Source organism: Anaeromyxobacter sp. Red801 (genome assembly GCF_049201065.2).
GTDB lineage: Bacteria > Myxococcota > Myxococcia > Myxococcales > Anaeromyxobacteraceae > Anaeromyxobacter.
The window spans coordinates 170,893-286,235 of record NZ_CM181236.1; the positions used below are offsets into that span (position 1 = coordinate 170,893).

The window sequence follows — 115,343 nt, forward strand, 5'->3', positions numbered from 1 at the left end:
GCGCGCGATGCGCTCGGCGTGGACCACCGTGGCGCGCAGCGGGACGGTGATGCTGCGGGTGAGCGTCACGCTCGCGAGGATCACGAGCGTGCCCGCGAGCGTGAGCCCCGCGTAGATCCAGAGCCGCACCACGGCCGCGTCGGCCTGGGCGGCCGCGGCGGCCTCGCGCACGCGCTCGGTCTCGAGCCCGGCCAGGCGCTGCCAGGCGCCCTGGAGGTCCGCGCGCGCCGCGATCACCTGCTGCAGGTCGGTCGCGCGCACCGGGTCGTCGGGCTGGCCCAGCGTGCGCCGGGCGCGCGCGGCCGCGTCGCGGAGCCGGGCGCCGGCGGCCTCCGCCTGGCCCACCAGCGCGCGCTCCTCCGCGTCGAGCGGCATGGCCGCGAGCGCGCGCGCCGCGGCGGCGTCCTCGTCGAGGAGCCGGTCGAGCTGCGAGAGCGGCGGCGCGCGGTGCGCGTCGTCGGGGGCCGCGATCGCCTGCGCGAGCAGCCCGCCGGCGTCGCCGGTGGCGAGCGCGGCGCGCTGGGCCAGGACGTCGCGGTCGAGCGCAGCGGCCGAGACCTCGGCGACGCGGTCGGTCACCCGGGCGAGCGCGTAGAGCAGCGCGACCGCCACGAAGACCGCGATGATCATGTACAGGCTGAAGCTCGCCGTGAGCCGCGTGGCGATCTTCGCGTTGCGAAGTGTCGACATCTGACGTTCTCCCACCCTCTGCGCCGCGCCCTCGCGGCGTCGCCGGACGAACTCGGACCGACGGTCCAGGTGACGCACGGTGCAATCGGCGCGCCCCCGGACCGAGGGACGCGGCGTGCCCGCGCGGAAGGCAGCCCGCCCGCGCGCCGCTTGACCCCGGTCACCGGTCCAGTGGCCCGGCCGGCGCCGCTGCGCGCAGGGGAGGTCGGGCGGGCCATGGCCCCGTGACGAGCGGTGCGTGCTGCGCCGCGCGGAGACGACCTCTCGGCACATCGGATCATCCCGATTTCGGGGGTCTCGCTCGTTGACCCTGGGTCCGCGGCGCCGTCACCCGGAAGCCGGAGAGTCCCGGCCGACCCGAAACACCCCCGGTGACGGTCGTTTACGCTCGGTGACGCGTACCCTCCGCGAAGGCCGGACCGGCTCGGGGCAAGGTCACGGTGACCCGGAGTGCAGACCCTGCGGTCCCTCCAGGAGGGTCGGCACGTTCCCCGCAGGGGCGGCCCCGGGGTTCGACCAACCAGGGAGAGTCAACGATGACCGGCAACAGGTGGATCGTCGCCGCGGCGCTCGCGCTGTGGGCGTCGCAGGCAGGGGCGGTGAACGGGATGCGCATGATCGGCTTCGGGCCGGTGCAGAGCGCGATGGGCGGCGCGTCGGTGGGCCTCCCGCTCGACGCGGCCACCGTGATCACCAACCCGGCGGGCCTGTCGCTGCTGGACGGCCGGGTGGACTTCGGGATCACCGTCCTCGACGCCGACGTGCGCTACCGCGCGGTCGGGGCCGCCTCGGGGCAGGAGCAGACCTCGTCGCGCCGCCCGACGCTCATCCCGGGCTTCGGCCTGGTGGTCCCGCTCGGCGATCGGATCACGTTCGGCCTGGGCGGCTACGGCATCGCCGGGCTCGGCGTGGACTACCCGCAGGACCTGCTGGGCGGCAGGCTGTACACGTCCTACTCGCAGCTCCGGCTCGCGCCCGGCGTGTCCTACGAGGTGACGCCCCAGCTCTCGCTCGGCGTCACCGCGAACATCATGTACGCGACGCTCGAGTACTCCGCCGGCGGCGGGCTCGGGCTGCAGCCGCGCGACGGCGCCATCTCCTACGGCGGCGGCTTCACGGTCGGCGCCGCGTGGCGGCCCGTCGAGTGGCTCACCGCCGGCCTCGCCTACGAGAGCCGCGGCTGGTTCCAGGACTTCCAGTACGAGGTCCCGGCGCACACCATCGTGGTGGACCCGGCCACGGGGACGACCGCGAACGTCGGGCCGGGCGTCGAGAAGCTCGAGCTGGATCAGCCCGACCTGCTGACCTTCGGCGTGGGCGTGCGGCCGGTGGCGGGGCTCGCCGTCGCCGCCGACGTGCAGTGGATCCGCTGGTCGCAGACGAACGGCCGCAACCAGCCGCGCCTCCAGACCGACCCGGCGCTCACCGGCGGCATGCAGCTCGACCTCGACTGGTCGGACCAGTGGGTGCTGAAGGTCGGCGCCGAGTACGCCGCGGCGAGCTGGCTGAAGCTCCGCGCCGGCTACGACTACGGCAAGAGCCCGCTGAACGCCGACCGCGCGCTCGAGAACCTGGCCTTCCCGGCGGTCCTCGAGCACCACGTCACCGCGGGCGTGGGCCTCGAGCTCGGCCGCACCTCGGTGCACGTGGGTGGGACCTACGCGCCCGAGGGCAAGCAGACCGGCTCGAACCTCGCGCAGGGGATCGCCGCGTACGAGACCACGTTCACCGCGTGGACGCTCGACGTCGGGGTGTCCCACCGCTTCTAGCGGGTCTGTGCTCGGGCCGGGGGCGCGGCGGCACGGGCCGCCCCCCGGTCCGTCACGCGTGCGCGCGCGCCCGCGGCGTGGCCCGCTCGCGGGCGGCGGCGGGCGCCTCCAGCGGCAGCGTCGTCTCCACGTGCAGCCGCTCCACCGAGACGCCGGCCAGCGCCAGCGCGGCCTGCTCGGCGTCCTTGTCCGACTTGAGCACGCGGCCGCGCGTCTTCTCCCTCAGCGCCGCGAACAGCGTGCGGGCCGGCATGGGCCACTCGCGCCGGCGCGCCACGCCCTCGTCGAGCGGGATGAAGGCGGTGAGGTTGCGGCCGGACATCAGCTCCAGCCCGGGGCGCGAGGTCGCGTTGTGGCTGGCGTGGTGGCCGACCTTGTAGAACGTGACGCGCCGGAGCAGGTCCTCGCCGGTCACCGTGCGGCGGCGCCCGTGCTCGTCCACCGCGAACGTCACCTCCGGCCAGCTCAGCCAGCTCCCGAGCTGCGCGTCGCCGGGGAACAGCAGCACCTCGTCCCCGGCCTCGATCGCGAGCACGAGGCTGGTGTTGTTGGTCGCGTTGTCGAGCTGGAGCGCCAGCTCCGCCGCGGCCCCCAGCGTCGCCTCGTCGATGCGGCGCCACGGCTCGGCCTCGTACGCGGCCGCGACGCCGCCCAGGGCGCCCGCCCGCTCGAGCGGCACCCCGAGCGCCGCGTCGAAGGGCTGCACCGGCCCGCCCGCCGCCGGCCCCCCGGGCGCGCCCGGCAGCTCGACGCCCAGCACGGCGGCGAGCTCGTACAGGTCCGGCGAGCCGTGGCTGCCCAGCTGCCGGATGGCGGCCTCGTCGCGCGGCGGGCCGAGGACGTAGACGCGCACGCCCGGGGCCCAGGCCGGCTCCAGCACGTCGCCCGGCGACAGGTACCGCGGGCCGCGCCGCGAGAGCCCGAGCGCCGAGCGCATCATCGCGTCGATGGTCTTCTTCAGGCCGTCGCCCTTCGCGGCGGCCCCGAGCGACGCGCCGCGCTCGTCCGGCAGGAAGCCGTTGAACGCCATGAGATCGCGCACGCCGGCCTGGAGCACGCCCAGCAGCCCGTCGCGGGGCGCGGCGTCGAGCGCCGACGCGGCCTGCGCCGCGGCGGTGAAGAGGTCGCCCCGGTAGCGCTGGAGCGCGCGCGCCAGCGGATCGGTCGGATCCTCGGTCCAGGCCACCCAGGCCTCGCCGGCGGTGACGCCGGCGTCGGCCAGCGCCGGGAAGCCGGAGAGGTGGTCGGCGTGCTCGTGCGTCGCCACCACCGCGGCGAGCCGGCCGCCGGTCACCTCGGCGAGGTCCCGCACCACCTCCTTCATCGGGACGCCGTCCCCCCGCCCCACCGTGCCGATGTCCACGAGCACATGGGCCTCGTCGGCCGTGTCCGGCTGGAACGTGAGCAGGAAGCAGTCGCCCAGGCCGGTCCGGTACATGCGCACCCGCACCCGCGGCGCGCCGTCCTCGCGCCCGCCGCGGTGTGCGGCGCGCTCCACCGCCTCGTTGCGCACGGCGCGCCCGCCGTCCGCGCGGCGCCCGCCGCCCTTCGCCGCCGTCGCCTTCCGGTTCGCTCGCATGGCCTCTCCTCGCCCGGCCCGGGCTAGCTGCGGTGGATGGCGGCGAACGGCTCCACCCCGGTCTTCAGGGCCCGCGCGCCGAAGTAGGTGTCCCAGGCCGAGCCGGTGGCGCGGCTCTGGCCGAACGCGACCTGGCGCTCCAGGCGCGAGGCGCTGCGGAGCGACTTGCGGATGACCCAGCGGAGCGCCGCGCCCTCGCCGTCGCCCTCGCGGAGCGCCACGACCACCGTGGCGCCGCCCTCGAAGCGCACCGGCCCGAGGTCCGGCCGCGCCGCGCTGCGCGCGTCGTCGCGGTGCTGCAGCAGCTCCACGATGCACTGCGGGACGTGCTGGCCGTCCGGTCCGATGCGCTCGGCGAACCGGGCCGAGTGCACCTGGAACGTGGGCGCCGCCTCGAGGTCGAGCCCGAGCAGGAGCGCGTCGTCGGAGTCGGGCGGCTGCGCGGCCAGCACCGCCTTCAGCCGGTCGTGCAGCACCGCGCGGAGCGCGCGGGCGCGGTGGAACAGCACCTCCCGCGAGCTCGCGTCGAGGTGGCTGCGCGCGTGCGGGCGCAGCGCCGCGAACGCCTCGACCAGCGCGGGCGAGGGGCCCACCCCGCGCTCGGAGACCGGACCGCGCCAGAGCAGCGCGTCCTCCGAGAGCGTGCGCACGTCGCGCGGGTAGATGGCGCGCCGCCGGAACGCCTCGACGAACGCCAGCCGGTAGCCCAGGTCGTCGTCCGGGACGAGGTCGCGGTCGGCGGTGACGAGCGCGCGCAGGTACTCGCCGAACGTGAGGTCCACCGGCGGGCAGTAGTCGAGCGCGCGGATGCACATCCGCAGCACCTGGTCGGCGGTGCGGGCGGCCTCCTCGGCCAGGCGGTTCACCAGGTCCGGGTGGAGGTCGCCCTCCGGCAGCACCCCCGAGCCGCCGGTGGCGATGCGGACCAGGTCGCGGGTGCGCCGCTCGTAGATGGACAGGAACGCGTCGAACACCGCCGACACGAGGATCGCGCCGCGCGCGTGCGGCTCGCGCGCCTGCTCGTACTCGGCCGGATCCGGGACGTGCGGGGCCCACCGCCGGTGACCGGGTCGCGCCGCCCGATGTAGTCGCGCAGCGCCGCGCGCGTTCCCATGGCGCGCCCGAACTCGGTGGCCAGGGCGCCGAGCAGGTTGGCCTGCGTGCGCAGCGCGCCGCGCGTGCGGGCCACCTGGTCGCGCACGATCTCCGGGAACGTGAAGTGCTGGAGCAGCGCCACCACGTCGGCGAACGCCTCGTGGAACGCCTGCATGTCGAGGTTGGTGGGCCTGTTGAACCGACGGTGCATGCCGTCGAGCAGCGCGTGGGCGGTCTCGTGCGCGGCGATGTCCTGCGACAGCGCCGTGAACACGAAGCTGCCGGGCAGGTGATCGCCGGGGTCCTCGTCGGAGGCGCGGAAGTAGCCGAACAGGAGCGCCTTGCGCGCCGGGCTGTAGTAGGCGTTCGCCTCGCGGAGCGCGTGCGGGTAGATGCGCAGGCGCGGCACGTAGGTGGAGTCGTCCTGCGGGCGCTCCGGCAGCTCGCGCGGCGACCAGAGCGCCTTGCGGCCCAGCGCCTTCTCGAACCGGTCGATGGTCAGGCTCGCCACCGCGTAGGCCATCTGCTGGTGGAACTGCGGCGTGCCCTCCGACGGCGCCAGCCCCTGCTGCGCGAGGAGGTGCGGGTGGTCGAGGTCCACCGGCGCGTAGAAGCGCTGGCTGGTGGGATCGACGTCCACGACCTCGAGGTACTCGCCCACCGGCCCGGGCGCGAGCGGCTCCCAGGGGACCCGGAGCGTCACCGTGCCGATGTCGCGCGTGTCGAGCCGCTGGGCCACGCTCGGATCGAAGGCGAACGCGGCGAGCTGCCGGTGGAGCGGGCGGGGCGGCTCGGGCGCGAGCGGCGCCGGTCCGGCGGGCGCCGGCGGGATCGCGGCGGCCGGCGGCCGGGGCGCGGGCGGCGGCGCGGGCCGCGCGCCGCCCAGGTCCTGGCGCACGCGCGCGAGGTGCGCGCGCAGCGGGGCCGAGGCGCGGGGGTGATCGAGGAGCGCCTCCGCCACCTGGCGGAGCCGCTCGGTGGAGAGGCCCGCCGCGGCGGCATCCGGATCCGGCACCAGCGCCTCGAACCGGTTCGGCTCGCCGTCCGCCACCGGGAGCTGTGTCAGCTGGGTGGCCTCGAGCGCCAGCATCTCCAGGCGAGGATCGGGCGCCGCGCCCAGGCCGGTGAGCACCCGGAGCAACGACAGCGAGGCGGTGTCGCGCGGGGTCATGGGCAGCGTCGCGACCGGCGCCACCGCCAGCGCGGCCCGCGCCTGCAGCACGCCGCGCCCGATCTTCTCCGCCACCTCGGGATCCGACGGGTGCTCCGCGCTGGTGAAGAGCGCGTGGCGGACCGCCTCCACGCGGCGCCACGGCTCGGCCAGCGCCTGGAGCGCCGGCCGGTGCGCCGCGATCCAGAGCGCCGCGGCCGCCGCGACCTGCGGCGTGGCCGACGACGTCCCCGCGCCGTTCATGTCCACCACCTGCGGCGCGCCCATCTCCGCCCACGGCATGTTGGGCGTGAAGGCGGCGAGCGCGGTCGCCATCTTGCTCGGAGGTCCCCAGCAGCCCTGCATCTTCCCGGTGGGGAGGCCGAAGTACGGCCGCCAGTTCGCCATGATCCCGCAGGCCGCGATGACGCGGCCGAAGCGGGCCGGGTGGACGATGAAGCGGGTGGGCACGCCGAACGGCCCGAGCGCGAAGTTGTTCCCCGCGGCGGCCACGACGCACACGCCGGCCTCGTAGGCGGCGTTCACCGCCTCGGCCCAGGCGCGGGAGGCGACGCCGCCCATCGACAGCGTCACCACGTCCACCGGCGGGCGCACGTCGCCCGGGTGCGCCGCGTCGGGGCCGTCGTACGGGCGCAGCGCGTAGTCGAGCGCGCGCGCCAGCGCGCTGGTCCGGAACAGCACCACCGAGCTCGCGATCCGCACCGGGATCACCTCTGCGCGCGGCGCCCCGCCCAGCCAGTCGTTCGCGAGCTGCGGGATCCGCCTCCCGGCGAGGATCGAGATCGTGCCGGTGCCGTGGCCGGGCTGGCGCAGCAGGCCGTCGATGCCCGGGTCGACGGCGCCCTTCCGCTCGCCGCCGCCCTCGAAGTCGCGGGCATACGCTTCCAGCAAGGCAGAGGGCTTCGTGTCGTGCGCCGAGTAGCCGGTGTCCACGTGGAGGATGGTGGCCCCGGCGCCCTCGCCGGCCGCCTCGCGGGCCGCGCGCAGGTCCGCGTAGCCCGGGCCGAGGAACCACGCGAACGAGCCGCCGCGCGGCAGCGAGGGATCCTCGTCGTCGAACGTCCCGTCGCCGCGCGCGCCGGCCGCGAGCGCGCCCGCCTCGCCGGGCGGGAACGCCGGGAACGCCTGCACGAGATCCGGCTCGGCGTACTCCACCGCGCCGCCCGCGGCGCCCAGGCCGAGCCGCTCGACGGTCCGGTAGGCCTCCTCCCAGCCGTTCACCTCGCGCGGCTCGCCCTCGAACGCGGCGAGCGCCCACTCCGCCTGGCCGGGCGCGGCGGCCAGGCCGCGGGACGCGGCGGCGTTGGGGAACAGCGGGCGCAGCTCGAGCCCGTCGCCGAGCGCGCGCCGCGCCGCGGCGGCGAAGGCCGGTGCGGCGCCGGGTCGGAGCCTCAGGATCACGCCGGCGCAGCGGAGGGGAGACGTCATGGCATCCTCCCGTCGCCGTCCTCGGCGCGCGGGCGGAGGCGTGCCGCGAGGGCACGCGCGAGGGCCGCGGCGAGGGCGCTCGATGAGTGGAAGGACGGTGCCCGCTCGCGTGACGCCCGGTGCGGGTGATTGCGGGGTCGCCCCCAGGGCCTCGCCCGCAGGCGGGAACGGCCAAGGGGCGTGCCGGAGCGTCCGACGCGACGGATGTCCGCGAATGCCCCGGCTTTGTGAGGGCCTCCCCTGCGGCGACGTTGATCGTTCACTGCCCGGGCGCGACACCGGGGGGACCCGCAGGCCCACATTGGAGCCCCGTATGCGCGCCGCCCTCGCCGCCGCCGCCCTCGCCGTCCTCGCAGGGCTCACCTCCTGCTCCTCGCCGTCCTCTCCTGCCGGGGCCGCGGCCTCCGCCGCCCGGGGCGGCACCGCGCCCGAGCGGCTGCCCGGCCTGCACGGCGCCGCCACGATCACGCGCGACGGCGCGGGCATCGCGCACCTCCGCGCCGCCGACGAGCACGACCTCTTCCTGCTGCAGGGCTGGGTGCACGCGCAGGATCGCCTGTTCCAGATGGACGTCACCCGCCGCCGCGCCGCCGGCCGCCTCGCCGAGCTCCTCGGGCCGGGCGCGCTCCCCGGCGACGTGCAGCTGCGCACCTTCGGCCTGGCGCGGGCCGCGGCGCGCAGCCTGCCGCTCCTCTCGACCCGCGCGGTGGCCGCGCTGGAGGCGTATGCGGAGGGCGTGAACGCGTGGGCGGAGACGCACCCGCTGCCGCCCGAGTACGCCGCGCTCGAGCTGACCACGTTCGAGCCGTGGACGGTGATGGACTCGCTCCTCGCCGCGAAGCTCATCGCGTTCGGCCTCTCGTTCGACGTGGACGACATCGAGCGGACGGTGGCGCTCGCGACCTACCAGCAGGCGGGCGCGGCCATGGGCTTCGACGGCGCGGCGCTGTTCTTCGAGGACCTGTGGCGCGCGGCGCCGTTCGACCCCGCCTCCACCGTGCCGGACGCGCTCGCGCCCTCGCCCGCCATCGCCCCGGCGACCCGGGCCGCCGCGGCGAGCGCCGGGAAGCTGCATCCGCGCGCCGTCGCGCTCGCCGCCGAGTTCCTGGGCCGCGTGAAGGGCGACGCGTTCCTGCGGCGGCTCACCGATCGCGAGGAGCGCGACGGCTCCAACCAGTGGGTCATCGCCGGCGCGCACACCGCCGGCGGCAGCCCCATGCTCGCGAGCGACCCGCACCTCGCGCTGGGCGCGCCCTCCACCTTCTACCCGGTGCACCTCCAGGCCGGCCCGTTCGACGTGATCGGCAACAGCTTCGCCGGCGTGCCGTCGGTGGTGGTCGGGCACAACCGCCACCTGGCCTGGGGCGCGACCGTGGACCCGTTCGACGTCACCGACGTCTTCCAGGAGCAGGTGGTGCCCGACCCGAGCTCGCCGAGCGGGCTCGCCACCGTGTACCAGGGCGCGCTCGAGCCGGTGATCCCGTACCCGGAGGCCTACCGCGCGAACGTGATCGGCGACGCGGTGATGAACGACCTCGTGCCGGTGCCGGCCGGCAACGGCATCCCCGCCGCCACGCTGGTGGTGCCGCGGCGGAACCAGGGCCCCATCATCCAGCTCGACCCGGCGACCGGCGTGGCGCTCTCGGTGCAGTACACCGGCTTCTCCGGCACGCGCGAGCTGGACGCGTTCCTCGGCTACGACGTCGCGCGCGGGATCGACGACTTCGTCGCGGCCATGCGCCACTTCGACGTCGGGTCGCAGAACTTCTGCTACGCCGACGACGCCGGCAACATCGCCTACTTCACCCACTCCGCCGTGCCGGTGCGCGAGGACCTTCAGCAGGGGTTCGTGGACGGGCTGCCGCCGTTCTTCATCCGCGACGGCACCGGCGGCAACGAGTGGCTCCCGGTGCAGCACCCGCAGCCGCTGCAGGTGGTGCCGTACGAGGTGGTGCCGCTCGAGGAGCTGCCGCACGCCGTGAACCCGCCGGCGGGCTTCGCCATCAACGCGAACAACGATCCCGCCGGCCTGACGCTCGAGAACGCGCCGCTCACGAAGGTGCGCCCGGGCGGCGGCATCTACTACCTGGCGCCCGGCTTCGACGCCGGCTTCCGCGCCGGCCGCATCACCCGGCGCGTGAAGGAGGTGCTCGCCGCCGGGAAGATGACGTTCGAGCAGATGCAGTCGATCCAGGCCGACGTGACGCTGCTCGACGCGCAGGTGCTGGTGCCGTACCTCGCCGCCGCGCTGGAGCACGCGCGCCGCGAGGGCGCGCCGGCCCCGCTCGCCGCGCTCGGCGCGGACGCGGGGGTGGCGGGCGCGGTGGCCCGGCTCGCCGCCTGGGACGGCTCGACGCCCACCGGCATCCCGGAGGGCTGGGACGACGCCGATCCGCCCGGCGAGCTCTCCGCGCCGTCCGCGGCCGAGGTCCAGGCGAGCGTCGCCGCGACCATCTACTCGACCTGGCGCGGCCAGGCGATCAAGAACGTCATCGACTCGAAGCTCGGCGCGATGCCGCTCCCGCCCAGCCAGCAGGCCATGACCGCGCTCCGCAACCTGCTCGACCGCTTCGACGCGCAGCAGGGCGTGGGCGCCTCCGGCATCGACTTCTTCGCGGTCCCCGGCCTCGACGCGAGCCCGGCCGACCGGCGCGACCTCGTGCTGCTGAAGAGCCTCGCCGATGCGCTGGCGCTCCTCTCCGGCCCCGACCTCGCGCCCGCCTTCGGCGGCTCGACCGACCCGGACGACTGGCGCTGGGGCAAGCTCCACCGGATCGTGTTCGCGCACCCCATGGGCGGTCCGTTCAGCGTGCCGCCCGGGCTCGGCGCGTTCCCCGCGCCGCTCCCGCCGCTGCCCGGCATCCCCACCGACGGCGGCTTCGGCGCGGTGGACGCGTCGTCGCACGGCGCGCGCGCCGCGTCCGCGAACGCGTTCATGTTCTCGAGCGGCCCGTCCAACCGGCTGGTGGTCGAGCTCTCGCGCGGCGCGGTGAAGCGCGCCGAGTCGGTGTGGCCCGGCGGCGCGAGCGGCGTCCCGGGGCAGTGGAACTACCTGAACCTGCTCCCGCGCTGGCTCTCCAACGACACCGTCCCGCTCTTCACGCGCGCGGCCGAGCTCGGGAAGGACACGCACGACGTGGTGCAGTTCGTGCCGTAGTCACTGCGCGGCCGCCGGCGCATGGGAGGCCGGCGGCCGCCGCTCCACCGCGCTCCGCACCGCGCTCACGAGCTGGCGCCGGCCGAACGGCTTGAACAGCACCGGCGCCGGCGCGAGCAGCGCCTTCACCGCCGGGGCGGCGAGCCCGGTGGTGAACAGCACCGGCACCCGCTCCAGCTCCGGGTAGCGGTGCAGCGCCTCCGCCACCCCCAGCCCGCCCGAGTCCGGCAGCATCACGTCGATGACCATGACCTGCGGGTGATCGCGGAGCGCCGCGCGCACCGCGTCCGCGCCGGTCGCGACCAGCGTCACGTCGAAGCCCGCGCCCGCGAGGCAGCCCGCCATGGCGACGCGCAGGTCGTCGTCGTCCTCGACCAGCAGCACCTTCGGCTGCGCGGTTTCACGGTGTTCTTCCATGGTGGCTCCCGTGGGGTGAGGGTGGGCGCGCCCGCCCGCGGGGGCGGTCTCCGCTCGCACTGCCGGAACGCATGTCGTTGAACCACGAGACAGGCGGCGCATTCCGGAGAAGATCGCCGCCGATCGGGGCGCGAACATTCCATCGCGGTGACGATGCGGCGACGCGACGCGGTGACCCGCGAATCGGCCGGACGGAGCGTCGGCCGCGGGGCGTCCCAGGTGCGGCCCCACCTCGCGCGGCGGTGGCGGGCGTCGTAGAAGGCGCCGGTGCTCGCTCCCCGCGCGGTGACGTTCCGGGCCGAGGTCGAGGCGCTCGACCTCGGCGTCGAGGGCTTCGAGCGGTGCGTGGACGTGCTCCGGCGCAGGCCCGGGCTCGTGCTCCTCGACAGCCGCGCGGTGGACGGGCGCCTGGGCCGGTTCTCGTTCGCCTGCTTCGAGCCGTTCGCGACGCTGGTCGCGCGCGACGGCCGGGTCGAGCTGCGGCGCTGGACCGGCGAGCGGGCCACGGTGCGTGGCAAGGTGCTGGACGTGCTGGAGCGGCTGCTCGCGGCGCACCGGCTCGAGCTCGGCGCGGGCGGGCTGCCCGCGCCGTTCGTGGGCGGGGCGGCCGGCTACCTCGGCTACGGGCTCGCCCGCGAGCTGGAGCGCCTGCCGCGCGCCCCGCGCGATGCGTCCGGCGCCCCGGACGCCGTGCTCGGCCTGTACGACCGCGTGCTCGTGCTCGATCGCGCCGCCGGCCGCGCCTACCTGGCCTGCCTCGCGTCCCCCGACCTCCCGGGCCGCGCGCCTCGGCGAGGTGCGGCGCGCGGTGCTCGAGGCCGCGCGGCGGGGCACCGCGCCCGACGGCGCGGCGCCGGGCGACGCGGCGCCGGACGCGGCGTCGGACGGCGCGGCGCTCGACGCGCCGCTCTCGCGCGACCTGACGCGCGACGCGTACCTCGCGGCGGTGCGGCGCATCCAGGACTACGTCGCGGCCGGCGACGCCTACCAGGTGAACTTCACCGGGCGCTGGTTCGCGCCGGTGCGCGGGCGCGACCCGTGGGCGCTCCACCGCCGCCTGATGCGGCTCAACCCGGCGCCGTTCGCGGCCTGGCTCGGGTTCGACGAAGTGCAGGTCTCCTGCTCCTCGCCGGAGCGGTTCCTCCGGGTGGACGGCGACGAGGTGGAGACCCGGCCGATCAAGGGGACGGCGCCGCGCGGGGCGACGCCGGACGAGGACGCGCGGCTGCGGGCGGCGCTGCTCGCGAGCGCGAAGGACCGCGCCGAGCTGGCGATGATCGTGGACGTCTCGCGCAACGACCTCGGGCGCGTGTGCGCGCCCGGCTCGGTGCGGGTGGACGCGTTCCCCGAGGTCGAGCGCCACCCGTCGGTGCACCACCTCGTCGCGACCGTGCGCGGCCGGCTCGCGCCCGGACGCGGCGTCTGCGACCTCCTGCGCGCCGCGTTCCCCGCCGCCTCGATCACCGGCGCGCCCAAGATCCGGGCCATGGAGATCGTGGACGAGCTGGAGCCGGTCGCGCGCGGCGTGTACACCGGGAGCATCGGCTACCTCGGCTTCCAGGGCACCGCGGACCTGAACGTCGCCATCCGGACCCTCGTGGTCGCGGGCGGCGCCGTCCACCTGCACGCCGGCGGCGGCATCGTGGCCGACTCGGCGCCCGAGGCCGAGCACGCCGAGGCGGAGCTGAAGGCGCGCAACCTGATCCGCGCCCTGGCCGGCTGGCAGGAGGGGTCGCGGTGAGCGGGCTCGTGCTGCTGGAGGCGCTGCGGTGGGAGCCCGGCGCCGGGTACTTCCTGCTGGAGCGGCACCTCGCGCGGCTCGCCGGCGCCGCGGCGCGCTTCGGCCACCCCTGCGATCCCGGCGCGGTGCGGGCGGCGCTGGAGGACGCGGTGGCCGGGCTCGACGGGCCGCGCAAGGTCCGCCTCGCGCTCGCCGCCGACGGCCGCCTCGCGGTGGAGGCGCTGCCCCTGCCGTCCTCGCGGCCGCTCCGCGCCGCGCTGGCGCCCGACCCGGTGGACTCCGCGGACCCGTTCCTCCGGTTCAAGACCTCGCGCCGCGAGCCGTTCGAGCGCGCGCGCGCCGGACGGCCCGGGGCCGACGAGGTGATCCTCTGGAACGAGCGCGGCGAGCTCACCGAGACCAGCACCGGCAACCTCGTGCTGGAGCGCGCCGGCCGCCGGCTCACCCCGCCGGTCGCGGCCGGCCTGCTGCCCGGCACCTTCCGCGCGCACCTCCTCGAGGCGGGCGAGCTCGAGGAGGCGGCGCTCACGCTCGAGGACCTGCGCGGCGCGGCGCGCGTCTGGCAGGTGAGCTCGGTGCGAGGATGGGTCGAGCTGCGGCTCGACGCGAGCGTGGGCGAGCGCGCGCGGTGAGGACCTAGCCCGGCGGTCCGGCTGGACGCGGTCCCGACCGGCGGAGGCCCTCCTCGGCCAGCGCGGCCGCGAGCGCCGCGTCCTCGCCGTACAGGTCCCCGAAGAACCGCACCTCGCCGTCGTCGGCCACGACCGCGGTGCCGTAGAGCGCGAACACCGGCGTGGGGCGGCCGACGCGCACCCGCACCGTCACGTCACCCTCCATCGCGGCGCGGACCCGCTCCGGCGTCCAGCCCGGCTCGTCGCGCAGCACCCAGGCCGCGAGCGCCTCCGCGTCCTCCACCCGGATGCAGCCGTGGCTGAAGTCGCGCCGCGAGCGCGCGAACAGCTCCTGCGACGGCGTGTCATGCAGGTAGACCTGGTACGGGTTCGGGAAGACGAGCTTCACCCTCCCGAGCGCGTTGTGCGGCCCGGGCCGCTGCCGCAGGCGCCACGTGCCGGTGCGCAGGCGCTCGAGCGCGTCCGCCCCCGCGGCCGCCTCGAGCGGCAGGACGCGCCCGCCCTCGTCCACGATCTCGTAGCCTTCCTCCGCGAGGCGCGCGGCGCCCTGCTCGAGCCTCGGCACGAGCTCCTCGCGCTGGATCTTCCTCGAGACCTCCCAGTACGGCCGGAAGATCACCTCGGTGAGCGCCGCCGCGAACACCGGGGTGCGGTGGCGGTAGGCGCGGCCGACCACCACGCGCATCGCCATGCGGTGCGCCCGGTCGGCGACGTGGAGCCGGAACTCCGGGATGTTCACGACCAGCGGCGGCGCGACGAAGCGGCGCGGCAGCCAGCGCCACCGCTCGACCGCGAGGGCGAGCTGCCCGGCCCGGCGCTCGAGCGGGACGTTCAGCTCGCGCACGGTGCGCGCGTCCAGCCGGCCGTCCGGGTCGAGCCCGTGCCGGCGCTGGAAGCGCGCGGTGGCCCGGGCGAGCGCGTCGTCGTAGAGGTCGCCGTGCGGCGCGCCGCCGTCGGTCAGGTCCTCGACGAGGCGGAGCCGCCGGGCCAGCGCCTCGGCGCCCGCGTAGCGCTCGCCGGCGGCCACCGGTCGGCGCGGCAGCGGGAGCGGGTCGTCGCGGTCCAGCACCGCCAGCTCGCGGTAGCGGAGCAGCGCCTGGACCGTGCGGCGGTAGCCGGCGAACGGCGGCTCCGCCGACGCGAGCGCGCCCGCGGCGTCTTCGGCGGTCGCGATCGTGCGCACGATCGCGGTGAGGTCGGGCTGGCCGTCCGCGTCCCACCGGACCGGCTCGACGAGCCCCACGTCCGCGGCGCGCGCCCGCGCCCGCAGCCGGCCCATGGCGAGGTCCGAGGCGAGTCGCATCGCGGAGACGGTGAGCGCCACGTCGAAGCGGACCCGCTCCCACTCGTCCGCCGCCGAACCGGTGCGGAGCGCCTCCAGCCAGCCGGCCCAGCCCGGTCCGCCGTAGTCGCGCGGATCGAGCCCCTTCTCGTCCGCGCGCCGGAGCGCCTGGACCACCGCGGCCGCCTGCGCGGTCGGGCGGCCGCCGCGGAACCACGCCAGGGCGTCGCCGCGCTCCGCGTAGAACCGACCCACCGCCTCGCGGTGCTCGGCGAAGGAGGCCCACCGCAGCTCGGGGAGGAACGCCTGCTCGACGAGGCCGCGGAGGAGCGCGGGGCCGGGATCCGACGGCGTGGACTCGACGGTGGGGGTGGCGGCGGGCGGCGCATCCGCGAGCGAGGCGGCGAGCGCCACCACGGCGATGATCCCGCGTCCGGCCACGGCGGCTCCCCCGGGGCCATCGTACCCGGCCGCGTGGCGAGGGGTCGGTGCGCCCCGTTGCCACGGAGGCGGCGCACGCCCGCACACCTTGGCGCGGCCCCGAGTTCGTGCTGTGCTGCCGCGCCGTGAACGCCTCGCGAAAGCTCACGGTCCTCCTGCTGGTGCTCCTCCTCGGCGCGGTCGGCGCCGGCCTGTTCCTCACGCGTGACCGCGGGTCGCAGGAGCCGGCCCCAGGCGCTGCGCCCGCCGCACCTTCGCCCTCTGCCGCCGCGCCCACCAGCGCGCCCGGTGGCTCCCGCGCCGGAGGGCCGGCCGGGACGCTGGGCCAGGGTGCGGCCGGCCAGCGCCCCCGGCGCACGCGGCTGGTGGACATGCGGCCGCTCCTCACCGCGAAGCAGCTGTCCGCCTACGCGACCACGCCGGAGGAGCAGGAGCTGTCGCGCCAGGCCGAGCGGCTCGCCGACCACGCCATCGACCTCGCCTTCGCGGTGGCGATGCGCGACGCGGCCGAGAACGTGCCCGAGCAGACGCCGGAGCTGAAGGCGCTCGCCGATGCGCGGGCCCGGGCGCAGGCCGCGGTGGACGCGGCCGAGGGGCGGGTGGCGGCGCTCGAGGCGAGGGTGAAGGCCGCGCCGGAGCAGGCGCGGGTGGAGCTCGAGGACCAGCTCGAGGTCGCGCGCGCCGAGCTGGAGCTCGAGAACAACGAGCTCGCCTCGGCGACCGAGCAGCTCCAGCGCGCCGGCGGCGATCCGCAGGTGCGGATCCGCCGGCTGCGCGAGGTGTACGACGCCGCGCAGAAGGAGCCGCGGCCGCCGGCGGCGGTCGCGCCCGCGACGGCGCCGAGCCTGCTCGCGCGCTGGCGGGTGTGGAGCTGGCACCGGGCGAAGGCGGCGCAGCTCGCGGCCGCGCAGGTCGACATCCAGGATCGCGCGCAGCGGCTCGCGAAGCGGCGCGACGACCTCGTCGCGCGCAAGAAGCGCGAGGCCGAGGAGCGCGAGGCCGCGAAGGCGTCCGCCGCGCGGGTGGCCGCCGGCGAGGCGGCCGCGGCGGACCGCGCCGCGAAGGCGGAGGCGGTGAAGGCGCTCCAGCGCTTCAGCGACGACCAGCGGCGGCTCGCCACCATCGGCCGGCGCCTGCAGGACCTGAACGAGCTCGCCGACACCTACGGCCAGTGGCGCGAGGTGGTGCAGGGCCACGTCCGCGCCGCGCTGCACCGGCTGCTGTGGGGCGTGCTGGCGCTGCTCGCCGTGGTCGCGGTCGGGTTCGGCCTGGGCGAGGCGGTGGACCGGTTCTTCCGCAAGCGCGCGAAGGAGCGGCTGCGGGTCGAGACCGTGCGCACGGTCGCGCGCCTCGGCGTGAACGTGGTCACGGTGCTGGTGGCGCTGTTCGTCGTGTTCGGCGCGCCCGGGCAGGCCACCACCGTCCTCGGCCTCGCCGGCGCCGGCCTCACCGTCGCCCTCAAGGACTTCATCGTCGCCTTCTTCGGCTGGTTCATCCTCATGGGCCGAAACGGCATCCGCGTGGGCGACTGGGTGGAGATCAAGGGCGTGGGCGGCGAGGTGGTGGAGATCGGCCTGTTCCACACCGTGCTGCTCGAGACCGGGAGCTGGAACGACGCCGGCCACCCCACCGGCCGCCGCGTCTCGTTCGTGAACTCCTTCGCCATCGAGGGCCACTACTTCAACTTCTCCACCTCCGGCCAGTGGATGTGGGACGAGCTGCGCCTGCTCGTCCCGCTCGGCCGCGACCCGTACCCCGTCATCGACGGCGTGCAGCACCTGGTGGAGAAGGAGACCGAGGCGAACGCCAAGGCGGCGGAGAGCGAGTGGCGGAAGACCACCTCGCGCTACGCCGTGCAGAGCTTCTCGGCCGTGCCCGGCATCCAGGTGGTGCCGGCCGCGAACGGCATGGAGGTGGTGGTCCGGTACATCACCCGCGCCAGCCAGCGCCACGACGCGCGCCAGCGCCTGTACCGCGCCGTGCTCGAGCTGATGCACGGGAAGCGCGGGGAGGCGGGGCAGGGGAGCCCGGGCGCGCCGGGCGAGGCGACCGGCGGCGGGTCGCGCTGAGCAGCCGGCGCGGCCGCGGCGCCTCGTGGCCGTTCGCGGCCATGACCTCGCGCAGCCGGCGGGCGAGCTCGAGGTCCGCGTCGCGGGCGACGCGGGCGAGCTCCAGCAGGCCCGGCCAGGCGGCGAGGCACCCGTCCACCGAGCGGGCCTCGAGCGCGTCGAGCGCGCGCCGGACCGCCGCGATGGCGAGCGCGTTCCCCTGGGCGGTGAGGCGCCGCAGCGCGGCGCGGTAGGCCGGCGTGCCGGCGCTCGCGCCGCCGAAGCGCGTCACGAGCTCGAGGTCGAACGCGGCCATGCGGCTCGCGCTGACCAGGCCGGCCGGCCCGAAGTTTCGCTCGTGGAACGCCTCCGACAGGAACCCCTGGAACAGCTCCAGCCGCGGGTCGCGGAACGCGTAGTCCGGCGCCGCGTCGGTGCCGGCGAGCCGGCCCTCGGCCGCGAGCCGCGCCGCGATCGCGGTCCCGACGTAGGGGAACATCTTCGTGAAGTGGATCGAGGCGTCGCCGCGGCGGCCCAGGTCCTCGAGGAAGCCCACGCTCTCCCGCACCGAGGCGAAGGTGGAGTCCGGGTCGAGCAGCATGAACCCGTAGTCGAACGCCAGCCGGAGGCGGCGGAGGAGCGCGACGCCGCGGTGCACGTCGTCCACCGTGAAGCGCTTGTTGCACGTGCGCAGCCCCTGCTCCGAGCCGGACTCGATGCCGAGGTACACCCAGGTCAGCCCCACCTCCCGGAGCCGCCGGAGCAGGTCCGCGTCGAGATCGTCCACGCGGCAGGAGATGCGCCAGGCGATGCGCCGGCCCAGCCCGCGCTCCTCCAGCTCCCGCGCGAACGCCTCGATCCATCCGCGCGCGCGCAGCCCGCGGGTGGCGAGGTCGTCGTCCTTGAAGATGAACACCCGCACGCCCTTCGCGTCGTGCAGCGCCTGCATCTCGTCCGCCACGTTCCCCGGCGAGCGGGTGCGCCGCCGCGGCCCCGGCGGCTCGCCGTAGAAGGTCTGGACCGAGCAGAACGAGCAGTCGTAGTGGCAGCCGCGGCTCGCCAGGAGCGACGCGATGCCCACGCCGCGCGCGGCGAGCGTCTCGCGCCGGCGCAGCGGGAAGGGCAGCGCGTCGAGGTCCGGGACGAGCGGCCGCGGAGGCGTCGCCACCGGGCCGCCGCCGGCGCGGAACGCGAGCCCGGGGATCTCGCGCCAGCGCGCCGGCCGGTCCAGCGCCCGGACCAGCTCGAGCAGCGTGAGCTCGCCCTCGTGCCGGACCACCGTGTCGAGGCCCGGGACGAGCGCGAGGGTGCGCTCCCACGCGAGGCTGGGGAAGTGGCCGCCCATGGTGAAGTGGGCGGTGATCCCGTTCGCGCGCAGGTAGGCGACGAGGTCGGCGAAGTCCGGGAGCATGCCCTGGAAGATGAGCGAGAACCCCACCAGCCGGGGGCGGCGCGCGCGCAGGTAGCCGAGCAGCTCGCGGCGGACGCCCGCGCGGTAGGGCGCGAGGTCCACCGTCACGCCGGCCTGCGCGAGGTAGGCGGCGAGGTACCTCAGGCCGAGGTTCTCCTCGTCCTCGTAGCCGACCAGGACGACGTCGCAGCCTGCCATCGCCGCCTCCGCGCGCGCGCACAGGAGTCCCCGCGCGCTCCTGCCCCGGGTCGTCGAGCGTTACCGCTTCGCCTCGATGGCGACCGCCGACGCGTTCAGGTACTCGATGGCCTGCTTCAGCGACGCCACCTGACGATCCCGGACGAACCGGAGAAAGTCGATGGGGCGCAGCTCCGGCGGAGGATCGCCGCCGGGATCGAACGGGGGGACCCTCGGCTGCAGCTTCTCGGGGAAGCGCGCGAGCAGCTTGAACTCCTCCTCGGTGAGCTCGAGCTGCTCCTCCAGCGCCCGCACCGCACCACGGATCCGGCGCACCCGCAGGTCGGCCATCTGCCTCAGCGCGGCGGCGTCCAGCGTGCCGCGGTCGATGCGGCCGAACAGCGAGTCGCGCCAGCTCCCGAACCCCGGTCCGGGATCCGCCACCGGTCCGAAGTGCCAGGCTCCGGCCCAGGGGCCGCCCAGGGCCGCGATGCTGCCGGCCAGCGCCTCCGGGCCCGGGTCCGCGATGGGCCCGAACACCGGGTGCAGCCCGGGTCGGGACCTTCGCGCTGCGTGAAACCTTCCGCGTCGCCCGAGCCTTCTTCCTCGTCGCCATGGTCTCCCCCTTTGCCTCGCGTGAAACCGCGCCGAACGTTAGCAAGATCACCCCGCGTCGAGCTGACGGCCGGTCGGGGTACTCCGAGCGTACCAGCACGGAATGTCGCAGCCGCCGGGGTGAGGACCCCGGACGAGGGACCCTCACGCGCAGCGAAGTCCACGCGCCGGGGCCCGCTCACGCCGACGCCGGCCCCGGGATCGCGAAGGGCAGCTCGCCGTCGCCCAGCGTGGCCGCCTCGAGGCGCGCCCGGTCCGCGGTCTCGACGTCGCCCGCCTCGCGCGCCACGCGGCCCAGCAGCTCCCACGCCTCGCGCGAGGCCGGGTGGAGCAGCGTCACCGCCTCGAGCAGCGCCCGCGCCTCCGCGGCGCGGCCCTTCGCCAGGTGGAAGCGGACCATGGCGAGGTGCGCGCCCACGTCGGCCTCGTCCGAGCGCTGCAGCAGCGCGTAGAGGCGCGGCGTGGACGGGTCGCCGGCGTCGCGCTCGGGGTCGGCGAGCGCGGCGCGGAGGTGGCGGGTGATGAGGTCGAAGGAGTGGCGGAACGGCGGCGCCAGCGGGTCCTTCGCGATCGCGGTGGTGATCTGCTCGAACGCCATCTCCAGCTCCCCCGAGTAGTCGGCGGCCACGGCGCAGGCCCAGTGCAGGTGCGCCGAGTCGATCCCCGCCTGGCGCGCCTCGCCGAGGAGGGTGCGGTAGATGTCGAGCGCCTCGGGCGCGCGCTGCTCCTCCGCGAGCTGGTAGGCGCGGCGCAGCTCGGCCAGCATCCGATCCGTCGTCTGCCTCGCGGTCATCGAGTCCCTCCACCCTCGGCGCCGGAGCGCACCGGGCGCTCCGGACGGTGGAGCGCCCGGGCGCGCGCGAGCGCGGCCTGGGCGCCGTCGAGGTCGCCGCGGCGGATGCACTCGCAGGCCATCGCGAGCAGGCCGGCGACCCCCAGCGAATAGGGCTGCATGGTTCGACTCCTTTCCCGGGGACGCAATGGTCCCGCGCCGCCCGCGGTGCGGGCGGATAGGCTTCAATTGATCGATCGAGCCGCCGGACAGGGAGATGCTAACCGGCGGGCGGACACGTCCGGCCGCGCGCCCGGGGACGGGCGGCGGCGGACGCGGCGGGCCACGGGACGGCCGGGGCCGCCCCGCGAACGCGCCGGAGCCCTGCGATTACGTGGTCTTCTCGGGGGTCGTCATGGTTCCTCCATCGCAGGCGGCATTGCCACAACCCCGGTCGGGACCGACCGGGAGCTGGCCGAGGGTCTCAGGGCCGCCGCCCTCGCCTCGTCTTGATGGAATGGGGCCAAACGTCATCGACTGGCAACCGTATTGCCACAGATTGCGCGAAAAGTCAATCTCGGCTGCTCGCGGTGCGGCGCGGACGCCCACCCTGCGTCACGCGGCCTCCGGCAGCAGCACCAGCTCCGAGGTGATGGCGATGGCCGGGGTGAGGCTCCGGTAGACCGGGCAGGCGTCGTGGTAGAAGCCGTGGACCCGCTGCGCGGTCGCGGCGTGCTCCGGGGACGCGCGCAGCTCGAGCCGGGCGTGGATGCGCCGGATCACCAGCACCTTGCCCTCCAGCTCGACCTCGCCGGTCACGGTCACGCCCAGCCGGTCGCCCGTCGCGGGAATCTGGCGCGCCTCCAGCGCGCCTCCGAAGGTGCCGAGCAGTCAACCGCCGGCGGCGGCGATGACGTAGTCGATCGTGGTCGCGTGCGGCTCGTACGTGCCGGGCGCGCGCCCGTAGTGCTCCGCGACCGCGCCGTGCGTCCCGAAGACGACCGGCGCCTGCTCGGCGGGCAGGTGCGCCTTTCGCACCGAGCCCGGGAGGCGCTCGATGTGGATCTCCGGGCGATAGACGACGTCCGACATGACCGACCTCCGCGATGCGCCCGCCGAGCCGGCGGGCGGACCGCTAGATGCCGGCGCGCGGCCGTCCTCGCCGCGGCGATACGGGGGTATCCGGCGGTCGGGCCGGCGGCGCGCTCAGGCCTGGATCGACGACAGCGCCAGGCAGCCGAACTGCTCCGCGAGCGCGACGCGGTCGTCCACCTCGCAGTCCACCGCGGCGTTCGCCATCTCGTCGAGCGTGGCCTCGAGCGCGACCGCGATGCTGCCGACCCCGGCGCGCGCCAGGCTGGCCGCGAGCGCCGCGTAGTACCAGAGCGACCCGTTGCGGCCGCCCGGCAGGCGCGTCCAGGCCTCGGAGCCGCGCGTGCGCAGGTCGGTGACGATGGCGCGCGCGTCGTCGAGCTTGTCGGCCGCCACCACCAGCAGCACGTCGCGCGGCGTGGTGGCGAGGCGCGCCAGGAACGCCACCTTGCGCGCGCGCCAGCCCGGCTCGGCGCTGTCGAACGCGTCGCGGCAGCCCGCCACCAGGTCCGCCACGCGGCCGCCGAACGCCTCCCGGAGGGTGTCGAGCGTGGCCCGCGCGTCGCCGCTCGCCGCCACGCCGTGCAGCAGCGCCGCGATGGCCTGGTCCTCGTCGCCCCCGAAGTGCAGCACGTTCGCCGCCGCACCCAGCAGGTGCGTGAGGTACGGGGCGCCCGAGCCCGGTCGCTCCTGGGTCGCGTGGAGCTCGTGCGCCTTCGCCACGGCGGAGATGAAGCGCTGCGTGAGGGGGACGTTCACCGATGCCTCCGGTCCAGTGGCCCAGCGCCAACACGAGTAAGGCATGCCGCGGCCCGTGTCAGTCACATGATCCCCACGGGTGCGCCGAGAACCACTGGGAAACGATGGGATGTGGTGGGTGGCGCGCGGTCGCCGTGGGGGCGAGGGTGTCACCGCGCGCGAACGCTGCGCGCCGGACCCACACGGCCGCCGGCCGCAGACCGCGGGTAGAGGTGACGAAGGGTGAACGGGTCAGCGTCCCGTCCGCTCGTCCCCGGCGAGGTGGCAGCGCTTGTACTTCCGGCCGCTGCCGCACGGGCACGGGTCGTTGCGGCCCGGCCGGAGCGCGCGAGCCGCGGTCGGAACGGCCGCTCCGTGCACGGTTCCGTCCCGGCGGGCCCGGAACCAGGCGTCGCTCGCGAGGAACCCGTCGATCCGGGCCTGCTGGTCGGCGGTGACGCTCCCGCCCAGGTCGCGGATCGCGTTCGCGACGGCGACGAGGTCCACCCACGCGCAGAGCGGGCAGTCCGCGACCGGGCGGGCCATGAGTCGGTCGAGCGCGCGCGACAGGTCGTGGACGACGTGAGCATCCCCGTACGTCGCGAGGCACGCGGCACCTGCCTTCGGGTTCTCGTCCATGACGTGGAGGAGCGACACGACGATGCGCTCGTCCCGCGAGCGGGTCCGCAGCATCCGCAGCGCGAGGAGGAGGTGGTCGTCGGGCTCGTCGCAGCGTCTGAACTCGTCGAGGAGCTGATCCAGCGTCGGTTCGGTCACGAGGGCCTCCCAGGCAGGGGTTCGGTCCGCGGCGCGGACCGTGGTCCGTGTGGCGGGCCCGCCGCCGCGGCCAGGTCCGCGAACGGACTCGGACCGCGGCGGTCCGGGGGGACCGGTAGCAACCGGCGTGCGCGCGAGGCCGGTGTCGGATCCGTGGTGTATCGGTGGAACCATGCCCCGCCGCCCTCGCGCCCTCCGCGACGCCATGGCCGAACGCCCGCAGACGCCGTACCTGCCGGACGGGCGCCTCGATCCGAAGGAGTGGGAGATCGCCTGCACCGCCTGCAACGCGCTCCGGCTCGCGGTGCTGCCCGACGAGCCGTGGTTCGTGAAGGCGCGCCCGGTCGAGGTGCGCGGGCAGGGCGTCGAGCTCGAGGTGGTGGTGCGCTGGCTGTCGCCCGAGGTCGTCGAGAAGGTGCCGGACCGGGTGGACGGCTACCTCGTCGAGATGGTGCTCGAGTCCGAGCTCGTCGAGGACGTGCACACGCTGCACTGACGCCCAGCGGCTTCCCGGCCGCTCACCCTGAGCGGTTTCCCGGCCGCTCACCCTGAGCGTAGGCGAGCCGAAGGCTCGCCGAAGTCGAAGGGCGAGCGGCAGCCGCCGCCTACACCCAGCGGATGCCGCCGTCCGCGGTGAACAGGAGCCCGCACCGGACGGTCCGTCCGGCTGCGAGCCCGAGCTCGGCCAGGAGCTGCCCGTAGGTGCGCACCTGCGCCACGTAGTCCGGGTGCGTCGCGGTCACGTCGCCCTCCGGCGGCCGGTCGGTCTTGAAGTCGATGACGTCCAGCCGTCCGTCCGCCGCCGCGAGCAGGTCCACGTAGCCGACGAGGAGCTTGCCCTCCCGCGCGATGGCGACCGGGTACTCAAGCTGGAGCTCCGGTCCCGGCGCGCGCCGCAGGCCGGCGGCCTCGAGCGCCGAGAGCGCCCGCTCCACGTCGTCCGCGGCCGCCCGCAGGTCCACCGCCACGGCGAGCTCGCGCGCCGCGCGCGCCACCGCCTCCGCGACCGGCGCGCCGGGCGCGGCCAGGGCGATCCCGATCGCGTGGTGGACCACGTCGCCGAACTCGCGCCCGAACCGGCCCGGGCGGAACTTCCGCCGCGAGCCCGCCTCGTCGTCGGAGCCGCCCTCGCCGTCGGCGGGGGCGGGCGACGGCGCGCCGAGCACGTGCGCCTCGCTGCTCACCGCCGCGGGGGCGAAGCGCGGCCTGCCCGCCTCGCCCGCCGCCTCCGCCCACCGCCGCTCGACCGCGGCGGCGAGCGCCGTCGCCACCTCCGGCGCCCCGGGCGCCGGCGGCTCGATGCCCTCGGCGTACTCCGGCACCTCGTCCGGGCCGAACGCGGCGAGCGACTCGACCGCGCCCTCGGGCCCGCCCGCGGCGAGCAGCCCGTTGATCCGCTTCGGGCTCGCCGGCCTCGCCACCGGGACCACGAGGACGTCGCGCGCGCGGGTGGCGGCCACGTACACGAGGCGCTTGCGCTCCGCCTCGCGGTAGCGCTTCTCCAACGCCGCGATCCCGGCCCCGGCCGGCTCCTCCCACTCGAGCCCGTCGAGCTTCACCGCCCAGCGCGACGCGTCGGCGGCGATGCACCAGGCCGGCGCGCCGTTGTTCCGGTCGATCCACTCGGCGCAGCCGTCCCAGAGCACGACCACCGGGAACTCGAGCCCCTTCGCCTGGTGGATCGACAGCACCTGGACGGCCTCGGCGCCCACCGGCCGCGGCGGGTCGAAGGCGACCGGGTCGACGGCCCACGGCCGCAGCGCGCCGGTGGCGGCGTCGTAGTCGAGCCCCTCGGCCGCGGCGAGCCGCTCCAGCTCCAGGCACAGCTCGCGGAGGCGTGCCAGCCGCTGGGTGCCGTTCGGCCCGAGCGCCACGTGCCGGGCGAAGCCGGTGCCGTCGAGGAGGTCGCGCGCGGTCTGGCCGGGCGGGCGCGACAGCCGCCGCCGGCGCAGCTCGCGCACCCACGCCTCCGCCGCCCGGGCGCGTCGCACGCCGTCGTCGTCCGCGCCGGGGACCCGGGCGCGCGCGAGGTCGCCCACGTCCACCGCGAAGAAGGCGGCCGGAGCAGCGCGGCGAGCGCCACGCCGTCGTCGCGGTCGGCGACCGCCCGGAGCGCGAGCAGGAGCTGCCGGTGGAGCGGATCGCTCAGGAAGAGCACGCCGCCGCGCGCCGCGCTGGGCACGCCGAGCCGGTCGCACGCGTCGAGCAGGAGCCGCAGGTTGAAGGTGGAGGCGGCGAGCACCGCGACGTCGCCGTACCTGGCCGGCCGGGGCCTGCCGTCGAGCGGGTCGGTGATGGTGAGCGCCCCGCCGTCCACGACCGAGCGGAGCCAGGTGGCGATCGCGGAGGCCTCCACCGCGCGGAGCGCGGCCGCGGTGGTGTCGTCGGCGCCGTACGCGAGGAGCTTCACCGGCGCGGTGACGCGCGTGTCCCGGAACCGCTCCAGGTGCTGGTTCGCGACCGTGCCGGTCGCGGCGTCGAACGCCGGCGCGCCGCCCGCCGCGGCGCCGAGCACCTCGTCGAACCGGTCGTTGAACCACTCGATGAGCGCGGGCTCGCTCCGGAAGCTCGCGGTGAGCGCGACCGCCAGGTGCGGGCCGCGCTGCACCAGCTCGCGGACGCGCTCGTACATGGCGATGTCGGCGCGGCGGAAGCGGTAGATCGACTGCTTGGGATCGCCGACCACCGTCAGCTTGCCGGGGCGCAGCACCACGTCCGTCCAGCGCGCGGCCTTCGGCCTCGCCTCGCACAGGTAGAGGACGATCTCGGCCTGGAGCGGGTCCGTGTCCTGGAACTCGTCCACGAAGACGTGGTCGAAGAGCGCCTGGAACTGCGCGCGCACCTCGAGGTCGTCGCGGAGGATGTCGCGGAGCTTCAGGAGGAGGTCCACCTGATCGACCGTGTCGTGCCGCGCCTTCACCTTCTCGTAGGCCGCGATCACGACCGGGAACGCGCGGACCAGCCGCAGCGTCATCCAGCGGTGGAGCGGCGCGCAGAGGTCGTCGCGGAGCGGCGTGGCGCGGACGCGCTCGCCCTTCCACGCGAGCCAGGCCTCCCAGGCGTCCGGGTCCCCGCCGAACTCCTGCCCCTTGCGCGTCTTCTTCGGGATGGTCCGCAGGATCCCGTTCAGCTCCTTCAGCAGGGCGACCGGGTCCTCCTCGTCCTCGAGGTCCGCGAGGCGCGCGGCGGACCGGAGCAGCCAGCGCGTTCCGGCCGCGGGCCCGCCCAGGCCGGCGGCACGCTCGCGGAACTCCGCGGCGTGCGTCCGGAACGCCGCGAGCTCGAACGGCGCCACGGCCGGTTCGTCCGGCGGCACGTCGCGCCCGTTCACGAAGCCGGCAAAGAGGGCGTCGAGCCCGCGGAGCACGTTCCACTCCTGCTCCCTCGACTCGGCCCGGACGCCCGCGCGCAGCGCGTCGAGGATCGCCCCCTGCGCCTCCTCGCACCGGTCCTCCGGGACGCGGCCGGCCAGCTCCTGCGCGAGCGTCCCGGCCTGGGCGGCGCCGAGGAGGAGCTCGAACGTCTCGTGGAGGAGCAGGTCCGGCTCGTCCACCACCGCGTAGGTCGGGCTGAGCCGGGCCTCCACCGGGCGCAGCCGGAGCAGCCGATCGGCGAAGGCGTGGATCGTCCCCACGTACGCCGTGTCGATGGTGGCGAGCGCGTCGGCGAGCCGCTCGCGGCGCAGCGCGGAGAGCCCCGGCCGCGCCAGCTCGCCCAGGATCCGCTCGCGGATCCGGAGCCGCAGCTCGCCCGCCGCCTTCCGGGTGAACGTGACCGCCGCGATGCGCGAGAGCGGGCGGTGGGGCCCGCCGTCCTCCGGCGCGATCATCTGCACCAGGCGGCGCACGAGGAGCGTGGTCTTGCCGGTCCCGGCGCCCGCGTCCACGAGCACGTTGCGCTCGCGCTCGGCGACGGCCGCGTCGCGCTGCGCCTGGTCGGGTGGGGGCGGCCGAGTCATTCCTCGTCCTCCGGCGCGATCTTGAAGTCGCGGAACAGGCCGAGCGTCCCGGTCGCGTCCTCCAGCTGCTCGGCCGCGCGCGCCGGCGTCTCGGCGCCGCAGAGCGGCCGCATCGGGCAGAAGGTGCAATCCCCTGCCACCGGCGTGGGCGGGAAGACGCGCTCGTGCAGCATCCGCGCGGCGAGCGCGAGCCACCCGGCCCCGGCGCGCTCCAACTCGGCGTGATCCTCGCGGAAGGCGCGCTCCGGCTCGCCGCGGTGGTTCGGGTAGACGTAGGCCGCCTGGATCCTCGGCGGCAGCCCCCACTCCGCCGCCAGCTGCTTCACGACCAGCCCGTACACCGCGAGCTGGAGGTCGCGGCCCGCCGTCGGGCCCGCCTCGTCCCCGGTGCGCGGGTGCGCGCCGCCCGTCTTGAGATCGCGGACGAGCGTGTGGTCGCCCTCGACGTCGAGCCGGTCGATGTAGCCGCGCAGGTACAGCGTCCGGCCGCCGGCCTCGAGCGCCACCGGCGCGTCCACGCCGAAGGCGCGCTCCACGTCCACGAAGGTCCGCTCGCCCGGGAGGTCCCAGTCGTAGCGGAGGAGCGCGCGGACGTCGTCGAGCAGCCGCCCCAGCTCCTTGCGGCGGAGCCCGTCGCCGGCGAGCGGATAGGTGTGGAGGAACACGTCGAAGCGCTCGCCCGCGAGCTGCGCGGCGAGGTGCTCCCAGTGCCGGAGCGTCCGCTGGTGCGCCACGAACGCCCGGCCGTGCGCGCGGTAGAAGTCTTCCATCGCGCCGTGGAACAGGCCGCCGTAGGAGAGCGGGTCGAGCTCGCGCAGCGACGGCTCCCCGTCCGGCTCGGACCAGCGGAGCACGCGCTGGTAGAGGAACGCGCGCGGGCAGCGGAGCAGGTCCTGGAGCGCCGAGGCCGAGATGGGCCTCGCGGCGGTGACGCCCGGCAGAGGCGGGACCGCCGTGTCTGCCCCCAGGATCCCATCGGCGACGCCGAGCGGGTGCGGGCCGCGGAGGTGCTCGATGCGCGCCAGGTCGAAGCGATCGTCGCCGGTCCAGCCGGGCGGGATCTCGCGGGCGGTCGCCGCGCGGCCCAGCCAGGCGGCCTCGCCGACCGGCGCGCCGGCGCGGAACCCCGCCGCCGCCGCGCGCGCCGGGACGAACGCGTCGCGCCGGAGCGCCTGCAGGTCGGGGATCGGGCTGCGCTCGCCGCTCGCGGGAGGGCGCGCCAGCGCCGCGCCCACCTCGACGAACACCGAGGAGGGCTCGCGCTCGGTGCGCTCCAGGTTGACGCGCGGCGCGGAGAGCACGAAACGCCCCCGCGCCCCGGACACCACGCGGGCGAACGCCTGGAGGTGCTGCAGGACGCGGTCGCGGGAGGTCGGGACGGCGCGGGCGTCCGCCTCGGCGCGCATCGCGTCGGGCAGCACCGGGTCCTCGCGGACGGCGGGCGGGACGCTGCCCTCGCACAGCCCGAGGACCCGCACCGCGTCGAACTCGAGCCCCGCGGCGTCCGCGACCGAGCCCACGAACACGGCGGGCTCACCGAAGCGCCCGGCGGCGACGCGCCCGGAGCGGACGATGCCCTCCAGCACCGTGAGCGCGTCCTCCCCGCGCAGGAGCGCGCCCAGCTCGCCCCCGCCCGCCTCCTCGAACGCGTCGGCCAGGCGCGGCGTCAGCGGCGCGCCGTCCGCGGGGTCGAGGACCCACGCGCGCACGAACCCGGCCAGCGCCGGGCCCAGCTCGGAGAGCGGCGCGCCTCCCACGAGCCGCCGGGCGACCTCCACCAGCGCCGCGAGCGCGGGCCGCGCCGCGCGGAGCCGGGCGAGCTGGCCCTCCAGGTGCCAGGTCGCGCGGTCGTCGGTCGCCTCGTCCCGCTCCGCCTCCGCGAGCGCCGCGGCCAGCTCCTCCTCGCGCGCGGCCGCGCGCCCGGTCCACTCCAGCGCGCCGGCCGGGTGCGCCGCGGCCCCGCCGATCGTCCCGAGCGACCAGGCCAGCTCCGAGGCCTCGCCGTGCGTGAGGTGCTGGCGATCGCCCACCGGCGCGCGCAACGACGGGAGTACCGCCGCGATCGCGCCAGCGGAGAGCCAGGACGAGAGGGCGCGCACCACCGAGAGGACGCGCGCACCGCCAGCCGCCACCGTGACCGGCAGCCCGCCGGCCACGTGGACCGGGAGCGCGCCGCCGGCCCAGGGCAGCCGCGCGAGGCGCTCCGCCGCGAGCCCCGCCAGCGGATCGCGCACCGGGACCAGCACCGCGATGCGCTCGAGCGGCGTCTGCCGCTCCAGCACCTCGCGCGCGACCCAGTCGGCCGCAGCCTCCAGCTCCTCCTCCACGCCGGCGTGCTCCTCCAGCTCGACCGTGCCGTCGCGCCCCGCGCTCCGCGGCCGGTCCGGATCCGCGAGCACCTCCGGCGCCGCGAAGAGGTACGCCTGGAGCAGCTCCAGCTCGGTCGTCGCTTCCGCTCGCGGGGTGCGCGCTCCGTCCACTCGTGGCGAGCCCGCTGCCGTCGTTCGTGGCGAGCCCCCGGCCGTCGCTCGTGGTGAGCCCGTCGAACCACGAGCGGAGAGCGCCCGCCGCGCCTCCGCGCCGTACAGCGCCTCCACCTGCTCCAGGTGCCGCGCGCCGACCGGCTGCGCCCCCACCACCGCGAGCCGCACCCCCGGGATCGCCCGCACGAACGCGGCGTGCACCGCGCGCTCGTGCCCGGTGACGACGGCCAGCGCCGGGCCTTCACCGATCTTCGCGCCCGCCGCGAGGCGCGCCGCCGCCTCGCGCAGGATGCGCGCGGTGGTCAAGCTCCCGCCCGCCGCCGCGTCGAGGCGTCGCCAGAGCGCGGCGAGGTCGCGCCACTGCGGCGAGGTCGCGGGGAGCTGGGCAGGGGTCAGCCCCGCGCCCTCGAGCGTGGCGATCGCCTGCGCGAAGGCGCCGCTCCAGCCGCCGCCGCGCCGGATGAGCGCCAGGTCGAAGTACTCGAGCGCCGGCGCCTCCTCGAAGACCGCCAGGAGCCGCGCCGGGCGGAGCGCGTCCTCGCCCGGCGTGAACGGGATCCCGGCCGAGCGCAGCACGTCGATGGCGAGCGTGACCGCTCCCGCGAAGCGCGTGCCGGCGAGCACCCCCTGCCGGCCCGATGCCGCCAGCTCCCGCCGGAGCGCGTGCGCGTGGCGCTCCGAGGGGACGAGGACCGTGCGCGACGGCAGCGGGCCCGCCGCCGGGAGCGCGGCGACCGCGTCCGCCCACTCGCCCAGCGTGTCGATGACGGTGACGTTCACGCGTGCCTCTGAGACCGATCGTACGTCCGGGGACCGACACGCCGGCGCCGCCCGGGCCTGCGTGAACGGACACCCTAGCAGCCGGGCGGACAGAAGCCTTTGATCCCGGACGTCGCGTGAACACGGCACGCGCGCTTCGTCGCCCGCGCAGCCGTGTGCGACACGCCGCCGGCCGCCGGGCGCCCGCTCGCTCGGGGGCCCGTCCACCGCCCGGCGGCGGCTCCGGCCCCGCCCGCTTAGATCCGGGCGTGCTCGACACGTTCCACCCCGTCGTCCGCGCCTGGTTCGCCGCCCACTTCGGCGACCCCACCGACCCGCAGGCGCTCGCCTGGCCCGAGATCGCCGCCGGCCGCGACGTGATCGTCTCCGCGCCCACCGGCTCCGGCAAGACGCTCGCCGCGTTCCTCTCCGCCATCGACGGGCTCCTCCAGGACGGGCTCGCGGGCCGCCTCGAGGACGCGACCCGCGTCGTCTACGTCTCGCCGCTCCGCGCGCTCGGGAACGACATCGCCCGGAACCTCCAGGCGCCCCTCGCCGAGATCCGCGCCGCCGCGCTCGCGGCCGGCCTCGCGCCGCCCGAGCTGCGCGTCGCCGTCCGCACCGGCGACACCACCGCGTCCGCGCGCCGCAGCCTGCTCTTGCGCCCGCCGCACCTCCTCGTCACCACCCCCGAGTCGCTGTACCTCCTCCTCACCGGCGAGCGCGGCCGCGAGACGCTCGCCGGCGTCGAGACCGTGATCGTGGACGAGATCCACGCGCTCGCCGGCGACAAGCGCGGCGCGCACCTCGCGCTCTCGCTCGAGCGGCTCGAGGCGCTGGCCCGGCGGCGGCCGCAGCGCCTCGGCCTCTCCGCCACCGTGGAGCCCGTCGCCGAGGTGGCGCGGTTCCTGGTCGGTGCAGCGCGCGTCTCCCGCACCGGCCAGCCGCGCTGCGCCGTCGTCGAGGTGGGCCGGCGGCGCGCCTTCGACCTCGCCATCGAGGTGCCGCGCGACGAGCTGTCGTCGGTCGCGTCGAAGGAGCTGTGGGCCGAGACCTACGACCGCGTGGCCGAGATCGTCCGCGCGCACCGCTCCACGCTCGTGTTCGTCGGGACCCGCCGGCTCGCCGAGCGGGCCGCGCACGCGCTCGCCGAGCGGCTCGGGGAGGGCGAGGTGGCCGCGCACCATGGCAGCCTCTCGCGCACGCGCCGCCTCGCCACCGAGGAGCGGCTGAAGACCGGCGCGCTCCGGGCAGTGGTCGCGACCGCGTCGCTCGAGCTCGGCATCGACGTGGGGGACGTGGACGTGGTGGTGCAGCTCGGCTCGCCCGGCGCGCTCGCCACCGGCCTCCAGCGCATCGGCCGCGCCGCGCACGTGAAGGGCGGGACGCCCAAGGGGCGGCTGTTCCCCATGAGCCGCGACGAGCTGGTCGAGTGCGCCGCGCTCGTGCGCGGCCTGCGCCGCGCACGCCTCGAGCCCGTCGCCGTCCGCGACGCGCCGCTCGACGTGCTCGCGCAGCAGGTCGTCGCCGAGGCCGCCTGTGGCGCCATCCACGAGGACCGGCTGTTCGAGCTGTGCCGCCGCGCCTGGCCCTACCGCGCGCTCGCGCGCGAGGACTTCGACGACGTGGTGCGGATGCTCTCCGAGGGCATCGCGACCTCCCGCGGCCGCGCCTCCGCGCTCCTCCACCGCGACGGCGTGAACCATCGGGTGAGCGGGCGGCGCGGCGCGCGGATCGCCGCGCTCACCGGCGGCGGGACCATCCCCGATACCGCGCAGTACGCGGTGGTCGCCGAGCCCGAGGGCGCCGTGGTCGGGCAGCTCGACGAGGATTTCGCCGTCGAGAGCATCGCCGGCGACATCTTCCTGCTCGGGACCACCTCCTGGCGCATCCGCCGCGTCGAGGCCGGGGTCGTGCGCGTCGAGGACGCCCACGGCGCGCCGCCCGGCGTGCCGTTCTGGAACGGCGAGGCGCCCGGGCGCAGCGGGGCGCTGTCGGCCGAGGTCTCCACGCTGCGCGAGGAGCTCGAGCCCCGGCTCGCCGATCCCGCGGCCGCGGCCGCCTGGCTCGAGGCCGAGGCCGCGCTCCCCGCCGCCGGCGCACGGCAGGTGGTGGAGTACCTCGCCGCCGGCCGCGCCGCGCTCGGCGCGCTCCCTACGCAGCACACGCTCGTCGCCGAGCGCTTCTTCGACGAGGCCGGCGGGATGCAGCTCGTCATGCACGCGCCCTTCGGCGCCCGCACCAACCGCGCGCTCGGGCTCGCGCTCCGCAAGCGCTTCTGCCGGACGTTCGACTTCGAGCTGCAGGCCGCCGCCACCGACGAGGGCGTGCTCCTCTCGCTCGGCCCCCAGCACGCGTTCCCGCTCGAGTCGATCTTCGCGTACGTGACGCCCGGGACCGTGGACGAGGTGCTCACCCAGGCCGTGCTCCAGGCGCCCATGTTCGGCGTGCGCTGGCGCTGGAACGCCACCCGCGCGCTCGCCATCCCGCGCCTGTTCAAGGGCAAGCGCATGCCCCCGCCCATCGCGAGGATGCGCGCCGACGACCTGCTGTCCGCGGTGTTCCCCGCGCAGACCGCCTGCCAGGACAACGCGCCCGGCGGGCCCATCGAGGTGCCCGATCACCCGCTCGTCCGCGAGACGCTCCGCGACTGCCTCGGCGAGGCCATGGACGCAGCCGCGCTGCGCGCGGTGCTGGAGCGGATCGCCGGCGGGGAGATCCGGCTCGTCGCCGTGGACACCCCCGAGCCGTCACCGCTCGCGCACGAGCTGTTGAACGCGCGGCCGTGGGCCTACCTCGACGACGCGCCGCTCGAGGAGCGCCGGGCCCGGGCCGTGGCCGTGCGCCGCGCGCTCCCGCCCGCCGAGGCCAGCGCCATCGGCGCGCTCGACGCCGCGGCCATCGAGGAGGTCGCCTCGCAGGTCTGGCCCGCACCCCGCGATGCCGACGAGGTGCACGACGCGCTGCTCGATCTCGTGATGCTGCCGGTGGCCGAGGCCGAGCAGGCAGGGTGGGGGGCGTGGCTGGATGAGCTCGCTGGCGCACGACGCGCCGGGGTATTGACCAGCGGTGAGCGGAGGTGGTGGGTCGCCGCCGAGCGGGTGGGAACCGCGACCGCAGCCGCCGCCCGCATCCAGGCAGGCCTTGCTCTCTCCGAGCCTCCGCAGATCGAAGCCCTGCCCGATCCGCTCACCCTGCGCTCGTCTGACTCGCTCACCCTGAGCGGCACCACTCCATCCGGCCGGAGTGATCTCGATCCGCTCACCCTGACCTCTCCTGACCCGCTCACCCTGAGCGTAGGCCGCGAAGCGGCCGGAGTCGAAGGGGGAGCGGCCGCCTTCGAACCCCCGCTCGTCCTGAGCCCCGTCGAAGGACGAGCGGCGCCGCTGCCCCCGCTCCCCACCGAGCGCATCCCCGACGATCCCATCCTCGCCCTCGTCCGCGGCTGGATCACCCACCTCGGCCCCGTCACCGTGGAGAGCCTAGCCCACCGCATCGGCCTCCCGCCCGCCGAGGCCGCCGCCGCGCTCGCCGGCCTCGAGGCGGAGGGCCAGGTGCTCCGCGGCACGTTCCTGCCCGAGGTCCCCGCGACCCCCGACGCGCCCCACTGGTGCGAGCGCGGCGTCCTCGCACGGATCCACCGGCTCACGCTCGGCCGGCTGCGCCGCGAGATCGAGCCCGTCGGCGCGGCCGTGTTCCTTCGGTTCCTCGCGCGCTGGCAGCACGCCGCGCCAGGCACCCGGCTCCACGGCACCCGCGGCCTGCTGGAGGTGATCGGCCAGCTCCAGGGCTTCCACGCCGCCGCCGGCGCGTGGGAGCGCGACCTGCTGCCCGCGCGCGTGGAAGGCTACGAGCCCCGCCTGCTCGACGCGCTGTGCATGTCCGGCGAGGTCGCCTGGGGCCGGCTCCACGTCGCGCCGCCGCAGGACGGGCTGCCCCCGCGCCGCCGCGGCGCGCCCACCCGCTCCGCGCCCGTGACGCTCGCCGTGCGCGAGGACCTGCCCTGGCTGCTCGACGGCATCGCCTCCGGCACGGAGCCGCCGCCCCTCGGGACGATCGCGACCGAAGTGGTCGAGGCGCTCGCCCGTCGCGGCGCGTCGTTCGTCGGCGAACTCGCCCAGGCCGTCCGCACCGACGCCGCCGAGACCGAGGAGGCGCTCTGGGAGCTCGTGTCCGGCGGGCGCGTCACCTGCGACGGCTTCGCCGGCCTCCGGACCCTCATCGCGCCGCCGCCCGGCCAGCGGCCCCGCCCCGCCGCCGCCGGCGGCCGCTGGGCGCTCCTGCGCGCCGGCCCGCCCACGCCCGGCCCCGACCCCGAGTCGCTTCCCGAGCCCACGCTCGAGCAGCTCGCCCGCCAGTACCTCCGCCGCTACGGCGTCGTGTTCCGCGAGCTCCTCGCCCGCGAGGCGCGCCCCCCGCCCTGGCGCGACCTCGTCCGCGTGTACCGCACGCTCGAGGCCCGCGGGGAGATCCGCGGCGGGCGGTTCGTGGCGGGCTTCACCGGCGAGCAGTTCGCGGCGGCGGACGCGGTCGAGGCGCTTCGCGCCACGCGCCGGGAGGCGGCCGAGGACGGCCCGCTGGAGGTCTCCGCCGCCGACCCGCTCAACCTCGCCGGCATCCTCACGCCCGGCCCGCGCGTCCCCGCCGCGCCCGGGGGGCGGGTGGTGGTAGCAGCCCCGGATCCGGCGGGACAGGTTGCGCCGGTGCCTCCCGAGCGCCCGGTGCAGCGCACGAGCGCCGTGCGTTAGGACGATCAGTCCGGACGCGCGAGCACGCGCTCCAGCTGCTTCCTCAGCCGATACTTTCCGCACACGCCGACGACCTCGTCGATCGTCGTCGGATTCGCCCGCAGCAGCTCCAGGACGTCGAGCTCGTCCTTCCTGGAGCCGGCGACGAGCTTCAGGGCGACGAGGTGGGGGAGGTCGACGACGGGCAGTCCCAGCTCGGGGAGCTGCTGCGCAGACGCGATGGCCTCGCGCGCGAGCCGTTCGTGGCGCCCGCCAGGACCTCGCAGGTTCACGATCTCGATGGGATCGAAGTCGGTACCCGCGACCGTGACGATCCCGCCCAGGGGATCGTCGAGCGACGGCGCGCTGGTGTGGACCTCGTATCCCAGCTTCCGGATCGCCGCGGCCGCCCGCTGAAGAGACGTGAACGCGAGCACCGCGGCGCCGAGGTCCAGGTCGCGCGTCGCGCGTGGATACCCGTGGATGGCGACGGCGACCGATCCGACGATGGCGGTCTGGATGCCGTCTGCCGCGAGCAGCCGGAAGACCTCGCGTGCCACGTCGAGGGACTTGCCCGCGCGGGCGCTGAATCCACTCACGAGCGCGCTCCGCGCAGGGCGCTCAGGCGCTCGCCGAGATCCAGCGCCAGGAGCGCGCGCTCGGCGGAGCCCATCGCCTGCAGCCGTCGACGCTCCGCGGCGGTGGCTCTCATCGCGGCGACGCTCAGGCCACAGCGGGGCAACGCGGCCTCGAGCGCGGTCCTGACGGAGGGGTCGATCCGGAGCGCGGTCGTCCTGCTTCGACGGTCCTTCAGGTCCGTCACCTGCGCCTTCAGCTCCGCTCGCCCAGAGACCTCGGCCGCCAGCTCCACCAGCGTCACGAGCTCCTGCTTCACCTTGAGCCGGCGCGCCTCTTCCCTGAGGACGGCCCAGTCGATGGCGCCTCGGTTCCTGAGCAGGACGACCGCGAGGGTCGTCAGGATGGTCGGCTCCAGCCTCGTGGCGCCGAGGCCCCTGGCGAGCGTGAGCTCGAGCGTGAGATGACGCCGCCGCTTCCCGCCTCGCAGCGGGGCCGCGAAGTGAGCGAGGGAGTCCTTCAGCTCCCGGTCCTCGTGTCGACGTGGCGACCGGATCGCTGCGATGGAGAGCAGCTGCACGAGGGGCGCGACCGCCGGATGATCGCGGGCGGCACGGACCACGTCCGCACCCCCGATCGTCTCGACGCTCACCAGCCCGGCTCCCGCGAGGTTCCTCACCTCGACCGCGACCGCGTGCTGCGACAGGCCGGTCCGCCGTGCGAGGCCGCTCAGCGAATCGGAGACGTCGTCACGGAGCAGTGCCTTCAGCAGCGCGGAACGAGTCCGGGACTGAAAGAGCGCCTTCGTGAGGTCCGCGGCCACGGTCGACTCCGATCAGGGAAGAGCCCCAAGCCGAAGGTAGTCAGGATATGGCGAGATATCAACATGACCGGGCCAGCTCCATGGAGATGGGCCCGGAGCCCGTGGATCTCGCGCGCGACCGCGCGCGCGGCGACGTGGGCGAGCGGGACGCGGTCCAGCGCCATCCGGATCTGGGCCGAGAGCTTCAGGGTGTCCTGGATGCGCGAGGCCGTCCGGCGGAGCTCCTCGACCTGCTCCGGCGGGATGCCGCCCGTGAGGGCTGCGATGGCATCCCAGCCGGCGGGTTCCGGCTCCGGCACGGGCGCCGGCTCGCCGCTCCTGAAACAAGGCGGAGCTCGAGGGACCCATGTTAAGGGTAAGCCGAGAATCCTGAAATAAGGCGCCTCGACCCGGTCCGACGTTCAAGGAACGCTCAACATGGCCTCAGCCCGAGCAGGAAGATTCATCCGGCAGCCCGGCGGGTTCAGCGCCTTCATCCCCGCGCCGCTGCCCCCCGATCCCCCCGTCCAGATGAGGAGCCCGCTCCCCGAGCTTCTCGCGGGAGCGTCTCTGGCGCTCGGGCGGCTCGACGGCGTGACGAGCATCCTGCCGAGCCCTGATCTCTTCGTCGGGATGTACGTCAAGAAGGAGGCCGTCCTCAGCTCCCAGATCGAGGGGACGCAGGCCTCGCTGACCGATGTCCTCCAGTTCGACATCGGGGAGGGCGGGGAGGAGCGTCGGCTCGACGTCGAGGAGGTCGTGAACTACGTCGCCGCGATGAACTTCGGGCTGGCGCGCGTTCGCGAGCTGCCGCTGTCGCTGCGCCTCATTCGCGAGATCCACGCGAAGCTCATGAAGGGGGTTCGTGGACAGCATCGCGATCCCGGCGAGTTTCGGCGCACCCAGAACTGGATCGGCTCCGGCGCTTCCACGATCCGGGACGCGGCATTCGTTCCTCCCCCGCCGGGGGAGCTCATGCACGTCCTCGGCGACCTCGAGAAGTTCCTGCACGACCAGGCGCTCCCGCCGCTCGTGCACGCCGGGCTCGCCCACGCGCAGTTCGAGACGATCCACCCGTTCCTCGACGGAAACGGCCGCGTCGGACGTCTGCTCGTGACGTTCCTGCTCTGTGATCGGAAGGTGCTCTCGCTGCCGCTGCTCTACCTGAGCTGGTACTTCAAGCAGCACCGCGCCGAGTACTACGACCGCCTGCAGGCCGTGCGGCTCGACGGAGACTGGGAGGCGTGGCTCGGGTTCTTCCTCCGCGGCGTCCAGGAGGTCGCGACCGAGGCGGTGCTGCGCGCGCGGAAGATCATCGAGCTCCGGGAGCGCGCGAGAGGCCTCGCGTCCCACCGCGGCGGCCGGAAGAGCGGGAACCTCCTCCGCGCGATCGACTCCTTGTTCAAGCAGCCGCTCGTCACGGCAAGCTCGCTCGCGAAGGAGATCGGGGTCTCGTTCGTGACCGCGAACGGGATCGCCCTTGCGCTGGCCGACCTCGGGCTCCTCACGGAGGAGACGGGCTACAAGAGGAACCGGCGCTTCCGGTTCGCGCCGTTCCTCGCGCTCTTCGAGGAGGCCCAGGAGCCGGACGAGGACGCGCCACCGCGCTCGTCACGCACGCGCCCCCAGTCGCGGTGATCGTCCGGGACGGCGAGCGCTCCGGCTCGCGTATCAGGGCCTGAGGCACCTCCGAGCGGCCCGCCCGCCGAGCGCCGGTCCGACGCCAGGACCGAAGGCGGGAAGCCGCGCGGAGGTCAATCTCCGCTTGAACCCCACGCTGGCGACCCGCGCCGGCATTGCGCCGCCTCACGCCCCTGATCACGGGGAGGTCGGCGCCAGGGTCGGCGCCGTCACGGAGGCGATCCATGGAATCGACGCATGCGGTCGGGACGCCGGAGTCGAGGGTGGAGCCGTCGCTCGAGGCCTCACTCCGCAAGTTCAACGATGCGTTCAACCGGTTCGACGCGAAGGAGGTCGCGTCGTGCTGGGTCGAGGGCGGGACGCTGATCTCGCCGATGGGCGAGATGGGGCGGGGGCGGTCCGGGGTCGAGACGACGTACCGCCACGACTGCGAGTCCCTGCTCCAGGGCACGACCTCGAGGTTCTCGATCCAGTCGGTGCGGCACCTGGGAGGTGACCTCGCGTTCCTGGACCTCGATCACGAGATCCAGAACGCCAGGCTCCCGAGCGGAGGGAAGGGAACGTTGAAGGTGCACGTCGCGATCCTCGCGCAGCGGAGCGGGAGCGGCTGGCAGTGGGTGGACGCGCGCCCGTACCTGTTCGCTTCGCCGCCGCCCTCGGTGCACTGAGCCGGGCTCCGGTCGCTCGAGGCGCCGCCGATGCAGGAACGGCGGCGCCCCGGGCGACGGCGCCATCGCTCATCGTGTGCGTGGCGCCGGCGCAGCCGCCAGGTGCCGCAGCTTGTCCGGATTCCGGACGACGTACAGCGCCCGGATGACGCCGTCCTCGATCTCGAACGCCGTCGTCTGCACCGGTCCCTCGGATCCGTCCACCACGACTCCGGGCAGGCCGTTGACGGACGCGAAGCGCACCGTGAAGTGATCGCGCCACCACTGCCCCGGGCGCTTGCGCGTGACCTCGACCAGGAAGCGCGCCGCGCGATCGGCGCCCTCGACCACGTCGACCGCCGCGGGCACCTTGCCGCCGCCGTCCGTCACCACGCGCACGTCCGCCGCGAGCAGGTGCATCAGCGCCTCCACGTCGCCCGCCTGTGTCGCGGCCGCGAACGCGGCCATGAGTTGCGCGTGCTTCGCGTCCACCGTGCCCGGAGGCGCCGCCGGTCCGGTCGAGCCGCGCGGCCGCGCCTCGCGCACACGCGCCCGGGCACGGGATGCGAGCTGCCGGCACGCCGCTTCGCTTCGCTCCAGCGTCCTGGCGATCTCGGCGAAGGAGAGGTCGAACACGTCGTGCAGCAGGAAGGCGCTGCGCTCGAGCGGCGACAGGCGGTCGAGCGTCAGCAGCAGCGCGACCGACAGATCCTCGGCGAGCTCCGTGTGCGCGTCCGGCGTGAGCGCCGCCGTGTCGAGGACCGGCTCCGGCAGCCAGGGACCCACGTACGCCTCGCGCCGTGCGCGCGCGGAGGTCAGCAGGTCGAGGCAGATGCGCGTCGTCGTGGTGATGAGGAACGCGCGCGCGTCCGCCACCTCCTCGCGGTCGGCCGCGTGCCAGCGCAGGTAGGTCTCCTGCACCGCGTCGGTGGCGTCGGCCATCGAGCCGAGCATGCGATAGGCGAGGCCGAGCAGGCGGCCGCGGTGCGGCTCGAAGCGCTCCGCCGGATTCGCGGTCGTGCTCATCGAGCTCATGTCATCTCGCGCCCGGGCAGGCGGCGCCGCGTACGGGCCAGCGCCAACCCACCGAGGGCCATGCCGATGAGTCCCAACACGACCGCCACGACCCCTCCAGCCAGTCCCTGGCCCGTGCCGAGGCCACCCTTCGCGCCGGTCACCACCTGCCCGCCGATCACGAGCCCGATGATTCCCATCACCAGGGCCAGGATGGCCCCGCGCCGTCCGCCACCCGCGCCCGCACGAGCGGCTGCGCGGGCCAGGGCCCGCCAGCCCGCGATCGCGCCGATCAGCGCCAGCAGGATGCCGATCTGCGCCGTGAGCCGCTGCGGCGTGACCGTGTACGCCGCGACCCTGGGCTGCGGGTCCGAGGCCCACGCGGTAGGCGGTGCCGCGAGCACGGCGGCCCCGACCACCGCCGCGGCGGTCGTGCAAGCGAGCCGCGACCACAGCCGTGAAGCCCTGCTGTTGCGTTCCGATCCGAACATTGTCTCCTCCTGTCCGCGCCCGGACGGCACAGGGCTTCGGGATGTGACATGGCGCCGAAACCTGGAAGGGGCGGGCAGCGGCGCGGCGGCCAGGCGCCAGGGCGCGCGGTTCGTGGTGAGATCCAAGGCGGCGACCGCCGTCATCCCGCCGGGAGGCTCGCACCATGACCCCCGCCCCACTCTCGAAGCCGATCGACCCGCAGCGCGCCGAGCAGCTCATGCGACGCGCCATCGAGCTCGGCCGTCAGGGGATGCAGGCCGGCGACGGCGGGCCCTTCGGCGCCGTGATCGTCCGGGACGGTGAGATCGTCGGCGAGGGCTGGAACCGCGTCGTCGCCACGAACGATCCCACCGCCCACGGCGAGGTCGTCGCCATCCGGGATGCCTGCCGGCGGGCGGGGACCTTCGACCTGAGCGGCTGCGAGCTCTACACGAGCGGCGAGCCGTGTCCCATGTGCCTCGCGGCCATCTACTGGGCGCGCATCGACCGTGTGTTCTACGGGTTCGGCATCGAGGACGCCGCGCGGATCGGCTTCGACGACCGGGTCATCTACCAGGAGCTCGTGAAGCCACCCGGCGCGCGCGCCATCGCCGAGGCGCAGCTCCTCGAGGGCGAGGCGCGGGCGGTGCTGGAGGCGTATGCGGCCGACCCGGCGCGCGTGAGGTACTGACGCCCCCCACCACGACCCCCAGTGAGAAGTTCTCGGCGCATCTCCATCCCGTCGCCACGGGACACGAAGCGGCACGGCCGCGCGCGATGGCACGCTTCCCCCGCGCTCCCTATGTCGTGCGCGCGCCGAACGAAGGTGGGAGTTCGGCCGGGGAGGAAGCGGATGCGGAGCGTGCTCGTCGTCGCAGCTCTCGGAGCGGGTCTGGTCGCGTGTGGCGGTGGGTCGAGCGGGGGCGGATCGCCCGCCGACGCGTGCCCCGCGGGCGTGCACACGACGGTCAGCGGCGTCGTCCACGCGCCGAACGGGACGCTCCCGGTCTCCGGTGCCTGGGTGTACGTGCCCGCCGGCGCGCCGCCCGCGATTCCGGACGGCACCCAGTGCCGGCGCTGCGGCAGCTCCCCGTCGGGAGCGGTCGTCTGGACGCGCACCGATGCCGAGGGTCGGTTCCAGCTCTCGGACGTGGCTCCCGGGTCGAACGTCGCCGTGGTGGCCGAGATCGGCGGGTGGCGCCGGCAGGCGACGGTCTCGGTGACGGCGTGCGCCGATACGGCGGTCCCCGCAGACGCCATCCGGCTCCCGCGCACCAGCGCCGAAGGACGGCTTCCCCGCATCGCCGTCTCGACGGGCGCCAGCGACGCGCTCGAATGCGTCCTGCGCAAGCTCGGTGTGGCCGACTCCGAGTTCGGGACCGCTGGAGGGGCCGCGCGCGTCCACCTCTACGCGGGCAGCGGAGGGGCGAGCGCCTTCGACGCCGCGCACGGCGGCGGCGCGTTCGCGCCCTCCACGGACCTCTGGGCGAGCCGCGGCGCCCTGGATCCGTACGAGCTCGTGATGCTCTCGTGCGAGGGCGCGCAGAACCCGGACACGAAGCCTGCGGCCGCGCTCCAGGCGATGTTCGATCACGTGAACGCGGGGGGGAAGCTGCTCGCGTCGCACTGGCACAACTACTGGCTCGCCGCCGGGCCCGCGCCGTGGCCGGCGAGCGCGACGTTCGCCTCCGCGCTCCCCGACCTCGGCACGATCGACGCGACGGTGGACACGACGACCGCGCGGGGCGGTGCCATCGCAGACTGGCTCGTGGCTGTGGGCGCGTCGAGCACGCGCGGCACCGTGACGCTCAGCTCCGCGAAGCACACCGCGACCGCCGTCGCGGCCGGCGTCGTGCCCTGGCTCGCGTATGCCGGCTCGAACCCGGCGTCGGTGCAGTGGTTCTCGTTCGACGCGCCGCTCGGCGCGGCGGCCGCCCAGCGCTGCGGGCGCGTGACGTTCACCGACCTCCACGCGAACGGAGGCGACCAGTCGGCGCCGGCCCTGGCGTTCCCGTCCGGCGGCTGCACGAGCACGCCGCTCTCCCCCAACGAGAAGGTCCTCCTGCTGGAGATCCTCGAGGCTGGGCGGTGCGTCGAGTGAAGGCAATTCGGTCCCGCCGGCGAACCGCCCGGCGGTGGCCTCGGTAAGATGCCGCATGGTCACCCTCGGAATCGATCTCGCCGCAGAGCCCAAGTCGACGGCCGGCTGCACGATCGAGTGGTCGGCGAACCGACCGCACGTCCGCTGGGTGTCGGCCGGGACCTCGAACGGGGACATCCTTCGGCGCGCGAGCGGCGCGAGGATCGTCGGGATCGACGCGCCGTTCAGATGGCCCCACGTACTTCGTGGAGGCAATCGCTGCGCACCACGCGGGAAGGCCGTGGCCCGTTGACGAGTGGAACACAATCAACCGGCGCAAACTTCGCCTGCGAGCTACCGACGAACGGGTCTACAAGGTGACCTGCATCACGCCCCTGAGCGTCTCGTGTGACGCGCTCGCGATTCCCGCGACGCGCTGCGCTCTGCTCCTCGACCGTCTCGGCGTCCTGGATCGCTCGGGCGACGGGCGCGTCCAGGAGGTCTACCCGTCGCGGAGTCGCTGTCCGCTTTGACAGCTTGATCGAGTAGCCGATCAGATCTCGACCGGCGGCCGCTCGTCCGACTTCGCCTCGCGTACCCAGGCGATCGGCTTGTCGAGCACGAGCGGCACGTTCTCATACCGGTTCCCGTCGTTGTCGCAGACAAAGAGAGCGAGGTCCGCGCGGCCCGGCTCCGGTCCTGCGCCGACCTCCTCGAGCTGGAGCACCGTCGTCCAGGACGGCGCGGCGAAGCGCAGCGGCTCGATCGTCCGTGGCGCGACCAGCTCGCCGTCGTCGCGCACGGCCGCGAGGATCGGGAGGCGGTGCGCCTCCGCCAGCTCGTGCATCGTGGAGGCGATCGAAGCGCGCGACCACGGGATGCCGTCGAACGCGACGAACGATGCCTGCGCATGCGTCGCAGCTCCGTGGAACGCAGACCGCACCACATCGGGCTCGTAGGAGCGAAGCTCATCGACCCAGAGCGGCAGCCGCGCGAGCTCGTCCGCGACCCGCATCGTGCGATCCCATTGCTCGCGCGTGATCGCTGCCGGTACCCCTCGCGGCAGCCGCGCTCCGGTGGAAGCTGCTGCTCCTCGAGCAGACGTATGCCGTCGAGGAGACAATCGCCGAGCGGTCGCATCGCGCCTCCAAACTGCGAGCCCGGCGCGCCGCCCCCTGCGACGCGCCGGGCCCTCCCCTCTACGAACGCGGGTAACCGTCTTCCTGCAGGAAGTCTCGCCGGCCGACGGACATGGCCGAGGCGCGCCTTCGCCCTTGGTGCGCGCCCGGTACGGCTGGCACGCGCGCGGCTGCACGTCCCAGTCGCGGCAGAATGCGAGGTATGCCGGGTGGAACGTCACCGTCTGCGCCTCGCGGCTGCGCGCGCCGACGAGGCAGCGCGAGTTGTCGCCGAGCACTTCTGCGGGCACGCCGCCGAAGTGCCGGAACGCGGACGCGATCCCGTCGAGCCACTCCCCCTGGCGCTCGTGGAGGAACGCCTTCACGAACCCCCGGCGCGAGTAGCTGAGCACCGCGGCGAGGAAGTGCACCGTGACTCGCTCGCCGGCGATCCAGACCTTCCGCTCGCCGAAGTCGATCTGCATCTGCCGACCCGGCGCCGTCTCGAACCGCACCGTCGCGAGGTCAGCCGCGCGCTGCTCGCGTCGCCGCCCCGCCACGGCACGCCGCACGGTCCGGACGCTTGCCTCGACGCCTCGCGCCGCGAGCAGGTCCGCGACCACGACCGCGTTGCCCTCGGCGGTGCCGTCGAACAGCGCCACCGCCTCGGCCCGCGCCGTCTCGTCGAGGCGGCGCGCCGCGGGCCGCTCCTGGACCTCGGCTCCCGGCCCGCCGCGCAGGTAGCGGCGCACCGTGTTGCGCGCCAGACCCAGCTCGCGGGCGATGCGCTTGGCTCCCCAGCCTCGTCCCGCGAGCTCGCGCATCTCCCGGACCGCCTCCGCCTCGACCATCGGCACCTCCGCGCTCGGGGGTGCCATAGCCAGGACTTCTCTGCTCATCTCCGCCTCCGTCGTTCGAGGAGGGAGGGGGGTCAGAATTAGTGTCGCGAGGGGGTCAGTTATCCTGTCGCTCTACAGATGAAGAAGTGACGAGTCGTGCGAGCCTAGGTCCCCGCGCACCGGGACTACGTCAGTCGGCGTCGTACTCGACACACCCGCAGCGACCACCTTCCGTTTCCGCATGCTGCAATGCCGCCCAGCTTCATCGCTCCGACCTCAAAGGCGCCACGCCGGTCGCGCGGCCGACGAGACCGCGAGAGGTTGACCGCGAGCCATGGTCGGGTTCCGGTCGTCGTGGTGTTCGCCGAGAGCGTCAGGGAGCCAGCCGGGCGACTCGAGCGTGTAGACGAGTCGATCCGAGACGCACGTCAGGGCATCCAGGAACTGGGTCGCGCCAAGAACAGTGGTACAGATCCAAGATGCCAAAGAAGAAGGCAAAGGCGGCCCTGACGTTCCCTGGGCCGCTTCAGCGCCAGATACGGCTCGACGTCGATCCGGCGAGTTGGAAAGGCAAGCCAGCGCCGCCCCGACTCGCAGCGCTTCACGGCCGGCAATGCTCCGTCAGCATGACCCGCGTGCTTGCGGCGATTCCAATCTGCACCGCGCCTCTTACCGGTTATGGGTTTGAGCTAAGCCAGTTCTGGGCGCACTTGAGGTACGGACCCGCGCTGGGGGCTGGGCCCGGTCTACGGTTACGGCCTGAGTGGAGCGACATCGACTCTCATCAGAAAACGATCCTCAGCGATGACTTCGGCATGGGAGTGCCTTGGGTCATCCTTACGAGGGCGCTGCGGCTAAAGCGACTTGTGCCGACTCAGTTCATCTTGGACGGTCTCGTGTCCATCGGAAGCGCGAAGGTGTCTGCTGCCGCTCGTGACAAGCGGGGGCAGTTCAAGAGCCCCGACTTCATTGGTATTGGTCAGGATGGCAAGTTACACGTTCTCGAATGCAAGGGGACGCAGAGTGCCGATGGCATCCGGAAGGCTCTTCCACGGGGTCGAGAACAGAAGGCCAACCTCCTCATCGAGCCGAAGGCTCGACGGGGGGAGGCGCTGGTGTCAGCACTCTACGTGCCTCAGCACGAAGGTGGCTCTCCGCGCTGCTTGATCGTGGACCCCGAGGCTCCCGAGAACGAGGAGGTGTCCGTCATTTCGCCACGTCCGGGCGAGATCGAGCGGATCGCAGCGCAGTGGGAGATCGCAGCGGGTCTTCATGTTCTAGGCGCCACGTTTGAGGCCGCGTCAGTGGCGCGCGGCGAGTGGACGGGCGATGCGCGCGCAAGCATGGCGGAGCAGGAACACACGTGGGGCACGCGGCAGGAGTTAGGCGCACCGCTAAGAACGCGTTCCTTCGTTGTTCGTTTCCCCAGTCCTCTCGAGGAGCAAGGCGAAAGACTCGTTGGGATACGAGCGGAGGTGGGGTTAGACGCCCGCATAGTGGAAAAGCTCATGACCGAGTCCGTGGCGTCGGCGGTCGAGTCTGCGAGAGTGTCGGGTGAACATCGCTCGATACTCATGATGCGAACACCAGACCGCGCCGCGATTCTGACCGCCGCTGGAGTCTATTCGAGCATAGAAATTCTCCGCCGGGTTCCCACAGAGTGAGCGTCGTGTCCCCTATGTTCGCGACCCGGGCCGGCAAGCGTGCCGCCCGGGCGGGCGCCACTCCTCGATGACGTCGTGAGACTGGAGACGCTCGCGAGGAACGGCGGCGTGATCGCGTTCACCGCGATGGATTGGGGCGACACGACGCGTCGGTTTCGCACATCAGACGCGGAGCCCGACACGCCGCGACGCTCGGCGAGGTGAGCTCGCGTCAAGCCTCCTCCGCCGCGGCAGAGAACGGATGCGGAAGCGCGGCATCCAGAGGGCGGAGCGCAGCGCACCGGAACCCGAAGCGACCGGTCATACGGGCCATTCAAGGCTCCGGACGGTGTCGCCCCAGGAATGCCTTGATCGACCGCGAGGCCTAGCGCTGTCTGCGGCGCAGGCTCCAGCTGGGCTACGCTCCTGTCCGATACCGTGGACGGCTACCTCGCCATCACTGACCAGGACTGGTTCACCTTCCTCCGCGCGAAGGCGCCCGCGCCGGACGAGGTGAACTTCTGGCAGCCGTCCGCGCACGGCTTCAACCGGCCGCCCGGGACGCCGTTTCTCTTCAAGCTCAAGGCGCCGCACAACGCGGTCGGCGGCTTCGGCGTCTTCGCGCGCTACGAGCCGGCGACGCCGCGGCTCGCCTGGGATGCGTTCGGGACCAAGAATGGCGCCCCGACGTTCGAGGCCATGTTCCGGCGGATCGCGCGTTACGCCGAGGCGCACGGACCGGCGCACCGAATCGGCTGCATCATGGTTGCGACGCCCGTGTTTTTTGCGGACGGGGACTGGATCCCGCAGCCGGCCGACTGGCGGCCGAACATCGTCTCCGGCGCGACGTACGACCTCGCCGCCGGTGAGGGCCGCCGCGTCTGGGAGGCCTGCCTCGAACGAGCCCGGCGCGCCGCTGCAGGGTCCCCTGCTTCGTTCGCGCGCGACGGCGAGGCGCCCCGGTACGGCGAGCCGCAGCTCGTCCGGCCGCGGCTCGGTCAGGGTACGTTCCGCGTCGCGGTGACCGGGGCGTGCGGCGGCGCATGCGCAGTCAGCGGCGAGCACTCCCTGCCGGTGCTCGAAGCCGCCCACATTCGGCCGTACGCGGACGAGGGCGCGCACGATGTGGCGAATGGGCTCCTTCTGCGCGCTGACATACACCGGCTCTTCGACACGGGCTACGTCACCGTGACGCCCGATCAACGGTTCGTGGTGAGCAGACGGCTCGCGCAGGAGTGGGAGAACGGGCGGGCCTACTACGAGATGGAAGACCGCCGCATTGCCGTCCCGCGGCGCGTTGCCGACCGGCCGGATCCCGAGCTGCTGCGGTGGCACAACGAGAACGTCTTCGAGCGGCCGGCAGCATAGCGATGGAAGTCGCGACCGTCACCACCTCCGACCGCTCCCTCCTGCACGCCGTGCGCGGCGCGCTGACGGAGGCGGACGAGGCCTTCCTGTGCGTCGCGTTCGTCCAGGAGAAGGGGATTCACCTCCTCGAGAAGGAGCTCGACGCGCTCCAGCGACGGCGCGCCCGCGCGCGGCTGCTCGTGACGACAACGTTCGCGACCACGTCGGAGCCGGCGCTCGGGATGGCGCGGCGCCTTGGCCTGGAGGTCCGCGTGCTCAACCCGGGTTCGGGCTCGACGTTCCACCCGAAGCTGTACCTCGGGCGCGCCGGAGCCCGGGCGCGTGCCGTCATCGGATCGGCCAACCTCACGGGCGGGCTCGCGACGAACCTGGAGGCGGCCGTGGCGCTGGACGGACGGCCCGAGGACGTCCCCATCGCGCGCGCATGGGGCTGGGTCGAGTCGCTCTGGCAGGACTGTCGCGTCGCGGCGTGGCAGCCGGACCGGGCTTCCGACGCCGCCGCGGAGTCGATCGCGCCCGAGCTCCTCGCCGCCCTCACGCGGGAGTGGCGGCGCGAACCGGTGTTCATGACGCTCGGTCCGCGGCCCGCGCGGAACGTCGTCGTCGACGTGACGCCGTCGGCCGTCTACGTCGAGACCGACCGCTCGCGCGAGCGCAGGGGAGGCGCCGAGGAGATCCCCGCGCTCATGTTCAACCTCGCCTGGGACCACCTCCGGACGCACGGGGAGCTCTCGAACCGGACGCTTCTCGACGATCTCCGCGTGCACCGCTCGAGCGCGGTCTGCGCACTCCTCGCGCGCGTTGCCGGCGTGCGCGCCCGCCCCGGGAAGACGATCACGCTCGAATGGCGGGGGCACGAATGACCTTCGACCAGTTCGTCGAGACCATCCGCCACCTACGGCGAGACCGATCCGGCGGCAGGCCCAAACCATACAAGCCGCTCATGCTCGCGAGCGTGGTGGTGCTCATCCACAAGGGCGAGATCCGCACGCGCGAGGTCTTCCTGGACGGCGGGCTGGAGAGCGTCTTCCACCAGCTGCTCCGGAAGCTCTTCCCGGGCGAGTTCGAGAGCGCGCGGGCGCTCTACCCTTTCCTGCACCTCGAGACGGACCGCGTGTGGAGACTCGTCCCGAAGGATGGTGCCGCCGAGGGGCTCCGCGCCGCGAAGGAGAGCGGCGCCTCCGAGTGGCGGGTCCTCAAGTCCGTCCGCTGTGCGGCGCTCGACCCGGAGGTCTTCGAGGCGCTCGCATCCAGCTTCCAGAGCCGATTCCGCGTCCTGCAGACGCTCATCCAGGAGTACGACCTCCCACGCGACCGCACGGGTCACCTGTGGGATCTGCTGTCGACGGAGGAGGAGCACGTCGAGGCGCCGGTCGCGCGCGAGCCCGGGATCCTGACGGAGAAGGCGCTCGAGCAGCACCTCCAGGATCACTGGCCGTCCACCGAGTTCGCGCGGCTCGGCATCGAGCTCGCGGACGAGGAGCGCCATGGCCTGCCGGGGCGGCAGGTGCTCACGCCCAGGAACACCATCGACCTCCTCGGCTACCGAGAGGACGCGCGCGAGTGGTGGGTGTTCGAGCTGAAGAAGGGCCGCTCGAGCGATGCCGTGGTCGGACAGGTGCAGCGCTACATGGGCTGGATTGCCCAGCAGGCGAAACCGCGCGAGCAGGTCCGCGGCGCGATCATCGTCGGCAGGACGGACGAAAACCTGAAGGCGTCGGTCGCGTCCAACGACCGGCTGAGCCTCTGGCGGTACGATGCGGAGCTGCGGGTGTCGCGGGTGGCCGTCGGGTGACGGTCGGGGGAGACCGTGTCGCGGACGAGCATCGATGAAGCTGAGTTCCGAGCCGCGGCGATCGCCCACGTCCGCAAGCTGGAGGCGAGGTTCGGCGCGCTCCGGTGGGAGCTCATCGACGAGGGGTTCGAGTACCGCGGCCGGCGTTACCACCTCGCGAACCGACCCCGCGGCATCTTCGCGCCGTCAGGGTTCGCGACCGGCGCGCTCTCGATCAAGACGAGCGTCCCGCGGGCCGGCCGGGCGCGGCGGTACGACGACGAGATCGCGAGCGAGGAGCCGTTCTTCTCGTATGCGTACCAGGGCACGGATCCGCTCGCGCACGACAACGTGGCCCTCCGCAACTGCCTGCTCGGCGCCCTGCCCGTCATCTATTTCTACGGCGTCGCGGAAGGCGTCTACCGTCCCATCGTCTGCCGGGTCATCGGCGAGGACCAGGGCGCGCGCGTCTTCCATGTCGCGCCAGCGTCGATCGCGGCCGCCGGGGGCGTGGCCGAGCCCGGCGAGGCGGCGCGGTCGCCCATCGAGCGCCGGTACGCGATCGCCGAGGTACGGCGCCGCCTGCACCAGGACAAGTTCAGGGGGGCGGTGCTGGGCGCCTACCGCGCGAGGTGCGCGATCTGCCGTCTCGGGCACGAGGAGCTGATCGACGCCGCGCACATCGTCCCCGACGCGGAACGGCTCGGCGAGGCCAGAGTCCCGAACGGCCTCGCGATGTGCAAGCTCCACCACGCTGCATTCGACGGCCGCCTGCTGGGCATCACGCCGGACCGCGTTGTACGGCTGCGGCGGGACCTTCTGGAGGAGGTCGATGGCCCCATGCTCGAGCACGGGCTGCGGGGGTTCGACGGTGCAAGGCTCAACGTGCCCACGTCGAAGGCAGACTGGCCCGACCCGGCGCTGCTGGAGGAGCGCTGGCGGCTGTTCGCGGCGTGAGGCCGGTAGCTGAGGTGGCGACTCTCATCGCCCCGGTGTCTTCCGCCGATCTACGCTGCCGGTCGCTGTGGGTTCGCGTCCGCCGGCGCGGGTCACCGGGTCTGACCGGCCGATCGCCGGGCGCCGCGACTGCGTGACCGAACGCATCCGGCGCGATACCCCGCTGCCCAAGTCGGGACCAAGGGGTCGCAGGTTCAAATCCTGTCTCCCCGACTCAGAAGGCCGCGATTCCACTCGGGAAACCGACGGAACGCGGCCTTCTTCTTTTCCGGATGGTGCGCTGCGCACCACCGGCGCACCAAAATCGGCGACGCTCGGTGCGGGCGGTGCGGCCAGTGCGGCGTCGGGCGGTACTCGGCGGCTGCTCCCAGCGCACGACGTGCCGATGCCGAGCGCGCCGAACGGCACCACAGGCCCAAGCAGGAACGTGGGGGAGACGGATGTGGTGAACACGACGGCTGCACGCCTTCGCGCCACCCTCGACCGCATCGTCGAGGAGACTCTGGCACTGACCCGCGGGATCGCGGTTCACCGCTTCGAGCGGGACGCCGGCGAGGTCGTGTTCCTGATGGGCGCGGACTTCTACTTCGACACACTCGACCCGCCGCAGCAGGCGGCGCAGATGAAGGTGAAGAGGAAGTACGAGACCTTCTCGGAGATCGTCCGTGTGCTCCTCCGGGCCGCTCCTGATAATGACACGTCCGTTCGTGTTGGCGGAAGCTCATCGGCCTTCCTGTCGCCCGTCACGGGCGAGCGTACGGAGCAGATCTAGTGTCGTTACTCGGTCGTAGATGAACACGCTTGCCCCAGAGGCTGTCGCGGATTCGGAATGCGTCCCGGACGCTAGGCTCCACACGTGCACATCGCTCGGCTCGACGAGGCGAATCGAAGTATCAGGTTTTCCGAGGGCGTCCACGAACGGCCGCGCAACGAGCTCCTCCTCGCGAGTTGATGTCGCGAGGTGGAGGTGTTCGATGAGCGCAGACCGAAGCTGCGACCGAACCGATGCCGCGAGGGGGTGTTCCACGGCGAGCCGGTTGAGCCGCTCGAGCGTCGTTCGCGTCTGTTCGAGTGCTCGGGTAACGACCGACGACTTGGGGTCGGCTTCGTTGATCGTCAGCTTGCTCTCCGCAACGCGGATTTCGATCGCTGCGTCGGGTCCGAATGACATCGTCAAGATATCGCTTCGGCTCTGGTCCTTCGTTCTCGCAAGCAGCGACTGATGCTGATCGAGCGCCAGGACGAGCGTCGCTGGTGGTCGCGTGGAACGGACGCGGTGGGCAGTCAAGAGTAGCCCGAGAAGCCCCTCGACGGCCGCCGGTGACGGAGCTCCGGCGCAGTTGATCGCGAAACCTGGGGCAAAGTGTCGAGCGAGCGAGATTACTGACGAGCCGAGGCCAGGAATGTCCTCACCGATGAGCGACCTGAGCAACCCGGCGAGGCGGTGGAGGTCTCGCGTCAGCTCCCCAGTCGAAACGCTGACGCAGACGTGCAGCGGCCGACCGGCATCCCAGGTCGTGCGGAAGTCGAGGAGGGTGGCGACGTCCTCGCCCGCCGCCTGGACGGCTCGGTACAGCGGTCGTCGGGAGCTCAGCGCCAGCCAATGTGCGCCCGCGTGGAGGCGCTGAATCGGCTCACGAACCTTCGTATCGTCGAAGCTGTACCGCTCGACGTGGACTTGCAGTTGCTCCGAGCGAGCGTAGGAAACCGCGAGTGCGACGTTGCGGCACAGGGAATCGAGCGGATCTCCCACGTGGAAGGACGCGGTCAGCAACTCGGGATACGGATCCTGGAAGAGTGCGGAACGTTCCCAGATCCCGCCGCGCGCGGGCGGTGGCGCAACGGTGTGAATCGTGGGCTGCAGGGCTGCCACCGTCTCGCCGACGACGAATCCGATGTGCGCGGGCGCGGGAAGCGTCGGGTTGGCCCGGAGTCTAACGCGCGGCTCCGTCCCGTCATCGTGCAGCTCGAGGAGCGGTCGTCGCCCCGCGTCGCGCCAGCTCTCCCGTGTGAACTGCACGACCTCGCGGACGCCCAGCACGTCGATATCGGCGTTGAGCTGCTCGAGATCCGCGTGGCGGCCCATCAAGCTCACCAGACGGTTGGCCCATTCACCGTCGGCATCGGCTTCGACGCGGAGCGCAAGCCGGTCGCCCGCGGCCGGGAAGAGCCTAGCGTACCGGTCCAGCACGCGGGCGGCCTCACGGACGCCCTGGCGGCCCGGGTCGGCGCCCTCCGGATCCCCGAACGGCCCGAAGCGCGCAATTCCGAAGTCCGCCAACCACTCGTCGAATACGAGCGGCTCGCCATCCCACCAGCCGTAGAGGTGCTGAGGCTCGGGTGCCCCCCAACTCGTCAGGGCGGACTCGAGATCTCCGAGCGCGCGTTCGGGCCACCCCTTGGCCATGGTCCGGAGCGATTCGCACAGCAACTCCTCGGAGAGCGCTCTCAGTCTCAGGACAAGCGGGTGATGCGGAAGCAGCACGACGTGCCGACGGAGTTCGTCGTCCTTCCCGACGCGCAACTCGGCCGTGCCCGCCTGGAGCAGGAAGCGGACGTCCTTCGGCGGGGGGCGAGCGGGCTTCGGTTGCTGCGAGAGGCTCTTGATGCGCCTGTTCAAGTCTTGCGCGACCGCGAACTCTCCGGCGTCGAGCGCGGCCTGCAGCTGACGAGCGAGCTCCTGCGTCGCGTCAGCCTCCAACGCCCCGGGAGCGTCCATCCACGAGAACGCCTTCGCCCAGCCGTCGACCCATGCTCGCGCCTCAGCGGGAAGCGGCGCGATGACGTGAGTGAGCGCCGAGTGCGGTCCTGCGGTGACCTCGCGGAGATACGACTTGAACGCGGGTTCGACGTCGCTGTACTGACCTCCGAGCGTCGTCTGGTGGTGGTCCTTCAGGATCTGCAGGAGGACTTGGGAGCGAAAAGGCCTACGGTCCGGCTCCGTCATCGACCAGGCGCCGATCCTCGCGCTCGCCTGAGTCACCGAGACGTGAAGTGGTGACCACACCACTGCGACTTCGCCAAGGCGTTCGTTCGTCCCGTCCGGCTTGCGGAGCGCTACTGCGACAACGATCTGATGTTCGTCAGCGTCATCGTCGGTCTCAAGGCCGTCCGGCTGCGGCTCGAACTCGTCGGGAAGCACACGATCGCGGAGCCACGCCGTGATCCGCGAGCGCTCGTCTTCTCGCCAGCCGTCGATCGGAAGCTCCAGCGTGCTGGACTCACCCACCCTGAGGAGCAATGTGCCGGTCCCCAGCGAAAGCGGCTGCTGCTCGCGCTGCCGGTCGGCGATCACGCGGAACAGCAACCGTGCCAACCCGAGGAGAAGCGTCGGCGCTTCGACGGACCTGTCCTCGTCAGCGGCGAGTCGCTCCCATGCCGAAGCATTTCGAAGCAACGCCTCTCCGTCGAAGGCCGGGCTTGCAATGACTTGGCCGAGCGAGTCCCTTATCGCGGGATCCAGACCCGCGAGCATTGGGATCTCTCGAGCGGCGAGTGCCCGCACGGCAGAAGCAGCCGCCGTTCCGAATCGCGCATCTGCCTTCGCACGCTGCCGCATGTGCTCGGGAAACAGCGCGATTCGTTCCTGAGTGGCCGAATCGTCTCCCGACCAAAGCGCGAGTAGGTCACGGAGGTCGTTCGTGGCCCGATCGAGGGGCGAGCTTCGCGTCGTCCCCGCGCTGCGCGCGATCAGAAGACCTTTCAGCCCATGCGAAGCACTCCGTCGATCGTCCGGCTTTTCGTGAAAGAGCCACTCGACGCGCTCTAGCGCATCGGACGCTTCGCCGCGGCAATACTTCACCAGGGATGCCCGCGCAGCAGGCTCCTCCCGCAGCGCAAGGCGAACCCGCTTCTCCTGAGCGAGACGAGTCTCGACCGAGAGCTTCCCTGCGATCTGATCTTCGAGTGCGCTGAAGTCTACGGCGGCCGCCTGATTCTCTGCGAGCAGTTCGTGGACTCTCGCCGGCCATGCCGCGGTGGTTGCCTTCTGGGTCGGTTTGGCATCGGGTGCGACCGGAACGCCGAGGACCGAGGCGAGCGACTCGGTTCGAAAGAGACCAAGTTCGGGAAGTGCCTCGCCCCAGCGTCGAACGAGCAACGCCGGACGCTCCGCGGCGATCGTTCCGCCCCATTCGGCGTCGGGGACGAACGCGCGGCGCAGCCATCGTGCGAAGGTGTTCAGATCCTCTACGAACGGCAGCGTTCCGTCTCTACCACCACGCCCGGTGCGGACGGCAGAGCGGAGGATGTTCCATACGGCTTCGAGCTGAGCTGCGCAGGCTCGCCCAGCTTTGTTGTCTCCCCAGACCTTTGCCGCGTCCTGGCATCGATCGCGCATCCTCTTCTCGATCGGATGCTCGACGGAGAGCACCCCGAGGATGTCCGACACATCGACTTCCGTGAGGTCACGTAGGGACTGCGCGTTCTGAGCGTGACCCTTTTCGGATTCACACCAGAACACCAAGTACACGAGCGGTGCTCGCTCGGGCACGCCCGCGGGTCTCTGAGGGGCCTGGTTTCGCAGTCGGACCGCGTCTTCGTCCGCGGAGGTGGCTACGGCGAACCATCCCGAGGCACTGGACACGCGATCCAGCTCGGCTCGCACACGCTGTGCGAGCGCAACGTCTCCGAGCACCACGCGAAAATTGCGACGCGGCACCGGACGCTCGGCGAGCAGAGTTCGGGCCCAAGCGACGACGAGTTCAGTGACGACGCTGTCAACCTCGGCGCTCGCGATGGCGGGATTCACAGGGTCACCTGGATGACGGACGAGGCGTCCGAGTATCGGCGGACCAACCGCAGGGCGTCGAGTCGACGGTCGAGTAGATCCGCGTTCCTGCGCATGGCCTTCTCAGAAGGGAAGTGAACGCGCAGGAGTCGCAAGGCTGGCGTGTGCACGATGTCCTTTACGAAGGATCGCTCCGTCGTGATCACGATCCCGTACCGATGGGCCAGATCGTCGACGAAAGCGCCGACGACCTTTTGGTCCTCCTCGCTTGTCTGTATGTCAGCGTCGCGACGAACCGCGTGGAGGCGAGCAAGGAGATCAATTCCACGTTCGTCGAGGAGGTAACGCTTGCGCGTACGCCCGGCGGGACCGACGAGTCCTGCGGCCATGCCCGTCTTCCTGTAGAAATCCTTCAGGCGTACCATTGCCGAGCTCGGCCCAGAGAACGCCTCCGCCAAAGATTCGATCACGATGCGCTCCACGTCCCCGGGCTCGGGCACGGCGCGCAACGTCGCGCCTTCTGTCAGGCGTCGCTCGACCTCTTTGTGAAAATTGTCGGTGGCCTTGATCCGCTTGCCTCGAGACTCGATCGGTACTCCACACCACATGCGAGGGGCATCCCAGTTCGACGCAACTAGTGATGCCCTGTAATTCTCGTTCGTGGCGCAGAAGTCCCTTACCGCGAGCGCTGCGACGATCCTCAGGGCTGCAGACGCCCGTTCACGCCAGAAGCCGTACGAGCCATTCGCTGCTCGGGTGCAGGACGGGTCTTGGCCGTGCCCCTCCACCTCCACAAAGAAGCACGGCCGCATGCGAGCGGCATCGTCCATCTCGGCTCCGAGCCGCCACATCGCCGCCACGTGGAGGTGAAGCCCGATCAGGCTGGCCATGCTTTCGAACTGTTCGTCGGCCGACATTCGGTCTGCGAGGATGAGCCATGCCTCCCAGTCCTGCTTGACGAATGTGTCGACCCACTGCGCGAGCAGAGGGTCGGTAGCGATGGCGGCCCGCAGGTTCGCGTCGCCCGTAGGAGCATCGGTAGCGAGCTTCGAGCAGAGCGGCGCGAGCAGGATTGCGAGCGGGTGCCTTCCGCGCCAGGAGGCAGCCTTCGCCGCGATCTTGCTGCGTATGTCCTCGAATCCGGGCCTCCCCCAGAGACCCTCTACTACGCCGCGCCCGAGGTCGCGGAAGACGGTGCTGACACGCTCCGAGGTGATGAGTTCCGTGGCGAACGGAAGGAACGTCTTGGGCGTACCATCATTGCGCCATTGAATGACGAGGCTCGCCTCGAGCACCGAACGCAACGCCGACAGCGCCGCGGGGTGATGCTGAGGTGCGTAGCCCTCCACCAGTTCCCGCCACGATGATTCGCGGTCGTCCCATAGACGCACGAGCCGCGTCACGTCGCCGCGGGCGTTGGACAAGCGCGCGATCGAATCGGCAGCCACGTCGGACGGCTCGAAAGTCTGAAGTTGCTGCACTCCGCTGTAGCGCTGCAGTGACTCGGTCAGGTTCTCGATGTGCGCGGAGGGCATGTTCAGGCGTCCACTTCGAAGGAGAGCCGGGCCGCGCCGGCGGAACCGACTGTCGTGACCTTCGTACGCCTTCCTTCGACCTGAAGGCTGACGAGCGGTGGGCCGACAGCAGACTGCGCGAGCTGGCCGAGCTTGCCGAAGAACCGCGACAGGTCGCGTCTGAATGGCCCGAGGCCGCCGAGGGCCGTGTACCCTCGACAGACAGCAACGAGCGCGTCGACCAGGCGGGCATCGAGCTGCAGCGTGGCGCGTTCGCCCGGGTGACCCGTAGGCCAGACTTGCAGTTCCAGCTCAGACGGCTCCGTCTCGATCCACGCTGTCACGCACGACGGGAGGATGGGGCCGCGAACGATCTCCGCATCGAACTCCGTTTGCAGGTTCAGCTCCAGGGCTAGGCGTTCGGGGTCGCGAAAGCCCGCCGGATCAGCCTGGTTGCGGAGGAGCCGATTGGGCTTGTGACCAGGCCCGTGCAGCGCGTTTAGGGCGGTCATCACCGTGGGCAGCAGGAGAGTGCAGTCTCCTCGGGCGCATCGTTCCAGAGACCGCTGAGCTTCCAGCCACCGAGGCGGGGTTGTTGATCGGTCGAGTCGGGCGACTTCGTGCCACCGGCGAAGGCTTCGAGTCAGGGCCGCGAGTGAGCGGGCAAACTCGTCGGGTGCGGCGTTCGCCGCGTACCGGGAGCGAGCAGCCTCGACCGCACGCCGCTCTACGTCCGGTAGCTCTCGGTTGGCCAGCGACGGCGCGCTGGCAGACGGTTGCGCGGGCGTCACGAGCTCAAGGACAGCTGAGTCGAGTTCCCGGGAAACGCGGCGTCCGGGATCAACTGGCGCAAGCGCGGCGCACAGCATCTCGCGTCGAACATCCACCGGCTCGGCGGGATCGGGTGGGAAGAGAACCTCATAGTACCGATGCCGCAGCGCGCGAAGCGCTCCCGGTCCGCAAAAGATCCGTCGCGCACGCGGTCGCAGTGCAGTCCGCCGGTGCAGGACAGCGCGAGCAGCGCCTGGAGGCGGCGGAAGGGGAGTCGCTGACCGGCGAAGTGAGCGTTGACGAGGAGATCGGCGAGCCATCCCTGCGGCCCAGGAGTTCGGAGCTCCTTCACGTTCGCCAAGATCGGGCACAGCTGGCGGTGCTCGCACGAGCCGCACGCCGGCGAGCCCTCCCACAACGGTTCTCGCGTCCACTTCTCCAGCAGAGAGGGCAACACGGAGCGGACGTGGAACCGCTGCCGGAAGTTCAGGACCAGGATGCGGTGGCGCCGCATGGCTTCATCCAGGGCCGAGGCTTCCTCGCTCGAGCGTAGCGTCCGCAGCGACGGTTCCACGACTTCGCGCCACACGTCTGCCCGTTCCCTCATCACGCGCCGGAGCCGCCCCTCATTGATCGCAACGAGGACAGCCTGCTTGGACCCGCCATCCAGCCGATCGAAGATGACCTGACGCAGCCGCGCCTCCGGCAGTTCGGAGGCGTCTTTCACGATGAGCCACTCACCCGCCACTGTCTCCGCATCGAGCCCGACCGGACCGCCCGCCAGAACCGGGGCGAGTACGTCGCAGAGCGCAGTCTTCCCGTCACCCGCGTCCCCGGTCAGAAACACGAGTTCGGCTCCGAGCGCCTGGCGATCCCGCATCGCCGTTCCCAAGGCGTCGAGCTTGGTCGCGACGTGGAGGTCCGAATCGGGTGGGAACCACGGGTTTTCTGCCCGGAGCCCTTCGAGAAACGCAGCGCGCTGTTCGTGGATGTAGCTCGCGTTCGCCCCCTGCTCCTGGGTCCGAAGCGAGTTGAGGTACTCCACCATCGGATTGACGGGGCTGACGGTCGTCTGTTCTGGCAAGCGGACCCCCCAAGGACTCCGTGATTCTAGACCACGACGCCCGAATGCGACCGGTTGAACCTTGGCGCGCCGTTCACGCTTCCGGTAGCGCGCTCAGCGCTTCTGAACCCAGCGGAACCCGATGCGCTCCTGCTCCAGGCGTACCCGATCGCCTAGTCGGTTCCGTCTCAGATCGTCGTAAAGCGACATCTCGGAGGCCGTGAGCGTGGCGAGTTCGCCGCCGCTTGGTTCCTGTTCCTGCACCCATAGCGACCGATGCGCGATGAGCGTCTCGCGGTCCATCAAAAGCGACAGAGCTTGCGGGAAGTGGGTTCGGAGCTTCGCGAGAATCGCGAAGCCGTGCGTGTCGATGTCGCCCCAGTAGAAGAGGGTCACGTCGTGAAGCCACTGAACCAGGGCGAGGCGGTCCAGCCCGTAACCGAGGCCGAAGATCACCACGGCGCTGGCCGCGTCGGGGAACGCCAAGCCGTTGATCTCGTTTTCCGTCACGAATACGCGGCGCGCGCCGAGCTTGAGGTCGCCGAACTCGGACACGGGTGCCGTGAGATCGGAGAGTCCCTGGACCCGGAGAGCCGGGTCGAGCACTCGCATCCGAAGTAGAGCAGGGCGCGAGCGCAGGCCGTAGCGCGCCTCGAATGCCGACGCCCCGGTTCGCTGCGCGTCGATCGCCGATGCAGGAAGCACCAGGTCGAGGAGTTGGGATAGGAGCCCGCGATGCGTCTCGATGAACTTGGTGTCGACGTCTGGAATGTCGAGCTGCCTGAGGTAGATCTCGGGTCGCGGGTGAGCTCGAAACCAGCGGAGTACCGCCAGGACCTTCGGCCAGTCAGATCCGTGTTCGAGGACGACCATCGGTCGCTTCTCTACCCACGGGCGAAGCTCCGGGAACTCCGTCAACGTCTCGTGGACGAGCGATCGAAAGCGGTCGGCGTCCTTCGTGCGGCGGATGAGCTGCAGAGCATCAGTTTCGGAGGGGATCGTGATTGAGCACGGAACGCGATTCCGTCCGACGACCCGGTTCGCCACCTCCGTCCAGCCGAGCTCGTATCCGTACCCGCGGTGTGGCTTGCTTCCTTCGTCGAGGGTACGAAGCCAATGCTTCACTTCCTCGAAGCGAGGCCCGAGCTCCGCGGCGCGCGGTGCCCGTAACGGCAGACGAAGCGGGAAGAGCGCTTCACCGGAGATGACCGCCGACAGGATTCGCCCGTCCTCCCAACGGCGAGCGACTTGTGCCGTGACGTCCTCGGGCGACGTCCATTCCCGATCTCCGGTCGTCATGCCGTCCGTGCCGCGCGCTCGGCGCGGTACTCCTCGATGGTCAGATTGCGAATCATCGAGAGCCGGCCATCCTGGTTGTGGACGAACGCCACGCTCGCGACGTAGGGCTCGATGACGTGGATCTTCTGGAGCGGTGTGACGACGAGGAGCTGCAAGTTCAACCGCTTGAAGAGCTCGAGCGCGAATGACGCGGAGTCGTCCGACCCGCGGGCAAATGCCTCGTCGATCGTGACGAACCTGAACGAGCGCGAACGCGTCTCTCCGAACTTGAGACCGAACTGGTAGGCCAGGCTCGCCGCGAGGACCGTGTACGCGAGCTTCTCCTTCTGACCGCCAGACTTGCCGCCCGAATCGCTGTAGTGCTCGTGCTCGCGGTCGTCCTCGCGCCAGCGCTCCGAGGCGGAAAAGGACGACCAGTTCCGAACGTCGGTCACCTTGCGAGTCCACTTCCGATCGAGCTCGCTGAGACCCTCACGACCGCGAAACCGATCGATGATTCGCTTGACCTGCACGAACTTGGCTTCGGAGTAGGTCGCGTCCTCGGATCCCGTGAGCGCGCCCTCGATGCAGGCGCGAAGGTCGCCCTGGAACTCGCGGACCTCGGCATCCGTGCTCGGCGAAGCTTCCAGTACGATGTACCGGTTCGGGTTGAAATCGATCGCCCGAAGCGACCCGTTGATCTCCTCGATTCGTTCCTTGATGTCCTGCCGCTCGCGCTGGAGCTGAGCGTGAAAGCCTGCGATCTCCCGGATCGTGTTCTCGTTCAGGGCCTCCTTGAACCTGCGTTCGAAGCGCGGGAGGTCGTCGGTGAGAAGGCGGCCCAGCATCCCCCGGTACTCGTCCGCGGCATCTAGGGATGCGTCTGCCTCCTTCGCGTCGCCAGGGTACGCGTTGCGGTAGGCCTCCATGGCCTTGACGATCTTCTCCGCCAAGCGGTCGATGTTCTTCTGCTCTGACTGAGCGCGCTCGCCGAGGAAGGCGACGAACTCCCGTTCGCGAGCGGCCGCCGACTCGAGCGTGATGGCTCGGTCCTCGAGAGCCGCGGGGCGCATCGCATCGAGCGCGTCGAGGAACGGCTTCCGCTCCTCCACGGCATGAGCGCCCAAGACGTCTTCGCAGTCCCGCAGCGCCGTGCGGCAGCCCTCGAGCTTTGTTCGAGCGGTTCCGCGTGCTTCCGCCAGTTCCCGCTCCGATTCCGCGAGGGCCTTCAGTTCTCGTAGTACGTTCGCGAGATCATCTCGCAGAACACGGAGCAGGTCAGATGCGGACTCGATCCTCCGCCGCTCCTCCTCCAGCGCTTCGATGTCGCGCGCGGCTCCGCGCCAGTCCAAGTCGCGGAAGCTCTGAAATACGGCGAGCTTCACGAGCAGATCGAGTCGTCCGCGAAGCTTGTTCAACGTATCCGTGCGGGCAGCGAGCGCTGCCCCGACATCACCGAGCCGGACCTCGATCGCGCGCTTCTCGGTTGCCAGCGCGGCGACCTTGGCGTCGTTCGTCCAGCCGAGGACGTACCTGGACCGGTCGTCGATGGCGTGGCGGTCATCCTTCTCGTGCCTCTCTCCGGCGCCCTTGACCTGGCCCGCGCGCGTCACCGCTTGCTTCTCGCGCCGGAACTGTCCCAGGTCGTCGCAGCACGCGTAATCGAAGCGCCGCGCGAGCTCGCTCACGAGCCACTCGTAGTGATCGGAGTCCGGCTTGACGGAGAGCTTTCGAACGAGCGAGCGGGGCTCCAGGTCGGGCAGCCGCGCGCTCCTGGCTGCGCGCACGCGGTAATACACGAGGTGCTGTCCGAGCTGCGTCCTGTCGACCCACTCCGCGACGCGTGCGTAGTGATCCTCGGGGACCAGCAGCGACATTCCGAACCCGTGCAGGAGTCGCTCCGCGGCCCCTTCCCAGGCCCGCTCGTCCTCGTGGACCTGAATGAGCTCACCTGCGAACGGTAGGGTTGCCTCGTCGAGAGCAAGCGCTTCGCAAAGCTGCGAACGCAGCGCGATGTGCCGCGCCGGGATGTTCGAGCGTCGACGCCGAAGGGAGTCGAGCTCCGCCGCGAGCGCCGCGTGCTTGTCTTGGAGCTCGCGGAACTGGACCCTGGTCTCGGTGAGCTCGTTCTCGACGCTGGCAAGTTCCCGCTCGGCTACGTCTCTCGCTGGTTGAATCGCACGTACGTTCGCAGCGAACTGCTCGCCCTCAGTGGCCTCCATCAGTCCCAGGTCACTCGCGAGTCCGTCGTACTGCGCCGCGCGTCGGGCGCGGTCATCCCGGTCGGCGGTGAGTCGTTCGACTTCGCGCCTGATCTGCTCCAGGCGCTCGCCGCCGCTCGCGGCGATGTCCCCCTTGAGCCCGTCCGCTCTCGATTCGAACGAGCGACGTTTCTCCTCGATCTCGTCGAGCTTCGACTGGAGCTTCGCGAGCTCCGCTTCGAGGTGCTCGACCCGAGGAAGGAGCAGTTCCCTCTTCACGCCCGCGAACCATGCCGGGAGCGTGCGGCGGGAGCCTGCGAGCAGGTCAGCAGCCTGGCGGAGTTGCGTCATGCGGTCGCAGTCCGCGACGAGCGGCTGGAGGCTTGCGATCTGCGCCTTTGCCTTCAGGACCGCGTCGTGCGCGCGAACGAGATCGTCGAAGTGGTGAATCAGGGCGCCTATCCTGTCCTCGACAGGAAACGGCTGAAGCATGTGTTGCCGGACGAAGTCGGTGAGGTTCCCCACCGTCTTCATCGAAACCGTCTGATGGAACAGCTCGAGCGCCTGGTCGTTTGCGAGCCCGAATCGTCGCCGGAAAGCCGCCGCGTATCCCGGAAACGACTCGTGGACCTCGTCAGCGAGGGTGCGGAGCCGCTTCTTCAGCGGTCCGATCTCGGTCCCAAATCCGGAGAAGTGCTCCGTGATCGAAAGCCGTCGCCCCGCGACGACGTAGAGCCGTTCCGGCTGCCCCTCGGCGCTCCCGAGCCAGAACACTTGGGCAAGCGTGACCGTCTCCGAAAACCCTTCGTTCTCGAAGACGCCAAGGATGACCGAGTATTGGCTCGCATCGCGAAGCGCTACCGGACGGGACGCGGAGCCATCCCCGCGCTCGGCCTTCCAATGACCGAGAACGTAGGAACGCGCCGTCCGCTCCCGCGCGTCCGCGCCCGCTGCTCGGTTGTATGCGAGCTTCTGGGGCGCAACGAGAAGCGTCGTCAGGGCGTCCACGAGGGTCGACTTGCCGGAACCGACGTCGCCCGTGAGAAGCGTGTTCCTGCCGTTCGCGTCAACGTGCCAAGCTCGACCGTGAAAGGTTCCCCAGTTGTAAACTTCGAGCCGGGCGAGCCGGAATCCGGTTCGCTCGTCGGACGCAGCGAAGTCGAGGCGCAGCGGCTCGGTCGGTGCGGTCGCGCGGCTCACCGAGCCTCCTTCGGCTCTGCGTCGCGCGCCAGCCCGGCATGGTCGCGGTACTCGGCGAGCTTCTGGTCGAAGCTGTCGAGCCATTGCGCATCGACGAACGACTTCAGCAGGCGACGCACCTCGTAGCGATCTTCCTGGCTCCGGAGACGGCGCAGGAATCCAAGGTCGAGGATCTTCGCGATGTCTGCGTCGATTCGGTCGAGCGCCCGCGCCTCGTTCGTCCGCTCGGGGTGGAAAAGCTTGACGAGGTCCGCGATCTCGGCTCGCGTGAGTATGAGGCGCGTCTCGCCGCCTGCGGCATCCAGCTCCGCGAGCTTCTTTCGCAGGAGCACGAGCAGCAGGCTCACGGAGTATCCGAGGGCGCGTCGAGCGACGAGGCGCGGAAGCGGCGTCTCCTCGTCCTCTACAGGTCGCTGCCTCAGAAACGCGTAGCGCTCCGCATCGTCGACGACGAGTTCCAGGCCTAGCACGCGGACGTAGTCGCGCGCTCGCAGCTGAACGGCAAGAAGGGACTGCCAAAGGGCAGGGTCGGCTTCCGCGTCGACGATGCCCTTCATGAGAGCCACGACGACCGCGGGCAACGGGTCGATGGGCGTAGGTGCTGTCGTCACTGGCACGTGCGGGTCCCCTCCGACTTCGGACCGCGCGTGAAGATGACGGTCGGAACCGTCGCGCGGCGGCAGACGCCCTCGCGATCGTGCCATTCGACGGTCTGGGTCCGCTCGCCGTCGATCGTCGCACCCGCATCCTCCGCGGCGATCCCCAGGTAGGCGATGAGCTCTGCGAGACCATGCGCAATCGGGTGCGCGTGGAGGATCTCGGCGAGCGAGACCTGGGAACGCTGCTGAAGAGCACGAGCGACATTCGCGCGGAGGCGTGCGCGATCGACGAAGATCTGCTCGTACAACGCGTCCGCCGGAACGTTCTCTATCCCGTCTTGGACCAAGTCGCCGGACAGCTTCGGCTTGAAGGGGGGCTGGAAAAGTGGGCGCTCCAGCGGGAGCCGGATGTCCGGTGCGAGGTCGTCGATGGTCGCCACCTCGCCCGTTGGCTGCTGATGGCGAACCGCCAGGGCGTGTTGCTCGATGCTGCGAATCAGATGCGAGATCCGACGGTTCTCGAGCGAGGACTGCTCGTCTAGGAAACGCCGGAGCTGAGCAGACAGCTTCGCTGTCGTCCGCTGCGTGACCTCGCCGGCGGCGAGCCAGTCGTGGTGGATGCGGCCCAGGCGAGGGTCCGGATCGAGCTCCTGAACGGCGGGCAGGCGAAGAACGTGCTGAAGCGCCGCTTCGAGCTCCTCCTGCAGCGGAGGAGACATGAGGAAGTCCCAGAATGCGCGAAAGGTGCGCCCCTGGGCCGAGTCGCCGATGAGATCACGCTCACCGAAGACCTGTGCGAGCAGCGCTCCCTTCCCTCCGGTCCACGTCGCGATCTGCTCGCGAACCGAGCGGTCGAGATCGCGGAAGCTCTGGTCCACCTCGCGGAAATCCGAGAGGAGGGCGCGCGCCGTGCCCGCCATCGCCAGGAACCTGTCCTTGACGCGCGCCGGATCCATCGTTTCGAGGTGGCCCTCGCGGACCCGCTGGATCTCCGTGTCGAGTTTCGTCCGCCGCCGCTCGAGTTCCGCAAGCTGCACCGCTGGGTCGGTCTCCGTGCCTTGTGTGAGCTGCCGGAGGAGGTCGATGACCGCGAGCAGGCGCGACTCGGTGGCGACCAGCTGACGCTGCTTCAGGTTCGATAACCACTCGATCGCCTTCTCCGTCGCCGGAGCGAGATCGTACGCCGGGTCGTCCGTGCCCTGCGGGTAGTACTTGCGAAGCCAGCCCTTCTCGTCCGCCGCCCAGTCGTCGAGGTACTCGGACGCCGACTTCGGCAAGGCGGCCGGGCCAAGCTGGGCGCGGGCCGCGTGCAGCTCGTCTTCGAGCTGGCTGGCGAGGTCGTACTGCGAGAGCGAACGGGTGTTCGGAACGATGAACGCCCGGTGCAGGAACGCGATGATGAACGGAGCGTGATCGGCGAGTAGCAGCCGCCACGCGGGATGAGTGCGTCGCAGTAGGTCCAACGAGGCAAAGTCCATCGCCGGCGCGTGCTTTGCTGTCGCGTTCGGCATGGGTGAACCGAGCTCCCTTGGCGCAAGTCGGTGCCATCGGCGGCGAGGGACTTGAAGTTCCGAGGAGATGTTCACACGTGCCTCTGACGCTGACCCGATCGGCTACCCGCGGGAAGGCGAGATGCTGTCGTATTGCTTACGTGAAGGGCGGACAGGCTCCGGCGGCGTCCGGAATTTGTCCCGAACGAGGTCCGGTCCGTCGTTACGTGTACGTGGACCGGCGAAGCAGCTTGATGAATGCATCGCGGGTCTCGACGTGGGCTGGGTGCCCGATGGGATCGGCGCCCCAGTACTTCAGTGCACGGGGGCGTCCGGCGCGCGCCGACGTCCGCTGTTGTACAAAGTCGGCGTGACTCACCAGATCGAGTAGCGACGACCCCTGGACAGCTTTCGTCGTCCATCGCTCGGTGGCGGTCGCAGCGAGCTTCTGGGCGGCGCTCCTTGCGAGTTCCTCGGTCGCGAACAGCTCGACGCCTGTCGCGCCGAGCGACGACCAGCGCCGCGCGCGCACCTTGGGCAGGATCACGCTGTTCGGTGACGTGAGAACGAACCAGACCGCGCCCGCGACCGCCTGCTCGAGCGGGTGGTTGGGCCCGCGACGGATCTCCCATATTCCGTTCGGCCCGCGCCTCGACAGGTGCGGCATCAGCGCAAGGCGAGACGTGGTGAGCTCGTCAAGTCGGTCCGTTGCTGCTGACGGTCGACCCACGGAGACGTGCACGCCACCGCAGTCCAGCTCGGTCTGGTCGACGTGCTCGAACGTGAAGAACGGCAGGGTCTTCGTCAGGTAGTCCCACACGAACGGGAAGATTGCCCGGGACTGCTTCCCCCAGCGCTGCTCGACGAGACCCACGATGTGTTGCTCGAGCCCGCTCTGGGGCCGTGGTTCGTACGGCAGGAATCGCCAGTCGATGTGGCCCGACTCCTTGAGCGCGACGAGGTCCTTGAGCAGGTCCGGCGACCCGCTCACCTGCTCCGGACGCAAGGGGATGATGTCGTGAGGCCGCGCGAAGTGACCTGCGCTGGCGAATTCCTTGATGGAGGCCAGGGCATCGCGCCACCGAGTCCCCGCCGTCCAGATGTGAACAGCTTCCGGGAAAGCGACGCCGGACGAGTTCTTCTCGGGAGTGCCGCTGTAGAACCGGACGTCAGCCTGTGCTCCGAAGATTCGCGCGGCGATCTGTCCGGCAGACCGCCAACCCTCGGGTCGTACACCGAGGATCAGGTCGAGATCACCGCACGTGGGAGCACCGCGGGCGTACGACCCGGCGACCCAGAGGTCGGTGACCTCGAACTCCTTCGAGCTCGGGTCTCCCAGGAAGTCCTTCCATGAATCACCGCCCGCGACCGCTCGTCGAGACGGCTGCACATCCGCTCGAGAGCCGCGGTGAACGAGGCTCTGGGCCGTCTACTCTCGACCATGGTTGGCAAGCTCCGCAGCATGATTCCTTACGCCGCCTCCCCGCCGCGCGGAAGCGCCACGGTGGCCGCGTCATACGAGGAGTTCGGCAGGGCGATGGGGCTGCTGCGTTCCGCGGCCTCGTCGTGGAGCTCGATGTTGAGCGCCTTCAGCGTGCTCTGCGCCCCGCGCAGCAGCAGGTCGAGCGCCTTCTGCGCCTTTCGGAGCTCGTCGCTGATGCCGTCCGTGTTCTTCCGAATCGCCTCCGCGTGCTTCTCCATCTTCTCGACGCGCGCCAGTTCCCCCTCGATTCGAGCCTCGACGTCGCGGAGCGCGGCGATGTCGCCGGCGTCGCCAGCGGTCCGGGACCGCGCCACGAGAGCCATCCCGACCAGGATCGCGGCGTGCAGATAGGCGTCGCTAGAGGCGTCCTGATCGTCCCACACCACGAGGACGTTGTTGCCGTACCGCGCGAAGCGCGGGAACAGGTCGCTTGCGTGTGAACGCGCCATCACGAACACCCCCGCCCCGGCGTCGCGGTTCTTCCGAGCGGCATCCAGCTCATCGAGAGCCTTCTGTACCGTGTACGTCCCGTCTCGCTTGGCCTCGAACACGACCGCGGCCTGCGCGAACGCGCTCTCGGCCGTGAACCGCAGGACGGCATCCCCCTTCTTGCAGCGCCCGACCCCGGCCGTGGCACCGGTCACATCGAACACGCAGGGCGCGCCCTGGACGGCGGCGCGCACGAACGAGGCGACCGCATCCTCGAACTCGATACCTCCGCGCGTGGACTTCTGGTCCTGAGTCCTCTTCGTCTCGATACGGGCCAGCGCCTCGCGGACCTCCTTCTCGAAGAGCGTCTGCCGCTCGTCCTGTCGCTTTGCGAAGCTGCTCTGCGCGGCAGCCTGGTCCTGAAGGAGCTTGGTCAGGGTGCCCTGCAGCAGGGCCATTGGCGACCCGGGGGCATTCGGGTTGACCGCGGCCAGCACCTCCTGGCGCGCCTGGTTGGTTTCCCGCACGAGCCGGCTCAGCAGCGAGCCCTCGTCATTCGCATCCAGGGCGGCGAGGGCGGCGGAGAGCTGCTTCTCGCGGTCCTCGTCCGCGCCCTTCAGCTCATCGCGCAGGCTCCGAAGGAACCTGGCGACGGCGCCGTCCTCCGCGAGGGGATCCAGGGCGCGAACGAGTTCGTCATGACTCTGCTCCATGACGCCGCGCAGCTGAGTCTCGAGAAGCTTGATGAGGCCGCTGCTGTCCGTCGGGCTGAGCTTCTTGAAGAGGGGACTCGTCTCGCCCACATGGCGTGCGAGAGACTCGGCGAGGACGCTGTTCTGCGGGGCGAGGTACTTGCCGAGGAGGCGCGCCAGGACGCCCTGGTCGGCGACGAAGGAGGTGAGCCGCTGGGTGACCTGGCCGTCGTTCGGGTCGAAGAACCGGGCGAGCACGGTTCCGAGCGTCGTCTTCTGCTGCTCGACGTAGGCGCGGAGCTGGCGGTCGATGTCGGCCAGCAGCGTGGTGCCGACGTCCTTCAGCTTCGACTCTTGAGCGGCGACGTGGGCGTTGTGGAGAGCGCGGAGCCCGATGCTCCACGCATTCGTAGCGAGCTGCTCTCGCTGAGCCTCGTCGAGCTCGTCGAAGAGCGCGATGCTCTCGCGTCGCCGGTCGCGAACGCCGGCGGCGATCTCCTCGCGCGTGCACAGTACGGAAGCCTGGAGCTGCGGGACGGTCGTCGTGCTCGTCATGTTCCGCTCCTGCTGCAGCCGGCGAGCCAACGTCGTACCGACGTAGCTTTGCAGGCGTCCCTGGCGCGCCGGCAGTCGGCCGCAGTAAATTCCCTTGTGTATGAACAAACAAATTTGTATGCTTCCCCAGTGCGACGCATCCTCGTTTCGTGGATCGGAAGAACCGACCTGCGCGCGCCCGGCGAGCAGGAGGTCGTCGGGACCGGACCCATCGCGCAGGCGCTCGAGGCGAAACCCTTCGACGACGTCGTGCTCGTGTCGGACTTCGACGAGCGAACGGTCGCGCCATACCTGAAGTGGCTGCGCGGGCGCACGAAAGCCCGAATCGACGTCCGCTTCGAGAAGCTCAGCGGCCCGACGGAGTTCGGGGAGATCCACGGAGCAGCCGTTCGCGCCGTCGAGCACGCCTTGCGCGAGGGCGGCCGCGACAACTCCTTGGCGTTTCATCTGAGCCCGGGTACGCCCGCGATGGCGGCAGTGTGGATTCTCCTCGGAAAGACGAGGTTCCCGGCCGAGCTGATCGAGTCATCGAAGGAACGAGGCGTCCGCACGGCCTCGGTTCCGTTCGACATCTCCGCGGACTTCATCCCGGACTTGCTGCGGGAGCAGGACGAGCGACTTCGGAAGGCGAGCGCGGCCGAGCCGCCTCCGGCTCCGGAGTTCGACGACATCATCCATCGCAGCCGCGTGATGGCGCGGCTCATCGAGCGGGCGCGGCGCGTCGCCGTTCGGAACGTCCCCGTCCTGATCGAGGGCGAATCCGGAACCGGCAAGGAGATGCTGGCGCGGTCGATCCACCGGGCGAGTCCGCGGCGCGAGCGACCATTCGTCCCGGTGAACTGCGGCGCGATCCCGGCGGAGCTCGTCGAATCCGAGCTGTTCGGGCATGAGAAGGGAGCGTTCACCGACGCGAAGCAGGCCCGCCGCGGGTACTTCGAGGAGGCGGACGGTGGCACGCTCTTCCTCGACGAGCTCGGCGAGCTGCCGGCGAACGCCCAGGTGAAGCTTCTTCGCGTCATCCAGGAGGGCGAAATCGTCCGGCTGGGCTCGACGAAGCCGGTCAAGGTCGATGTCCGGATCGTCGCGGCTACGAATCGAACCCTGACCGACGAGATCGTGGCAGGCCGCTTCCGCGAAGACCTGTTCTACCGGCTTGCCGTCGCCGTCCTGAAGGTCCCACCCCTTCGCGACCGCGCGGGTGACCTCGGGTTTCTCCTGGAACGGCTCCTGGAGCAGGTCAACCGGGAGGCCGCGCAAGAGCCCGGATACAAGCAGAAGTCTCTTTCTGCGGGCGCAAGAAACCTTCTCATGGCGCACACGTGGCCGGGGAACGTCCGGGAAGTTCTCAACACGCTTCGGCGCGCGGCGATTTGGAGTGATGGCACGTCGATTTCGTCCGAAGATGCGCGGGAGGCCATTCTTCCAGCAGCAGGGGCGCGTCGGCATGACGTCCTCGATCGACCCCTCGGGGCCGGGTTCAAGCTTCCGGCATTACTCGGGGAAGTGGCGCGTCACTACTTGGAGCGAGCCGTCGATGAAGCGCGCGGGAACAAGACGAAGGCTGCCGAGCTCGTGGGGCTCCCGAGCTACCAGACGCTCACCAACTGGCTCGCGAAGTACGAGGTGAAGTCGTGATGGCACGCTGCATGAACAGGCCGCCCGCATGGCCGGCCCGGAGCTCGAAGGCATGAAGTCGAGGAACTTCGAGTTCCTGCGGTCGAAGCGCGACGTGCTCGCGGACCTTGCTGCGTTCGCCGAGCGGTACGCTCACGAGGATCCCGCCAGTTCGCTCATCAAGCAGCGAAGCTTCGTCGAGCAAGCGGTGGTGGCGATCTACGAGCAGTACCGCCTTCGACCGCCGTTCTCGGACAACCTGAACGACCTCATGAACGAGGAGTCGTTCCGCCAATCCGTTCCGGACGTGGTGCAGAACAAGCTTCACACGATCCGAAAGGCCGGGAACCACGCTGCGCACCCGCGCCGTCCGATCACGAGTCGCCTTTCGATCGACTGCCTCGGCCAGCTCTTCGACGTCGCTCGGTGGTTCCACGTTCAGATCGACGGCGGAACCCTTGCGTCCATCCAGGGCTTCGTGCCTCCCCCTCCCGAACCCGAGGGCGGTGCAAAGACGAAGGAAGCGCTCGAGAAGCTTCGGCTCGCCGAAGCGAAGTACGAGTCTGTTCTCGCGTCTCTCGAAGAAGAGAAGAAGAAGCGGCTCGAGGCGGAGCGGGCAGCGACCGAGCACGCGACGGAGCTCGCAGCTCTCAAGGAGCAGGGTCAGAAGCTCGCCTCGGTCCTCGAGTTCGACGAAGCGGCGACGAGGCGTCGGCTCATCGATACCGCGCTCATCGCGGCCGGATGGGACGTGGGGGCGAACGGCGCGAACACGGAACTCGTGCGCCAGGAGGTGCCGCTCACCACGATGCCGACGGAGTCGGGTCAGGGCTTCGCGGACTACGTGCTCTACGGTGATGACGGAAAACCGCTCGCCGTCATCGAAGCGAAGAAGACCGCGAAGGACGCACGCGCCGGCGGGGAGCAGGCGCGGATCTACGCCGGCTGTCTCGAACGAGAAACCGGAGTTCGTCCCGTCGTCTTCTTCTCGAACGGCGTCGACATCTTCCTGTGGGACGACGCCCAGGGTTACCCGTACCGAAAGGTGTACGGCTTCTACTCGAAGGACAGCCTCGAGTACCTGACGCACCAGCGGCGCAACAAGCAGCCCCTTGCGACCATCGCACCCAACCTCGCGATCGCCGACCGGATGTACCAGCTCGAGGCCATCAAGCGCGTCTGCGAGAGGTTCTCGGATAACGCTCGCAAAGCGTTGATCGTCCAGGCGACCGGCACCGGCAAGACGCGGGTCGCGATCTCGCTGTGCGACGTGCTCATGCGCGCGGGCTGGGTCAAGCGGATCCTGTTCCTCTGCGACCGTCGCGAGCTGCGGAAGCAAGCCGACCGGGTGTTCAAGGAGTTCATGCCCGGCGAGCCTCGGATCATCGTCGACAGCAGCACCGCGAAGGATCGCGACAAGCGCATCTACCTCGCGACGTATCCCGCGATGATGAAGTGCTTCGAGGACTTTGACGTCGGCTTCTTCGATCTCGTGATCGCGGATGAGTCCCACCGGAGCATCTACAAGAAGTTCCGCACGCTCTTTCAGTACTTCGATGCGCTCGAGGTCGGCCTGACGGCGACGCCCGTCCGGTTCATCGAGCGGAACACGTACGAGCTGTTCGGGTGCGAGGACCGCGATCCGACCTCGCACTTCAGCTTCGACGACGCGGTGAACGCGAAGCCTCCTTTCCTGGTCCCCTTCCGCGTGCGTGCGTTCTCGAGCCAGTTCAGGGAGCGGGGGCTCCGGTATGCGCAGATGAGCGAGGCGCAGCGCGCCGAGCTCGAGGAGCAGGATCCCGAGGCGCAGCAGGTCGACTACGCGCCTGAGGAGCTCGACAAATACGTCTTCAACAAGGACACGACCCGGTTCATCTGGAAGACGCTGATGGACGAGGGCATCCGCGACGCGACGGGAAGCCGAGTCGGCAAGACGATCGTCTTCGCCCGGGGGCACGACCACGCCGTCCACCTCGCGGAGGTGTTCAGCGAGATGTACCCGCAGTATGGCTCCACCTTCTGCCGGGTCATCGACAATCAGGAGCCGAGGGCCGACCAGCTCATCGACGACTTCAAGAACCCCGAGAGCGAGCTGACGATCGCGATCTCGGTCGACATGCTGGACACCGGGATCGACGTACCCGAGGTCGTGAACCTCGTCTTCGCCAAGCCGGTCAAGTCGTACGTCAAGTTCTGGCAGATGATCGGTCGCGGTACCCGGCTATCCAAGAACCTCTTTGGCCCAGGTCGCGACAAGTCGGAGTTCCTCATCTTCGACCACTGGTCGAACTTCTGGTTCTTCGAGCAGGAGTACAAGGAGGCTCAGCCCTCACCGCAGAAGTCGCTGCTTCAGCAGCTCTTCGAGGCGCGGATGGAGCTGGCGCAGGCCGCGCTCGACCGGATGGACCAGGACACGTTCGAGGCGGCGGCCGCTCTCATCATCGGGGACGTGCGTGCCGTTCGCGACACGAACGCGATCGACGCGCGAGACAAGTGGCGGGAACTCGAACTCCTCGCCGACGGCGATCGAGTTCACCACTTCGCGGCCGCGACGAAGTCCGACCTGCTCTCCATCGCGGCGCCCTTGCAGCGGCTCCGCAGCATCCGCGGAGACGAGGACGCGTACCGGTTCGACCTGCTGATGACGAAGCTCGAGCTCGAGCTGGTGCGGGGTGGCCCGAACGCGCCGAGAGTCCTGGATCTCCGCGCTCGGGTCGAGGAAGCCGTCGAGTTGCTCGGGAAGAACCAGAACCCCGTCAAGGCAAAGGCAGACTCGATCAAGAAGGTGCGGGACAAGGAGTTCTGGGCGGCTGTCGAGGTCCATCACCTCGAAGGCGTGCGCCGCGAGCTCCGCGGCGTGATGAAGTACCAGCAGACGCCTCCGTCAACCAGGGTCGCTCCGCAGGTCTTGGACGTGACCGACTCGGAGTTCACCTCGGAGACCTACATTCCGCGTCTCGAGGGACTCGATCTCATCGAGTACAAGCGGAGGGTCGAGTCCGTCCTCGAGCAGCACTTCAAGGACAACCCAGTCATCGAACGGATCAGGGCGGGACAGGCCGTGAGCGAGGCCGAGCTCGAGGCGCTGTCGGATCTTGTCCTGAAGATCGACGACAAGGCGAACGTGAAGTTCCTGGCCGGCCGCGACCCGGAGACGCGCCGATCCCTTCTGACGGTGTTCCGGGGCCTCGTAAAGCTGGATGCGGCAGCGGTCGAGAAGGCGTTCACCGGGTTCGTCGCCAAGCACCCGCGGCTTTCCGCGCAACAACTCCGGTTCCTGCAGGTACTCCAGAACTACATCGCGCAGAACGGCGGAATCGAGATCGAGCGTCTGTACGAGCCACCGTTCACAACCATCCACGCGGAGAGCGTCGATGGCGTCTTCACCACCCCCGAGGACGTCGATGACCTCCTCGGCATTCTGAGTGCGTTCGAGCCGAAGCTGGCGCACTCAGCCACCGCTTAGGACCGTCCCATAGCATGAGCAACCTTACGACTCAGCAGCGCTCCGACATCGATAAGCTCTGGACCGAGTTTTGGACCGGCGGGATCACCAACCCGCTGACCGTCATCGAGCAGATCTCGTTCCTGATGTTCGCCAGGCTCCTCGATGTCATGGAGACCACGGGCGAGCGGAAGGCAGAGCGCACCAAGAAGCCGTTCCAGGGGCGGTTCTCGGGGAAGGACGACCCGCGCCGTTGGAAGAACTTCAAGCAGAAGAAGGCCGAGGAGATGCTCGCGGTGGTGCGGGATCAGGTGTTCCCGCATTTCCGCAAGCTCAACGGAGGCACGACCTTCGGCGAGTACATGCAGGACGCGCAGCTCATGATCCAGAAGCCGAGTCTGCTCGTCTCTGCGGTGAACATGATCGACAAGCTGCCGATCACGGAGGGGGACGCGAAGGGCGACCTCTACGAGTACCTCCTCAGCAAGCTCACGACGGCTGGCATCAACGGTCAGTTCCGGACTCCGCGTCACATCATCCGGTTCATGGTGGAGCTGCTCGACCCGAAACCGACAGAGACGATCGGCGATCCGGCGTGCGGCACCGCAGGTTTCCTCGTCGGCACGATGCAATACCTGCTGGAGAAGTACACGTCACCAAAGGGCAAGCTGAAGGGGGAGAGCGGCGAGACCATCTACACCGGGGATCTTCTCGAGCCCTATCGTGATCACATCCAGAACGGGATGTTCCACGGGTTCGACTTTGACGCGACGATGCTGCGCATCGCTTCGATGAACTTGATGCTGCACGGCGTGGACAACCCGGACATCCACTATCAGGACACGCTCTCCAACTCCTTCCCTGAGAGGTTCCCGAAGCAGGCGAGCGCTGGGTTTGACCTCGTGCTCGCGAACCCGCCATTCAAGGGAAGTCTCGATGAGGGCGATGTTCACCCGACCCTCACTCAGACCGTGAAGACAAAGAAGACGGAACTGCTATTCGTTACATTGATTCTCCGGATGCTCAAGAAAGGCGGTCGCAGCGCAACCATCGTCCCGGACGGTGTCCTGTTCGGTTCGTCGAAGGCGCATACGGCGCTTCGTAAAGTGCTAGTGAAGGAGAACCAGCTCGAGGGCGTTATCTCGCTTCCGTCGGGCGTGTTCAAGCCTTATGCCGGCGTGTCAACGGCTATCCTGGTTTTCGCGAAGGGCGGCGAGACCGATCATGTGTTCTTCTACGACGTCGACGCCGACGGCTTCTCTCTCGACGATAAGCGCGATCCAGTAAAGGAGAACGATCTTCCCGATGCACTCGCGCGCTGGAACAAGAGGAACGCACGAAAGGATATCGACAGGGGTGCTAAGCACTTCATGGTGCCGGTCAGAGAGATCGAAGAACGGGACTTCGATCTGTCGATCAACCGCTACAAGGATGCGAAGCATGACGCTGTCAAGTACGATCCTCCCGCGGAAATCATCGCAAAGCTGCGCACGCTTGAGAAGGAGATCGCGAGCCGTCTTGACGAGTTAGAGGGGATGTTGTGACCACGCTCGCCGATTACTGCGAAGTTACGATGGGGCAGGCGCCGCATGGCGCAACGTACAACACGACCGAAACTGGTCTTCCCCTTATTGCCGGCGCTAGCGATCTTGGGAAGGTCTTTCCTGCGCCCAGTCGCTGGACCAATGCCCCGACGCAGACATGCCGAGAAGGTGATGTTGTCCTATGCATCCGCGCCACAATCGGAGACCGAAATTGGGCGGATCGAGCCTACTGCCTCGGTCGTGGTGTCGCAGGCCTACGTGCAAGGCCAGATAAGCTTGAGCCACGTTACCTGTGGCATTGGCTCGATGCCGCGACGCCGCGGCTCCTGCATGCTGCCCGCGGCGCTACCTTCCTCCAGGTAAACCGCCACGACATCGAGTCGTTACCGTGTTCGCCTCCTCCGTCCATCGCCGAGCAGCGGCGGATCGCGGACATCCTCGACAAGGCCGACGAGATTCGAACGAAACGCAGGGAATCAGCCGCGCTTCTCGCCGATCTGCTTCGTGCCGGGTTCCTGGACGTCTTCGGTGATCCGGTTGCGAACCCGATGACGTGGCCGACGGAAAGCATCGACGAACTCTGTTCGCGCGGAGCAAGTCTCGTTGACGGACCGTTTGGATCATCTCTGAAGCCGGAGCATTACGTCAGCGAAGGCGTGAAGGTGGTTCGGAACTGGAACATCAACGACGATCATTTCGATTCGGGCGAGTTTAAGTACGTTACGGCGAAGAAGTTTGATGAACTTCGCCGGAGCGAAGTGCTCGCTGGCGACGTCCTTATTACGACAAAGGGAACCGTTGGCGATGTCTGCGTCGCGCCCGATCTCGGTGGCCCCTCCGTTCTGTCCGCGAGCGGTACCGTGCGCCTGCGAGTTCCGCCCGACGATTCCTACCTCCCAGAGTTCATTGTTGCGCAGATGACGGTGCCGTCGTTTAAGCGTTACCTGCATACATTTGAGGCGGGAACTGCGCAGCAGTACCTCAATCTGTCCGCCATTCGAAAGATGCGACTCATTCGACCGCCCATGGAGAAGCAGCGAGAGTTCAGTCGCATAAGGGCGGGCGTGCGGTCTGCGGTTCGTCGTGTTGATGCTGCGTTGAGTGCATCCGAGCAACTCTTCCGATCGCTTGTCGCTGAGTTGATCGCCACGAGAGACCGATGATTCGATCGCTTGAACTCGAGAACTTCAAAGGTGTCGCGGGGCGGCAACGCATAGAACTGGCGCCGCTAACGCTCTTGTTCGGTCCGAACAGTGCGGGCAAGAGCACGATTCTACAGGCCTTGCTCTACTTGCAGGAAGTCCTCTCGACCGGTTCCGCCGACATCGACAGAACCGAGCTAGGAGGGCAGGCGGTGGATCTCGGGGGGTTCTCGCGGCTGGTTCATCAGCATGACCTTCGGCGCACCATGCGGCTTCGAGTGGCGTTTGCGACCACGGGTGGGCTGAACCCGTTTCATCATGTCCTAAATCAAGATTATCTCTCCGACCTTGACGACGAGCTTACCGACGCATGGGTGGAGGTCGCTATCGCGGCGGATAGCGGTACTCCGAAGGTTCAGCGGCTTTTAGTCGGTAGCGCTGGCGTTGACGAACCGGTTCTGGAGCTGTGGCCGTCGGGCACGGAAGGTGTAGCTATAGCCGAGCTTCACACCTTGCACCCACTTCTTGACGGCCGTGGCGTATTGGAACGGTTGGGAGACAGAGCATTCCAAGCGCAGGCCGATCGGCTCGGGATTCTAGTCGCCATCCGGGCTGGGACGGTCGTGCCTCCGCTAGACGAATCGATCGCGGTCCAGGACGACTTCGGCCCCACGGAAGAGTCGGTGGAGGCGCGCCACCTCGTGGAGATGCTGAGCGTCGGGGTTCTTCGGCAGCTGGTTCGCCTCCTCAGCCGAACGCTGTACCTGGGTCCGCTCCGCTCGGTTCCGCCGAGATCGTTCCTCTCGGAGCGCAGCAGGAGGCAGTCCGGCTGGGCGGATGGGATGGCTGCGTGGGACGCGCTGCTCGGGGACTCGACCGGCACCCTCGTGTCCGCCACGAATATGTGGCTGACCCGCCTGGGCGCTCGGTGCGAGGTCAGGGTCCAGGACTTGTTCGATCCGAGCGCTGACGCGGCCAGAGCAAGTGATGTGTCGGCCGCGACCGTTCGGAGGCTAGTTCTGAATCTGGAGGGGGCTGACGTCCTGCCTGCCGAGGTCGGTACCGGCATTTCGCAAGTTATCCCGGTGGTCGTGGCGGCGCTCGTAGGGGAGCGGAAGCCGATCGCGCTCATAGAGCAGCCTGAGCTTCACGTTCATCCGGCGCTCCAGGTTGCTCTAGGTGACCTATTCATCGAGAACTGCGGGCCACGGCGTCAATTCATCATCGAAACGCACAGCGAGCACCTCATCCTTCGCATACTCCGTCGGATTCGCGAGACGACAGAGAAGGACCTGCCGGACGAGGCGCCGGAGTTCGACGAGACGAAACTGAGCGTGCTCTACGCTGAAGCCGCGCCCGACGGCGCGCGCGTGCGCCGGCTCCGAGTCGACAACCAAGGAGAGTTCGTAGACAAGTGGCCGAAAGGATTCTTCGCTGAGCGAATGCAGGAGCTTCTGTGATTCACGCGTTCGCGATCGAGCCGAAGGTCGTCGCGGCGTGGGGGCGTCGTGACGAATTTCGGTTCGTCCACGACAAGTTCGGGCTCGGAACTCCCCGGGTCTTGCTCGAGTTGCCGGCGTTCACCGAGTGGAAGAACGCCGTGTATACGGCAGCAAGTGAGCTCGAGCTGTCGGAGAAGGACTGGAAGCGACTCGAAGAGGTGTTTCGACTCTTCTCTGAGCACCGGTGTCGTCGCGGCGATACGGTTTACCGTGAAGTGGTTTCTTGGCTTGAGAACGCGGAGGCTGAATACGCCAGGCGTGCTTTCCGCGCGATCGTGGCTGCGGAGAATCCTCGGCGCCATCGGGCCGTAATTCTCGGTGAGGACCTGGGCCTACCGAAGGCAACGCTATGGGCCTGCGATGTGGGTGCGACGCCAGCCCGAACAGCAGAGGAGTTGGCGGCGTCGATAGCCGCCATGTTGCTGAATTGTCGAGAGTTGCATCTCGTTGATCCGCATTTCGCTCCGGAGACTCCGCGTTACCGCAAGGTCCTAGAGTCGCTGATGGATGTGCTCGCCGCGGCTGGTGTGTTCCCGTCTGTCATCAAGGTGCACTGCGAGGCGAACGCGGAACTGGCGTTCTTTGAGCAGGAGGCGAGCCGGATGGCCCCTCGTCTCCCTCGTGGGTGCACTGTGGAGTTCGTGAGGTGGAAGGAAAAGGAGAACGGCGAGAAGCTTCACAATAGGTACGTGCTAACTGAACTCGGGGGCGTGTCGTTCGGCGTGGGCCTCGACACCGGCAGACAAGGTCAGACTGACGACGTCCTCCTGCTCCCTAAGGCGCAGTACGAGCTGCGCTGGGCTCAGTATGTCAGCGACGATGGCGCGTTCGAACGAGTCGATGCGCCCGTAGCCGTCCGTGGAACCGCGTCTTGAAGTTCTAAGCGCAAACACTTCGCTCGGCGGCTCGGCCGATGGCGACGGCTTGGGGAACGGGCTAACCGATGCCGATACGCTTGCCCTCCTATGCCGCGCTGTCGCGCCCTGACTCGCCGCCGGCGTCGCGCGCGCCGCCGTTCCCCGCCCGAGGCCTCCCCGGCGAAAAGTCCGGCACCGCGGCGCTCAGCCGCGCGCGCCAAGGTTCGGGCACCCGCGCCCAGGCCTCGGGCGACAGCACGTAGCCGAAGAGGGTGGCATCGAACTCGGCCGTTCGACGTGCGAGCAGGTCCTGCTGATAGGCGTCGTACGTCCCTTCGTACACCACACGGACGACCTCGATGCGCGGCGGTGCACCGCGCCGCACCGCCTGCCAGCGTGCAAACGCATGGCTCCAGTGATTGTCGAGTCGGTCGATGCGGCCGACTTGCTGCTCGACCACACCGGGGTTCCACTCTGGATGGAACTGAACCACAACGCGGCACGCGCCGTGGAGGTTCAGCCCCTCACGCCCGACCCGGCTCTGAGCGATGACGACCTGAGGGAAGGATCGTGGCCGGTTAAAGCCCTCCTGAATGGCGCGGCGCACCTCCCAGCTCGTGTCTCCGTCCATGACGCGGCAGTACCCGGTCTGGATGGAGCGCAGCTCCTTTGCCTCGGCGTCGAGCTCAGCGCGAATGCCGGCGAGCGCATCCGGAGCGAAGCCGCGCGGTTCCCCGTCATCCTCGGGATCCTGCGCCGCCTCTCGCAGCAGGCGCATGGTGTCCTCGATCGGTGTTCGGAGCTGGCGAGTGGGCGGCGCTTCTGTCGTACCCGCGGCAGCGAGATCGTCGAGGACCCTGGCGCGCAGGATGGTCCCCAAGGACTCGCGCAAACCATGCTCGTCGCGCCCGAGGTACTTCTTCAGGTACTCGGAGACGGCGGCCGCCGCGGCGCGACGGAGACGCTCATGCCTAGCGTACGCCTTTCTCGCCAGCCCCGCGATGATCGCGGGGTTCGGCGTCCGTCGTCCAGCCAGGGCCCCGCGGAACTGGCCGGTAGACCGCATCCGGGCGAACTGCCACATCGCGAGCGGAAACAGGCGCCGGCTGGCGGCGAGATCGAAAGGAATCGGGAGTCCGCGGTCGATCGCGCGCAGGCAGAATCGAACGTCCACGACATCCCGGAGGTTCCGGAGCGGACGCTTAAAGGTGCCGAAAACGAGTACCTTCTCCCTTGCACCCTCGGTCCACTCCTCGATCGCATCCACGGTTGCCTGGAGCCGCGGATGGACGAGCCCTGGCGCGAGGCCACTCGCGCCGTGGCGCGCAGCCTCGCGGCGCAGCGAGTCCCGCGACCGCCGGTACTCGCCGAGCCAGAACTGCAGCCGATCGAGCTGAGCGGCGGTTTCGGGTGGCAGGCCGCGCCGGGGCACCTCTTTCAGGAGGTCGAGTTCGACCTCGTCCTCGAGTTCGGCCCCGCTTGCTATCCGCGTGTAGAGCGTCTTGACGCCGTGGTGAACCTCGTGCGGCGCGTCCTGCGGCAGGCCGCGCGACGTTCTGGAGTAACCCTCCAACGCGACGAGCATGGACCGGGAAGCGCGGCCGTGCAATCCGTCCTCGGCAGGGATGGGGTACGGCTGCCTACGCCGGTGAGGGTGGGGCGAGGTGCGCGCTGCGGGGTCCCAAGGCTCGATCTGCTTCCGGAGCGCGTCCAGTCGCTCCGGTGACAGAAGTCGGCGCCGCGTGACGACCGGCTCGAGCTCCTCCTGGAACCGGCGAGACGCCTCCACAAGTTGTCCGAGCCGCTCCACGTCGTCGGGAGCCACTGCGACTGCCCTCACGCTGGCGAGGAACGCGTCCGCTCTGACGGTGAGGTCGCGGGTCGAACGTCCCGGGATCGTACGTTCGACGAGCTCCGCCCACTGTCGGGCCTCGAGTTCCATCGGCGTCGCCGTCAGGCTGAGCCGCCGCTGGCCAGAAACAAACAGGTGCTCGAGTAGTTCCGGCAACACCTTCTGACGCATGTGCCGGGCGCGAGATGGGTCGTCTTCTGTCGGCGAGCGGCTCTTGTGCGCCTCGTCGATGACGACGAGGTTGAAGGGTCCCATCCACCGGCCGAGTAGCTGCCTTGCGGTCCTCCACGATTCCCCGCCGGCGAAGAAGTCCTCCCGCAGCACCTCCTCGTCCTGACCCAGGCACGGAAGCGCCTGCAGCCGCCTGTGCAGCTCGCCGTTCCGTTCTACGCGCTGTGCGATTCGAGCGGCCATGGCACGGAGTTCGGGCCACGGCGAAGCAGTGCCCGCGGCACGTGCCGCTATGCGCCCGTGCAACGTGCGTCCGTCCTTGCGGAGTACGGGGTGGAGTTCCGACAGGACGAGCGACGGAAGAGCGCACTTCCAATCGTCCGAACGGAAAGTGATCCGCGGATACTGGAAGTTGTGCGAGATAAGCCACCACGGGCTGGCGATCGTCGCCGCGTGCCGCGGCTCGCTGACCCAGTTCTGCAGGGTCGTGAGGGCGAGGGGCTTCCGAGCGTGGGTTGGCCGTCTGCCCTGAAGCTTCGCGTATTCGCTCGTCCACTGGTGCATGAGGCCGCGTGGTGCGACGACAGCCGCGCGTCCGCCGCACTTCACGACCGCCTCGACGACGGCGCACGCGATGCGCGTCTTGCCCTGACCGACCTCGTCCGCGACGATAACCCCGTGCCGTTCGATGCGCTCCGCGATGAACTCGAGCGTTTCGAGCTGCCCGGCCTGGAGCGTCTCGCGAAAGGGCGCCGTCGTGCGCGCTGCCCGTAGCCACGCGGCCACCGCTGACCAGGCGAAGGTACTCACCGTCCCTCCACGGCGCGAACGAAGCGGTCAACGATGGACCGGTAACGGCGGAGCTGGGCCTCATTCAGCGCCGCGGGGCGAAACCCGGCGGCGAGAAGCGCACGTCGGAAGGGCACTCCGACGGCGCGCCATGCTCCGAGCTCCGGCGGGCGGAACTGAGAATCGAGCATGACCTCGAGGTGCTGCACCCAATCGTCGAGGAGGTACGGCGGAACGCGCGCTTGATGTGCCCCGAGTCCGTCCAGGAACTCCATCGCCTTCTGGAGCGGATACTTCGCGAGGTCGTCGCGGAGTGCGCGTACCGTCGTCGCTGGGGGCGGCGCAGCGTCGGGGTCGCGTTCCTCCGCGCCATCTTCGTTCTCGTCTTCCTGATCCTCGGCCGCGTCATCCGCAGCGGCGGGAAAATCGAGCAACTTCGCCATCGCTTCGTCGAAGGACTCGGGTGCCTCCGGGCTGGCCGCTACGCGAAGGGAGTGGGTCTCGACGGCGATCGTCCACGGCTCCACTCCCTTGCCGCGCTCGATGCGGATCACTCCAGGGCTGACGCCGTCGGCGAGTCGCACCCGCTCGACGCTCGGTTCAATGTCCTCCGTGCGATCGTCGATAAGCACCCGGAACCGCTCCCCCGTGTTCACTTCCGGTCGCCAATGGAGCTCCAGGTAGGCACCTACCTCGTCCTCGAGGAGGCGAACGCCGCGGAGCGGCGGAACTTCGATGAGTGGCTCCGCCTTCACGTCAGGCTCGTCCTCGTGGGCTGAATCCTCGGCCAGATCCTCGGGCGAGACCTCTTTCCGTGAGACGTACAAAGATTCGAGGGCTTCGTCGAACATGCAGGCGCCGGGAAACGCGAGGATCACGCCGCACTCGATGTTGCCGTGCTGGGGGACGCCCCACCGGAAGCCGCGAAATGTCAGGTTGCCCGAGCCGAGATACAGGGTGCCCCTGAGTACCTGACGCCGCGAAGCGTGGCCGACGAAGACGAACTTGGCGTGCAACGCGCGCGGCTCACGGCGGCGAATGGGGTCGCTGGGTTCGCGGACGGACCAGCCGTCCTCCCCTGCACGGTGGGCCCAGCCAGCGAGTGCACCCGCAGCAGAAGGCTCCGTCGTGACGATCTTGGTCGCGTCATCCGGCACGAGTCCGGAGAGGACTTTCAGCACCTTCGGTTCGAGGTCTTTCCGGCCGCTCTTCGGTGCCGACTCGAACGAACCCGAGCCACACGCCAGGAAGTTCAGCCCTCGCTTTCCGCAAACCGCCGACTCGAGCGCACCGAGCAGCGGGCCGTCGAGCGAGTGAATGAACCTGGGCCGTACGCCTCGACTCGGAGCGACGTCTTCACAGCGGTTCAGCAGGTCGTGGAGGCGCTGCGCGAACGCGAGGCCGTCGCGGTTGGTGGACGGCGCGTCGTAACCTTCCAGCACGCGCCTCGCGAAGCCGCCTGCAGCCGCCACGTCGGCACGGTCCACCGGGTCAGCAGCCGCGAGGGCGCCGCGCGAGCCGCACGAGACATCGACGTGCCAGGCGAGTTCGAGCTGGTGCCGCGCCGAGCGATCCGTCCAGTTCGCCGTGCTGACGACGAGTCGAAGCGTCGAGGGCGGGCCGACCCGCGATCTTCCGAACGCGAGGAGAGCAAGCTTCGCGTGAAGCAGTGCCTTCTTCCCGCCGCCCGTCGGCGCCAGCTCGAGGAGCCCGGGGACGGCAAGAGGGGACAGCAGTTCGCCTCTCTGCTCCGTTGCGTGCGGATCGAGCACCAAGAACGCGACCGGCAAGCCGAGCGCCGCGCGGCGGTCGCGGCCGAGCCCGGTAAACCGCTTCACGATCTGTTCGAGAAACGGCCGACTGGCGGACATGGACACGAACAAGCCCACCTGCCCGTGCAAGTCGGGGGGCGCCGTCACTGCGTCGAGGAGAGTGCGGCGACTCATCCAAGGCGCTCCGCGCCGATGTCTCGCGCCAACGAGTGCAGGTTGGCGAGTCCGAACCTCCGGCCGCCGGCCTTCGTCTCGGGATCGGTCGCGCCATCATCGTCGGTGTCCTGCTCCGCATCAAGCGTCAGCATGGTCGTGAACAATGGGCCGCGCGCTATCTCGCCGGAGTCGCCAGCGCGAACGATCTTGCCGTCGCGAGAAGCCACAAACTGCAGGAGCGCGGGGTCCGCGAGTGACTCGAGACGGCTTGCGAACCGGTGGGCAGTCGAGTGCCCCTTGCTCGCATCCGCCCGCTCCAGTTGCGCGTAGTCACGGGCTGCCTCGCGCAACGCGCCGACCGCCTCGCGGACGGCCGCTCGGCGACTCAGCACGGCCGAGTCCGTTGCGAGGTGCCTCTCCATCGCGACCGTGATGGCGCCGATGAGACGCTGTGCCCGCTCGAGCATCGCTCCGAACGCGAACGCGAGTACGATCTCGTCCGCCTGCTGACGGCGCTCCGGGTCGCCGCGCCGAAGTGCCGAAAGAACGGCCGACAGCGGGGGCAGGTCCGAGTGACGCACGAGCAGTCGTGCCAACGCCCCTCGTTTCCGGGCCTCGAGCGAGTCCACATGCACGAGCCGGTGGGCGACGAGCCTGCGCTCGAGCGCGGTTGGCGCCTGGGGATGAAGGGCGCGGCATAGCGCCGGAGAGCTCGCGGGGACCGTGCCTCCACCGATCCACCGGCGGAGGTGGTCGCGCACCCGCGACCTACCTGCCGCTACGTCGAGGAAAGCACCGGCGAGTTCATCGCCAGGGGGCGTCAAGACCATCGCCGAGAAACGAGAGCCGTGCGCGAAGCCGAGGCCGGCCGGCCGGGCGCCCACCGCGCTCGAGGTCAGCGCCCGGACCGTTCCCGAGCGATACGAATTCAGTACGTAGTGCTCGCGCCGGGTGAGTGCCTGGAACGACCGCGTGTCCGGGTCTTTCTCGTCGCGTGCGAAGGCGCGCGTTCCGATCACGCGACTGAGCTGCCCCCCGTCTTCGTAGGCGAGCTTGCACGCGAGGGCTTCGATCCCGAGCGCGCAGGACGTCGGCGAGTGGCGCCGGCCGTCGTCTGCGGGTTCGGTCGAGAGCCGCAGCCCCGCGACGGCCCAGCTCAACTGGCGAACGAACCAGACGCGACCTAGCCCCGGGACGACGAGGTCGGTGTAATGCCTGAGCGCGGGACGCAGGCCGAGGTCCAGAGTGCGCCGCTCGGAGCGAAGCTCGGACGGAGCGGCGGCGTACCAGGTCGCGGTCGAGGTCATCAGGTATCGCTAGCCTGGGTGCGTGTACCGGAGCCGTGTGACGGGTTCGGGAAATGCTCCCGAACGCCACGTGATCCTACCGCAGGGACGGACACCCGCCGACGCCTGTGTTTCCGTGTCACCACCAGCGGCTGTGGCGTCGCCGCGGTCCGCGGGAGCGATGGCTCGTGCGGTGCTCCGGGAGGACGCGAGAGAGGCCGCCGAGGAATGTCTTCAGCGCATCGAGGTGGGCCAGGATGTCGCCGCCGGGGCCCGCGTAGTCGGCCGCGAGCGTCCGATCGATCCACTCGTTCATCGACTCGATCGTGTAGGCGCGGATGTTGTGCTCGGCCGCGAACGCCGCCGCGTTCCCCGAGAGCCCCGGGGAACAGAAGAGGTACCCTCGCGAAACACCCGAGTGACGCATCGTGGCCGCGAGCATCTGCGGGATCGTTACGTTGACGGCCGCTCCTTCGCGGTGGCGGAATCGGACGAGGATTCGGTCGTCGCCGTCGCTGAACTCGAGCGTGCGTTCGACGCCGGAGTACCTGAGGGGAACGTATCCGAGCAGGAAGAAGGCTACGGTGATCCGCCGGGCAACCTGCGACTCGCTGTCGTCGAAGGTCGAATCGCGCATGACGAGGTCGACGAACGACGCCAGGTCCGCGAAGTAGCGTTCGAGGCCGACGACGTCGCGCTCCGTGGACTCGTGAGCGGACTCTTCGGCCTTGCGCCGCGCCCATCCGCTCGAGGGAAGCAGCACGAACCTCCGCTCGCCGCGAACTCCAGGTCCGGGGAGGTGGCCGACGAAGGACAGCGCCGCAACGACCGAGCCGAGGAATGCCGGCTTGAACACGAAGCCAGCAGCGGAGCAGCAAACGAATCCCGCGAACGAGTAGGCCACCGTACGTCGCGCGTCCGCTACGGACCGGGCGTAGTCGGACGCGAACTTCTGCGCCCGAGCCCCCACTTCACTGCGAATCCTCTCCGCCTCCTCCTCGATCCTGCGCCGGACCCGCGCTCGAACGCTTCCGAGCGGCTCGCCCGGATGTGCGCCTTCTCTGGCGCGGGCGGCCGGGTCGGGCTGAGCTGTGGGCGGTCGGCGGGGTTCCGGTCGCGGTCGCGTGGGAGGCGGCGGAGGCTGGGTAGGCCGCCGCGGCGCGGCGCCTCCTATCCTCCAGAAGAGGTCATGGGTGACGCGGGTTACCGGGTCGCTGACGCCGCGTTCACGCGGACCATGGCGTCGTGAGATCCGCCAAGATCCGGGTGGTGGCGACGACAGGCGAGGCGCCACGCCGCTTTCACGTCCTGCGGCGACGCCGTGGCCGGAACCTCCAGGACGACGTAGCAGTTGAAGGCCTCCCAAAGCCGTGACGGCATTCACCCTCCAGCCGGTATCCCAGCATTGGGCGCGCCTTCCCGTCCAGCGTCGGTCTCGCTGTGCCCGTGCTGCAGGGAACCGAGAGCCCGAAAAAAACAAGAAGCCGGCTTCTGAGACAACTCCTCAGAAGCCGGCTCTTTTTTGGCGCGCCCTAGAGGATTTGAACCTCTGGCCTTCGGATTCGTAGTCCGACGCTCTATCCAACTGAGCTAAGGGCGCAAAGCCTATTCGGTTGTGCCGCCGGGGAGGGCGGGGTGCTGCGGTGCTGCGGGTCCTGCGGTGCTGCGAGATTGGCGGAAAGGGAGGGATTCGAACCCTCGATACAGGTCACCCCGTATACTGGTTTAGCAAACCAGCGCCTTCGGCCTCTCGGCCACCTTTCCAGAACCTCTTCCGCTCCTTCTGTCCTGGCGGAGGAGGAAGGATTCGAACCTTCGGAGGGCGTGAACCCTCTGCGGTTTTCAAGACCGCCGCCTTAAACCGCTCGGCCACTCCTCCGAAAACCGCGAATCCGTCCTCGTTCCATCTGCTTCCGGGCCCCGGGACATCCTGTCCGGCGCTCGGAGTCCGCCCATATACGGCACCGTCGGCCGGGGATCAAGCGGAGAACGCACGGGCGGGCGGCCTGGGCGCGGGGCGCGTGAGAGCGGGCTCATCCGGCTCCCATGCAGTGGCCGCTCGCTCTCTCGTACGGTCCTCCCGATGCCTGCCGTCCCCCACCTCGTCGCACCCGCCGGCTGCGCGCCCCGCAAGGCCGACGGGCACCTCCGTGTCGACGGGTCGTAGGCCCAGCACGAACCCCCCTCCGCTGCTGGGACTGCGACCTGCCGGCGGCGGGGTGGGGGGCGGCGGCATCTTCCCCCTCCGGCTCCCCCTGCTCCGTGAACGGGGGGGAGCTGGGTGGGCGGGGGTGACTCAGGTCCGTTCGGCATGAGCGGTGGGGGAGGGGGCTCCACGGATGGGTGGGTGCCTCGACTCCGGCCCGCACCTATGGTGCGGGCCTACGCTCGGCATGAGCGGATGTGGACGGGCCGCACGGAGCGGTGCGGCGAGCGGCGTGAGCGGCGTCGGGAGGGGCGCGGACGCATCGTACGGGCGTCACGACCCGGCTTGCGACAACATGCCGCTTCTACGGGACCTTTTCTGAGAGCCTTCTCACGGGGAACCCATGCCGCGGCGCGCCGGCCGCGGCAGAACACGGCCCGCGATGATGCCCTCCTCGGTCCTTCTCCTCTCGCTCCTGGTCGTCGCCGATCCGGTCGCCCCGTCGAGCCCGCCGGTCGCGCCGGCGCCGGCGCCGGCGGCCCCGCAACCGCACGCCTCCCCACCGCACCGGATGGCGCCGCTCGCGCCGGAGCGCGTCTACGCCATCACCTTCGACGAGGCGCTGGGGCTCGCGGCGGAGGCGCCCTCGGTATCGGGCGCGGAGCGCGCGGTCGCCGCCAAGTCCGAGGGCAATTCCAAGATTGGCCTGCTCACCTCCAACCCCTCACTCGTCCTCCAGCCCGGGTTCGCGACCAGGGACGCGAACCCGCGGCTGGAGGGCGAGGTAGCCCTCACGCAGTCCTTCAACCTGGCGGGCCTCTCGGGCAATCGCCGCAAGGCGGCCCGCACCGAGGAGCAGCAGCTCCGCGACGAGGCCCGCGCGGTGGCGCTCTCGCGCCGCCTCTACGCGGCGCAGGCGTGGCTGGACATGTGGGCGGCGGAGAACGCGTTCCAGCTCTCGCGCGAGGAGCTGGGGCTCGCCATGGAGCTCGCGGCCCGGACGCGCCGCGCGGCGGAGTCGGCGGCGCTGACGCGCGCGGACGCGGCGGACGCCGACGCCTACGAGGCGGAGGCGCGGCTGGCCTCGCTCTCGGTCGAGGGTGAGGTGACCGACCTGGGCTTCCGGCTCGCGGAGACGGTGGGCAAGGCGACGCCGCTGCCGATGACGACCTCGGGCGAGCTGCCGATGGCGACGGTCCCGGAGCGCGCGGCGTGGCCGGCGCTCATCGCACGCGCGGCGGCGCTGCCGGCGGCCCGTGCGGAGAAGCTGGCTGCGGAGGCGGACCGGGCCCGCGCCTCGGAGGCGCGCTCGGCGCGCGGCCTCGATCTGCAGCTGGGCGTCCGCGGGCAGCGCGACTCGGCGGGCGACGACGTCCTCTACGGAATCGTGGGCTTCACCTTCCCGGTGTTCGAGCGGGGCCACCGCGAGGCGGCCACCTTCGACGCGGCGGCGGCCCGCCGCGCGGGCGAGGCGGAGGACGCGTCGCGCCGCGCGGTGACGGAGCTGGCGCGCGCCTTCCACGAGGTGGAGCACACGGGCGAGGTCCTCTCCGCGCTCGAGAAGACGCTGGTCCCGGCCGCGGCGGAGAGCGCCCGGCTGCGCGAGGCGGCGATGCGCGCGGGCGACGCGACGGTGGTCGAGGTCCTGGTGGCCCGCCGGAGCGCGGCGGCGGCGCGGGCGCGCGAGCTGCGCGCGCGGGCGGCGCACGCGTGGGCGCGGGCGAAGGTCGCGATGCTGGTGGCGCTGGTGCCGACGGATGGGGGGCCGGCGGCCCCTGCTCGCCCTTCGACAGGCTCAGGGCGAGCGGGAGAGGACAGGACCGCGCTCGCGGAAGCGCTCGCTCGCCCCTCGACTCCGGCGGTGCCTTCGGCCCCGCCTACGCTCGGGGTGAGCGGATCACCTGGTGAGCGTGATGGAGGGGCAGACCAGCCCGCCACCGAACCTATGCAACCCCGCAGCACCGGAGCGACGCCGTGAACCGATCCCCTCGCAAGACCCTCCTCGCGGCCGTCGCCGCCCTGGCCGCGCTGGCGGCCTGCTCGAAGGAGCCGGCGCCGCCGCAGCCGCCGCAGGCTTCGCCGGTGGAACCGGCCTCGCTGAAGCTCGCGAAGGAGCAGGCGGGCGCCGCGGACACGACCCCGGCCGCCGCCACGAGCGCGCGCACGCCCTGGGTCCGGGTCCGCGCGGCGGAGGGCGTCTCGCTGCTGGAGGCGCCGGCCACGGTGCTGCCGGCGCCGGAAGGCGTCGCCGCGGTGACGCCGCCGTTCCGCGCGCGCATCACGAAGATCTCGGTCCGCGCGGGCGAGAAGGTCGCCAAGGGCCAGGTCATCGCCGAGGTGGTGATGCCGGAGGTGGTCCAGGCGGCGGGCGCCTACGCGGCGGCGACGACGCGGCTCGAGGCCTACCAGCGCCGGAAGGACCAGCTCGACGGCCTGAAGAAGGACGGCCTGGTGAAGCTCTCCGACCTGCTCGAGGCGGAGACGAAGCTCGCCGAGGCGCGCGCGGACCAGCAGAGCGCGCTCGCGACGCTCCGCGCGGCGGACCTCGCGGCGGGCGACGCACGGCGCATCCTGGACGGCTCGGGGCAGGTGGGCCTGCGCTCGCCGATCTCGGGGATGGTGCACGAGGTGAAGGCCTCGATCGGCGAGACGCGCGAGGCGGCGGGCGAGCCGATCGCGCGCGTCGCCGCGGACGGCGAGACGCGGGTGGAGGCGCGGCTCGCGTACGCGCCGCCGCCGACGGCGAAGTTCGAGCTCATCCTGCCGGACGGCACCCGCCATCCGGTGGACCTGCTGGGCCGGGCGCCGGTGGTGGATCCGCGCGACGGCACCACCGCCGCCTGGTTCGCGGGCCACAACGGCGGCGCGCGCTTGCCGGCGGGCCTCTCGGCGCGCCTGGCGGTGAAGATGGGCGAGGCGGCGGCGGCGGTGCCGGCCCGCTCGGTGGCGCTCGACGGCAAGCAGGCCTACGTGGTCCGCAACGTCGCGGGGAAGCCGCAGCGGCTGCCGGTGCAGGTGCTCGCCACCTCCGGCGCGGACGCGCTGGTGAAGGGCGTCGAGCCGGGCACCGAGGTCGCGGCGGACGCGGCGCTGGCCGCGGCGGAGGAGCAGCCGTGATCGGACGCCTGGTCGCGTGGTGCGTGGACCACCGCAAGCTGGTGGTCGCGCTCACGGTCGCGCTCGCCGTCCTCGGCGCCATCTTCAGCGCGCGCCTCAAGTTCGACGCGATGCCGGACATCACCACCAACCAGGTGCTGGTGCTGACGCGCGCGCCGGGCCTGACGCCGGAGGAGGTGGAGCGGCTCGTCACCCGGCCCATCGAGGCGGCGCTGGGCGGCGTGCCGGGCATGGTGGAGCAGCGCAGCCTCTCGCGCTACGGCATCTCCTCGGTCACCGCGGTCTTCGACGACGGGGCGGACACCTACCGCGCCCGCCAGGTGGTGAAGGAGCGGCTCGACACGGTCGAGCTGCCGGGCGGCGTCTCGGCGCCGGAGCTGGGCCCGGTGACGGGCGGCCTGGGCGAGATCTTCCACTTCACCATCTCCTCCAACCGCCGCACGCCGGCGGAGCTGCTGGAGATGGCGACGCTCCGCGTCTCGCCGCTGCTCCGCAGCGTGCCGGGCGTGGTCGAGGTGAACACCTGGGGCGGCGAGCAGCGCACGCTCGAGGTCCGGGCGGATCCGGTGCGGATGGCGCAGCGCGGGCTCACGCTCGCCGACCTGCGCGCCGCGCTGGAGCAGGCGACGGGCACCGCCGCTGGCGCGAGCGTGCCGGCGGGCTCGGCGCAGTCGCTGCTCCGCGCGGTGGCGCTCCCGAAGGACCCGACCGACCTCGCCCACGCGCTCATCCACCCCGAGGACAGCCAGCTCCCGCCGGTGCGGCTCGCCGAGGTGGCGGACATCCGCGTGGGCGCGATGCCGCGCATCGGCGCCGCCACCAAGAACGGCCACGGCGAGACGGTCTACCTGATGGCGCAGATGCTCCGGGGCGACAACGCGCTCGAGGTGATGGACCGCGTCCACGGCGCGATGACGAAGGTCCGCGCGGCGCTCCCGGACGACGTGACGGTGGACATCGTCTACGACCGGTCGAAGCTGGTCGAGGGCACGCTCCACACGGTCTTCAAGAACCTGCTGGAGGGCGGCCTGCTGGTGGTGGCGGTGCTGTTCCTCATGCTGGGCTCGTTCCGCGCGGGCCTGCTGGTGGCCTCGGCCATCCCGCTCTCCATGCTGGGCGCGACCGGCGCGATGGTGCTGCTGGGCATCCCGGGCAACCTGATGAGCCTGGGCGCCATCGACTTCGGCCTGGTGGTGGATGGCGCGGTGGTGATGGTGGAGGCCATCTTCCACGGGGTGGCCGCGGCGAGCTTCGCGTCGGCGGACCGGCGCGGCGCGCGCGAGAAGATGGCGGCGCACGTGCGCGAGGTGACGCGCTCGATGGCGACGCCGGTCTTCTTCTCGGTGCTCATCATCCTGCTCGTCTACGTGCCGGTGCTGTCGCTCACCGGCGTGGACGGGAAGATGTTCCGGCCGATGGCGCTGACGGTGGTCTTCGCGCTCCTCACCTCCCTCGTCCTCTCGGTCACCTTCATCCCGGCCGCGGCGGCGCTCCTGCTCCGCCCGAAGGACATCCCGGCCCGCCCGCCGCCGCTGGTGCGCCTCCTCGACCGGCTCTACCTGCCGTTCCTGGAGCGGACGCTGGCGCGCCCGAAGGCGGTCGCGGCCGGCGCGGTGACGCTGCTCACGCTGGGCGTGGCGCTGTTCATGACGGCGGGCTCGGAGTTCGTGCCGCAGCTCGACGAGGGCGACCTCGTCATTCAGACCACCCGCGCGGCGGACATCTCGCTCGAGTCGGCGGTGCGCGAGGCGGGGCGGATGGAGGCGGCGGTGCTGTCGCAGGTGCCGGAGGCGACGCGCATCGTGTCGCGCGTGGGCAGCCCGGCGGTCGCGACCGACATCATGGGCCTCGAGCAGGCGGACGTGTTCGTGACGCTGAAGCCGCGTGCCGAGTGGCGCAAGGGCCTCACCCGCGACGAGCTCATCCGCGAGGTGGGGCTGGCCATCGGGCGCGAGGCGCCGGGCGGCGACCCGGCCTTCACGCAGCCCATCCAGATGCGCTTCAACGAGCTGTTGGGCGGCTCGGTGGCCGACGTCACCATCTCCGTCTACGGCGAGGACCTGGCGGCGCTGCGCGGGCTGGCCGAGCAGGTGACCGGGGTGGTGGAGCAGGTGAAGGGCGCCGAGGACGTGCGCATCTACGCGCCGCCGGCGGTGTCGCTGCTCGAGGTCCGGCCGCGGCCGCTCGACGTCTCGGCGGCGGGCTTCACGGTGCGCGACGTGCTCGACGCGGTGACGGCGGTCCGCACCGGCGTCGAGGTGGGGGCCACCTACGACGGCCCGCTCCGCATCCCCATCGTGCTGCGCCTGGGCGACGGGGCGAGCGCGTTCACGCTCCCATCGCTGGGCCTGCCGGCGCCGGGCGGCGCGCTGGTGCCGCTCTCGCGCGTCGCCGACGTGTCGAGCGAGGTGGCGCCGAGCCTGGTGTCGCGCCAGGACGCCGAGCGCCGCCTGGTGGTCGGCTTCAACGTGCGCAGCTCCGACCTGGGCGGCGTGGTGGGCGCGGCGGAGCGCGCGGTGGCGGCGCAGGTGCGAACGCCAGCCGGCTACCGGATCGAGTGGGGCGGCTCCTTCGAGACGCTGAACGAGGCGAAGCGCCGCCTGGCGGTGGTCATCCCGGTGGTGCTGGTGCTCATCGTGGGCGTGCTGCTCGCCGCCTTCCGGAAGCTGAAGCCGGCGCTGGTCATCTTCATGAACGTCCCGTTCGCCTCGGTGGGCGGGATGATCGCGCTCTGGGCCCGCGGCATGCCGGTGTCCATCTCGGCGGCGGTCGGCTTCATCGCGCTCTCCGGCGTGGCGGTGCTGAACGGCGTCGTGCTCATGAACCGCCTGGTGGCGCTGGAGGCGGAGGGGCTCTCGCCCGCGGAGGCGGCCGCCACCGCGGCCCGCGAGCGGGCCCGGCCGGTGCTGATGACGGCGCTGGTGGCCGCCCTCGGCTTCATCCCCATGGCCATCGCCACCGGGGTGGGCGCCGAGGTGCAGCGGCCGCTCGCCACGGTGGTCGCGTTCGGCCTGGTGACCTCCACCATCCTCACCTTGCTCGTGCTCCCGGCGCTCTATCCTTGGCTCTCGCGCCGGGCCGAGGGATCATCGGCGCCGGAGCCCGTGCATGAAGCTCTTGCTGGTCGAGGATGAGGACCGGGTCGCGCGCGTGCTGGCGCGCGGCCTGGCCGAGGAAGGCCACCAGGTGGACGTCTGCGGCACGGGCCTCGCGGCCCGGGAGCAGGCGACCACCATCGCCTACGACGTGGTGCTGCTCGACTGGTCGCTGCCCGACCTCGACGGCATCTCGGTGCTGCGCGAGTGGCGCTCGCGGGGCCTGCGGACGCCGGTGCTGCTGCTCACCGCCCGCGGCTCGACCGGCGAGAAGGTCACCGGCCTGCGCGCCGGCGCCGACGACTACCTCGTGAAGCCGTTCGACTTCGACGAGCTCATCGCGCGCATCGAGGCGCTGCACCGCCGCGGCGGCGCGAGCGACGTGTCCGCGCTCGGCCCGGTGACGCTCGACGCCCGGCGCCGCGCGCTCATCGCGGGCGCGAAGTCCGAGACGCTCACCGCCCGCGAGTACGGCCTCATCGCCGAGCTGGCCCGCCATGCGGGCGAGGTGCTCTCGCGGAGCCGCCTCATCGAGACGGTGTGGGGCCAGGAGTTCGAGGGGAACTCGAACGTGGTGGACGTGTACGTCGGGTACCTCCGCACCAAGCTCGACCGGCTCGGCGCCGCGGGCGTCCGCATCGAGTCGGTGCGCGGGGTGGGGTACCGGCTGTCGGTGCCGCCGGGGGCCGGCGCGTGAAGCTGGCGGCGCGGCTCTGGCTGCTCGGGGCGGTGGTGCCGGCGCTGGGCATGGTCGCCGCGGCGCTCGTGGCGGCCGAGCTCTTCCGCGCCAGCCTGGAGCGCGCGCTCGACGACGCGCTCATGGGCCAGGCCGCGGCGGAGGCGGTGTCGCTGTTCGACGCGCCGGGCGGGAAGCCGCATCTGCACATGGCGACCTCGCCGCTGCGCGGGGCGCTCACCCGCTTCGCGCCGGCGGCCGCGCTCTACGACGCGACCGGTACGCGCATCCTGGTGTTCCCGGAGGACGCGCCGCCGGACCTGGTGGACGAGCGGCTGTCGCCGCAGGGGCTCGGGCCGGAGCCCCGGCTCGCCACGCGGCGCCGCGCGGGGCACGGCGGGCAGGACCGCGTGCTCACGGTGGGGGTCACGAGCCAGGACGGCGCGCCGTGGGCGCTCGAGCTCTCCGCCTCGCTCGCGGGCGTGCACGAGACGGTGCGCACGTTCCGGCGCGCCGGGTTCGCGATGGCGCTCCTGCTCGGCGCGGCGCTGTTCCTCCTCCAGACGTTCCACGCGCGCCGGCTGGCCCGGCGGGTGAACGCGCTCACCGGCCACATGGCGGCGCTCCGCGAGGGGAACCTCGAGGCGGTCGCGCCGGCGGCGCACGGCGACGACGAGATCGCCGCGCTGGGCCGGGTGGTGGCGGACGCGACGGAGAAGCTCCGCCGCGCCCGCGAGGCGCAGGACCGGCTGGTCGCGGACGCGGCCCACGAGCTGCGGACGCCGCTCACGCTCATGCGCACCTCCATCGACCTCGCGCTGCGCCGCCGCCGCGAGGCGCCGGAGCTGGTGGAGGCGCTCGACGAGACCCGGCGCGAGGTGGACCGGCTGGCCCGGCTCGCGACGCGCCTGCTCGACCTCGCCACCGCCGGGCGCGGCGCCTGGGACCGGACCACCGGCGATCTGGTGCAGGCGGCGCACGAGGCCGCCGAGGCGGCCCGGGCCGCGGCCGAGGCGAAGGGGATCCTGGTGCAGGTGGAGGGGCCGGAGGCGCTGCCCGCCGCGTTCGACGCGGCCGGCCTTCGCCAGGCGCTCGACAACCTGCTCTCGAACGCCATCCGCCACGGCCCGCGCGGCCGGCCGGTGATCATCCGGCTCTCGCGCGCCGGCGAGGTGGCCCGCATCGCGGTGCGCGATGAGGGGCCGGGGATCGCGCCGGGCGATCGGGAGCGGGTGTTCCAGGCGTTCGAGCGCGGCAACGGCGAGGCGGCCGGGCCGGACGGCGCGGGGCTCGGGCTCGCCATCGTGGCGGAGATCGCCCGCGGGCACGGCGGGCGGGCCTACGTGGCGGACGCGGGGGCGGGGGCCGAGGTGGTGATGGAGGTGCCCCTCGACTCCGGGTCCCTCGACTCCGGGGCTGCTTCGCAGCCCCTACGCTCGGGGTGAGCGAGCGCCAGGCGGGCGCGACGCGAACCGGCTCCCGGGCCTCACGCGCCGCGCGCGCGCGGCGCGGGAGAGCACCTCCTCCACGAACGGCTCGGCCGGATCCGGCGAGAGCACGAACGTGTCGCGGTCGGTGGTCACGCGCACCAGGCCGTCGCCCCGCGTCGCGTACATCCGGAACTTCCCCAGCGAGCGCGAGCGGAACCGGCCGTAGTGGCCGAACGCGCCGCTCGTGCCGAGCAGCCGGATGGCGCCGGCGAGCGCACCCGGCGCCAGCAGCTCCACCTCGCGCACCTCGCGGAGCGGGATCTCGATGGGCAGGAGCGGCCGCTCCACGCGGATCAGCGCGGCCTCGATCTCGAAGCCGCTCGGCGCGAGCGCCCAGACGGCCACCGCCGTGGCGACGATGAACACCGGGAGCGCCGCGAAGAGCAGCGCCGGCAGCCCGACGTCGGGCGTCTCCGGCCGCCGGGCCGCGAACGCGGTGACCGCCGCGCCGGCGGCGCTGAGGACGACGAACAGCGCCGTGCTCACCTTGAGCGAACGCTCCCAGCGCGCGGCGTAGAGGGCCATCGCCCGCGATTGTACGCCGGGTCATGCCCCGGCGCGTACCAGGCGGCTACCGCTCCACGCCCCGCGGGAACGTCTCGGCGGCGATCCGCTCGAGGCCCCCCATGTACGGGCGGAGCGGCTCGGGGATGACCACGGTCCCGTCCGCCTCCTGGCACTGCTCCAGGATCGCCACGATGGTGCGCCCCACCGCCACGCCCGAGCCGTTCAGCGTGTGCGCGAGGCGCGGCTTGCCGTTCTCGCCGCGGTAGCGCACGCGGATGCGGCGGGCCTGGAAGTCCTCGCAGTTCGAGACCGAGCTGATCTCGCGGTAGGCGTCCTGGCCCGGGCACCACACCTCGATGTCGTAGGTCTTGGCCGAGGAGAAGCCCATGTCGCCGGCGCAGAGCAGCGAGACGCGGTGGTGCAGGCCGAGCCGGCGCAGCACCTCGCAGGCGTCGTCGAGCATCTTCTCGTGCTCGGCGTAGCTGTCCTCCGCCTTCGAGAGCTTCACCAGCTCCACCTTGTGGAACTGGTGCTGGCGCATGATCCCGCGGGTGTCGCGGCCGGCCGAGCCGGCCTCGGCGCGGAAGCACGGGCTGAACGCGCAGTACGACACCGGCATCGCGCTCGCCTCGAGGATCTCGTCCCGGTGCATGTTGGTGACCGGGACCTCCGCCGTGGGGATGAGGTACATCGGCGGCTCGTTCGTCGTCTTGAACAGGTCCTCCTCGAACTTCGGGAGCTGCCCGGTGCCGGTCATGGTCTCGCCGGTCACGAGGTAGGGCGGGAGGATCTCGGTGTAGCCGCGCGAGGTGTGGACGTCGATGAAGAAGGAGACGATGGCGCGCTCCAGCCGCGCCGCCGCGCCCTTCAGGATGGTGAAGCGCGAGCCGGACAGCTTCGCCGCCTGCTGCCACTCGAGGACGCCCAGCGCCTCGCCCACCTCCCAGTGCGGCCTCGGCGTGAACCCGTAGGCCTTCTTCTCGCCCCAGGTCTTCACCACCACGTTGTCGTGCTCGTCCTTGCCGTCCGGCACCGAGTCGTGCGGCGGGTTCGGGACCAGCATGAGCAGGCGCGACAGCTCCGCCTCGACCTCGCCGAGCGCGGCCTCGGTCTTCTTCACCTCGTCGCCGAGCGCGCGCAGCGAGGCGCGCGCGCCCTCCACCGCGCCCTTGTCGGTACGGGCCAGTTCGCGAATGTTCGCGTTCGCGTCCGCCTGTTCCTTCTTCTGCTTCTCGAGGAGTACGTTCAGCTCACGGCGGCGGGCGGCGAGCGGCTTCACCGGCGCGAGCGCCTGCACCGCGCCCTCGCCCCGGCGGGCGAGGCGGCGCTCGAAGCTCTCGAAGTCGGCGGCGACGGCCTTGAGGTCCAGCATGCGGGAACCCCTTCGAATCGGTTGGAATCCGAGCCGCAGGATTAGTCTTTAACCTCTGGACGGGCAAGGGGTCTTGGCAGGCGTGACCCCGGGGATTCGCATGGCGGACGACGTCGAGAGAGGGCGGCCGACGCTCCGGGTGGTGCCCGGCGGTGCGCGCTCCGCCCCCCGGCGGCCCCCGGCCCCGCGGCGACCCCGGGCGCGCCCGCCGCGATCTCCGACGAGGTGGCGGTCGCGGCGTTCCTGGCCGGCGACGACCGGGCGTTCGGCGAGGTCGTCCGCCACCACGAGCGGCTGGTGCTCGCGCTGGTGCGCCGGTACGCGCGGACCCCGGAGGACGCGCGCGACCTGGCGCAGCGCACCTTCCTTCGCGCCTTCGAGGCGGCGCGCCGCACCCTGGCGCGCGGGGGCGCCGGGGCGGTGCCGTTCCGCCGCTGGCTCGTCCGCGTGGCCGTCAACCTCGGCAAGAACCACCTGCGCGACGAGACGCGCTGGACCCGCGCGCCGCTCGAGGCGCTCGACCGCGACGCGGCCACCCCGGCGGCCGCGCACGAGGCCGCGGTCCGCGCCGAGCGCGAGGCGCGGGTGCGCCGGGCCGTGCTGGGCCTGCCGCGCCGGCAGCGCGAGGTGCTCACGCTGCGCATCGACGCCGAGCTGCCGTTCTCGGAGATCGCCGCCGCGCTCGGCACCACCGAGAACTCCGCCAAGGTGAGCTTCCACCACGCGGTGCGCCGGCTCCAGGCGCTCGCCGGGGAGGAGGAGTCGCCGTGACCGCCTGCCGGGATCAGGCCCTCGCCGTCTCGCTGCACGCCGCGGGCGCGCTGGAGGGCGCCGAGGCGGCCGCGCTGGAGCGGCACCTCGCCGCCTGCGCCGCCTGCCGGGCCGAGGCCGCGCGCGCGGCGGCGCTCCTCTCCGCGGCCCGCCTGCCGCCGCCCGGCGAGGCGGAGCTGCGGGCGCTCGACGGCCTCGCCGAGGCCACGTCGGCGGCCCTCGCGGCGCGCCGCCCGGCCGCGCGGACGCTGCGCGCGCTCGGCACCGGCCGGCGCCTGGCGCTGGGGCTCCTGGCGGTGGCCGCGGCGGCGGCGCTCGTGATCGTGCCCCTCGCCGTCCGGCAGCGGCTGCCCGGCCGCGCGGCCGCGCCGGCGGAGGTGGCCGAGGCGGAGCGCTGGCAGGAGCCGGACCTCGACACGCTCTGGCAGGACACCGAGGTGCTCTCGCTGGAGGAGACATCCTCGGGCGGGCAGGACTCCACGGCGCTCGCCGCGTACGACGGTGGGTGAAGGGCGGTCCTTCACCACCGGGAAACCCACGAAGAAGGAGGAAGGCGATGAGGAAGCTCCTCGCAGTGCTGGTGGTGTTGCCGCTCGCGGCCCTGGCCCAGGGTCGCGGGCCGGGCCCGGGGCCCGGCGGCGGTCAGGGCGCGCAGGCCGGGGCGCAGGCGCCCGGGCCGCGCGGTGATCCGGAGCGGATGGAGCGGCGCATGCGGCTCACCCGGACGCTCGGCCTCGCCGAGGCGCTCGATCTCGAGCCGGAGCAGGCGCTGAAGCTGGGCCAGCAGGTGGGGAAGTTCGACGACAGGCGGCTCGCGCTGCACAAGCAGCTGCACGACGCGCATCAGGTGCTGCGCCGCGCCGCGCAGGGCGAGAAGGTGTCGGCGGGCGAGGTGGACCAGGCCATCAAGACGGCGCTCGACGCCCGCGCGCAGATGCAGGCGATCGACCGCGACGTGGTCGCCACCGTCACGAAGGACCTCTCCCCCGAGAAGCGCGCCCGCGCGGTCCTGTTCCTGGAGCGCTTCCAGGGCCGGTTCGGGCCGGGGATGGGCCCCGGCATGATGAAGTTCCGCCGCGGCGGTCCCGGCCCGGGCAAGGGCATGGGCATGGGCATGGGGCCCGGCATGGGCATGATGCACGGCCCCGGCCCGGGCTGCCTCGGCCTGGCGGACGACGACGACGAGGAGTGAAGTCCGGGGTGCGCGGGTGTGCCGCGCCACCGCGTCCGGGTGACCCCGGGCCTTCGCGGCCCGGGGTTGTTACACTCGGCCGTCATGGCCCCGCCCGCCGCACCCGAGCCGCTCGCCGTCGTCACCGGCGCCTCCGCCGGCATCGGGCTGGCCCTGGCGCGGGAGCTGTCGCGCCGGGGCCGGCCGGTCCTGGCGGTGGCCCGCCGCGAGGACCGCCTCCGCTCGCTCGCGGCGGAGGCGCACGCCGCCGGCCGCGCCGAGATCCACCCGCTCGCGCTCGACGTCTCCGCCCCGGGCGCGCCGGAGCGGCTGGTCGAGGCGGCGCGGCGGCTGGGCGGCGCCGGGCTGCTCGTCAACAACGCCGGCCTCGGCCAGTACGGCCGCTTCGAGCGCGCCAACCCGGCGCGGCTCGCGGCCATGCTGCGCGTCAACTGCGAGGCGCTGGTGCTCATCGCGCACGCGTTCCTGCCCGAGCTGCGGGCGGCGGGCGGCGGCGCGATCCTGAACGTCGCCTCGGCCGCCGCGTTCCAGCCGACCCCGTACATGGCGGTGTACGGCGCCACCAAGGCGTTCGTGCTCTCGTTCACCGAGGGGCTGGCGGAGGAGCTGCGCGGCAGCGGCGTGTGGGCGGGCGCGTTCTGCCCGGGGCCGGTGGACACCGAGTTCGGCCAGGTGGCCGGCACGGGCGGCCGGTTCGGCACGCCGCCGGGCATGCTCACCGCGGAGGCGGCCGCGCTCGAGGCGATCGAGCAGCTCCGCGACCGCGAGGTGGTGTGGGTGCCGCACCCGATCTACAAGCTCACCGCGGCCGCGTCGCGCCTGGTCCCCCGGGCGGTCCTGCGCCGCGTCTCGGGCCGGGTCCACCGGCCGACGGAGGATGCATGAGCCGCAGGCGAGGGAAGGGCGAGGACGCCACGCCGGGGATCGCGCCGGTGTACGAGGGGCCGGAGGTGCTCTCGGCGCTGCTCGAGCGGGCCGGCTCGAAGAACCGCGCCGAGGACGTGGTGGCGATGTTCACGCAGGCGCAGGCGGCGGGCGAGCCGCGCTCGGCGGTCATCCCCGGCATCTTCCAGGACGAGCCGCGCTTCGAGTCGCCGGAGGCGGCGCGGCGGCTCTACTCGAACCTGTTCGGCCTGTGGGCCCGCCTCGCCGCGGGCCTCGGCGCGCTCGACGACGCGCCGGAGGTGGTGCCGGAGCCGGCCGCGCCGCCCGAGCTGCCGGAGCGCGGCGCCGGCGAGGGCGAGGTGCTCGAGCCGGAGCTGGTCGAGGCGGTGTGGAAGAACCTGGCCGCCGCCGCGCCGCGCGAGCTGCAGCGCCGCCGCGACCGCTTCCAGAACGTCCAGCCGGACCTCGCCGCCTGGCTCGACGCCGCGCCCCTCCCCGACGCCGCCGCGGTGGCCGCGCAGGACCTCGCGTTCGAGGCCTGGGCCATGTTCGACCAGGCGTTCGGCGAGCGGCTCGGCGCGGTCGAGTACCACCAGCTCCGCGCCGTCGAGAAGGAGCCGCCGCCGCTCGAGAGCGTGCAGCCCGCGCTCGCCGCGTACGTCGCCGAGCAGCTCGACGTGCTCGCCGACGACGACCCGAACGTCACCGAGGAGGTCCGCGCGCAGATCGAGCGCGCCGTGACCGCCGCGGTGGCGGGGCTGACCGAGTCGGTGCGGGAACCGTCGTAGCCTCGTTCTCCGCTCGTGGTTCGACAGGCTCACCACGAGCGGATGGAAGGGCTCACCACGACCCTTCGACTCCGGCCGCACCTGCGGTGCGGCCTACGCTCAGGGTGAGCGAGCTTTGGTCGCTCATTCCGCCGGATGCAGGCCGCTCACCCTGAGCGTAGGCGGGCCACGGCCCGCCGGAGTCGAAGGGTCATTCCGAGCGTAGCGCGGCGGCAAGGCCGCGCGGAGTCGAGGGAGCCTGCGCCGCGGCTCCGAACCCCGCTCATCCTGAGCCTGTCGAAGGATGAGCGGAGGCCGCTACGCCGGCAGCCCGTCCACGAACGCGGTCAGCGCGGCGTCGAACGCCGCGGGGTTCTCGACGTTCGCGAGGTGCCCCGCGTCCGGGATGGTGACGAGCTTCGCGCCCTTCACGCCGTCGGCGATCTTCCTCGCCTCGGCGGGCGGGGTCATGCCGTCCTCCGCGCCGACCACGACCAGCGCCGGGCAGGCGATGGTCGCGAGCGTGGGGATCGAGTCCTGGCGCTTCGCCATCCCGCGCTGCGCGGCGGCGACGCCCGCGGGCGTGCCGTCGAGGATGAGGTGCCGGACCTCCTTCACCACCGCCGCGTCCGCGCCCGGCCGCAGCAGCTTCGGCACCATCTCGTCCGCCACCCAGCCCAGCCCCTTCTCCAGGGCGGTGCGCGCGAACTTCTCGCGGTTCGCCTTGCCGACTTCGTCGTCCGCGCCGGCCTTGGTGTCGCAGAGCGCGATCCCGCGGAACAGGCCGGGCGCCTGGCGGTACAGCTCGAACGCGAGGTAGCCGCCCATCGACAGCCCCGCCACCGCCGCGCGCCCGACGCGCAGGTGCGCGAGCAGCGCCCGCACGTCGCCGGCGAGCAGGTCGAGCGTGGACGCCTCGGGCGGCGTGCCGCTCTTGCCGAGGCCGCGGTAGTCGAGCGCGATCACCCGGTGCTTGCGCTCGAGCGCGGCGATCTGCCGCGTCCACATCCCGGAGTGGAGCGGGAAGGCGTGGAGGAGGACGACGGCGCTCGAGCCGCTTCCGGCGTCGCGCCAGTGGATCTCGGTTCCGTTCAGGTTGGCGACGGGCATTCCCGAAGCATTAGCACTCCGCTGCGCGCCCGTCCGCTTCCCGCCCGCGGCCGCCCCGGCCGGCGCCGCCGGCGCGCCGCCGCGGCCACGCGGGCAGGGCGCCCCGGCCGGATCCGCGTTACACCTATCCACTCGGACCCGCCCAGGCGGCGGAGCAAGGGATCGGATGAGCGAGTACGGACAGGGGGCCCCGGCCGGCCCGCGCGAGGGGATCGGCTACTTCGCGCGCTTCGGCGTGACCGAGCGGATGATCGCCGAGACGCTCTCGGCGGCGCTCTCGCGCGGCGGCGACCACGCCGACGTCTTCTTCCAGCACCGGGTGTCCTCGGACCTCGGCGTCGAGGACGGGGCGGTGAACCGCGCCTACGCCAGCGTCGAGCTGGGCGTGGGCGTACGCGTGGTGAAGGGCGACCAGACCGGCTACGGCTACACCGAGGACCTCTCGCTGCCGGCGCTGGTCGAGTGCGCCCGCACCGCCGCGGCCATCGCCGACGGCCCCTCGCGCCCCGGCCCGCAGCGCCTGCACGTCCAGGGCGGCCTGCCCGACCGCTACCCGCTCGTCCGCCCGTGGAGCGAGGTGCGGCCCGAGGAGAAGCTGCCGCTCGTCGCCGGCCTCAACGAGCGCGCCTTCGCGGCCGACCCGCGGGTCAAGAAGGTGAACGTGTTCCTCCGCGACGAGGACGGCGCGGTGCTGCTCGCCGACTCGTCGGGCCGGGTGGTCGAGGACCGCCAGCCCATGACGCTGCTCTACCTCTCGGTGCTCGCCGAGGAGAACGGGCGGCGCGAGCAGAGCGGCTACAACGTGGCCGGCCGCGCCGGCTTCGAGTTCTACACGCCCGAGCGGCTCGACCGCGTGGTGCGCGAGGCGGTGGACCGCACCTCGGTGCTGTTCGAGGCGGGCGCGCCGCCGGCAGGCGAGATGCCGGTCGTGCTCGCGGCCGGCTCCTCCGGCATCCTGCTCCACGAGGCCATCGGCCACGGCATGGAGGCGGACTTCAACCGCAAGGGCGTGTCCATCTACGCCGACAAGATCGGCAAGCCCATCGCGAAGCCGTTCGTGAACATCGTGGACGACGCCGCCAACCCGGGCGCGCGCGGCGCCATCAACGTGGACGACGAGGGGAACGCGGCCGGCACCACACACCTGGTGGAGAACGGCGTCCTCGCCACCTACCTCCACGACTCGATCTCGGCGCGCCACTACGGCGTCGCCCCCACCGGCAACGGCCGCCGCGAGAGCTACCGCTACCCGCCGCTCCCGCGCATGCGCTCCACGTACATGCTCCCCGGCCCGCACCGGACCGAGGAGATCATCCAGTCGGTGAAGAAGGGCATCTACTGCGTGAACTTCTCCAACGGCCAGGTCAACATCGGCGCCGGCGACTTCACCTTCTACGTGAAGAACGGCTGGCTCATCGAGGACGGGAAGCTCACCCGCCCGGTGAAGGACGTGAACATCATCGGCAACGGCCCGAAGGCGCTCGAGCAGGTGGACATGGTCTCCGACGACCTCGCCATCGACGAGGGCGGCTGGACCTGCGGCAAGGACGGGCAGAGCGTGCCGGTGTCGCAGGGCCTGCCCACGGTGCGCGTCGCCTCGATGACGGTCGGCGGGAGGGGCTCGTGAAGGACCTGCTCGAGATCGCGCGCGAGGCCGCCGCGCTGGCGCGGCAGCGGGGCGCGGACGAGGCCGCGGTGGGCGCGTACCGCGCGCGGCACGTCGAGGTGGCGTGGCGCGACGGCCGGCTCGAGAAGGTGAGCGAGGCCACGACCCGCGGGCTCGGCCTCGACCTCTACGTGGACGGCCGCTACGTCTCGGTGGGCACGAGCGACCTGCGCCCCGAGGCGCTGGAGCGGTTCGTGTCCGACTCGGTGGTGCTCGCGCGCACGCTCGCGCCCGACCCGTACCGCCGGCTCCCGGATCCCGAGCTGTACCAGGGCCAGGCGGCCATCGACCTCGAGCTCGAGGACCCGCACCACGGCGCGCTCGACGCGGCGGAGCGGCGCCGCCAGGCCGAGGCCATCGAGGTGGCCGCCCGCGCGGTCCCCGGCGCGCACGCGATCCTGTCGGTGTCCACCAGCGTCTCCGACTCGCTCAGCGAGAGCGCGCTCGTCCACACCAACGGCTTCGAGGGCCGGCGGCGCGGCACCGACTTCTGGATCGGCGCCGAGGTCACGGTGAAGGACCCCGACGGCCGGCGCCCCGAGGAGTACGCGTCGTCGGGCGCCCGCCACCGCGCCGACGTGGAGTCGCCCGAGGTCATCGGCCGGCGGGCGGGCGAGCGGGCGGTCGCCCGCATCGGCACGCGCAAGGGCGAGTCGGCGGTGACCGCGCTCGCGGTGGACAACCGCGCCTCCGGCCGGCTGGTGGGCTCGCTGTTCGGGCCGCTCTCGGCCTCCTCCATCCAGCAGAAGCGCTCGTACCTCGAGGGCAAGGTCGGCGCCGAGGTCGGCAGCCCGCTCCTGGACGTGCGCGACGAGCCGCACGTCCGCCGCGGCCTCGGCTCGCGCCTGTACGACGGCGAGGGGCTCGCGGCGCGGCCGTTCCCGGTGTTCGAGCGCGGCGTGCTCCGCAGCCTCTACGTGGACACCTACTACGGCCGGAAGCTCGGCCTGCCGCCCACCACCGGCCGCTCCTCGAACCTCGCCTGGAAGCTCGGCGAGCGCTCGCAGGCGGCCCTGCTCGCCGAGATGGGCGAGGGCGTCCTCGTCACGGGGTTCCTGGGTGGCAACTCGAACGGGACCACGGGCGACTTCTCGCTCGGGGTGCGCGGCTTCCGGGTGCGCGCCGGTGCGCTGGCGGAGCCGGTGGGGGAGATGAACGTCTCCGGCAACCACCTCGAGCTCTGGAAGCGGCTGGTGGCGGTGGGCGACGACCCGTACCGCTACTCCGCCATGCGGACCCCGACGCTGGTGTTCGAGGGCGTCCAGCTCGCCGGCACCTGAGCGCGGCGTGCGGGTCGACCCGCCCCGCCGGCCGTCCCCGGGCCCAGGGACCCCCGCCATGCCGAGGGTGCGAATTTGCAGGCCGAGCGGGGCATGGATATTCCTGTAGTCGTGGCGCGCGTGCTCATCGTCGACGACGAGTCGGACATCCGCCAGGCGGTCGCCGAGGTGCTCGCCGAGGAGGGCCACCAGGTGGTCGCGGCGGGCGACGGCGAGGAGGCGCTCGCCCAGATCCGGGCGTTCCACCCGCAGCTGGTCCTGCTCGACCTCATGATGCCGGTGATGAACGGCTGGGAGTTCCGGGCCGCGCAGAAGGGCGATCCGGACATCAGCGCGATCCCGGTGGTCATCCTCTCGGCCATGGGCCGCGAGGGCGCCATCGACGCCGACGGCTACATCCAGAAGCCGTTCGACCTCGAGATGCTGCTGTCGGCCGTCCGCCGGCACGCCCAGTCGGCGTCGCCGCCGGCGGCGCAGAACGCGTAGCCCTCGCCTACCTCCGCCACGCCACCGCGACGCCCGGCAGGCGCCCGCCCGCGCGCAGCGCCTCGATCCCCCTCCGCCCCGCGTCCACCGCCTGCGCCACGCGGTCGGTCGCGTCCGCGTCCGCCTCCAGCGTCTCGCAGGCCGAGGAGAGCACCTCGCCGAGCAGGCGCCACTCCGTGTCCAGCGCGCCGCCGTCGGGGCCCGCCTGCAGCCGCACCAGGCCGGTGGTCCGCGCCCAGGCCTCCTCCGGCGGCGTGCCGCGCGCGAGCGCCTCGCCCACGGCGCCCACGAACGCCTCCACCACGCCGTCCAGCGCGGCCGCGGGCGGACGCCGGCCGTCCCACGCCGTGGCGCGGGCCGACCGCCAGATGCGGGCCAGCTCCCCTCGCGCGGCCGCGATCGCCTCGCCGGTCCGCCGGGCGTCGAGCCTCACGGGATCCGCGCCTCCTCGAGGAGCCAGCCGAGCGCCGCCTCCGCCTCGCGCTGCAGCGCGGGGAGGTCCTCGGTGAAGAGGTGCGTCGTCCCGGGCACCACCGCGAGCCGCCGCGGCCCGCGCGACCCCTCCAGCACCGCGCGCACGTCGTCCGGCAGGCCGAACGCGTCCCGCTCCGCCTGGACCACCGCGGCCGGCTGCTCCACCGCGCGCGCGTCGGCGGCGTCGCGCACGAGGTCGAGGTCGGCCGAGCGGAGCGCGAGGCCCGCCAGCAGGAGCCCGCGCACGCGCGGGTCCGGGCCGCCCGCCAGGATCGTCATCCACGAGCCGAAGGAGAACCCGCAGCACAGGAGCGGCAGGTCCGGGTGGCGCGCGGCGAGCCAGCCGAGCGCGGCGCGCGTGTCCTCCACCTCGCCGAGGCCGCGGTCGTAGGCGCCCGCGCTCAGGCCCACGCCGCGGTAGTTGAAGCGGAGCGTGTGGCCGCCCTGCGCGCGCACCGCCCGCGCCAGCCGGTAGGTGGCGTGGTTGTGCATGGTGCCGCCGAAGCGCGGGTGCGGGTGGCACACCAGCGCGGCGAACCGCGCGCCGGGCACCTCCTCCAGCAGCGCTTCCAGCCGGCCCGCGGGCCCGGTGAGATCGACCTGTGGCAACGTCCGTCCTCGGCCCCCCGGGAGCGGGCGGCGCCGCCCGATCAGCCGAGCAGCGCCGCGAACATGCGCTTGCCGTCCTCGAGGCCGAGGATCGACTCGCTGGCGCGATCGGGGTGCGGCATGAGGCCGACCACGTTGCGCGACGGGCCGCCGGAGATGCCGGCGATGTCGCGGGCCGAGCCGTTCGGCGCGCCGCCCACGTAACGGAACACGACGCGCCCGTCGCCCTCGAGCCGGTCGAGCGTCTCCGGGTCGGCGAAGTAGTTCCCCTCGGCGTGCGCGATGGGCATGGTCAGCGACTGGCCGACCAGGCCGCGCGTCACCGGCGTCTCCTGCCCCTCGACGCGGATGGTGACGTCCTTGCAGATGTACTTCAGCGACGCGTTCCGCATGAGCACGCCGGGCAGCAGCCCGGCCTCGCACAGGATCTGGAACCCGTTGCAGATGCCGAGCACCGGGCCGCCCCGCTCCGCGAACGTGACGAGGTCGGCGATGACCGGCGAGAAGCGGGCCAGCGCGCCGCAGCGGAGGTAGTCGCCGTAGCTGAAGCCGCCCGGCACCACCACCGCGTCGAGCTTCTCGGGCAGGCGGTCCTTGTGCCAGACGTACTGGGCCTCGGCGCCCATGACGTGCTTCACCACGTGGTAGCAGTCGTGGTCGCAGTTGGAGCCGGGGAAGGTGAGGATGCCGACGCGCATGGTGCGGTGCCGTCCGAGCTAGAGCTCGATCCGGAAGTCCTCGATGACGGTGTTGGCGAGCAGCTTGCGGCACATCTCCTCGAGCCGCTTCCGCGCCTCGGCCTCGGGCAGCTTCTCGTCGAGGGCGACCTCGATGAACTTGCCCAGCCGGACGTCCGAGACCTCGCCGTAGCCCATCGCGTGCAGGGCGCGGTTCACCGCCGACCCCTGCGGGTCCAGCACCCCGCGCTTGAGCGTGACGTACACGCGCGCCTTCTTCGCCATGCGCGGGTTTATAGCAGAATCCGCCCCGTGCGCCTCACCCGGGTTTTGCTAGGGTACGGGGTCGATGGAGGGAGCTTCGGCAGCGGAGATCTCGTGGCTGGTCGCGGGGATCGCGGCGCTCCTGGCGCTGCGGGCGGTCGCCGCCGCGCTGGAGGCGGCGCTGGTGGCGGTGGGCGTGCCGCGGGCGCAGGCGCTCGCCCGGCCGCCCGACGCGGGCGTGCGCGCCCGGGCCCTCGGCGCGCTGGCCGGCGACGCGGAGGCCACCGCGTTCACGCTCCGCGCCGCCGCCACGCTCGGCACGCTGCTCGCGGGCGTGCTGGCCGGCGCCGGCGGCCCCGCGCTCGTCCCCGGGCTGCCGCCGTGGCCGGCGCGCCTGGTGGCCGCGCTGGTCGCGGGCCTGCTCTCGCTGCCGCTCTCCGCCGCGGCGCGGGGCCTCGGGGCCTCGCACGGCGAGGGGGTCGCGCTCGCGCTCTCGCTGCCGTTCCGCGGCCTGAGCGAGCTGCTCCGGCCGCTCGCCCGCGTGGTGGCCTGGGCCGCCGGGCGCCGCGCCCGCTTCTCGCTCCCGCCGCCGCCGCTCGACGAGATGGAGCGCGCTCTCGCCGAGTACGCCGGGCGCGCCGGCGCCGGCTCGGAGGGCACCCGCGAGCTCATCCACAACGTCTTCGAGTTCCGCGAGAAGGTCGCGCGCGACGTGATGGTCCCGCGCACCGACGTGGTGGCGGTGGAGATCGGCACGCCGGTGCCGGAGATCATCCGCACCCTCGCCGAGGAGGGCCACTCGCGCATGCCGGTGTACCGCGACAGCCTCGACCAGATCGCCGGCGTGCTCCACGCGCGCGACCTCGTCCCGCTGCTCGCGCACCCCGAGCTCATCGTGCTCGCGGACATCCTGCGCCCGGCGCACTTCGTCCCGTGGTCGAAGCCGGTCGAGCAGCTCCTGCGCGAGATGCAGCGCCGCCACCTGCACATGGCGTTCGTGGTGGACGAGTTCGGCGGCGTGATGGGCATCTGCACCATCGAGGACGTGCTCGAGCAGATCGTCGGCGACATCCAGGACGAGTTCGAGGAGGACGAGGGGCGCGAGGTGGAGCAGCACGCCGACGGCACGTTCACGGTGCAGGGCGGCGCGCCGGTGGCGGAGTTCAACCGCGCCGCGCAGGCCGCCGTCCCCGAGGACCAGGGCTTCGAGACCATGGCCGGCTTCGTCTCCTCGCTGGCGGGCGCGATCCCGGCGCGCGGCGACCGGTTCTTCTGGAAGGGCTGGGTGTTCACCGTGGCCGAGGCCGACCCGCGCCGCGTCGTGAAGGTGCGGGCGGCGCGGGTGAAGCGCGGCGGGTAGCGCGCCGGGGTCCCGCGGCCGGCCGGCCGGTGGGCGGGCGTGAGCCCCCCGGGCGAGTCCCGCCCCGCCCCGGCCGTGCCGGGCGGGGGGCCAGGGGTTACGGTTCCGGCGCCATGACCGACGAACGCAACGGCGTGCAGCTCGGCCAGGCGGTCCGCGATCTCGACGGCCGGCCGCTGGGTCGCGTGGACGCGCTCTACGAGTGGGGTTTCCGCGTGGTGAAGGGCTTCCCCATCCTGTTCCGGCAGGAGCAGGTGCTCCGCTACGACGAGGTGCGCGGCGAGCGCGACGGCGCGCTGGTGGTGGCCCGCAGCGAGGCGGCGCTGCTCCAGCTGGCGGAGGGGGAGATCCCGGACATCTGGCGCGTCCCCACCCCGCGCGCGTTCCCCGCCGCCGCCACGCCCTCCGAGGCGCGCGATCTGTTCGCGGAGCTGGCCGCCGGGCGCGCCGCCTCCGCCGCGCCGCCGCCGGGCGTCCCCGAGCCGCAGCCGCTGCCCGCCGAGGACGAGCGGGACTACGTGCGGAGCCGCGGCGAGTCCTTCCCGGCGGGGCCGCCCCCGCCGCCCTGATCTCGGCCCGCACCTCCGCGGCGCTCTCGGGTAATGTGCGCGGCCATGACCGAGGCCGCCCCCTCGCCGCGCCCGCAACCGGCCGGCTACCGATGGCTGGTGCTGCTCGCCTGCAGCGTGGCGATGTTCGGCAACTACTACGTCTTCGACGCGCTCTACCCGGTCACCCCGCTGCTCGAGAAGGCGTTCGGGTTCACCGGCGAGCAGGTCGGCCTGCTCGACACCGCCTACAACGTCGCGGCGCTGCTCACGCTCCTCGCCGGCGGCGTGCTCATCGACCGGCTCGGCACGGCGCGCTCGTCGGTGCTGTTCGGCGCGATCGGCGCGGCCGGCACGCTGCTCATCGCGTTCGGCCCGGTGCTCACCCCGGGCACGCCGGCGCTGGGCATGGCGGCGGGCCGCTTCGTGCTCGGCGTCGGCTCGGAGCTGTTCATCGTGGCCGCGACCACGGTGGTGGGGCGCTGGTTCAAGGGCAAGGAGATCTCCTTCGCGCTCGCGGTCCAGCTCCTCATCGCGCGCTTCGGCTCGCTCGCCGCCGACCAGTCGCCGAACTTCGCCGGCGGCCTGTTCGAGCGCGGCTGGCAGGCGCCGCTCCTGCTCGCCGGCGTGCTGGGCGTGGCCTGGTTCGTGTTCGCGGTGGTCTACGCCGGGCTCGAGGCGAACGCGGCGCGCCGCTACGGGGTGAAGGGCACGGTCTCGACCGACAAGCTGGTGCTCGGCGACCTGGTCCGGTTCGACCGCGCCTACTGGTGGGTGGTCGGCCTCTGCGTCGCGTTCTACGCGACCATCTTCCCGTTCCGCACCTTCGCGAACCTGTTCTTCATCGACTACCGCGGCCTCTCCAACGAGGCCGCCGGCAGCCTGAAGAGCGTGCTGCCGCTGCTCTCGATGATCGGCATGCCGCTGTTCGGGCTCCTCGCGGACCGGTTCGGCAAGCGCGCCCTGATGATGGCGGCGGGGTCGGCGCTGCTCGTGCCGCCGTTCCTGCTCATGCTGTGGTGGCACACCGGCGTGGTGCTGCCCGAGGTGCGCCTGCCGCTGCTCGGGACGGTGCTGGCGGCGGGCACGCCGCTCGAGCTGGTGCTCGCCATGGCGATGATGGGGCTCGCCTTCGCGCTCGTGCCGGCGGTGCTCTGGCCGGCGGTCACCTACCTCGTGCCCGGGACTCGGCTCGGCTCCGCCTACGCGCTCATGACGTTCTGCCAGCAGGTGGGCTGGGCGGCGATGAGCTGGGGCATGGGCAAGGTGAAGGACGTGGGGCACGCCAGCGCCGCCGCGCCGGGCGGCTGGGTGCCGGTGGTGCTGATGCTGGCGGTGCTCTCCAGCGCGGGCTTCGTGTTCTCGTTCCTGCTCTGGCGCTCCGAGCGCGGTGCGGGCGCGCACGGGCTGGAGGACGTCACGCCGGGTGAACACGCCTGAGCGCGTGAGCGCCGGGCCAGGACGCCCGGTCCGGGCCGGGATCACCGGCCTGGGCCGCCCGTCAAGTTGTTTGCCATCGGGATCCCGAACCCGTATGCTGCGATATCGACGCAAGATCCCGGGATCAGGGGATCTGGCGGGCGCGCGGCGGCGGGCGGCGCGTTGGCCCGAGGGCGGGTGAATGGCGGACGGGGCGAAGGTCAACGGAGTGGCGGCGGCGATCGATCCGGAGGGGCTCCTCAGGAGCGCGCTCGAGAAGATCGTCTTCTTCGAGTGCCGCGTGTCCCAGCTCGAGTCCGAGCTCGCGGCGGCGCGCACCATCGCCGAGCGGGCGCGCGCCGACGCGGCGAAGGCGCACCGGCGCGAGGTGGAGCTGGAGCAGGCCGCCTCGGCCGAGCGCGGCGCGCGCGCCGACGCGCAGGCGCAGGCGGACGACCTCGTCGATCGGGTGCGGCTGCTGGAGGGCGAGCGGGAGCGGCTCCTGTCCGGCCTGGTGGAGCGCGCCCGCATCGGCGGCGCGCCCGGCGCGGACGGCGCCCCCGGCCCGGACGAGGGCGGGGCGGACCTCGCCGGCTTCATCGCCGAGCTGCGCGCCGAGATCGAGACGCTGCGGGCGTGGAAGGCCGCGGCCGAGGCGGGCGGCGTCCGGGTGGACGCCGGCGGCACCGTGCACGTGCCGAAGGCCCGCGAGGGCGCCGAGGCGGTGGCGCAGCTCGCCGGCCGGTTCGAGGCCGAGGGGCGGGTGGGGCTCTCCGGGCGCGACACCGACCGGATGAAGGAGCTGCTCGCCACGCGCGCCGACCGCGTGCTCTACGAGCGGTCCATGGACGACCTGCGCGCCCCCGACGCGCGCACCCGCCAGCGCGCCGTCCGCACGCTGGAGGCGCTCGGCTCGAAGGCCGCCGCGCCGCTGCTCGCCGCCGCGCTCGGGCGCGAGGAGGACGGCGAGGTGAAGGCGGCGCTGCTCGGCGCGCTGGCCCGCTTCAAGGAGCCGTTCGCGGCGCCGCTCGCGCAGCGGGCGCTCGAGGACGCGCGCCCGGCCGTGCGCGTGGCGGCGCTGGAGGCGCTGAACGCCGTCGCCGCCGGCGACGCGGAGCCGCGGCTCGCCGACGCGCTCTCGGATCCGAGCCCCATCGTCCGCCGCCGCGCGGCGCTCCTGCTCGGCTTCGCGCCGGGCGAGCGCGCCGAGGCGGCGCTCTCGGTCGCGCTCGGCGACCCCGACCGCGGCGTGGCCCGCGCGGCGGCGGCGGCGCTGTCCGGCCGGCCCACCGCGCGCGCCCAGGGCGCGCTGGCGCGCGCGCTCGAGCACCCCGACGACAGCGTCCGCCGCGCGGCCGCCTCGGCGCTGTCGCGCGTGGCCGGCGAGCGCATCTCGTCCGACGGCTCCGCGCCCGCGCGCCGGGCCGCCTCGCGCCGCATCGCCGAGCGGCTCGCCGCGATGGACGGGGCGGCGCTGCGGGACGCGGTGATCGCGGGCGCCGACGCCGTCGCGACCGCCTCCCCCGCCCGCCCCTCGACGGGCTCGGGGCGAGCGGAGGTCCAGGCTTCCGCGCCGGCCTCGATCGCCCCCGCCCGGCACGCACCCCCTTCCCCCGCCCGGCCCCCGGCGAGCTCGGGGCGAGCGGAGGTGCGGATTCCCGCTCCCACCTCCCCCGCTCGTGCCGAGCCTGTCGAGGCACGCCCCCTCGCCGCCGCCGCCCGCACCGCGGTGGCGGTCGCCGTCGTGGAGGCCGCCCCCGCCGACCCCGGCCTCGACGCCGGGATCGTGGGCGAGGTCCGCATCGCGCTCCGCGGCTGCACCGCCGCGGATCTTTCCGCCGTGCTCGGCGCGCCGCAGCCACGCGTCGACGCCGCGCTCGCCGCGCTCGCGGCCCGCGGCGCCCTCGTCCAGCGCGGGGCGCGCTGGTTCATGGCATAGAGGACACGATGGAGAACGTCCGGTACACCGCGAAGCGCCTCGCCGAGATCGTCGGCGCCACCGAGAAGCAGGTGGCGTCGGCGCTGGGCCGCAAGGACGGCTTCGGCATGGCGGACCTCCCGGTCCTGCGCGAGAAGCTGAAGCGCACGCCCGAGCCGTTCCCGCACCGCATCCAGCTCTTCCTCAACTTCAAGGGCGGCACCGGCAAGACCAGCCTCTCGACCTCCTACGCGTACCGCCTGGCCGAGCGCGGTTACCGCGTGCTCATGATCGACCTCGACAGCCAGGGCCACGCCACCAAGTGCCTCGGCCAGGAGGGCTCGAGCTTCACCCGCACGCTGCACGAGGTGCTCATCCGCAAGGTGCCCATCGACGAGGTCACCGTCCCGACCGGCATGCCGAACCTGTCGCTGGTCCCGGCGAACCTCGCCATGAGCACCATCGACCTCGCGCTCATGCCGCTCGCCGGGCGCGAGTTCCGGCTGCGGAACGCGCTGCAGGGCACCCGGGCGCGCTACGACTTCGTCGTGCTCGACGCGCCGCCGTCGTTCGGGCTGCTCAACCTGAACGCGCTCATGGCGGCCACCGACCTCGTCATCCCGGTGCTGGCCGACTTCCTCTCCTACGACGGCCTGCGGCTGCTGTTCGAGACGATCCAGGGGCTGGAGCAGGACCTCTCGCACCAGCTCGAGAACATCTTCATCGTGGTGAACGCGTTCAACCAGACGTTCAAGATCGCCCGCGAGGCGCTGGGCGCGCTCCGCGAGCACTACGCCGACTACCTGCTCGACACGGTGGTCCGCCAGTGCACCAAGTTCGCGCAGGCGTCGAGCGAGGGCTGCCCCATCTTCGGCTTCGACGCCGACTCGAAGGGCGCGAACGACCTCGAGGCGGTGCAGCAGGAGATCCTCGGGCGCGTCAAGGCCGCCGCCGCGGCCGCCGGCGCCGCGGGAGCGTGACCGACATGCGCAAGGCCTTCGACGCCAACGTCCCCAAGCTGAAGCCGCGGCTCCGGACCGCCGGCCTGCCCGCCGCGCCCGCGCCCGAGCCGGAGGCCGAGGTGAGCCCCGTGGCCGAGGCGGCCGCCGTCGCCGAGGCGCCGGTCGCCGCCGAGCCGGCCGCGGCGGTCGCGCCCGCGGCCCCCGAGCCGCGCGCCGCCGCCGAGCGCGGGCGGGTCGCGATCCACGCCGCCGCCGAGGCCGCCGCGCAGGTGAGCGCGGCCGAGCCTGCGCCGGCCCCGGCGCCGGCCCCCGCGCCCGCCCCGGTGGCGCGGGCCGCAGCCCCCGCGGTCGCCGCGCCGGTCGCCCCCGCGGCCGAGCCGGCCGCCGCGCCGCAGGGCGACGTGCACGAACGCCGGGAGCGGCTGCAGAAGATCAAGCGCCGGGTGGCCGAGGCTGCGAAGCCCGCGCCGCGCATCGAGCCGGTGCCGGCCGATCCGGGCCGCGCCGCCGAGAGCGTGCTCGGCCTGGTGAAGGACCTCGAGGCCGAGCTCATGCGCGCGCGCGAGCGCGAGGAGGCGCTCCGCGCCGACCTCGACGAGGCGCGCCAGGAGCTGGCCCGCGCCGCCGGCGAGGCGCGCGGGGCCACCGAGCGGCTCGCGGTGGCCGAGAAGGAGCTCGAGGACAAGCGCGGCGTGCTCTCCGACCTGCTCGGCGAGATGGACGCGCTGGAGCAGGAGCGCGACGAGTCGGTGCGCCGCGCGCAGGCGCTCTCCGCGCTCGACGAGGAGCGCGCGCGCCTGCTCGACGAGGTCACCCGCCGCGCCGACGAGGAGGCGCGCGTGCGCGCCGAGCGCGAGCAGGAGGTGGAGCGCCTCTCCGAGGAGCTCCGCGCCGGCGCCGCCGACGGCGCCCGCCTGCGCACCGCGGTGGGCGAGCTGGCCCGGGAGCGCGATCAGCTCGCGGCCGAGCTGGACCGGCTCCGCGCCGAGCGCGACGAGCTCGCCTCGGCGAAGCGGGCGCTCGAGCAGGTGCACGCGGCGCTGGCGCAGGCGCGCGCGCGCCTGGGCTGACGCGCCAATCACCGAGCGAAGACGCGACCCTGTCCGCCTGCGCGGCGGCGGGCCGCGCCGCTCGCACCGGGCGACCATTCGCCGCATGGTGCGGGTGACCCTTCGGGTGAGCGAGGGGCTAGAATCCCCATGCTCGATGGAAGGCGCCGTGGACGGGCGCCGGAGGGACCGGATGGCCAGCTGCCCCCGCATCGCCGCGTGCCCGCTGTTCGCCCAGTTCGCGATGAAGTCGTCCCTGCGCGTGTGGCAGGGCTACTACTGCGAGGGCGACTTCGCGCGCTGCGAGCGGTTCAAGCTCGCCTCCGCCGGCGCCGTGGTTCCCTTGAACCTCCTGCCCAACGGCAAGTCGCTCGCGGTGCCGCTCGAGCAGCTGGAGCCGAAGCACCTGCAGTGACACGCGCGCCGCGCCGGGGGGGGTCGCGGCGCGCGTGGTCGGTCTGGGGCGGGGAGGGACGCAGCGGGGGGGACGGGGGACGCGGGGCGGGCACCACGCCGCCCCGCGCGCTTTTTTCCCCGACGAGCCGTTGCCCCGGGCCTCCGCCGGCGCCATGCCTGCGGGCATGGCCACCGAACCCGCATACGAGCTCGTCTACTGGCCGGGCCTGCAGGGCCGCGGCGAGTTCGTCCGGCTCGCGTTCGAGGACGCGGGCGTTCCCTACGCCGACCTGGCCCGCCTCCCCGGCGGCGAGGGCGGCGGCGGCGCGGCCGCGGTGATGCGGCTCCTCGAGGAGCCCGGGCCCTGGCTCACCCCGCTCGGCCCGCCCGCGCTCCGCCACGGCGAGGTGGTGGTCGCGCAGACCGCGGCCATCCTGCAGTGGGTGGCGCCGCGCATCGGCGTCGTGCCGCCCGACGAGGCGAGCCGGCTGCGCGCGCACCAGCTCCAGCTCACCATCGCGGACCTGGTCGCCGAGGTGCACGCGGTGCACCACCCGGTGGCGACCTCGCTCTACTACGAGGACCAGCGGCGCGAGGCGGCGCGCGCCGCCGAGGCGTTCCGGCGCGAGCGGATCCCGCTGTTCCTGCGCTACCTCGACCGCGCGCTCGACTCGAACCCCGCCGGCGGCGGCCGCTGGCTGGTGGGCGACGCCTGTAGCTACCCGGACCTCTCGACGTTCCAGGTGATCGAGGGGCTGCGCTACGCGTTCCCGCGCGCCATGCGCCGCATCGAGCGGCGCTTCCCGCGGCTGGTCGCGCTGCACGACGCGGTGGCGGCCCGCCCCGGCATCGCCGCGTACCTCACGTCGGACCGGCGGATCCCGTTCAACGAGAGCGGGATCTTCCGGCACTATCCGGAGCTGGACGAGCCGCCGCCGAGGCGATCGCGTCCCTCGACTCCGGGCCGCCGCACGGCGGCCCTGCGCTCGGGACGAGCGGGGAAGAAGCGCCCTACTTCGCGGCGGCGCGGTCGATCGGCGTGACGTTCCCGCCGCGGTCGCGGATGCGGTCGAGCGCGTCGAAG

Annotated in this window: 87 protein-coding genes, 3 tRNA genes and 1 pseudogene (2 of these 91 only partly in view); 43 read left to right on the forward strand and 48 right to left on the reverse strand. The window is 72.2% G+C overall.

Annotation, left to right across the window (positions count from 1 at the left end; translation table 11 throughout):
* Window positions 1-690, reverse strand: the beginning of a protein-coding gene (locus tag ACOQFB_RS00810) for a methyl-accepting chemotaxis protein (protein WP_421609208.1). It extends 966 nt beyond the left edge of the window; the window shows 690 of its 1,656 coding nt (coding positions 1-690); the start codon lies at window positions 688-690; its stop codon lies beyond the left edge, outside the window.
* Window positions 691-1,226: 536 nt separating this feature from the next.
* On the opposite strand from ACOQFB_RS00810, the gene ACOQFB_RS00815 reads away from it, so the two are divergent.
* The gene (locus tag ACOQFB_RS00815) at window positions 1,227-2,459 is read left to right on the forward strand and encodes an OmpP1/FadL family transporter (protein WP_421609209.1); all 1,233 of its coding nucleotides are present in this window, start codon (window positions 1,227-1,229) and stop codon (window positions 2,457-2,459) included.
* A gap of 52 nt (window positions 2,460-2,511) precedes the next feature.
* Here ACOQFB_RS00815 and ACOQFB_RS00820 read toward each other — a convergent pair whose 3' ends face one another.
* Genes ACOQFB_RS00820 through ACOQFB_RS00830 form a run of 3 tightly spaced genes read right to left on the reverse strand, consistent with a single transcriptional unit; the run spans window position 2,512 to window position 7,732 of the window.
* Entirely contained in the window at window positions 2,512-4,038 is a 1,527-nt protein-coding gene (locus tag ACOQFB_RS00820) for an MBL fold metallo-hydrolase (RefSeq protein ID WP_421609210.1), read from the reverse strand.
* 23 nt (window positions 4,039-4,061) lie between these two features.
* Complete coding sequence (locus ACOQFB_RS00825) at window positions 4,062-5,012, reverse strand: hypothetical protein (protein ID WP_494492406.1); 951 nt, start codon at window positions 5,010-5,012, stop codon at window positions 4,062-4,064.
* Window positions 4,901-7,732, reverse strand: coding sequence for a S8 family serine peptidase (locus tag ACOQFB_RS00830; protein WP_494492407.1), 2,832 nt, complete (start codon window positions 7,730-7,732; stop codon window positions 4,901-4,903). The genes ACOQFB_RS00825 and ACOQFB_RS00830 overlap by 112 nt, the downstream gene beginning before the upstream one ends.
* A 313-nt stretch (window positions 7,733-8,045) precedes the next feature.
* Between ACOQFB_RS00830 and ACOQFB_RS00835 the strand changes: the two genes are divergently transcribed.
* Window positions 8,046-10,889 (forward strand): penicillin acylase family protein, encoded by a 2,844-nt coding sequence (locus ACOQFB_RS00835; protein ID WP_421609212.1) that lies wholly within the window; start codon window positions 8,046-8,048, stop codon window positions 10,887-10,889.
* On the opposite strand, the gene ACOQFB_RS00840 is transcribed toward ACOQFB_RS00835, so the two are convergent.
* Window positions 10,890-11,306, reverse strand: coding sequence for a response regulator transcription factor (locus ACOQFB_RS00840; RefSeq protein ID WP_421609213.1), 417 nt, complete (start codon window positions 11,304-11,306; stop codon window positions 10,890-10,892). It lies immediately after the preceding gene.
* An 808-nt stretch (window positions 11,307-12,114) separates the two neighbouring features.
* On the opposite strand from ACOQFB_RS00840, the gene pabB reads away from it, so the two are divergent.
* Together pabB and ACOQFB_RS00850 are read left to right on the forward strand one after the other, a co-directional pair.
* Window positions 12,115-13,047 (forward strand): aminodeoxychorismate synthase component I, encoded by a 933-nt coding sequence (gene pabB, locus ACOQFB_RS00845; RefSeq protein ID WP_494492408.1) that lies wholly within the window; start codon window positions 12,115-12,117, stop codon window positions 13,045-13,047.
* Window positions 13,044-13,679 (forward strand): aminotransferase class IV family protein, encoded by a 636-nt coding sequence (locus tag ACOQFB_RS00850; protein WP_421609215.1) that lies wholly within the window; start codon window positions 13,044-13,046, stop codon window positions 13,677-13,679. Before pabB ends, ACOQFB_RS00850 begins: the two co-directional genes overlap by 4 nt.
* A gap of 4 nt (window positions 13,680-13,683) precedes the next feature.
* Here the strand turns inward: ACOQFB_RS00850 and ACOQFB_RS00855 are convergent, their stop codons facing one another.
* From ACOQFB_RS00855 to ACOQFB_RS00895, 9 genes are all read right to left on the reverse strand, one after another.
* Window positions 13,684-15,402, reverse strand: a complete 1,719-nt coding sequence (locus ACOQFB_RS00855) for a L,D-transpeptidase family protein (protein WP_421609216.1) — start codon at window positions 15,400-15,402, stop codon at window positions 13,684-13,686.
* A gap of 1,929 nt (window positions 15,403-17,331) precedes the next feature.
* On the reverse strand, window positions 17,332-19,059 hold the full coding sequence (locus ACOQFB_RS00860) for a B12-binding domain-containing radical SAM protein (RefSeq protein ID WP_421609217.1): 1,728 nt from the start codon (window positions 19,057-19,059) through the stop codon (window positions 17,332-17,334).
* 60 nt (window positions 19,060-19,119) lie between these two features.
* Complete coding sequence (locus tag ACOQFB_RS00865; RefSeq protein WP_494492409.1) at window positions 19,120-19,578, reverse strand: hypothetical protein; 459 nt, start codon at window positions 19,576-19,578, stop codon at window positions 19,120-19,122.
* Window positions 19,579-19,831: 253 nt separating this feature from the next.
* Window positions 19,832-20,446 carry a tetratricopeptide repeat protein gene (locus tag ACOQFB_RS00870; protein ID WP_421609219.1) on the reverse strand — a complete coding sequence of 205 codons (615 nt, stop codon included), beginning with the start codon at window positions 20,444-20,446 and terminating at the stop codon, window positions 19,832-19,834.
* Window positions 20,443-20,607, reverse strand: a complete 165-nt coding sequence (locus ACOQFB_RS00875; protein WP_421609220.1) for a hypothetical protein — start codon at window positions 20,605-20,607, stop codon at window positions 20,443-20,445. Before ACOQFB_RS00875 ends, ACOQFB_RS00870 begins: the two co-directional genes overlap by 4 nt.
* A 433-nt stretch (window positions 20,608-21,040) precedes the next feature.
* Entirely contained in the window at window positions 21,041-21,250 is a 210-nt protein-coding gene (locus tag ACOQFB_RS00880) for a hypothetical protein (RefSeq protein WP_494492410.1), read from the reverse strand.
* Window positions 21,251-21,316: 66 nt separating this feature from the next.
* Complete coding sequence (locus ACOQFB_RS00885) at window positions 21,317-21,517, reverse strand: hypothetical protein (protein WP_421609221.1); 201 nt, start codon at window positions 21,515-21,517, stop codon at window positions 21,317-21,319.
* Between the two features lie 114 nt (window positions 21,518-21,631).
* Window positions 21,632-22,276, reverse strand: coding sequence for an HD domain-containing protein (locus ACOQFB_RS00890; RefSeq protein WP_059437869.1), 645 nt, complete (start codon window positions 22,274-22,276; stop codon window positions 21,632-21,634).
* Between the two features lie 231 nt (window positions 22,277-22,507).
* Window positions 22,508-23,032, reverse strand: a complete 525-nt coding sequence (locus ACOQFB_RS00895; RefSeq protein WP_421609222.1) for a YecA/YgfB family protein — start codon at window positions 23,030-23,032, stop codon at window positions 22,508-22,510.
* A gap of 172 nt (window positions 23,033-23,204) precedes the next feature.
* On the opposite strand from ACOQFB_RS00895, the gene ACOQFB_RS00900 reads away from it, so the two are divergent.
* Window positions 23,205-23,528, forward strand: a complete 324-nt coding sequence (locus ACOQFB_RS00900; protein WP_059437871.1) for a hypothetical protein — start codon at window positions 23,205-23,207, stop codon at window positions 23,526-23,528.
* Between the two features lie 109 nt (window positions 23,529-23,637).
* On the opposite strand, the gene ACOQFB_RS00905 is transcribed toward ACOQFB_RS00900, so the two are convergent.
* The 3 genes from ACOQFB_RS00905 to ACOQFB_RS00915 are packed head-to-tail and all read right to left on the reverse strand — an operon-like array spanning window position 23,638 to window position 30,253.
* Entirely contained in the window at window positions 23,638-24,684 is a 1,047-nt protein-coding gene (locus ACOQFB_RS00905) for a PD-(D/E)XK nuclease family protein (RefSeq protein WP_494492602.1), read from the reverse strand.
* Window positions 24,588-26,990, reverse strand: coding sequence for a UvrD-helicase domain-containing protein (locus tag ACOQFB_RS00910; protein WP_494492411.1), 2,403 nt, complete (start codon window positions 26,988-26,990; stop codon window positions 24,588-24,590). Before ACOQFB_RS00910 ends, ACOQFB_RS00905 begins: the two co-directional genes overlap by 97 nt.
* Window positions 26,987-30,253, reverse strand: coding sequence for a PD-(D/E)XK nuclease family protein (locus tag ACOQFB_RS00915; protein ID WP_421609224.1), 3,267 nt, complete (start codon window positions 30,251-30,253; stop codon window positions 26,987-26,989). The genes ACOQFB_RS00910 and ACOQFB_RS00915 overlap by 4 nt, the downstream gene beginning before the upstream one ends.
* 248 nt (window positions 30,254-30,501) lie before the next feature.
* Between ACOQFB_RS00915 and ACOQFB_RS00920 the strand changes: the two genes are divergently transcribed.
* Window positions 30,502-34,980: a DEAD/DEAH box helicase gene (locus tag ACOQFB_RS00920; protein ID WP_421609225.1), complete on the forward strand. Its 4,479-nt coding sequence runs from the start codon at window positions 30,502-30,504 to the stop codon at window positions 34,978-34,980.
* Between the two features lie 5 nt (window positions 34,981-34,985).
* Here the strand turns inward: ACOQFB_RS00920 and ACOQFB_RS00925 are convergent, their stop codons facing one another.
* On the reverse strand, window positions 34,986-35,519 hold the full coding sequence (locus ACOQFB_RS00925) for a hypothetical protein (protein WP_421609226.1): 534 nt from the start codon (window positions 35,517-35,519) through the stop codon (window positions 34,986-34,988).
* Between the two features lie 35 nt (window positions 35,520-35,554).
* Window positions 35,555-36,358 carry a hypothetical protein gene (locus ACOQFB_RS00930; RefSeq protein ID WP_421609227.1) on the reverse strand — a complete coding sequence of 268 codons (804 nt, stop codon included), beginning with the start codon at window positions 36,356-36,358 and terminating at the stop codon, window positions 35,555-35,557.
* 510 nt (window positions 36,359-36,868) lie between these two features.
* Between ACOQFB_RS00930 and ACOQFB_RS00935 the strand changes: the two genes are divergently transcribed.
* Together ACOQFB_RS00935 and ACOQFB_RS00940 are read left to right on the forward strand one after the other, a co-directional pair.
* A complete protein-coding gene (locus ACOQFB_RS00935; protein ID WP_494492412.1) occupies window positions 36,869-37,975 on the forward strand; it encodes a Fic/DOC family N-terminal domain-containing protein in 1,107 nt (368 codons plus the stop codon).
* Between the two features lie 227 nt (window positions 37,976-38,202).
* The gene (locus tag ACOQFB_RS00940; RefSeq protein ID WP_421609229.1) at window positions 38,203-38,646 is read left to right on the forward strand and encodes a YybH family protein; all 444 of its coding nucleotides are present in this window, start codon (window positions 38,203-38,205) and stop codon (window positions 38,644-38,646) included.
* Window positions 38,647-38,715: 69 nt separating this feature from the next.
* Here ACOQFB_RS00940 and sigJ read toward each other — a convergent pair whose 3' ends face one another.
* Both sigJ and ACOQFB_RS00950 read right to left on the reverse strand, forming a co-directional pair.
* Window positions 38,716-39,660 (reverse strand): RNA polymerase sigma factor SigJ, encoded by a 945-nt coding sequence (gene sigJ / locus ACOQFB_RS00945; protein ID WP_421609230.1) that lies wholly within the window; start codon window positions 39,658-39,660, stop codon window positions 38,716-38,718.
* Window positions 39,657-40,130 (reverse strand): DUF6223 family protein, encoded by a 474-nt coding sequence (locus tag ACOQFB_RS00950; protein WP_421609231.1) that lies wholly within the window; start codon window positions 40,128-40,130, stop codon window positions 39,657-39,659. Before ACOQFB_RS00950 ends, sigJ begins: the two co-directional genes overlap by 4 nt.
* A gap of 164 nt (window positions 40,131-40,294) precedes the next feature.
* Between ACOQFB_RS00950 and ACOQFB_RS00955 the strand changes: the two genes are divergently transcribed.
* Window positions 40,295-40,801 (forward strand): nucleoside deaminase, encoded by a 507-nt coding sequence (locus ACOQFB_RS00955; RefSeq protein ID WP_421609232.1) that lies wholly within the window; start codon window positions 40,295-40,297, stop codon window positions 40,799-40,801.
* Between the two features lie 264 nt (window positions 40,802-41,065).
* Window positions 41,066-42,211: a peptidase associated/transthyretin-like domain-containing protein gene (locus ACOQFB_RS00960; protein WP_421609233.1), complete on the forward strand. Its 1,146-nt coding sequence runs from the start codon at window positions 41,066-41,068 to the stop codon at window positions 42,209-42,211.
* A 1,246-nt stretch (window positions 42,212-43,457) separates the two neighbouring features.
* Here ACOQFB_RS00960 and istA read toward each other — a convergent pair.
* Window positions 43,458-44,159, reverse strand: a pseudogene (gene istA / locus ACOQFB_RS00965) (IS21 family transposase); the annotation flags it as partial.
* Between the two features lie 467 nt (window positions 44,160-44,626).
* Between istA and ACOQFB_RS00970 the strand changes: the two are divergent.
* From ACOQFB_RS00970 to ACOQFB_RS00995, 6 genes are all read left to right on the forward strand, one after another.
* Window positions 44,627-45,811, forward strand: a complete 1,185-nt coding sequence (locus ACOQFB_RS00970) for a hypothetical protein (protein WP_421609234.1) — start codon at window positions 44,627-44,629, stop codon at window positions 45,809-45,811.
* Between the two features lie 417 nt (window positions 45,812-46,228).
* The gene (locus tag ACOQFB_RS00975) at window positions 46,229-47,158 is read left to right on the forward strand and encodes an HNH endonuclease (RefSeq protein ID WP_421609235.1); all 930 of its coding nucleotides are present in this window, start codon (window positions 46,229-46,231) and stop codon (window positions 47,156-47,158) included.
* A complete protein-coding gene (locus ACOQFB_RS00980; RefSeq protein WP_494492413.1) occupies window positions 47,119-48,021 on the forward strand; it encodes a hypothetical protein in 903 nt (300 codons plus the stop codon). Before ACOQFB_RS00975 ends, ACOQFB_RS00980 begins: the two co-directional genes overlap by 40 nt.
* Entirely contained in the window at window positions 48,018-48,953 is a 936-nt protein-coding gene (locus tag ACOQFB_RS00985) for a phosphorothioated DNA-binding restriction endonuclease family protein (RefSeq protein ID WP_421609237.1), read from the forward strand. Before ACOQFB_RS00980 ends, ACOQFB_RS00985 begins: the two co-directional genes overlap by 4 nt.
* A gap of 15 nt (window positions 48,954-48,968) precedes the next feature.
* Entirely contained in the window at window positions 48,969-49,889 is a 921-nt protein-coding gene (locus ACOQFB_RS00990) for an HNH endonuclease (protein WP_421609238.1), read from the forward strand.
* Between the two features lie 133 nt (window positions 49,890-50,022).
* Window positions 50,023-50,661 carry a hypothetical protein gene (locus ACOQFB_RS00995; RefSeq protein WP_421609239.1) on the forward strand — a complete coding sequence of 213 codons (639 nt, stop codon included), beginning with the start codon at window positions 50,023-50,025 and terminating at the stop codon, window positions 50,659-50,661.
* On the opposite strand, the gene ACOQFB_RS01000 is transcribed toward ACOQFB_RS00995, so the two are convergent.
* The 10 genes from ACOQFB_RS01000 to ACOQFB_RS01045 all read right to left on the reverse strand — a co-directional run bounded on the left by ACOQFB_RS01000 (window position 50,611) and on the right by ACOQFB_RS01045 (window position 67,893).
* On the reverse strand, window positions 50,611-54,639 hold the full coding sequence (locus tag ACOQFB_RS01000; RefSeq protein ID WP_421609240.1) for a hypothetical protein: 4,029 nt from the start codon (window positions 54,637-54,639) through the stop codon (window positions 50,611-50,613). The two genes, ACOQFB_RS00995 and ACOQFB_RS01000, sit on opposite strands and share 51 nt — an antisense overlap.
* On the reverse strand, window positions 54,636-56,153 hold the full coding sequence (locus tag ACOQFB_RS01005) for a hypothetical protein (RefSeq protein WP_421609241.1): 1,518 nt from the start codon (window positions 56,151-56,153) through the stop codon (window positions 54,636-54,638). The genes ACOQFB_RS01000 and ACOQFB_RS01005 overlap by 4 nt, the downstream gene beginning before the upstream one ends.
* 2 nt (window positions 56,154-56,155) lie before the next feature.
* A complete protein-coding gene (locus ACOQFB_RS01010; protein WP_494492414.1) occupies window positions 56,156-56,644 on the reverse strand; it encodes a hypothetical protein in 489 nt (162 codons plus the stop codon).
* A gap of 275 nt (window positions 56,645-56,919) precedes the next feature.
* Window positions 56,920-57,987 (reverse strand): hypothetical protein, encoded by a 1,068-nt coding sequence (locus ACOQFB_RS01015; RefSeq protein ID WP_494492415.1) that lies wholly within the window; start codon window positions 57,985-57,987, stop codon window positions 56,920-56,922.
* A gap of 93 nt (window positions 57,988-58,080) precedes the next feature.
* Complete coding sequence (locus ACOQFB_RS01020) at window positions 58,081-59,265, reverse strand: DUF3322 domain-containing protein (RefSeq protein WP_494492416.1); 1,185 nt, start codon at window positions 59,263-59,265, stop codon at window positions 58,081-58,083.
* On the reverse strand, window positions 59,262-62,645 hold the full coding sequence (locus ACOQFB_RS01025; RefSeq protein ID WP_421609244.1) for an ATP-binding protein: 3,384 nt from the start codon (window positions 62,643-62,645) through the stop codon (window positions 59,262-59,264). The genes ACOQFB_RS01020 and ACOQFB_RS01025 overlap by 4 nt, the downstream gene beginning before the upstream one ends.
* Complete coding sequence (locus tag ACOQFB_RS01030) at window positions 62,642-63,202, reverse strand: DUF4194 domain-containing protein (RefSeq protein ID WP_494492417.1); 561 nt, start codon at window positions 63,200-63,202, stop codon at window positions 62,642-62,644. Before ACOQFB_RS01030 ends, ACOQFB_RS01025 begins: the two co-directional genes overlap by 4 nt.
* Before the next feature lie 50 nt (window positions 63,203-63,252).
* Window positions 63,253-64,755, reverse strand: coding sequence for a DUF3375 domain-containing protein (locus tag ACOQFB_RS01035; RefSeq protein WP_421609246.1), 1,503 nt, complete (start codon window positions 64,753-64,755; stop codon window positions 63,253-63,255).
* Window positions 64,756-64,957: 202 nt separating this feature from the next.
* On the reverse strand, window positions 64,958-66,124 hold the full coding sequence (locus tag ACOQFB_RS01040) for a hypothetical protein (RefSeq protein WP_494492418.1): 1,167 nt from the start codon (window positions 66,122-66,124) through the stop codon (window positions 64,958-64,960).
* A gap of 80 nt (window positions 66,125-66,204) precedes the next feature.
* Entirely contained in the window at window positions 66,205-67,893 is a 1,689-nt protein-coding gene (locus ACOQFB_RS01045; RefSeq protein ID WP_421609248.1) for a hypothetical protein, read from the reverse strand.
* Window positions 67,894-68,022: 129 nt separating this feature from the next.
* Here ACOQFB_RS01045 and ACOQFB_RS01050 point away from each other — a divergent pair, with 129 nt between their 5' ends.
* Genes ACOQFB_RS01050 through ACOQFB_RS01075 form a run of 6 tightly spaced genes read left to right on the forward strand, consistent with a single transcriptional unit; the run spans window position 68,023 to window position 78,015 of the window.
* Entirely contained in the window at window positions 68,023-69,528 is a 1,506-nt protein-coding gene (locus ACOQFB_RS01050; RefSeq protein ID WP_421609249.1) for a sigma-54 interaction domain-containing protein, read from the forward strand.
* Window positions 69,529-69,580: 52 nt separating this feature from the next.
* A complete protein-coding gene (locus ACOQFB_RS01055) occupies window positions 69,581-72,973 on the forward strand; it encodes a DEAD/DEAH box helicase family protein (RefSeq protein WP_421609250.1) in 3,393 nt (1,130 codons plus the stop codon).
* Between the two features lie 14 nt (window positions 72,974-72,987).
* Window positions 72,988-74,496, forward strand: a complete 1,509-nt coding sequence (locus ACOQFB_RS01060; RefSeq protein ID WP_421609251.1) for a type I restriction-modification system subunit M — start codon at window positions 72,988-72,990, stop codon at window positions 74,494-74,496.
* Window positions 74,493-75,659, forward strand: a complete 1,167-nt coding sequence (locus tag ACOQFB_RS01065; protein WP_421609252.1) for a restriction endonuclease subunit S — start codon at window positions 74,493-74,495, stop codon at window positions 75,657-75,659. The genes ACOQFB_RS01060 and ACOQFB_RS01065 overlap by 4 nt, the downstream gene beginning before the upstream one ends.
* Window positions 75,656-77,098, forward strand: a complete 1,443-nt coding sequence (locus ACOQFB_RS01070) for an AAA family ATPase (RefSeq protein ID WP_421609253.1) — start codon at window positions 75,656-75,658, stop codon at window positions 77,096-77,098. Before ACOQFB_RS01065 ends, ACOQFB_RS01070 begins: the two co-directional genes overlap by 4 nt.
* Complete coding sequence (locus ACOQFB_RS01075; RefSeq protein WP_421609254.1) at window positions 77,095-78,015, forward strand: hypothetical protein; 921 nt, start codon at window positions 77,095-77,097, stop codon at window positions 78,013-78,015. Before ACOQFB_RS01070 ends, ACOQFB_RS01075 begins: the two co-directional genes overlap by 4 nt.
* A gap of 88 nt (window positions 78,016-78,103) precedes the next feature.
* On the opposite strand, the gene ACOQFB_RS01080 is transcribed toward ACOQFB_RS01075, so the two are convergent.
* From ACOQFB_RS01080 to ACOQFB_RS01115, 8 genes are all read right to left on the reverse strand, one after another.
* Complete coding sequence (locus ACOQFB_RS01080) at window positions 78,104-80,830, reverse strand: helicase-related protein (protein ID WP_494492419.1); 2,727 nt, start codon at window positions 80,828-80,830, stop codon at window positions 78,104-78,106.
* Window positions 80,827-82,692 carry a hypothetical protein gene (locus tag ACOQFB_RS01085; RefSeq protein ID WP_494492420.1) on the reverse strand — a complete coding sequence of 622 codons (1,866 nt, stop codon included), beginning with the start codon at window positions 82,690-82,692 and terminating at the stop codon, window positions 80,827-80,829. Before ACOQFB_RS01085 ends, ACOQFB_RS01080 begins: the two co-directional genes overlap by 4 nt.
* A 59-nt stretch (window positions 82,693-82,751) precedes the next feature.
* Window positions 82,752-84,044, reverse strand: coding sequence for a hypothetical protein (locus ACOQFB_RS01090; protein ID WP_421609257.1), 1,293 nt, complete (start codon window positions 84,042-84,044; stop codon window positions 82,752-82,754).
* 118 nt (window positions 84,045-84,162) lie between these two features.
* Window positions 84,163-84,927, reverse strand: a complete 765-nt coding sequence (locus ACOQFB_RS01095) for a hypothetical protein (RefSeq protein WP_421609258.1) — start codon at window positions 84,925-84,927, stop codon at window positions 84,163-84,165.
* Between the two features lie 299 nt (window positions 84,928-85,226).
* Window positions 85,227-85,403: a J domain-containing protein gene (locus ACOQFB_RS01100; protein WP_421609259.1), complete on the reverse strand. Its 177-nt coding sequence runs from the start codon at window positions 85,401-85,403 to the stop codon at window positions 85,227-85,229.
* A 143-nt stretch (window positions 85,404-85,546) separates the two neighbouring features.
* Window positions 85,547-85,623, reverse strand: a tRNA-Arg gene (locus ACOQFB_RS01105).
* A 72-nt stretch (window positions 85,624-85,695) separates the two neighbouring features.
* A tRNA-Ser gene (locus ACOQFB_RS01110) sits at window positions 85,696-85,787 on the reverse strand.
* Window positions 85,788-85,812: 25 nt separating this feature from the next.
* Window positions 85,813-85,902 (reverse strand) — tRNA-Ser (locus ACOQFB_RS01115).
* 838 nt (window positions 85,903-86,740) lie between these two features.
* Between ACOQFB_RS01115 and ACOQFB_RS01120 the strand changes: the two genes are divergently transcribed.
* From ACOQFB_RS01120 to ACOQFB_RS01140, 5 genes are read left to right on the forward strand one after another with little or no spacing between them, the layout of a single operon-like run.
* Window positions 86,741-88,147, forward strand: coding sequence for a TolC family protein (locus ACOQFB_RS01120; RefSeq protein WP_421609260.1), 1,407 nt, complete (start codon window positions 86,741-86,743; stop codon window positions 88,145-88,147).
* Complete coding sequence (locus ACOQFB_RS01125; protein ID WP_421609261.1) at window positions 88,144-89,286, forward strand: efflux RND transporter periplasmic adaptor subunit; 1,143 nt, start codon at window positions 88,144-88,146, stop codon at window positions 89,284-89,286. Before ACOQFB_RS01120 ends, ACOQFB_RS01125 begins: the two co-directional genes overlap by 4 nt.
* Complete coding sequence (locus ACOQFB_RS01130; protein ID WP_421609262.1) at window positions 89,283-92,420, forward strand: efflux RND transporter permease subunit; 3,138 nt, start codon at window positions 89,283-89,285, stop codon at window positions 92,418-92,420. Before ACOQFB_RS01125 ends, ACOQFB_RS01130 begins: the two co-directional genes overlap by 4 nt.
* Entirely contained in the window at window positions 92,395-93,078 is a 684-nt protein-coding gene (locus tag ACOQFB_RS01135) for a response regulator transcription factor (RefSeq protein ID WP_421609263.1), read from the forward strand. The genes ACOQFB_RS01130 and ACOQFB_RS01135 overlap by 26 nt, the downstream gene beginning before the upstream one ends.
* Window positions 93,075-94,502: an ATP-binding protein gene (locus ACOQFB_RS01140; protein ID WP_421609264.1), complete on the forward strand. Its 1,428-nt coding sequence runs from the start codon at window positions 93,075-93,077 to the stop codon at window positions 94,500-94,502. Before ACOQFB_RS01135 ends, ACOQFB_RS01140 begins: the two co-directional genes overlap by 4 nt.
* Here ACOQFB_RS01140 and ACOQFB_RS01145 read toward each other — a convergent pair.
* Both ACOQFB_RS01145 and serS read right to left on the reverse strand, forming a co-directional pair.
* Window positions 94,488-95,072, reverse strand: a complete 585-nt coding sequence (locus ACOQFB_RS01145) for a PH domain-containing protein (protein WP_421609265.1) — start codon at window positions 95,070-95,072, stop codon at window positions 94,488-94,490. The two genes, ACOQFB_RS01140 and ACOQFB_RS01145, sit on opposite strands and share 15 nt — an antisense overlap.
* 46 nt (window positions 95,073-95,118) lie before the next feature.
* Window positions 95,119-96,426 (reverse strand): serine--tRNA ligase, encoded by a 1,308-nt coding sequence (serS, locus tag ACOQFB_RS01150; RefSeq protein ID WP_421609266.1) that lies wholly within the window; start codon window positions 96,424-96,426, stop codon window positions 95,119-95,121.
* Between the two features lie 225 nt (window positions 96,427-96,651).
* Between serS and ACOQFB_RS01155 the strand changes: the two genes are divergently transcribed.
* From ACOQFB_RS01155 to ACOQFB_RS01175, 5 genes are all read left to right on the forward strand, one after another.
* Entirely contained in the window at window positions 96,652-97,197 is a 546-nt protein-coding gene (locus ACOQFB_RS01155) for a sigma-70 family RNA polymerase sigma factor (protein ID WP_494492421.1), read from the forward strand.
* Window positions 97,194-97,706, forward strand: coding sequence for a zf-HC2 domain-containing protein (locus ACOQFB_RS01160; protein ID WP_421609267.1), 513 nt, complete (start codon window positions 97,194-97,196; stop codon window positions 97,704-97,706). The genes ACOQFB_RS01155 and ACOQFB_RS01160 overlap by 4 nt, the downstream gene beginning before the upstream one ends.
* A 47-nt stretch (window positions 97,707-97,753) precedes the next feature.
* Window positions 97,754-98,389 (forward strand): periplasmic heavy metal sensor, encoded by a 636-nt coding sequence (locus tag ACOQFB_RS01165; RefSeq protein ID WP_421609268.1) that lies wholly within the window; start codon window positions 97,754-97,756, stop codon window positions 98,387-98,389.
* An 84-nt stretch (window positions 98,390-98,473) separates the two neighbouring features.
* A complete protein-coding gene (locus ACOQFB_RS01170; RefSeq protein WP_421609269.1) occupies window positions 98,474-99,274 on the forward strand; it encodes an SDR family NAD(P)-dependent oxidoreductase in 801 nt (266 codons plus the stop codon).
* The gene (locus tag ACOQFB_RS01175; RefSeq protein ID WP_421609270.1) at window positions 99,271-100,062 is read left to right on the forward strand and encodes a hypothetical protein; all 792 of its coding nucleotides are present in this window, start codon (window positions 99,271-99,273) and stop codon (window positions 100,060-100,062) included. Before ACOQFB_RS01170 ends, ACOQFB_RS01175 begins: the two co-directional genes overlap by 4 nt.
* 297 nt (window positions 100,063-100,359) lie before the next feature.
* On the opposite strand, the gene ACOQFB_RS01180 is transcribed toward ACOQFB_RS01175, so the two are convergent.
* Window positions 100,360-101,151, reverse strand: a complete 792-nt coding sequence (locus tag ACOQFB_RS01180) for an alpha/beta fold hydrolase (RefSeq protein ID WP_421609271.1) — start codon at window positions 101,149-101,151, stop codon at window positions 100,360-100,362.
* Window positions 101,152-101,317: 166 nt separating this feature from the next.
* Here ACOQFB_RS01180 and ACOQFB_RS01185 point away from each other — a divergent pair, with 166 nt between their 5' ends.
* The 3 genes from ACOQFB_RS01185 to ACOQFB_RS01195 all read left to right on the forward strand — a co-directional run bounded on the left by ACOQFB_RS01185 (window position 101,318) and on the right by ACOQFB_RS01195 (window position 104,583).
* On the forward strand, window positions 101,318-102,778 hold the full coding sequence (locus ACOQFB_RS01185) for a TldD/PmbA family protein (protein WP_059438722.1): 1,461 nt from the start codon (window positions 101,318-101,320) through the stop codon (window positions 102,776-102,778).
* A complete protein-coding gene (locus tag ACOQFB_RS01190; protein ID WP_059438721.1) occupies window positions 102,775-104,097 on the forward strand; it encodes a TldD/PmbA family protein in 1,323 nt (440 codons plus the stop codon). The genes ACOQFB_RS01185 and ACOQFB_RS01190 overlap by 4 nt, the downstream gene beginning before the upstream one ends.
* 111 nt (window positions 104,098-104,208) lie before the next feature.
* Window positions 104,209-104,583, forward strand: coding sequence for a response regulator transcription factor (locus ACOQFB_RS01195; protein ID WP_059438720.1), 375 nt, complete (start codon window positions 104,209-104,211; stop codon window positions 104,581-104,583).
* 7 nt (window positions 104,584-104,590) lie between these two features.
* Here ACOQFB_RS01195 and ACOQFB_RS01200 read toward each other — a convergent pair whose 3' ends face one another.
* Genes ACOQFB_RS01200 through purS form a run of 4 tightly spaced genes read right to left on the reverse strand, consistent with a single transcriptional unit; the run spans window position 104,591 to window position 106,628 of the window.
* Window positions 104,591-105,016, reverse strand: coding sequence for a hypothetical protein (locus ACOQFB_RS01200; RefSeq protein ID WP_421609272.1), 426 nt, complete (start codon window positions 105,014-105,016; stop codon window positions 104,591-104,593).
* Complete coding sequence (locus ACOQFB_RS01205) at window positions 105,013-105,666, reverse strand: alpha/beta hydrolase (RefSeq protein WP_421609273.1); 654 nt, start codon at window positions 105,664-105,666, stop codon at window positions 105,013-105,015. Before ACOQFB_RS01205 ends, ACOQFB_RS01200 begins: the two co-directional genes overlap by 4 nt.
* 41 nt (window positions 105,667-105,707) lie before the next feature.
* Window positions 105,708-106,364: a phosphoribosylformylglycinamidine synthase subunit PurQ gene (gene purQ, locus ACOQFB_RS01210; protein ID WP_421609274.1), complete on the reverse strand. Its 657-nt coding sequence runs from the start codon at window positions 106,362-106,364 to the stop codon at window positions 105,708-105,710.
* 18 nt (window positions 106,365-106,382) lie between these two features.
* Window positions 106,383-106,628, reverse strand: a complete 246-nt coding sequence (gene purS / locus ACOQFB_RS01215; RefSeq protein ID WP_012527872.1) for a phosphoribosylformylglycinamidine synthase subunit PurS — start codon at window positions 106,626-106,628, stop codon at window positions 106,383-106,385.
* Between the two features lie 64 nt (window positions 106,629-106,692).
* On the opposite strand from purS, the gene ACOQFB_RS01220 reads away from it, so the two are divergent.
* The 8 genes from ACOQFB_RS01220 to ACOQFB_RS01255 all read left to right on the forward strand — a co-directional run bounded on the left by ACOQFB_RS01220 (window position 106,693) and on the right by ACOQFB_RS01255 (window position 115,302).
* Complete coding sequence (locus tag ACOQFB_RS01220; protein WP_421609275.1) at window positions 106,693-107,967, forward strand: hemolysin family protein; 1,275 nt, start codon at window positions 106,693-106,695, stop codon at window positions 107,965-107,967.
* Between the two features lie 113 nt (window positions 107,968-108,080).
* Window positions 108,081-108,536, forward strand: a complete 456-nt coding sequence (locus ACOQFB_RS01225; RefSeq protein ID WP_421609276.1) for a hypothetical protein — start codon at window positions 108,081-108,083, stop codon at window positions 108,534-108,536.
* 45 nt (window positions 108,537-108,581) lie between these two features.
* Window positions 108,582-109,955, forward strand: a complete 1,374-nt coding sequence (locus ACOQFB_RS01230) for an MFS transporter (RefSeq protein WP_421609277.1) — start codon at window positions 108,582-108,584, stop codon at window positions 109,953-109,955.
* A 208-nt stretch (window positions 109,956-110,163) separates the two neighbouring features.
* A complete protein-coding gene (locus ACOQFB_RS01235) occupies window positions 110,164-111,873 on the forward strand; it encodes a HEAT repeat domain-containing protein (RefSeq protein ID WP_421609278.1) in 1,710 nt (569 codons plus the stop codon).
* Window positions 111,874-111,881: 8 nt separating this feature from the next.
* Entirely contained in the window at window positions 111,882-112,832 is a 951-nt protein-coding gene (locus ACOQFB_RS01240) for a ParA family protein (RefSeq protein ID WP_421609279.1), read from the forward strand.
* A gap of 5 nt (window positions 112,833-112,837) precedes the next feature.
* Window positions 112,838-113,884 carry a hypothetical protein gene (locus ACOQFB_RS01245; RefSeq protein WP_421609280.1) on the forward strand — a complete coding sequence of 349 codons (1,047 nt, stop codon included), beginning with the start codon at window positions 112,838-112,840 and terminating at the stop codon, window positions 113,882-113,884.
* Window positions 113,885-114,056: 172 nt separating this feature from the next.
* Window positions 114,057-114,278 (forward strand): hypothetical protein, encoded by a 222-nt coding sequence (locus ACOQFB_RS01250; protein ID WP_059437481.1) that lies wholly within the window; start codon window positions 114,057-114,059, stop codon window positions 114,276-114,278.
* 166 nt (window positions 114,279-114,444) lie between these two features.
* Window positions 114,445-115,302, forward strand: a complete 858-nt coding sequence (locus ACOQFB_RS01255; RefSeq protein ID WP_494492423.1) for a glutathione S-transferase family protein — start codon at window positions 114,445-114,447, stop codon at window positions 115,300-115,302.
* Here the strand turns inward: ACOQFB_RS01255 and sthA are convergent.
* Window positions 115,271-115,343, reverse strand: partial view of a Si-specific NAD(P)(+) transhydrogenase gene (gene sthA / locus ACOQFB_RS01260; RefSeq protein WP_421609282.1) — the final stretch only. 1,358 nt of this gene lie beyond the right edge of the window; only the last 73 of its 1,431 coding nucleotides appear in the window; the start codon falls outside the window, past its right edge — the gene reads right to left on this strand; its stop codon occupies window positions 115,271-115,273. The two genes, ACOQFB_RS01255 and sthA, sit on opposite strands and share 32 nt — an antisense overlap.

Bases quoted from the DNA above. Each gene is read 5' to 3' on its own strand.
- ACOQFB_RS01180 (WP_421609271.1), bottom strand. From the start codon at position 101,151: ATGCCCGTCGCCAACCTGAACGGAACCGAGATCCACTGGCGCGACGCC.
- ACOQFB_RS01220 (WP_421609275.1), top strand. From the start codon at position 106,693: ATGGAGGGAGCTTCGGCAGCGGAGATCTCGTGGCTGGTCGCGGGGATC.
- sigJ (WP_421609230.1), bottom strand. From the start codon at position 39,660: ATGAGCTCGATGAGCACGACCGCGAATCCGGCGGAGCGCTTCGAGCCG.
- ACOQFB_RS00940 (WP_421609229.1), top strand. From the start codon at position 38,203: ATGGAATCGACGCATGCGGTCGGGACGCCGGAGTCGAGGGTGGAGCCG.
- ACOQFB_RS01100 (WP_421609259.1), bottom strand. From the start codon at position 85,403: ATGCCGTCACGGCTTTGGGAGGCCTTCAACTGCTACGTCGTCCTGGAG.
- ACOQFB_RS01255 (WP_494492423.1), top strand. From the start codon at position 114,445: ATGGCCACCGAACCCGCATACGAGCTCGTCTACTGGCCGGGCCTGCAG.
- ACOQFB_RS01120 (WP_421609260.1), top strand. From the start codon at position 86,741: ATGGCGCCGCTCGCGCCGGAGCGCGTCTACGCCATCACCTTCGACGAG.
- ACOQFB_RS01055 (WP_421609250.1), top strand. From the start codon at position 69,581: ATGAAGTCGAGGAACTTCGAGTTCCTGCGGTCGAAGCGCGACGTGCTC.
- ACOQFB_RS00820 (WP_421609210.1), bottom strand. From the start codon at position 4,038: ATGCGAGCGAACCGGAAGGCGACGGCGGCGAAGGGCGGCGGGCGCCGC.
- ACOQFB_RS01175 (WP_421609270.1), top strand. From the start codon at position 99,271: ATGAGCCGCAGGCGAGGGAAGGGCGAGGACGCCACGCCGGGGATCGCG.
- ACOQFB_RS01245 (WP_421609280.1), top strand. From the start codon at position 112,838: ATGCGCAAGGCCTTCGACGCCAACGTCCCCAAGCTGAAGCCGCGGCTC.
- ACOQFB_RS00830 (WP_494492407.1), bottom strand. From the start codon at position 7,732: ATGACGTCTCCCCTCCGCTGCGCCGGCGTGATCCTGAGGCTCCGACCC.
- purQ (WP_421609274.1), bottom strand. From the start codon at position 106,364: ATGCGCGTCGGCATCCTCACCTTCCCCGGCTCCAACTGCGACCACGAC.
- ACOQFB_RS00970 (WP_421609234.1), top strand. From the start codon at position 44,627: ATGCCAAAGAAGAAGGCAAAGGCGGCCCTGACGTTCCCTGGGCCGCTT.
- ACOQFB_RS01170 (WP_421609269.1), top strand. From the start codon at position 98,474: ATGGCCCCGCCCGCCGCACCCGAGCCGCTCGCCGTCGTCACCGGCGCC.
- purS (WP_012527872.1), bottom strand. From the start codon at position 106,628: ATGGCGAAGAAGGCGCGCGTGTACGTCACGCTCAAGCGCGGGGTGCTG.
- ACOQFB_RS01090 (WP_421609257.1), bottom strand. From the start codon at position 84,044: ATGACCTCGACCGCGACCTGGTACGCCGCCGCTCCGTCCGAGCTTCGC.
- ACOQFB_RS01070 (WP_421609253.1), top strand. From the start codon at position 75,656: ATGATTCGATCGCTTGAACTCGAGAACTTCAAAGGTGTCGCGGGGCGG.
- ACOQFB_RS00860 (WP_421609217.1), bottom strand. From the start codon at position 19,059: ATGGCAGGCTGCGACGTCGTCCTGGTCGGCTACGAGGACGAGGAGAAC.
- ACOQFB_RS01045 (WP_421609248.1), bottom strand. From the start codon at position 67,893: ATGACGAGCACGACGACCGTCCCGCAGCTCCAGGCTTCCGTACTGTGC.
- ACOQFB_RS01010 (WP_494492414.1), bottom strand. From the start codon at position 56,644: ATGACCGCCCTAAACGCGCTGCACGGGCCTGGTCACAAGCCCAATCGG.
- ACOQFB_RS01135 (WP_421609263.1), top strand. From the start codon at position 92,395: ATGAAGCTCTTGCTGGTCGAGGATGAGGACCGGGTCGCGCGCGTGCTG.
- ACOQFB_RS00870 (WP_421609219.1), bottom strand. From the start codon at position 20,446: ATGACCGCGAGGCAGACGACGGATCGGATGCTGGCCGAGCTGCGCCGC.
- ACOQFB_RS00840 (WP_421609213.1), bottom strand. From the start codon at position 11,306: ATGGAAGAACACCGTGAAACCGCGCAGCCGAAGGTGCTGCTGGTCGAG.
- ACOQFB_RS00985 (WP_421609237.1), top strand. From the start codon at position 48,018: ATGACCTTCGACCAGTTCGTCGAGACCATCCGCCACCTACGGCGAGAC.
- ACOQFB_RS01020 (WP_494492416.1), bottom strand. From the start codon at position 59,265: ATGACGACCGGAGATCGGGAATGGACGTCGCCCGAGGACGTCACGGCA.
- ACOQFB_RS01165 (WP_421609268.1), top strand. From the start codon at position 97,754: ATGAGGAAGCTCCTCGCAGTGCTGGTGGTGTTGCCGCTCGCGGCCCTG.
- ACOQFB_RS00955 (WP_421609232.1), top strand. From the start codon at position 40,295: ATGACCCCCGCCCCACTCTCGAAGCCGATCGACCCGCAGCGCGCCGAG.
- ACOQFB_RS01005 (WP_421609241.1), bottom strand. From the start codon at position 56,153: ATGCCCTCCGCGCACATCGAGAACCTGACCGAGTCACTGCAGCGCTAC.
- ACOQFB_RS00910 (WP_494492411.1), bottom strand. From the start codon at position 26,990: ATGACTCGGCCGCCCCCACCCGACCAGGCGCAGCGCGACGCGGCCGTC.
- ACOQFB_RS00885 (WP_421609221.1), bottom strand. From the start codon at position 21,517: ATGTCGGACGTCGTCTATCGCCCGGAGATCCACATCGAGCGCCTCCCG.
- ACOQFB_RS01145 (WP_421609265.1), bottom strand. From the start codon at position 95,072: ATGGCCCTCTACGCCGCGCGCTGGGAGCGTTCGCTCAAGGTGAGCACG.
- ACOQFB_RS00835 (WP_421609212.1), top strand. From the start codon at position 8,046: ATGCGCGCCGCCCTCGCCGCCGCCGCCCTCGCCGTCCTCGCAGGGCTC.
- ACOQFB_RS01225 (WP_421609276.1), top strand. From the start codon at position 108,081: ATGACCGACGAACGCAACGGCGTGCAGCTCGGCCAGGCGGTCCGCGAT.
- ACOQFB_RS01250 (WP_059437481.1), top strand. From the start codon at position 114,057: ATGGCCAGCTGCCCCCGCATCGCCGCGTGCCCGCTGTTCGCCCAGTTC.
- ACOQFB_RS01060 (WP_421609251.1), top strand. From the start codon at position 72,988: ATGAGCAACCTTACGACTCAGCAGCGCTCCGACATCGATAAGCTCTGG.
- ACOQFB_RS00935 (WP_494492412.1), top strand. From the start codon at position 36,869: ATGAGGAGCCCGCTCCCCGAGCTTCTCGCGGGAGCGTCTCTGGCGCTC.
- serS (WP_421609266.1), bottom strand. From the start codon at position 96,426: ATGCTGGACCTCAAGGCCGTCGCCGCCGACTTCGAGAGCTTCGAGCGC.
- ACOQFB_RS00815 (WP_421609209.1), top strand. From the start codon at position 1,227: ATGACCGGCAACAGGTGGATCGTCGCCGCGGCGCTCGCGCTGTGGGCG.
- ACOQFB_RS01240 (WP_421609279.1), top strand. From the start codon at position 111,882: ATGGAGAACGTCCGGTACACCGCGAAGCGCCTCGCCGAGATCGTCGGC.
- ACOQFB_RS01230 (WP_421609277.1), top strand. From the start codon at position 108,582: ATGACCGAGGCCGCCCCCTCGCCGCGCCCGCAACCGGCCGGCTACCGA.
- ACOQFB_RS00950 (WP_421609231.1), bottom strand. From the start codon at position 40,130: ATGTTCGGATCGGAACGCAACAGCAGGGCTTCACGGCTGTGGTCGCGG.
- ACOQFB_RS01185 (WP_059438722.1), top strand. From the start codon at position 101,318: ATGAGCGAGTACGGACAGGGGGCCCCGGCCGGCCCGCGCGAGGGGATC.
- ACOQFB_RS01030 (WP_494492417.1), bottom strand. From the start codon at position 63,202: ATGAAGGGCATCGTCGACGCGGAAGCCGACCCTGCCCTTTGGCAGTCC.
- ACOQFB_RS00900 (WP_059437871.1), top strand. From the start codon at position 23,205: ATGCCCCGCCGCCCTCGCGCCCTCCGCGACGCCATGGCCGAACGCCCG.
- ACOQFB_RS00875 (WP_421609220.1), bottom strand. From the start codon at position 20,607: ATGCAGCCCTATTCGCTGGGGGTCGCCGGCCTGCTCGCGATGGCCTGC.
- ACOQFB_RS01035 (WP_421609246.1), bottom strand. From the start codon at position 64,755: ATGCCGAACGCGACAGCAAAGCACGCGCCGGCGATGGACTTTGCCTCG.